Raw genomic sequence first — 115011 nt, forward strand, 5'->3', positions numbered from 1 at the left:
ATCCGTTGGCCCGCCGGTCACGGGGTTTTCCTGGAAACAGCGCTTTGCAGCACTTCCCGGTGCCATTCCGATTGTCGCCGTCATTCTGATTATCATTTGCTTTGTCTATAACCCGTTTGGTGAAAAAGCATGGGGCACTCCGACGGAAGGCGGTGCCATTGGCGCCTTCATCGTATTCTGTTTCGCCTTGTTCCACGGAATGCGCTGGGCCGAGTTCAAATCCGCACTTTTGGAAACCGCCAAACTGACGGCGATGATTTTTTCGATCATCTGGGGCGTTCTGATCTATGTGCGGTTTCTTGGGTTCGCCGACCTTCCGGGTGCCTTCTCGGATTGGATTACGGGGCTCGAGATGTCGCCCATGATGATCCTGATCTGCATTCTGCTGGCATATGCGGTGTTGGGCATGTTCATGGACGCGATCGGGATGCTGCTTTTGACCTTGCCCGTCGTCTATCCGGCGGTGATGGCCCTGAATGGTGGTGAAACCGTCAGTGCCGCCGACAGCGCGTTTGGAATGTCCGGCCCGATGTGCGCGATCTGGTTTGGCATTCTGGTCGTCAAAATGGCCGAGTTTTGCCTGATTACACCGCCCATCGGGCTGAACTGCTTTGTCGTTGCCGGTGTGCGCCCGGACCTGAGCGTTCAGGATGTTTTCAAGGGTGTCACACCCTTTTTCATTGCCGACGCCCTGACCATCGCAGCTCTCGTGGCTTTCCCGGGTATTGTCCTCTACCTGCCATCGCTTGCGGGGTAGCTCGGAAGCGAGGCTCTGCCTCGCGCTCCGGGATATTTGTGGCCAGATGAAGTTCGGATCCCTTGCTTCATCTGGCTGAAAATATCCCGGGGGAAGCGCGCGCAGCGCGACGGGGGCAGAGCCCCCAAGATCGCGCGCTATCCAGCTCGCATCAACATTCCGAACAGATCGCGCGGATCGTCCGGGTCGGCCAACATGTCCAGAGGTTCAAAGAAGGTTGTGCCTTCAATCGCCTGTTTCACAAAGCGCAGGGCCGAGAAATCCTCGATGGCAAAGCCTACACTGTCGAACAAAGTGATCTGCCGCTCATCGATGCGCCCCTTGGCGGCGCCGGTGATGACCTGCCACATCTCGGTCACAGGGTGATCGGCGTCCAGCGCCTGAATTTCGCCTTCGATCCGGGTTTGTTCGGGGTACTCGACGAAGATGTCCGAACGAAACAGGATGTCGCGATGCAACTCGGTCTTGCCGGGGCAATCGCCTCCGATGGCGTTGATGTGCACGCCGGGCCCGACCATGTTGTCGGTCAGGATCGTTGCGTATTTCTTGTCTGCCGTGCAGGTGGTGATGATCTGGGCACCTTCAATGGCGTCTTCCGGCGTCTTGCAAGGGATGACGGTCAGGCCCTTGCCCTGCAAGTTCGCAGCGCATTTCGACGTGGCATTCGGATCGATATCATAAAGCCGAACGGTGTCGATCCCGCACATTGCCTTGAAGGCCAGGCACTGGAATTCGGACTGTGCGCCATTGCCGATCATGGCCATTGTCTTGGCATTTTTCGGGGCCAGATAGCGCCCGACCAGAGCCGAAGTCGCCGCCGTGCGCAGCGCGGTCAGCATTGTCATTTCGGTCAACAGCGTCGGATATCCGGTGTAGACATCCGCCAGCAGGCCGAATGCGGTAACGGTTTGCAGCCCTTCGGAGGTGTTCTTGGGATGGCCGTTTACGTATTTGAACCCGTACGCCTCGCCATCCGAAGTTGGCATCAGCTCAATCACGCCATGAGGAGAATGCGCCGGAATGCGAGGTGTCTTGTCGAAGCTTTCCCATCGTTTGAAATCGGCCTCGATCTGAGCGGCAATCTGCGTGATCATCTGTTCGACGCCAATGTGGTGTACCAGTCGCATCATGTTGTCGACGGAAACGAATGGTACCAGGGCCTTGTCTGAAGGTTGCATGGTGCTCTCCTATCGGCGGGCAAGGTGAACGCCTGCAATCATGCAGCGCACGGACCCACCGGCGGTTTCAATTGTTGGAACGGACAGCGGCAACGGTGTTGAACTGTCCTGGATTGTTGCGATTTGGTCTGGTGTGAGGGCGGCAAGTGCCCTGCTGGACAGGGCCAGAACCAACCCATCCCGTCCGGTCAGTTCAATGGCGTTGCCTGCGAACTCGGCAATTTGGTCGTGCGTCAGGTCAATGACCGTTCGACCGGATTCTTCCAGCCGATTGCGAACGGTCATGCGGCGGGCCGGGTCCGAAATCATGTCGAGGCAAATCAGGGCGTAATGCGTGCCGATACCCATCAAAACGTTGGTGTGATAAACGTCCCGGCCCTTGGCATCGCGGGCTTCGAAGGCGATTGGTTCATAGTTGAAATGTGTGCAAAACCGTTCCAACAGGACCGGATCGGCGCGATTGGACGTCACCGTGTAAGCGATGCGGGCCACATGATCCAACACCATCGCGCCGGTCCCTTCCAGGGCCAGGTTGTCTTGTTCCAGCCCGGAATAGTCGATGACATCCTGCACACGGTATTCCTGTTTGAGCAGTTCGATTACATCGGTCCGGCGTTCGCGTCTGCGCGATGGCACGAACATCGGGTAGATCGCCACATGGCCGCCGGGATGCGTCGAGAACCAGTTGTTTGGAAAAACGCTGTCAGGTGTGTTGAGGTCGCCGAAATCGTCAAACACATGAACAGTGACTCCGGCGTCGCGCAATTGCTGCACCGCCCGATCATGTTCATCCCTGGCCGCTTCCGACGTGGCCTGGGCGGATGCGGTGCTCAGCGTTTGAAAGGCATTGTCATCGCGTGTTTCCGGATTGGACGCAAAAGCGTGCGGCCGGATCATGACGGCGGCAGATGGCGCTTGAAGAGACAGCATCAGAAACTCCGGGTGGGACGGTCGAAGATACGGCGACCCATCAACGAGGCGGCCAGATCGACCATCAGTTTTGCGGTTCGGCCCCGGTCATCCAGAAACGGGTTCAATTCGACTAGGTCCAGCGAGCAGACAAGTCCGCTTTCATGCAGCAGTTCCATTACCAGGTGAGCTTCGCGCTCGGTTGCACCGCCGGGCACGGTCGTGCCGACCGCGGGGGCCACTGCCGGGTCGAGGAAATCGACATCCAAAGAAACATGTAGCAGAGCGTTTTCTGCCTTCACGCGATCAAGAAAGGCCAAAAGGGGGGCTTTGATACCGTTTTCATCAATGCTGCGCATATCCGCCAGCATGGCGCGGTCTTGCTCCAGCGCCGCCCGTTCCGCCGGGTCGACAGAACGCAATCCGATCATGCCGACGCGATCCGTCGGTATGACGGCCGGCAAAGGGGGGAAATCCTCGAATCCGGGTCTGCCGGTGAAATACGCCACCGGCGTGCCGTGCAGATTGCCGCTGCCGGTACTGTCCGGAGTGTGAAAGTCGCTGTGGGCGTCAAGCCATAGCACAAAGAGAGGGCGGTCGATCCGAGCGGCATGGGCGGCCATCCCGGCCACCGTACCCATGGACAGGGCGTGATCACCCCCCATGAAAATCGGAATGCCCTGACCCGCCGCGTCTTGCGCAGCTTTGCTGAGAGCGTGCGTCCACCCCACGCATTCGGGCAGGGCGAACAGGTGCGGGTGTTGGGGAATGTCGACGTTTTCGGCCTGCACGTCGCCCCAATCGTGAACGGTGTGACCAAGATCAGACAGCGCTTGATCCAACCCTGCCACGCGATACGCATCAGGTCCCATCCGGCATCCCTGACGACGCTTCCCGGCGTCCATTGGGGCGCCAACCAGTATGATATCCTTGATTTCCATGTGTTCATTTAGGCCGTCCGACTGTCTTGCGTGAAGTCGGCAAAATGCTCAAAATGGTCTCGGAAAATTCTTTATGAGAAAGCGCTATGGACGAATTGGACAATCGACTGCTCAATGCGTTGCAGCGGGATGCTCGGGCAAGCCTGTCAGAGCTGTCGGAAACACTGGGCGTGACCCGCACCACGGTCCGCAGCAGGTTGCAGCGGCTGAAACAGTCCGGTGAAATCGTCGGCTTTACCGTCCTGACGCGTCGCGATCTGGCGCAAAGCCCGGTGCGCGGGTTGATGATGCTCGAGATTGAGGGGCGCGGGACGGAACGCGTCATGGCCCGGATCGGTGCCATGCGTCAGGTGACGGCAGTTCATTCGACAAATGGCAGTTGGGATCTGATCGCCGAGATCAGTACGGAAACCCTGGCTGAACTGGATGAGGTTCTGTTTCAGATCCGAAGGATCGACGGCGTGACGCGTTCGGAAACGAACCTTTTGCTGTCAACACGCAAGGGGCGGCTCTAGCGCTTTGAGATAAAACCAAAATGTGCCAGAGTCCGTTGGCAGATGATGTCTGAATCGTCGACGGGCGGGTGAGCCGCGCGTGGTATCTGCGATCAGAAACTGGCGGGGACGTGCAGCATGACCAATGCGAAAAGTGACGGTGAACCTCTGGCCGTGCACTGGGCAGAAAAGCTTGCGGCCATGTTGGAAAAACCCTGGCTGCGGATTGCGATACCGGTTCTCGTGACCGGAATCGCGCTGACGGTTCTGCATGATTTGTCAGCGCATGTGAAATGGTCAGATGTTCAGACAGATATCGCAACGACGTCGTGGAAACTGATGTTTTTCGCCTTGTGCTGGACCGCGTTCAGTTTCCTGTCGCTGTCGCTCTATGATGTGTTTGCCGTGCAAAGTGTAGCTGGCGGCAAAGTGCCATTGCCTGTTGCCGGAATGGCAGGGGCCAGCGGCTATGCCGTGTCGAACTGTCTGGGTTTTTCCTACATTACCGGAACTGCGATCCGGTATCGGATATATGCGTCGCTGGGATTGGATCTGGGGCGGGTGGCCGGGGTTATCGCGACATCCTGGGTCGCGTTCTGGATGGGGCTTGTTCTGGTTCTGGGTGTGTTGCTGACCGTGCATCCGGACGGAATTTCCAAAGTGATGCCTGTCAGCGAAACGGTGGAAACCGTCATCGGGCTGTGCCTATTGGGGGCATTGGTTGCGATGTTCATATGGTTGTCCAGCGGCGGCAGGCGGTTGGCCGTCGCCGGTATCGGGTTTGACTTGCCGGGTGGCAAACTGGCCAGCCTTCTGACACTGGCCGCCATTGGAGATCTGGTTGGCGCGTCCATGGCGCTCTATGTCCTGATGCCGGACGATCTGGGCGTTGGCTATCCCTATTTCTTCACGATCTACATCGCCGCCATCGCCGTTGGAATTCTCAGCCACGCACCGGGCGGGCTTGGGGTATTCGAAGCCACGCTGATCGCAGGGCTTGGGTTGTCGGGACGTTCGGATGTAATCGCAGCCTTGTTGCTGTATCGCGTCGTTTACACCTTCTTGCCGTTCGGTATCGCCAGCGTGTCCATTGCGATCGCGTCCGCACTGACGCAAAGGCACAGGATCGGTGGCGCCGCGACATGGGTCTATCGGGTCATCCGTCCCATTGTTCCGATGGCGGCAGCCGGGGTTGCGGCCGTGGCGGGGGTGGTCCTGCTGGTGTCCGGCGCATTGCCAGCGGGCACGCAGAACCTTGGCGTTCTGAGAGAGGTCTTGCCGCTGTCGTTTGTCGAGGCATCGCACCTTGCCGGCAGTGCTGTCGGCGTGCTGCTTTTGCTGGTGTCCCGCGGTTTGTTTCGAAAGCTCTACCGCGCATGGGTGGTGGCAATGTTGTTGATGGTGGCCGGGTTCTTTGCCTCGCTGGCAAAGGGGCTGGACACTCACGAAGCGCTGTCGATGCTGGGCACGATTGGCCTTCTGGCGATGTTCCGCGGGGCGTTTTATCGGGTCAGTGGCGCGTCGATCTTCAGGCTGAATATTCCTTGGTTGGTCAGTGTCGTGGCGCTGTTGGCGGTGATATTCTGGATCGGACTGTTCGCCTATTCCCATGTCGAGTACCAGAACGCCCTGTGGTGGGAGTTTGCCTGGAACGGTGACGCTTCGCGCTTTTTGCGCTCCAGCCTCATCGTGGCGGTGATCGTGGGCGTCGTGGCCGTGAACTCTCTGTTCGGGCGAGAGATTCCGACGCCTGTGCGCACGGAAATCCCCGAGGTCGTTGAACGGCTTGTGATGGAGTGCGAAGATACCGAATCCCAAATCTCGCTTACCGGTGACAAGCAGTTCCTCATCTCACCGGATCAGACCGCATTCATTGCGTATGCAGACACGGGCAACGCTCTGATCTCGAAGGGAGAGCCGGTTGGTGATGAAACGGCGGGGCGGCAGTTGATCTGGCAACTCAGGGAAATGGCGGACCGAGAAGGAAAACTGTGTGCCTTCTACAGTGTTTCAACCAAGTACCTGCCGACATTTCTGGACCTGGGCCTGTCGATCCTGAAGATTGGTGAGGTCGCGCGGGTTCCGCTCAAGGATTTCTCGCTGGACGGAAAGTCACGCAAGCGGTTCAGACAGGCCAGAAACCGGGCCGAGCGGGAGGGCTATGTATTCGAGATCGTCCCGAAAGAAGACCTGGCCCCGGTTTTGCCGGAACTGCGCGCGATTTCAGACCATTGGCTGGCGCAAAAGGCGGGTGCCGAAAAGGGCTTTGCGTTGGGGGGCTTTGACGATCAGTACCTGTCATATTTCGATCATGCGGTTCTGCGTGACGGTAAGACAGGCAAGATCATGGCCTTTGCCAACCTGTTTCAGGGCGGCAACAAATCCGAGCTGTCGCTGGATCTGATGCGCTATGAGCCTGACAGCCCGAGCTTTGTCATGGATGCTCTTTTTGCCGAGATGATGAACTGGGGATCGCAGCAGGGGTTCCACTGGTTCTCATTGGGTGCGGCGCCGTTTTCGGGGATCGAAAACCGTCAGCTTGCATCACTTTGGAACCGCATCGGCGGCTTTGTCTATGAGCATGGCGAGCAGTTCTATCATTTTGAAGGTTTGCGCGCCTTCAAACAGAAATTCGATCCGGAATGGAGCCCCAACTATCTGGCTAGCCCCGGCGGGCTGGCTGCGCCCCGCATCCTTTACGAGGTCAATATTTTGATCTCGGGTGGGCTGCGCGGGTTGGCCAAGTAGCGCCTAGTTCAGGCTGGCCCGGGTCGGGGTTTTTTCAAGCAGATCGCCCCAATCGGTGCGATAGGCCATTTCCGCCAGCACGGTTTCAGGCAGGAATTCCTGGTTTTGCCGGATCTGCCATCCGCCGCCCAGACCCTTGTAAACGGCAACCAGATTGCTGGACACCTGCTGCCGCGCTTCGATCAGATTTGCCTGCGACCGCAAAAGCGCGGTCTGCGTGTTCAAAATGCGAGAATAGCTGGCGATTCCATCCCTGTACTGGCTTACGGCGATATCCGCGGCCTTGCGCGAAGCTTCGACGCTTTTCTGATAGAACCCAACCTGTTTTCGCGCTTGCGCATAGGCGACCATTGCGCTTTCCACCTCGGAATACGCGGTCAGAACGGTATTCTGATAATTGGCAATCAGCGCTTGGTATGCCGCATCCTGCGCGCGGACATTGTTTTTGATGCGGCCATAGTTGAGCACGTTCCAGACCACGCCGGCACTGGCCAGACCGGTGGTGCTGTTGCCGCTGAACAGATCGCGCCCGCCCGATGCCTGCAAACCGATTGCGCCCGACAGCACGAACTGAGGATACAGGTCAGCCATCGCGATACCCACCTGTGCCGATTGAGTCGCAGCGGCCAGTTCCGCCGCGCGGACATCCGGGCGGCGGCGCAGCAATTCTGCCGGCACCCCAACGGCCACATTTGTTCGCGCTGACGGGATACGGCCGGAATTCCCCAGCAGGTTGGTCATCCGGGACGGTGTGGCCCCCAGCAGCACGGCCAGCGCATTCTTGGTCTGTTGCAGGTCGCTTTCCAACTCGGGCACCAAGGCCTTGGTATTGTTGAGTAGGGCAGTGGATTCCTGAACGTCCAGTTCGGTCGTGACCCCGTTGTTGAACCGCAGCTGGGTCAGGTCCGCCGATTCCTGCTGCAATTTGATGTTTTCCCGGGCGACCGCCAACGATTCCTGCAACGCGCGGATATTGACATAGAGCGCGGCCACGTCGCCGGTCAGTGTCACCAATGCGTCATCATAGTTTGCGACCTGCAAAGCCAGATTCGACCGCGCCGCCTGCACGCCGCGCCGTTGTGCGCCCCAGACATCCAGCTCCCACTGGGCGTCGAACCCAACCTGAGACGTCGAGAATTCGGTATCCAGGGGGATGATCCGGTTGATATCGGCAACAGGCCCAAGATTGTCGCTGATTTGCCGCCGCTGCAAAGACGCGCCTATGGCCTGGGATTGCGGGTACAATTCGCCGAAAGCGATCCCCAACTGTGCCCGCGCTTGAAGCACCCGCGCGCCCGCGACCTGAAGCGTCAGGTTCTGGGCATAAGCTTCGGCAATCAGCCGGTTGAGGGTCGGGTCATTGAATGTCTCCCACCATTTGACCACGGGTGCGCTGCGCGATGTCAGGCCGCTTTGGCCGACGCTGGGGCTGTTTACCTCGATCCATTGCTTGACGACCGGAGAGTTCGGGCGCACGAAATCGGGCCCCACGGGCGTGCAGGCCGCGAAGGTGGCGGCGCAAAGTGCAGTTCCCATCAACCGGCGGAGTGTCATGGCGCGCATCCTCAGATATCCAGCGGTCGAATGAAGTTGGCGAAGGAATAGAGACGGATGTTGATGCGTCTCAGGAACTCAAAGCTTTTGCCCATGCCGGTGTAGATCGCCACGGCGGCGTGGCCGCCAGCCGGGAAAGTGTGCCCTTCCGGGATATCGACGGTGATCTGCACGGCAATTCGACCGGGCAGTTTCGGCAGTTCAAAGCCGGGCAGGCGGCCTGAAGGGATCAGTTGCCCTTGGCGCGTGGCCCACCAGATCGCCTCGACCTTGCCCGTCAGGATTTCGCCCGGGTAAAGATCCAGCGCCACTTCGACCTCTTGCCCCGGTTCCACGAATTTCAGGTTCTGCTGTCGAAAGGTCGCAAGGATATAGGGGCTGTCCTCGGTCACGAAACTGGCAATCGCGCCCAGTCGAACATCGCCGACGACCAGACCAGGGCGGGCTTGTTGCGATACGATCATGCCGTTTTCAGGCGCGTAGATCGTTGTGTTTTCAAGAAAATACTCAGCTTCGGCCAACTGCGCCCTTGCCTGAAGAATACCGGTGTTCACGCCGTCTATCTGGGACTCCACGGCCAGTTGCGCCTTTTCCAGATTTGCTTCGGCCTGTTTGACGGCAGCAAGGTCTTCGGTCACCTGCTCGTTCCAACGGTCCAGTTCGTCTTGCCGCGCTCCACCGGCGGGCACAAGAGTTTCGTACCGGGCTTGCTGAGTCTGCGCATAGGCCAGCTGCGCGTTTGCGCGTTCAACAGCTTCGGTCGACGCGATCACATCCTGTTCCAGAATTTTGGAATTCTGTTCAGCGGCGACCAATTGCGCCTGCGCATTGTCTACCGCCAGTGAAAATACCGTGTCATCAAAGCGGTAGAGCGGATCGCCCTTGGTGACCGGTGTGTTCGGTTCCACAAGAACTTCGGTCAGGATCGTCGGCTGTGTCAGTTTGGGAATGATCTGTATGGTCGAACGCACCACGTGGCTGTCGGCCGAGAAGGGCTGAAAGAACCGCAATGCGACCAGAAAAATCAGCAACAGGTGCGCGCCAACCCAAAAGGATACGATGCCCCAGGCGATGTTGAATTTCAGCAGTTCCAGCTTGAAGAAAATAAGCCAGACGAAAATGATGTAAAATAGCGTTATGCCAAGGGCGACAAACATGTTTTGTGACTTCCTCTGGCCTTAGCTTTGCTGCGGATCGTCTGTGTCCAGACGACCTTGATATTCAGGCCGGACATCACCACCCAGACGTTTGATTTCATCACGAATGGCGTCTTTTTCCTCGTCAGGGCCACGGCGAATGTCGACCGTAACGCCATCATGGAACGCCCACATGAAGGCATGGACCCAGGGCACCACGGCCAGAAATCCCATCCAGCCCATGATCTTTACGGCCTCGGCATGGGGATGGTTGCGCTTGATGGCAATCCGACCCGGAAGACCCATGAGAAAGAGAAACAGTGCCATCACCGCCGCCAGAAGCAGGATCAATGCCACGAAAGTCAGATAGTCATAATAGCCAAGCGGTTGTCCCAGTAATCCCATGCTCGCGCCTCCTTTTGGGGAAGGTTACGGTATCTTCAGTTGCCGGCGTCCAATTCGTCAATCAACTTGTAGCTTGTCGGCGGGTCGGCGCAGATACCCGGCCCGCATTCCAGCAAGGTTGAACCCGCGTTCAGCACCGCCAAAGCCAGCATGACGAAAAACGCGATCTTGGCCAGAGCATTTCCGCCGAACCTTGGTTCCTGACCAGAAGGGTCGGCGTATTGGCGACCAAACAACAGCATGATCGACGTGCCCAGCAACACAAGGAAAAAGGCGATTCCTGCCCAGGTATAGTAGTGCAGGCCCAAAACAGGAGAGCCGTAGTGCCCGGTGCCGGGTACGATATGCAGAAGAATTTGGCGGATCGATACAGTGCCGCCATACAAGGCCGCTATCAGCACGATGGCATAGTGTTGCGGTCGTGGACCGTAGAGCAGGTTCAAACCAAGCCCCACGCCGACGGCAACGAACCCAACTCGTTGCAGCAGGCAAAGCGGGCAGGGCAGCTCATAGAGGACAAGCTGATAGAAAAACGCTAACGCCAGTACAAGGCAGACGGCAAGCATACCGATCGCGTTTAGGGTGCGGGACAGTTCAGGTGTCATGGCAAGCCCCTCAGAGTTGAATTGTCAGCGGTGTGGTGGCGTGGAATTTCAGCCAGTAGATACACATGGCCAACGTGACGAAAAACAAGGCGTTGCCAGCCTTGGTCAACTTGAAATAGTTCAGCCCCATCGTGGCGATAAACAACGAAAATAAAAGCGCAATCATGGCCCGGTCCTCCCCTCCCGTGCACAAATTCTTGTATGAAGGATAGTGTCAGGCCAAGTTCGATCTGGCAAGCCGCGCAACTCGCCCGGACGTTGTTATTTGCCCGCCTCTAGTCGCAGATGATGACACCAGTCTGCCACTCGCGACAGTGCTCTGGCAGCTTGCCGGGCAAGGGCAGGTCGCTATAGACCGTGTCAAGTTCGGCAATTGATCCTATCCGCGCCGGGGCCGAGCGTTGAAACTTCGAATGATCGGCAACCAGAAAAGTGCGGCGCGCCTTCTCGATGATGGCCTGGCTGACCTGAACCTCCTGAAAGTCGAAGTCCAAAAGATCGCCATCCGTGTCCAGCGCCGAACATCCTATGACGGCGATGTCGAATTTGAACTGCCGGATGGCCGATACGGTCAGGTTGCCGATCAGCCCCCCGTCTGTTCGACGCAAAACGCCGCCGGCCATGATGATTTCGCAGTCCGGGTTTTCGACAAGAATGTTTGCAACGTTCATGTTGTTGGTCACCACCAGCAGGTTCTTGTGGTTCAGCAACTGCCTTGCCACGGCCTCGGTCGAGGTTCCGATGTTCATGAAAATTGATGCGCCATCCGGGATATCAGCCGCGCAGGTCTGAGCGATGCGGGTCTTGGCGTCCGCGTTCAGCGCGCGGCGGTCCTCGTATCCGATATTTGAAACACCCGAGCGGAGAACCGCGCCCCCGTGAACCCGGTCCAGCTTGCCCGCGTCTGCAAGCTCGGTCAGGTCGCGCCGGATCGTCTGAACGGTGACGCCAAAGCGTTCAGCCAGCCCCTCGACAGTAACGCGCCCTTCGGTGCTGGCGATTTCCAGAATGTCGGATTGGCGAAAGGACAAGGACATGGGCAGTTCCGGTGTAGAGGATTGATTTTCGTTTTTGTTCTTTTTGTCGATTTTGGCAAGCCAACTTGCTTGAAAATCATATCTGTGTTGCAAAAAGAAAAAAAACGAACATAAACATTGACGAAGCGAAAGTCATTCTGGCTAATGCCCGCAACCGTGTCAGGCAGGGAATCAATGGATATGCAGTCAACGGACAACCAGATCACAGACCTTTTCATCATCGGTGGCGGGATCAATGGCTGTGGAATAGCGCGGGACGCCGCCGGGCGGGGTCTTTCGGTGACGCTGGCCGAGATGAACGATCTCGCTTCTGCCACGTCCTCTGCCTCGACCAAGTTGTTTCACGGCGGATTGCGGTATCTTGAGTATTTTGAAATTCGCCTGGTGCGTGAGGCCCTGATCGAGCGTGAAACCCTGCTGCGCGCGATGCCGCATATCAGCTGGCCCATGCGTTTTGTGCTGCCCTACCACAAGGATATGCGGTTTGATTCCGAAACGCCGACCTCGCGGTTGCTCAGCACGGTCATGCCGTGGATGCGTGGGCGGCGTCCGGCTTGGCTGATCCGGTTGGGCCTGTTCATGTATGACAATCTGGGCGGGCGCAAAATCCTGCCAGGCACGACGTCATTGAACCTGCGGTCAGCACCCGAGGGGGCCCCGTTGCAGGACAAGTTCGAAACGGCTTATGAATATTCCGACTGCTGGATCGAAGACTCGCGATTGGTGGTCCTGAATGCGCGTGACGCCGAGTCGCGCGGCGCGCAGATCATGGTCCGAACCGAAGTGACCTCGGCCGAGCGGGTCGGTGATCTTTGGGAAGTGTCCGTTCGGGATCGGAGCAGTGGTGAGACTCGTGTGGTCCGGGCCAAAATGCTGATCAATGCGGGTGGGCCCTGGGTGGGCGACATCATTCAATCCAAGATCCGCGTGAACTCTCGCGAGGGCGTGCGGCTTGTTCGGGGCAGTCATATCGTGACGCCCAGGCTTTACGATCACGACAAGTGTTATTTTTTCCAGGGCGAAGATGGCCGCATCATTTTCGCTATACCATACGAGCAGGATTTTACCTTGATTGGGACAACGGATCAGGATCATCCGGACCCGTCGACCAAACCGGTCTGCACCGAGGCCGAGCAGGATTACCTGTGCGCCTTTGCATCGAAGTATTTCAAACGTGCCGTAACCCGTGACGATGTCGTATGGACCTATTCCGGCGTGCGGCCTCTTTATGATGACGGCGCAAGCAGTGCCACTGCTGCAACGCGGGATTACACGTTGAAAGTCGATGCGCAGGGCGGGGCGCCTGTTTTGAATGTGTTCGGCGGCAAGATCACGACCTATCGCAGGCTTGCAGAAAGCGCGCTTGAGAAGGTCGGTGAGTTTTTTCCGAACCTGCCCGGCCCCTGGACCGCTGGTGCCGCACTTCCGGGGGGGGATTTTCCGGTGGATGCCGTCGAAACCCTGAAAAGCGATCTTTTGGCGGCCTATCCCTTTTTGACCGAAAGCTGGGCTGCCCGCCTGATCAGAGCTTACGGGACCGAAGCAAGGGATGTTTTGGGTGATGCAAAACAGATATCCGATCTGGGAGAGGATTTTGGCGCAACCCTGACAGCGCAAGAGGTCGCGTGGCTGATGGACAAGGAATATGCCCGTTCAGCCGAAGATGTGGTTTGGCGCCGCAACAAGCTGGGCTTGCGGCTGAGTGCCGAGCAGATTGCGCGGATCGATCAATGGATGTCCGAACGGTCCGCGGATAAGGGGTAGCCTGAAAACGCCTCGAGGCTGTCAGCGTATCTGCAAAAAAGCCCCATCAGTTCAGATGGGGCTTTCTGTGTTCAGGCGGCTTTTTCTGTAGGGTCGGGGTCGCTCTTGCTGCCCTTCAACCATTCCCGCATGCCTTGCATCAGGGCATAGAGCACGGGCACCACGATCACACCAACCAGCGTTGCGGCCAGCATCCCGCCAAATACCGCGACACCAATCGCCTTCTGGCTGGCGGCACCGGCTCCGTTCGCGGCCAGCAGGGGGACAACGCCAAGTAGGAAGGACAGCGCAGTCATCATCACAGCGCGAAAACGCTGATACGCAGCCTCTGCGGCGGCCTCTTTGATGGAAAGCCCCTTGGCGCGTTGCTCCATGGCGAACTCGACGATCAGAATACCGTTCTTCGAGGCCAGCCCGACAAGCATGATCATACCGATCTGTGTATAGAGGTTGATGTCACTGCCCACGATGGCCACCGCCGCCACGGCCCCAAACAAGGCCACGACAACGGAAAGCAGGATTGAAACAGGTAAGGTCCAACTTTCGTACTGACCCACCAGGAACAAGTAACCGAACAGGATGGCAAGCCCGAGGATGATGATCACCAGACTGCCCGAAGCCAGCTGCTGCTGCGCTGTCCCCGTCCATTCGAACGCATAGCCCGGGGGCAGGGCGGTTGCGGATTCTTCGGTCATCACGCTGATTGCATCGCCGCTGGACAAGCCGGGTGCAGGGACCGCCGTCACCGTGGCCGACCGGAACAGGTTGTGGCGCTTCAGAAGGACCGGACCCAGCACGTTTTCAACGTCGATCAGTGTCCCCAGCGGCACCATGTCTCCGTTTTGAGAACGGACATAGAGGTTCGCGATATCTTCGACATTGTCCCGATAGTTCCCATCGGCCTGAATCATCACGCGATAGACACGGCCGAACAGGTTGAAGTCATTGACATAGTAAGACCCCAGCTGCGCCTGCATGGTCTGAAAAATCTCGGCGACCGAGACATTTAGCGTTTTGGCCTTTTCGCGGTCCAGATCAACGAACAGCTGCGGGACGTTGGCGCGGAAGGTTGTATAGGCCTGCCCGATCTCGGGTCTCTGATTGGCCGAATACACGAACGAACCCACGGCCGATGCCAGATCCTGCGGAGTGCCACCGCCGGTTTGCTGAACTTCCATCTCGACACCGGCGGACATACCAAGGCCCTGGATGGGCGGTGGGTTGAAAGCAAGGACCGAAGCTGCTGATTCACCGTTCGCGATCGCCAGCACTTTGGCCAGAATGGCGTCCGCGCTCAGATCGTCTTCCTGCCGTTCGCTCCAGTTTTCGAGGTTGACGAAAATCGCAGCGCCGTTGGTGATCGTGCCGTTCAGCATCGAAAAACCGTTGACCAGAACCGTGCTCGCGACGCCCGGGATTTCACTTATCTGTTCATCCAGACGTGCGGTCACCGCCTCGGTCCGTTCCAATGTTGCGGCATCAGGCAACTGTACATCAACGAACAGATACCCGTTGTCTTCAAGCGGAATGAATCCGGCCGAGGTGTTGGACATGATTGTCCCGGTTCCCAAGCCAAGCCCAACCACGATGGCCAGCGCAATGGCCGGAAAAACCAACAGCTTTCGTACAATGGCCACATAGCCGTTGCGCACGGTGCCGATGAAGTTTTCGAACATCGCAAGCACCCCTTTGGGAGGGCCGGACCGGGGGCGAAGAACCAAGCCGCACAGGGCAGGCGAAAGGGTCAGCGCGTTGATGGACGAGATTACGACAGCGGTCGAGATCGTGACCGCAAATTGTGAATACAACCGCCCCGAGATGCCGGGCATGAACGTCACCGGCACGAACACCGCCAAAAGAACCAGTGTGGTCGCGATGACCGGACCCGTGATCTGGCCCATGGCTTTTCGGGTCGCTTCAGCAGGGGGCAACCCTTCATCCGCAATGATGCGCTCCACGTTCTCGACGACGACGATGGCGTCATCCACCACTATACCGATGGCCAGCACCAAGGCGAACAGCGAGATGGTGTTCAGCGACATCCCGAACGCTAGCAGGAAGGCAAAAGTACCGATCAGGGATACCGGGATTGCCACGGCTGGAATGATCGTTGCGCGCCAACTTCCCAGGAACACGAACACAACCGAAATAACCAGAATGAAGGTCAGGATCAGGGTCGAGACCACGTCGTTCAAAGATGCCTCGACAAAGTCGGTCGTGTTGAAGGGGACATCATATTCGACATCCGTCGGAAAGGCGCGGGACAGCCGCGCCAATTCCGCCTGCACACGTTCCGAAACCGCCAAAGCGTTTGCACCGGGGGCCTGATAGATGCCGATGACCGTGGCTGGAACCGCCTGAAAATAGCCCGAAGCCGCATAGTATTCTGCGCCAAGCTCTACCCGGGCGATGTCTTTGACGCGGACGATGGCACCGGCGTCACCTGTTCGGATCACGATGTCACCGAATTCCTCTGCGGATGTCAGGCGGCCTTTGGATTTGATCGTGTATTGAAACGTCTGCCCCTCGGGAACGGGTGGCGCACCGATCGAACCGGCGGACACTTCGATATTCTGTTCCCGGATCGCATTGATGACATCCCCCGGTGTGATGGACAGTGCCGCCATCTTGTCCGGATCCATCCAGATCCGCATGGCGTATTCAAGGTTGGTCAGAACATCGGCTTTGCCGACGCCCTGCACCCGCGCCAGCGCATCGCGCAGATTGATCGAGGCATAGTTCGACAGGAACACACTGTCATAGGTCCCATTTGGTGAAGTCAGAGTTACCAGCATCAGCATGTTGGTCGAAGATTTCTGTGTCACCACGCCGGACGAAGTCACTTCGGCTGGCAGCGATGACATGGCCTGCGCCACCCGGTTTTGAACGTTGACCGATGCGATGTCGGGATCGGTGCCGACCTCAAAGGTCACATCCAGCGAATAGGACCCGTTATCCGATGATCTGGACGTCATGTAGATCATGTCGTCCACACCGTTGACCTGCGCCTCAATCGGCGCGGCGACTGTGTTTTCAACGGTCTCGGCGTTTGCGCCGGTATAGGTGGTCGAGACATTGACCACGGGCGGGGTGATATCGGGAAACTGCGCGACCGGCAGCACAAGGTATCCGATACCGCCCATGATGGTCAGCACCAGCGAAATGACGAGCGCCAGCTTGGGCCGGCTGATGAACAGGGCTGAGAACATCTGTTACTCTCCCGGTTGCTCAGAGGCGACGACTGCGTCAACAGCGACGCCGGGGCGAACCCGTTGCAGGCCCTCGACAATTACGCTTTCGCCTTCGCGCAGCCCGTCCAGCACAATAATCGCGGTTCCAACCGTGTCACCGGTGGTGATGTAACGCTGTTCAACCATCTGCTTGTCGTTGACGACCAGGACAAACTCGCCCCGCTGATCGCGCTGCAAGGCGGCTTGAGGCACCAGAACCTGCAAGGTCGGTTCCAGCGCTTCGATCTGCACATTCACAAAGGCGCCGTCCAGAATCAGCCGGTCCGCGTTGTCGAACTGGGCGCGAACGGTAATTGCGCCGGTCAATGGGTCGATACGGTTGTCAACGAATACAAGTCTGCCGACTTCATCCATCTCGGTGCCATTGGGCAGGATGACGTGCACGTTCGGGCTTTGCGGGCTTTCCGCCAGCGATGCCGAGTTTTCACCATAAGTCTGTAAGACTGAGGTGAAGAGCTTTTCGTTCAACGAGAAATTCACATATATGGGCGTCTCACTGACGATATTGACCAGAGGAGGGTTGTTTGGTCCGACCACATCTCCGACGCTGGTCGTGATCCTGCCGATACGGCCGTCGAATGGCGCATGTATCTGCGTGTAGCTCAGGTCAAGCTCGGCCTGCTGGATCGCAGCATTGGCCGCCTTCACCTCTGCCTCGGCGACCAGTTCGTTGGCGCGGGCAATGTCGCGTTCTGACTCTGGCGTCGCGTCGCGTTTGTAGAGCTCTTCTTTACGCGCCAGATCGACCTTTGCCAGTTCAAGATTTGCTTCGGCCCGGTTCAGATCGGCCTTTCGGGCCTCCAGCGTCGCCTCGTACAGGTCGGGTTCGATGGTGAACAGCAGATCGCCTTCTTTGACAGTCGCCCCATCCTCGACCTCGCGGCTGTTGAGAAACCCGTTCACCCGCGCCACGATATCGACCTTGTTGATTGCCTCGGCACGTCCGATGAACGTGGCTTCGTCGGTGATTTCCTCGGTATAGGCCGCCGCTATGGAAACCTTTGGTGGTGCCCCTTCTTCCTGCGCGGTCGCCGGATGCGCCAAACCCAAGGACATCAGCATGAATGCGGCGGCCAAATGCCTGCTGATCTTGTTGGGTGAAAGGAATGCTGGGGACATGGCGAAAGCCTCGTTCGATGCGGAAACAAAAGATACCGACCCAGTCGCCAGGGCGACGCGAGTCGGAGGAACCTGATCTCAGGATGACTTTTTTGTGCCGATATCTCAAGCGTGATGAGTCCCGCCCCGGTCGGGGCGGAGGTCAAAAGTTCAAGCAACTATGCTGGCTTAGGCCCTGACGTGGCCGTGGGGCCCAAACAAGAGGGGCCCGAAACGAGCCCCCTGCGTCCAATGCGCCGGACCGATCAGTCGCGGGTTCCCGCGAACCTGTCCTGCCATTCTTCGCGCTGTTCATCCGTTATCTTGGCGAACAGAACGTCTGGCACGGTAAAATCGTGACCGGACGGCAAGGCGTTCAGCGCGGTGGCAACATCATCGGGCCAGCTGGTATCCAGCGTGTTCATCGCGCTCAGCATGCGGGCCGAGGTGTCGGGGATGAACGGTGCGCTGAGAACGGCGTAAAGCCGGATCAGATTCAGGCCAAGACGTACCTGCGCAGCGGCCTGCTCGGGGTCTTCTTTAAATGTGGACCACGGAGCCGCGGCCTGTAGATATTCATTTCCTGCGACCCAGATTGCCCGCAGCTCCTGCGCGGATTTGCGAACCTCCATCGCCTCCATATGGCCTTCATAGGCGCGGACGCGTTTGGTGAGCTCTTCGATCAAGGCCTGCTCGCGGGGGCCGAACTGTCCACCTTCGGGCACGGTCTCAGCAAATTTCGAGCGGCAGAATTTGGTGATCCGGCTGACAAAGTTGCCCAGAACGTCTGCAAGGTCCTTGTTCACCGATTGCTGGAAGTTCTCCCAGATGAATTCGCTGTCGCTGCTTTCGGGCGCATGGCTCAGCAGCCACCAGCGCCAATAATCGGCAGGCAGAATGTCCAGCGCCTGATCCATGAACACGCCACGGCCCTGGCTGGTCGAAAACTGGCCGCCGTCATAATTCAGATAGTTGAACGACTTGATGTAATCCACCAGCTTCCAGCGTTCGGGCGATCCGGTCTCTTCATTATGGGCGTTGGTGCCCAGGATGGTGGCCGGGAAGGACAGCGTATGGAACGGCACGTTGTCCTTGCCCATGAACTGGACATAGCGCACGTCGTCCGCGCCCTTGTCGGTGCGCCACCAGCGTTCCCAATCCGCATCAGTCCTGCCGTTGGCGTCCGCCCATTCCTTGGCGCAGGCGATGTATTCAATGGGGGCGTCGAACCAGACGTAAAAGACCTTGCCTTCCATCCCCGGCCAATCCTGATCGCCTTTCTTGACCGGTACACCCCAGTCCAGATCGCGGGTAATGCCACGGTCCTGCAAGCCGTCGCCGTCATGCAGCCACTTCTTGGCAATCGAAGTGGTCAGGACCGGCCAGTCCGTCTTGCTGTCGATCCACGCATCCAGCTTGTCCTTCATCGCGGATTGACGCAGATACAGGTGCTTAGTCTCGCGTACTTCCAGGTCGGTCGATCCGGAAATGGCCGAGCGCGGATCGATCAAGTCCGTCGGATCCAACTGCTTGGTGCAGTTTTCGCACTGGTCGCCGCGCGCGCGATCATAGCCGCAATTGGGGCAGGTGCCTTCGATATAGCGGTCAGGCAGAAAGCGACCATCGGCGTTGGAATACACCTGTTTCTCGCTGACTTCGCGGATCAGGCCCGCGTCATCCAGCTTGCCCGCAAAATGCTGGGTCAGGCGCTTGTTCTGCTCGCTGGACGAACGGCCGAAGTGATCGAAGCTGAGACCAAACCGGTTGGCGATATCGGCCTGAATCGCATACATGTCAGCGCAATACTCCGCCACCGGCTTGCCAGCCTTGGCGGCGGCCAGCTCGGCGGGTGTGCCGTGTTCATCCGTGGCGCACAGGAACATGACCTCGTTCCCCCGGCCACGCTGGTAACGCGCGTACAAATCAGCCGGTAATTGCGAGCCGATCAGATTGCCGAGGTGTTTGATCCCGTTGATGTAGGGGATCGCCGAGGTGATGAGAATCCGAGCCATGATCCGTTTCCGCGTAACTGTCTGCGCGCCCGTCTACATGATGTGATCGCCCAGCAAAAGCCCGGCTTTGGCCTGCTTGTCGATTTAGACCCCGAAGGCAACGAAAATCGTGCTGCCGCAACGATCTGGATCGCGTTCCGGGGACATGTCCAAAGCTTTGGGGCAAGCAGAGGGACTCCAACGCCTTGAATCCGAGTCGCAGTGCCCCGTCCTTGTTCCATACCGAACCGACCGAAAAGGCCAGGGTGATCACAAAAGACATTCAAAGAACAGCGGGGGTGCCCAGTTTTTCACTCTTCCCGCGACCGTTTCAGAAGGCGACCAATCGTGAATGAGGTGCGCGGGGCGTAAACATAATTCGTGCGCTCCTCGGGGGTTGGGCGTGACCGCATCCGCGCCAGACCAAACACGATCAGGAAGACATGCCCGAACGCCACGAAGGCAAAAAGGGCACCCGGGCCAAATTTCTGGATCAGGGTCGAGGTTATGTAGGGCGATGCAATTGCCCCCAAGGCAAACCAGAACATCAGGGCAGCCGAGAGTTCCACCCGTTCCTCGGTCGTGGCAAAGTCGTTTGCGTGGGCGGATGAGACCGAGAAGATCGGAAAGGTTGTCAGGCCAAAGAACACGGCCGCCGACATAACCCCGATCGTTCCGGTGCCGCTGGCTGCCATGGTGACGCCGCAGCTGAGTACCGCGGCAGCCGACAGCCAGATCAGCACCCAGCGCCGGTCATATTTGTCAGCCAGCCAGCCGACGGGGTATTGAGCAAGCGCTCCACCAAGTACGAAAGAGGCCAGGAAGAATGCGATCTGATCGACGCCAAGTCCGACCTCTTGCCCGTAAACCGGACCCACCATTCGGAACGAGGCCGAACTGAGCGCGGCCACGATCACGCCAGCCACGGCCAAGGGTGAGCTGCGCCAAGCCAGCTTGGGTTTCAGGCGGGGCGCGTCAGGTGTCTTGGGTTGGCTTGCTTTGGTCAGCGTCAGCGGCAGCAGTGACGCACAGCACAGGATCGCCAGCAGGTTATACGAGACGTAAGAGGCCGGGGGCAGAACGGCGATAATCAACTGGGCGCACAGGGACGCGCCCATATCCGCGATCCGGTACGTTCCCATTGCACGCCCTCGGGTTTCATTGGTGACCTTCGCGTTCAGCCAGGCCTCGATCACCGTGTATGCGCCTGCCACGCAGGTGCCCGAGGCCACACGCAGGGCGGCCCAGATATATGGGTTTTCGGTCAGCGTATGTCCGATGAGGCCCATCGCGCCCAACGCGGTGCAAACTGCAAATGCGCGCGAATGACCGACATTGCCCATCAGACGTGGTGCCCACCAGCAGCCGATGAAAAACCCCAGAAAGTGCGAAGACCCCAAAAGACCGATCTGTTCGGTCGTGAAATCCAGCGTGATGCCGGATATGGCATCGAGTGGCCCGACGCCTCCTGTCGAAAGCTGAAGCAGAATGACCGAAAGAAACAGGGCTGCAAATGAAATGATCGTGCGCATGGTGGTCTCAGATTGGCAGGGTCGCCGCACAATGCGCGCATCAATTCGACTTTAGCGAGTCGTTTTTTGCCGTTCGGCGATCAGGTCGCGCGTATGATCTCGGCGCGGATGTCCAGGCCGACGGTGTCGTCAACCAGGTCAGGATAGCCCGAAGCTCCGAAGTCGTGCCGGTTCAAAGCGCCCTTCAGGCCAATGGTCAGGCGGCTCAGATCGTTCACTGCACTTCCTACCTGCCGGTACAGATTGGCCTCCAACGTGATCGGGCGGGTCACGCCGCGGACCGTCAGATCACCCGTGATCCGAGCGCCATCTGATATCCGCCCTTCCGCGCCCAGTTGTATGTCCGTTGACACAAACCGGATCGTTGGGTGCTGCTTCGCGTCCAAAACGCTGGGGCTGAGCATGGGCATACGGGCAAAGGGAAGCCGCGTTCTGGCTTTGCTGACGTCCAGTGTCACCGTGACCTGGCTGTTCTGTAGCCGACCTGTGTCAATCTGAACATTGGCGGTCCGGATCGGCATCGTCCCTGACTGTGTCACCCCCGCAATATCAAACGTGAACCCGACCCGGGTGCCTTCATCCGACAGGATGTATGGCCGCAATGCGGCTTGTGCCGCCTGGGTCAGGGGCAGGGTTGCCAGCCCGGCAAGCAGGCTGCGACGGGTCAGAAGGGTCATGCCATGACACCTTCCCGTGTGGGGCGGGATCTTCTGAGCAGCATCAGAACGATCGCAATGTTCAGACCATTCCAAAGGATGCCATTCACGAACGCCAGTTGGTAGCTTCCGGTGAGGTCGTAGATCCATCCTGACATCCAGCCACCGAGTGCCATGCCAAGAATGGTCATCATCATGACGAACCCGACCCGCGCACCAGCTTCTTGCGGCGGCATGTATTCGCGGACAATCAACGCATAGCTGGGCACGATGCCGCCCTGTGCCAGACCAAAGAGCAGGCTGATGGCATAAAGCGACACCATTCCATCGTAGGGCAGGAACAGGAACAGGGCGATACATTGCAGGAGCGAACCGATCAAAAGCGTCAGGACCCCGCCAAGCCGATCTGCCAACAAACCCGAGATGATCCGGCTGACAACACCACCCAATAACATCAGTGACAGCATCTCGGCCCCGACCGCGGGCCCATATCCCAGCCCGACGCAATAGGAGACGATATGAACCTGTGGCATCGACATGGCGACGCAACAACCGATCCCGGCCAGGCCCAGAATATATTGCAGCGCGCGCGGTGACACACCGACACTTCGTGCATTGATTTGGGCGGATGCTGCGGCGGTGCTGTGTGCCTCGACCGGAACCCTGCGGCGTAGCAGCAGCGACAGGGGAATGACGACGACAAGCGTCAGCACGGCGAGCGTCAGATAGACCTGTTGCCACCCATCCCGCGCCAGAATTCCGGACAGCATGGTGGGCCAGATGGCGCCGGACAGGTAATTCCCACTGGCGACCAACGCGACGGCAATGCCGCGCCGTTTCATGAACCAATGTGAGATATCTGCGATCAGCGGGCCAAACCCAATCGATGTGCCCAGCCCCAGCAGGAGATGCGCCGCGGATAGCAACACTATGCTCGGTGCCAGCGTTGCCAGCACATAGCTCAGCGCACTTGAGACGGCTGCTCCGATCAGGGCGCTGGTAACGCCCAGCCGGTCCACCACCTGCCCCAGCCACATGTTGCCCAGGGCAAAACCGATCATCGCCAGAGTGTACGGCATCGAGGCTTCGGCACGACCGGCCCCGAATTCGGCTTCGACTGCGGGCATGACCACGATCACGGCCCACATGCCCACATTCGCCACTGTTGCAATGGCGAGCGTGATTAGAAGGCGAAGCCAGGAATAGCGGCTGTCATGGATCGGGTGGCTCATGTGGTGACGCTAGGGCGCGGCCCGCGTTTTGACCAGTCACATCTTGCGTGATCCGTGTGGCTTTATGCCGGTGTGTCTTCGGTTTCGATCCGTTCCAGATGCAACCCGGCACGGGCGGCGGTCATGGTGGCCTGCCATGTGACCGGGGGCAGGGCACGGGCGCGGCGGCGTGTCAGGGTCCAGATCCGAGCCTCATCCCGATGGGTGGCCGCCATGTGCCAGCGCGTCTCAACCCCTTGCGCGCCGCCATCTCCGGGTGTCAGCAGCAAACCAAGCGGAGCCCGCCCCATCGCACCCCCCTGTTCGGCGGCCAGATGCATCCGGCGTATCGGCGTGAGCCCCGGTGCGCCGGGCAGGTCGCCGATGATCAGCGGAATGGCCCCGCTGCGCAGCGCCTCCTCCAGGCACCACAGCAGATCTTCGGCACGGGTGGGATGAACAAAAATGAACCGGGCCGGATCGGCAAAGGCCATCATCCCATCGGGGTTCAGCTGGCCGGGTTCCCAGGCGGGGGAAATCCACAAGACTGGCCCCTGCGTCTGACCGGCCAGCCACATGGCAAAGCTGCGCCGGGCGGGGCCGCATGCCTCGTGCACGCGGCCCAGTTCCAGGGTGATCTGCGGATGGAGCTTTACCCCCGGTGCCTGACGCGCAGTTTTGTGGCCAAGAAGTTGAGTGGACATGCCGGAATGCTAGCATGTTCTATTTTTGTTCTCAAGTGATCAGGGCCGTCAACGAGACAGGATCAACTTGCCATTTGCAAATTGGACGCTCGAGAAACGATGCAGATATTCCATCCCCAAAAGCGATTTATCCAGCTCGCCCTCATTGACCCAGGCCGATACGTTCTGGTCGGTAATGGGGCCTGCGGTCAGGGTGTCAAGCCGCACCGGTGCTGTGCGCACCTCGCCGTTGGCGGTCAGGGCGCGGCCGAAATAGTTCAGTTGATCGGGGTCGATGCCTACACGTTCTGCGTCCCGGGCACTGAGAACGATCTGGCTGGCGCCGGTGTCGACAAGAAAGTTGATCGGCTCACCATTCACCAAAACCGGAAGGTAATAATGACCATCATAGGCACGAGGCACCTCGATTGCGTTGCCGGTGACGGTCATCTGCGGGGCAGGGCCAACCGAAGACCGGATGTCTTCCCACAGGCCGATGACGGCGATGACGCCAACAAAAATGAACACCCAGGCCATCACCTGCTGCAACGTCTTGTTCAGGGACTGGCGGTTTTGCGAAACGAACCAGAACGCGACGGCCAGCCCAAGCACGACCAGATAGACCAGTTGTCCGATATCGACGCTGTCCACAGGGTTCACCCCACTCAAATTGCACGTCACATATATGGGGGTTTAAGACGCAAAACCAAAGGCCTTGAGGCCATCGAGAATGAACTGCACCGACAAGGCCGCAAGCAACATCCCCAGCAGCCGGGTCAACACGTTCAGCCCGGTTTTGCCCAAAACCCGCGCGACCGCGCCAGAGGTCAGATACATCACGAAGACCATTGCCAGCACAACCAGCATCACACCGATGACAATAGCAAGGCCCTGAATGCCCGGCTGCTGGCCCGCAAGCAGAATCATCGTTGCAATCGATCCGGGGCCTGCAATCAGCGGGATGCCCAGGGGAAAGACGGACGGGTCCGGGTGTTCCTCTTCCTCGGCGCTGCTTTCGCGTCGCTTGGTGCGGCGTTCAAACAGCATATCCAGCGCGGTCAGGAACAGCAGGACACCTCCTGCAACGCGGAACGCTTCCATCGAGATGCCAACAAACCCCAGAAGGGCTTCGCCAAAGGCGGCAAACAGGGCCAGGATGAAACCCGCCGTCAGGCAGGCCCGAATGGCAATGGACCGGCGCGTGTGCCAGTCCATACCCTGTGTCAGCGCCACGAAGATCGGCGTTTGCGCGGGCGGATCAAGGACCACGAAAAGCGTTGTGAACGCGGTAATCAGAAATGCACTGTCCATTGCTATCTGCTGCTCCGTTGCAGGTCTTGCAGGATACGCATGGCATCCTGCGAACAACCCGATGGGACATAGACGTGATCGTGGTGATACCCCGCGACCATGTTCGCGGGAATGCCGGCCCGTGCCAGCGCGCTGGAAACGGCGGCGGTCAAACCAACACCTTCCAGCGAGGAATGAACCTGCAACGTGATGCACCGCATCGCGACAGCATCTTGCGGAGCCGCCGCGATCGGGACGACAAGAGACAGCCCTTCGGCCTCGGCACAGCTGGCCCGCGTGCCCTGTGGCCAGGGTTTGTCTTCAGGCCATACGACAAAGGCAAATTCACCGGGCTGCAAGTCGGGATGCATACCCGCGATCATGGCGTTGGTGTCCGTGATGGGCGTGCTCATGCGGTTTCCGCCCGTTCAAGCCGTTCGGCGGCCGCGACCCACAATGCCTCGGCTTTTTGCATGGCCTCGGTGACTTCGGTGAACTTGCGGTTCCAGGTTTCCAGGTCGTTGATCCTGTCGTCCTCGTACAGCGCCGGATCGGCCAGTTTGGTCGAAAGCTTGTCATGCATTTCCGTCAGCTTTTCGATCCGGTCCTCGCATTTGCGCAGATCCGCACGCAAGGCCAGTATCGTCTCGCGCGGGGGGTGTTTCGATTTGACCGCCCGGGGCTTTTCCCTGGCGGGTCTGTCGCGCGCCAGCAGCAGGGACCGATAGGCTTCAAGGTCGCCGTCGAAAGGTTTGACACTACCGTCCGAAACCAGCCAGAGTCGATCCGCGACAAGGCTCAGCAAGTGCATGTCGTGACTGACCAGAACCACCGCGCCGGAATAAGCCGTCAGCGCCTCGACCAGCGCCTCGCGGCTTTCGATGTCAAGGTGGTTGGTCGGCTCGTCAAGGATCAGCATATGGGGCGCGTCGATCGTGGCGAGCAGCAGAGAAAGCCGCGCTTTCTGTCCGCCCGACAGGCGCCCGACCTCGGTTTCCGCCTGATCCGCATTCAACCCGAACCCGGCCAGTCGCGATCGCCACTTGCCCGGCGCTTCGTCAGGGCGCAGACGGCGCAGGTGGTCCAGCGGCGTTTCGTCCACGTAAAGCTCATCCACCTGATGCTGTGCGAAATACCCGATGCGCAGCTTGTTGCTTCGGGTCATCTTGCCCGCCATGAGGGGCAGCCGGTCCGACAGCAGCTTGGACAAGGTCGACTTGCCCTGTCCGTTCTTGCCCAACAGCGCGATACGGTCATCCTGATCGATACGCAGGTTCAGGCGGCGCAGCACTTCGGTTTCGCCATAGCCGGTGACGCCGCCTTCGATCTGGATGATCGGTGGAGACAGTTCCTCGGGTTCCGGAAAGCTGAAGGCGCGCAGGGCGGCCTCTTGCGGGGTCGAGACCAGTTGGATGCGTTCGATCATCTTCAGGCGCGACTGGGCCTGAACGGCCTTCGAGGCCTTGTAGCGGAACCGATCCACAAAGCTTTGCAGATGTGCGATGCGGGCCTTGGCCTTGGCGTTTTCCGATTCCGCCTGTGCCAGCCGTTCCGCACGGCGTTCCGCGAACTTATCGTAGGGCACGGCGTAATAGGTCAGCTTGCGGTCTTCCAGATGCAGGATCGAACCAACGGCGCGGTTCAGAAGGCCGCGGTCGTGGCTGATGATGATCACAGTGTGCGGATATTTGGCCAAATAGCTTTCCAGCCACAGCGCGCCTTCGAGGTCCAGATAGTTGGTCGGTTCGTCCAGCAGCAGCAGATCGGGCTGAGAAAACAGCACCGCCGCCAGCGCAACGCGCATCCGCCAGCCGCCCGAGAAATCCGAACAGGGGCGCTGCTGGTCTTCGTCGTCAAAGCCCAACCCCTTGAGGATCGAAGCCGCGCGGGCCTCGGCGGACCAGGCGTCGATATCGGCCAGACGTGTCTGAATTTCAGCGATACGTGTCGGGTCTTCGGCGCTTTCGGCCTCGGCCATCAATGCACTGCGTTCAGTATCGGCGGCCAGGACCGTATTGATCAGCGAGACGTCAGAGGAGGGCACCTCTTGCGCCACGCCACCGATCCGAGCGCGTTTCGGGACCGAGATATTTCCCGATTCCAAAGCCAACTCGCCCCGGATCAGGCGGAACAGCGTGGTCTTTCCGGTTCCGTTCCGACCGACAAGGCCAACCTTGTGACCATCGGGAATTGTCGCGGTTGCGCCGTCAAACAACGGGCGACCTTCAACGGCATAAGTGATGTCTTCGATCCGTAACATGGGGCGCTCTTAGCAGAGCTGTGTTGCCTCCGCCAGCGGCTCGGCATGTTCAATCTTTAAGCAATGTGATAGCGCTGTGTCGTTTGCTATTCGGAACGGTTTTCACATGCGCGCGGCCCGGACACCTCCGCACTTGGTCACTCTGATTTTTGCCACGGCACTGTCGGTTTTGTCACTGAACATGTTCCTGCCGTCTTTGGCCCACATGAGTACGGATTTCGGTGTGGATTATGGCTTGGTTAACCTGTCGGTTGCCGGGTATCTGGCGGTCTCAGCCGTGTTGCAGCTGATCATGGGTCCGCTTTCCGATCGTTACGGGCGCAGACCGATACTTTTGATGTGCATCACCATCTTCGTCATCGCCTCAATCGGATGCTCTCTGGCCGAGGCCATTTGGACGTTCCTGGGCTTTCGTCTTTTGCAGGCCGCGGTGGTGGCTGGGTCAGTTCTTTCCAGCGCATCGATCAGAGATCGGTATCCGCCGAACGAGGCTGCAAGCAAACTGGGGTATGTGGCGATGGCCATGGCTTTGGCCCCAATGCTTGGCCCTATGCTGGGTGGGACACTCGACATGCTCTTTGGCTGGCGCTCGGGGTTTGTTCTTTACACTGTGCTGGGGGCAGGGCTGCTGGTTTTGCTTTGGTTCGACATGGGCGAGACCAATACAAACCGCTCTTCAACCTTTACAGCCCAATTGCGCGAGTATCCGGATCTGTTCCGCGCCCGCCGATTCTGGGGCTATGCCTTATGCGCATCGTTTTCGATTGGTGGGTTCTACAGCTTCATCACCGGCGCGCCATTGGTGGCTGCCGCATGGTTTGATCTGAGCCCTGCCATGTTGGGACTTGGGATTGGTATCATAACAGGCGGGTTCATGGTCGGTAACTTCGTTACTGGTCGGATCGCGGCACGGACACGTCTGACCACAATGATCCTGATCGGCCGCGTTGTGGCTTCGACCGGGCCATTCTGCGGATTGCTTCTGTTCATCGCCGGGCTGGGGTCAGTCTGGGTATTCTTCGGTTCGGCCATCTGCGTTGGGTTCGGCAATGGACTGACCAATGCAAACGCTTCGGCAGGGGTCATGTCCGTGCGACCCAAACTGGCAGGCAGCGCGGCAGGGTTGTCCGGGGCGATGGTGGTCGGGCTTGGCGCGATCCTGACCTCGATGACGGGAGCGTTTGTCAGCCCTGAAAACGGGCCGTTTCTGGTTCTGGGCATGATGTGGGCCAGCAGTTTTGCAGGTTTGCTTGCAGTGCTTTACGTTCGGCGTCTGGACCGGGTAGACCCTTTGCCGGATACATTCTGAGCGCCAAAGCGGCAGGCAAACCATCATAACACTTTTCATGAGCGAAAGACCGTGGTACGCGGCGCGCGATGGATTTCGGCGCGGACCCGCGCCACATTGTAAGGAGAGGCCGACATGGCACTGGAACGTACATTCTCGATCATCAAACCCGACGCAACGCGTCGCAACCTGACTGGCAAGATCAACGCCAAGTTCGAAGAAGCCGGGCTGCGTATCGTTGCGCAGAAGCGCATCCACATGACCAAGGAACAAGCCGGCAAGTTCTACGAAGTACATGCCGAGCGTCCGTTCTATGACGAACTGTGCGAATTCATGTCGTCGGCTCCGGTCGTTGTTCAGGTTCTGGAAGGCGAAGGTGCCATTGCGAAGAACCGTGAAGTCATGGGTGCAACCAACCCGGCGGACGCAGCACCGGGCACCATCCGCGCGGAATTTGCTGAATCGGTTGGCGAAAACTCGGTCCATGGTTCGGATGCACCGGAAACAGCGGCTGTTGAGATCGCATATTTCTTCTCGGGCATCGAACTGGTCGGCTAAACCGGTTTTTTGCCGAAAGATCGGGCCGCTCTGCCAGGAGCGGCCTTTTTTTGTTCAGACCTGCTTTAGATCTTTGGGTTCAACCCGAACCCCGACGGCATCCAGATCGGCAACCATCCGGTTTTCCGGCGCGGCGCTGTTGCCGGCCTTGATCGCGTCGAAACGTTGTCGCAGCTTCTTTTTCTCTTCACCCTTGCAATCATTCCAGGGGCGTCCCTGAAGCCCCATCACCAAAACATAGTAGCCGATGAAATGTGCTTTGGTACCAGCCCGCAAAAGCCGGGCATAGGCTTCATCCGGTCCCAGCTGTCGCAGTTCATCAGCCGAGTGGATGCCGGCGCGCGCGCAGGCCTGCTCGAAAGCCGGGCCAAGGTTGCGGATCGAAGAAACTGGATCGCTCATGAGCCTGTCTTAATTGCACCTCTGGGGTCTGTCACCCATGTTTGCGCGTTGGCGAAACATAAAGTCTTGCTGTCTTCTGGTGTTTCCGCTCTCATGAAGTCATGCTGCCTCGGCGGTCCGGGTTTCAAAAGCCAACAGATACCAAAAGCGGGTGGGTCCAGGGCCAGACAAACTGCTGACCAAGGTAAAAGCCGAAAACGCTGAACGTGATGAAGGATCAGAACCGTCGAAGAAGGAACCAGCGTGCAGAAGATCGTTGAGACAAATGTCAATGAACACCTGAAAACGCCCTGGATTGGTGGATCATGACCGAACCTTCAAGTGTTCAGTGCATTCTGTCCCAATCCATTGACAAAGCGCATGTTGAAAAGCTCATTCCCGGGTTCACGATCAGGATCGGCCCATCAACGGAATCGAGATCTTTCGTGCTTTTGGATTGCCACGATCAATCGATGCGGAATTCAGGTCGTGTTCTGGTTGAGGTCGCAGAAACACTGTGGCTTTTCCAGAACGGCCGTGCGCCGCTGTCTCAACGCGGCAAGGGGCAGGGGCGGTTTGTTCAAGACCTGCCGCAGGGTCCGGTGAAAGCGGCTTTGAAGGGTTTCCCCAAACTGCGTGCGCTGATGCAGATCGGAACCGGAGAGATTCAGACGAATCCCCTCGCCATATTGGATGAGCTGGAGAAAACGCTGGTCAGGGGAACGGTTTGGTGCCTGTCTTCGCAGACGGGTCAGGCAGCAATCGTTCAGCTTCAGCGGCTGCGGGGGTATCAGAAAGAATTTCAAAAAGTGAACACCGCGTTTTCCGCCTTGTCCAGGGGCGGACCGGGTGTCGAAGCGCTTTGTGCCGGACTTTTCCCGGGCATGGCCGCCTATCGCGCCAAGCCAGAGATCAAGATGGGAAAAGCTGAGCCATCTATTCAGGTCGCGGCAGATATCATTCAAACATATCTGCAAGTTGCCCGGCAAAACGAATATGGGATGATAGCCGATATCGACACAGAGTTTCTGCATGATTACCGGGTGTCATTGCGAAAGGTCCGATCCGTGATCAGCCTGTTCAAAGGCGTATTTTCAGACGCGCAGACAGTGCAATTGAAGCGTGTCTTTTCCGATCTCATGGCCGCCACCGGGCGTATGCGTGATCTGGATGTCTACCTTCTGGAAAAAGATAAATACTTCAGTCTTGTGCCGACCAGTCTTCACAGGGGCCTGCAAGAGATGTTCGACCTTTTCGAGAAGGAGCGCGCCAAGGAATTGTCACTCTTGTCCCGCCGGTTGCGCAGTGACGAATACAACGCCCGTATGTCCGATCTGACGGCGATGTTCAACGGAACGGATCACCTGACGCCCGGATCAAACGCGATACGGGCAGCACATGAATACGCGTGCGCATTGATCTGGAAACGGTACCGCAAGGTCTGCAAAATCGCACGCGGTGTCACCGACGAAACTCCGGACGAAACCGTGCATGACCTTCGTATCGATTGCAAGAAACTGCGCTATCTGATGGAGATATTTGGGCCTCTGTTCGATGAAAAGAGCTTCAAGACAATCATCAAGCCGTTGAAAAAGCTACAGGACAATCTGGGTGTGTTCAACGACTGCGCTGTCCAGCAAGAGTCCTTGACGGCTTTTGTCGCGCAGCACAGCGACACGCGGGGCCATGTGGATGCGCGGATGGGCCTGGCCGTTGGGGGATTGATTGCGGTTCTGGATCAGCGCCAAAAGGCCGAGCGGAGCCGCGTGATTGCCAGCTTTCAGAAGTTTGACGGGCCAGATACCCGGCGCCTGTTTCAGAACTTGTTTCACCGACAAAAGGAGTGAGGAATGAAGATCATTGCCTGTTACAGCAACAAGGGCGGTGTTGGCAAAACCGCTACTTCGGTGAACCTGGCTTATTCCTATGCGCAGGCGGGGCAACAGGTGCTGTTGTGTGATCTCGACCCCCAGGGCGCTTCAGGGTTCTACTTTCGGGTGAAGCCATCAAAAAAACTGAAGGATGCGCGGTTTTTCGAGGATGTGGCGCGGTTTATCAAGGCGATCCGGGCCAGTGACTTCGAAGGGCTGGACGTGCTGCCGGCGAACCTGACCTTTCGCGACTTCGACGTGTTCCTGTCGCGGATGCGGAACAAACGCTCGCGGCTGAAAAAAGCTTTGATGGCCGCGGGCAGCGACTATGACGTGATCATTCTGGATTGCCCGCCCAACTTTTCAACTTTGTCCGAGAATGTCTTCAAAGCTGCCGATGAAATCGTCGTGCCGGTCATGCCGACAACCCTGTCCGAGCGGAGTTTCGATCAGTTGGTAAGCTTTTTTGAACAACACAAGCTGCGCAAGAAAAAGCTGCGCGCCTTTTTTTCGATGGTGCAACACCGGAAGGTTTTGCATCAGGAAACCATGAAGGAGATGCGCAAGCTGTATCCGAAACGGTTTTTGCAGGCGGTGGTTCCTTTCGCTGCGGATATTGAAAAGATGGGTCAGTATCGTGCCCCGGTCTGTACCTATGCCGGGCGCAGTGCGGCCTGTGCGTCTTACAGGGCGCTGTTCGAAGAGCTGGAAAACGGAGTGATTTCGAACCAATGAGCAAGGAAATCGAGCGCAAGTTTCTGGTTTCAAGCCTGCCGGACCTGAGCGAAGCGAAAAAGGCCGTCGTAAGGCAGGGTTATCTGACGGCCCCCGACGATTCCACCGAGCTGCGGCTGAGGCAAAAGAACGATGCGTATTTCCTGACCTTGAAAGGGGTCGGTGGCCTGGTCCGGGTAGAACGAGAGGCAGAGATCACCGCGGATCAGTTCGAAACATTCTGGCCGGAAACCGATGGGCGCAGGGTTGAAAAAGAGCGCTACACCGGCCATTTGCCGGATGGTTTGCTGTTCGAGCTGGACGTCTTTTCAGGCGATCTGGCACCGTTGCGCCTGGTCGAGGTAGAGTTCACTTCGGAGGAGCAGGCCAAAGGATACGTGCCACCGGATTGGTTCGGTGCAGATGTCACCGCCGACACGCGATACAAGAACAAGACCATGGCGATATACGGCGTTCCGGATTAACGCAGTTGTGCCAGATTGATCGTGGTTTCCAGCCCGGGGTCGCAGTTCCGGGCGGCGAATTTTCCGCCGTGCATATGTGAGATTGCGGCCACCAGAGCCAGGCCCAATCCCGCATTCCGTTCCGTCCGCGCGGGGTCAAGTGTCACGAAAGGAAGCTGAAGGCGATCCAGTTCTTCAGGCGGCACGCCGGGGCCACGATCCCTGACGCTCAGTTGGGTGAAACCGTCGCGAGTACCGATCGAGATCGTGATTGCAGTATGTTCCGGCGCGTAACGCATTGCGTTTTCCAACAGATTGGAAAGAGCTTGCGACAGAAGCGGCCGGTGCCCCTGAATGGCAGGGGCGGAACCCTTGACTTCAAGCTGCACGCCTTGATCGGCGGCCACCGGGTCATAAAGCTCGACAACATCGCCAACAAGTTGCTGCAAATCGATGGTTTCGAATTGTTCTCGTCCCAGACCGGCCTCGGCCCGAGAGATTTCGGTGAGCTGCCCCAAAACCCGTAGGACGTGATCGATTTCACCCGTCGCCCGCGCAATGTCGATCTCGCGATCCAAGTCGCTTTTGTCGGGTTCAGAGAGGGCCTCGACCCTTTGCCGCAGACGAGACAAAGGTGAGCGGAGATCATGAGCAATCGAATTAGATGTGGTCCGAAGGTTGCTTATCAACTCCTCGATCCGGTCAAGCATGTTGTTCAATGTGCCTGAAACCTGATCGAATTCGTCCCCGGTTCCGCGCAGCGGCATCCGTTTTGACAGATCGCCTGAAACGATATTCTCGGCCGTACTGGCGATATCCGAAAGGCGTAAAAACACCAAACGCGTGAACAACCAGCCGGTGATGACGCTCAGAACCAAAGCAATCCCAAGCGCCAACGCAACCGAGCGAAACAAAACCCTGTCGAATTGCTGGCGCGACGCTGCATCCCGCCCAACCAGCAGGCGCTCGCCGCCCGGCAGGCGGATGGATGCGGCTGAAACCGGCACAAGCTGATCATTGTCGGCCCGGCGCAATTCCAAGTCCACCCAACCGCTTCCAGCGGCAATGTTCACCGGCCAAGACTTGAGATTGCCGACAAGTTTGACCCCCAACCTGTCTGTCAAAAGATACAGCGCGTCCCGCTCGGCGGCACTTGGCAAACGGCGCTCAATTGCAGTGATCAAACCTATCAGCCCACGCCTTTCGTATTCATCCGCAAGCCCTGTCAACTCGGCTGATACGACCGAGCGGGTTTCGGCCTCGATGCTTCGATTGGCGGTCACATAGACGATGGCGAGTACAGACGCCGTCAGAATCGTGCTCAGAAACATGCTGGTTGCAACCAGCCTTGTGCGGGAATTGTTCAGGGAAAGCCGAAGGTTATCCATCGGACATCATGTAACCCGCTCCGCGGACGGTTTCAATCAATGGCGCGTCACCGCCTTCGTCCAATTGGCGCCGCAACTTCGAAATATGCACGTCCACGACGTTGGTGTTTGGGTCAAAATGATAATCCCAAACGCCTTCAAGCAACATGGTGCGCGACACCACGCGGTTCTTGCGGCGCAGGAAAAATTCGAGAATCTGAAACTCACGCGGTGTCAGGGTGATCTCGTGCCCGTCGCGTGTGACCTTGCGGGTCAGCAAATCCATCTGAAGGTCTTTGCAAGTCAATGTCGGCGACTCTTCGGATTCCTGAGGGCGACGCAAAAGGGCTTCGATTCTGGCGTGCAACTCCTGAAACGAAAAAGGCTTGACCAGGTAATCGTCAGCGCCCGAGCGCAGCCCTTTTACCCTTTCGTCCACGGCGCTCATCGCCGTCAGCATCAAAACCGGGGTTTTCAAACCGGCGGCCCGCATCGACTTGATCAGCGACAGCCCGTCCAGACCGGGTAGCATCCTGTCAAGAACAATGGCGTCAAACCCACCGTCCGTGGCATGGTACAACCCCTCACGACCGTCAGCAGCGGTTTCGACCACATACCCCTCTTCGCCAAAACCTTTGGCGATGAAGTCCCTGGTGTCAGCATCATCTTCGACGATCAACAGACGGCGGCTCATGGTCGGGATCCTTTCTTTTGATATTTAAACACAAATTTTAACTAAAGCATATGGTTAGAAGAAGTTCTTGCCGGGTGCTGGGCCGGCACCCGGCAAGCCCGGCGGATAGTGGACAACTCTGATCCGCCGGGTGAGGCGTGCGCCGAAAATCCCCATCAAGCGGCGCACGCATGTTCAAGGTCAGGCCAGTTCGACCGCGACAAAAATCTGGCTGCCGCCACGGTTGATCAGCACCAGGGCAGGATCGGTTTTTTCACTGTCCAGCGCAGCCTTCAAAGCATCCGGAGTGACAGTGTCCTGATTGCCGAGCTTGACGATCACATCGCCGCGTTGCAGGCCAGCCTTTGCCGCAGGGCTGTCGGGCTTCAGGTCGGTGACGACAACGCCCTCGACGGTTTCAGCAACACCATTTTCTGCCCGAACCGCTTCGGTCAGGGGGGCCACGGTCACACCCAGTGTTGTTCCCGCAACTTCCGCCTCGACCGGTTTGTCGGCCTCGGCCGATGCGGCCTGATGCTGGCCAACCGTCAAGGTCACAGTTTCCATCTTGCCGTCACGCAAAACGGTCAGAGTGCTGTCGGTGCCGACCTTGGTCGTGCCCACAAGGATGGGAAGGTCACCGCTGGACTCCACGGCATCGTCGTTAAAGCTCAGGATAACGTCTCCCTGCTTCAGGGCGCCGTCTGCCGGGCTGCCGGCAACCACGTCAGACACCAGCGCACCCGAGGAAGCCTCGATTCCCAACGCTGCCGCAAGTTGTGGGCTTACGTTCTGGATCGACACGCCCAGCCAGCCGCGGCTCACCTGTCCGTCATCCCGCAGATCGGCCGCGATGTGTTCAACGATGTTCGACGTGACGGCAAATCCAAGCCCCACAGAACCACCGCTGGGTGAATAGATGGCCGAGTTCACACCGACCACTTCGCCATCCATGTTGAACAGGGGACCGCCCGAGTTGCCTTTGTTGATCGCTGCATCTGTCTGGATGAACTCGGCATAAGGGCCTTCCGAGATGTTGCGGCCTTTTGCCGAAACGATGCCTGTGGTCACGGTCGAGCTCAGGCCGAAGGGGTTGCCGATGGCGACCACATCTTCACCTACGCGGATCTCGTCACTGTCGCCAAGCTCCACGGCTTGCAGGTCAGTTCCTGCGTCGATTTTCAGAACCGCGATATCCGTCAACGGGTCCGTTCCGACCACTTCGGCTTCGAAGGTACGGTCATCGCTGAGCCTTACGGTCACGGTCGAGGCATTGTCGACGACATGGTGATTGGTGACAATGTATCCGGCTTCGTCCAGAACAAATCCCGAACCCAGGCCCTGGGATGGGCCGCGTTGCGGCATGTTGAACCCTTCGGGGCCGCCGAAGCGTTTGAAGAATTCACCAAAAGGGTGTCCTTCGAAGTCAAAGTTTTGCCCCTGGGTTGGGGTCGGCGCTGTATCTTGTTCAGCGATGATGGTTACGACCGAGGGTGAAACGGTCTCAACCAGATCGGCCAATGCCTCGTCCGCCATGGACGGGATAGCCGTCGTTGCCAGTAGGGCCGCGCCGAGCGTACTGACACCGACCCAGTTGGAAGTGCGGGGAAGTAGAAGCGAGGATTTGCGGATGCTCATTTGTGTCTCCTGATTATCGTCACGCAGTTGCGGCTGCGCGTTGAGACAACAGTTGCATGCTCAGAATTGGCGTTTCCTGACTGATCAATTAATAAATCTTAATTTTGCCACAAAGCCGGTGTTGGGTTGCGGTCGACGTCGATCGGGATTCGCGGAATTTCACCGATCCGCACCAGAGCGAATCGGAGGATTGTTGCTAAAAATGGCGTCAAACTTTCAAAAATATTGAATTTGTTTTGTTTTGTTGACAATCATCCTTCCGAATGATGGAGAAAAAAGCTGCTCTTCCAATGGTTGTGGGTGGGTTTGTGTGAGGCATGGCTTGACACACTAAAAATCTTTTTGAGTGCGGATATCGGTGAATAAGTTTGCGCTTAATCACGAATCGCTACCCCTTCCGAATTTGAAGAGTCTCCTTTAAGTTGATCCTAGTCTCGCGCGATGTTGCGTAAAAGCCATTCGCAGAAGACCCAAATTAACCATTCCTTCCAATTTTACGTTGTTTCGAGCGATCGGATAAGTGAGGATAAAGGTGCCCAAGTGAGGGGAGCCAAAAGCGCTAGGGGGCGCTGGCGGCTAACTCGATCACCAAAAGTGATAGCGGCGTGTTAACGAGGGGGTCTTGTTTAGGTTTGGCTGTTTGGGAGTCGGAGTGTTTCTGAAAGCACACTGGCCACACTTTGGAGATTGAGCAAAGTGGTAGTCCTGTTTTGGGCACCGGCCCGGTCGATAAGACCGGGCCGTGTTTGTTCAGGGGGCATGTTTTTTGCGCCAGGCCTTCCAGTCATCCAGGGTATCCAGATCCAAAAGTGCGTTTCGGCCGGGGAGCGGATGCAGATGAACAAAGTCTTTATGCTCCCGCACGATCTCTTGTGCACCGTCGTCCCCCTGCAACTGTGACAGTTGACCAAAAAGGGATCTGTCAAACACCACCGGATGACCGGGCTTTCCATCCTCGGTTGTACCACGCCAGATCAGGTAGTCGGGATGGGTTAGTCGCGCTTTCAGGATTGTTGCCAAGTCAGCCTGAGTCAGATCGGGCAGATCGGCCAGCAAAACCATCGCGGCGGGAGCATCCGGCGGCAGTTTTTGGATTGCGGCGCGCAAACTGGCGTTCATGCCTTCTGCCGCATCCCGGACCGGAACGATCTGAACATCCATGCCATCAAGTGCGCCATATCTGGGATTTGGTTCAGGGGGCAGGGCGACAATCACAGGACCCACGGCGGAGGCTGTGCGTGCCGAGCGTGCGACCAACGGAATACCGTTGATCGGCTGCATCAATTTGTCGATGCCACCCATGCGGCTGGATTGACCCGCTGCCAGAAGGATAATGGGTATTTCAGTCATTTCGGTACAATGCCGTCGGCCCGAGCGCGAGTCATCCCCTCATTCGGGCGCCATCTGCGTCAAACAAGGGTGTCGAGATGACCTTTGCCTTGCGCATCTGGCCCAGTATTTCGATCTTGACTTCAAGCCCTTCTGCTGCGCGTTCGGTTGGCAGAAAACCGATGGCGACGGACTTGCGGGCATAATGCGAATAACCGCCCGAGGTGCAGAAGCCCACGACAGTGCCGTCGAGCCAGATCGGTTCATAGGCGTTCACGTCGGCGTCGTCTGCGTCGACCTCGAAGGCCACCAGCCTGCGCGCGGGGCCGTCGGCACGTTCCGTCTCGGCGGCGGCTCGGCCGATGAAATCAGCGGGCTTGTTGAAGGCGATGAAGCGGTCGAGCCGGGTTTCGGCGGGGGTGTAGTCGGGTGAGAATTCGCGCATCCACGAGCCGAAGAACTTGTCGAGCCGCAGGCTCATCATCGCGCGCATGCCGAAGGGCACCATGCCGTGCGGTTGGCCGGCCTGCCATAGGGTCCACCAAAGCTGGCGCTGCGCCATCGGATCGCAGTAGATCTCGAACCCCAGGTCGCCGGTATAGCTGACCCGCTGCACGATGCAGTCGGTCATGCCCACGACCATGCGGCGCACGTCCATGAAGCGCATGCCGCTGACATCGGCGCGGGTGCAGGCGGCCAGAACCTCGCGGGCCTTGGGGCCGGCGATCTGGAAGCCGTTGCGGCGGTCAGAGATGTTTTCAACGGTTGCGCCGTCTTGCTGATGCTGCCGGAACCAGCGCATGTGGAAGTTCTGTGCCCCGTAGGAGGCGGTGAGCTGGAATTCTTCCTCGCCCAGGCACGACACGGTGAAATCGCCGATCAGCTTGCCCTTGGGCGACAGCATCGGGGTCAGTGACAGGCGGCCCGGGGCGGGGATGCGCCCGGCCATGATCCGATCCAGCCAGTCGCGGGCGCGCGGACCTGTCACAAGGTATTTGCCGAAATTGTGCACCTCGTTGATGCCGACGCCCCCGCGCACGGCACGTACCTCGCGGCCGGTTGCCGCGAAGGCGTCCGAGCGGCGGAAGGTCGGGGTTTCATAGCTCGGTTCGCCCGCTTGCGCGAAATAGTTGGCGACCTCGAACCCGTATTGCTGGCCCCAGACGGCGCCCAGATCGCTGAATATGTCATACATCGGCGTGGTGCGGTTGGGCCGCGCGGCGGGCAGTTCCTCGTTGGGGTAGGCGACGGAGAATCGTTTCTGATAGTTCTCGATCACCTTGGGGCGGGTGTAGCCGGGGGTGATCCAGTCGCCGAAGCGGGCGACGTCCATGGCAAAGACGTCGCGCTCGGGCTCGCCTTCGATCATCCATTGCGCCAGCGTCAGACCGACGCCGCCGCCCTGGCTGAACCCGGCCATCACGCCGCAGGCCGACCAGTAGTTGCGCACGCCCGGCACCGGCCCGACCAGCGGGTTGCCGTTGGGGGCAAAGGTGAAGGGGCCGTGGATCACCGATTTAACTCCGGCCTCGGCCAGAACCGGGAAACGGCGATAGGCGAACTCGATCGAGTCGGTGATCTTGTCGAAATCATCGGGCAGCAGCTCGTGGCCGAACTCCCACGGCGTGCCGTCCACCGCCCAAGGCTTGCAGGGTTGTTCGTAGAAGCCGATGCACAGGCCGCGCCCTTCCTGCCGCAGATAGCTCTCGCCGGCCGGGTCCATGACGTGCGGATGCTCGCCGCCTGCGTCGATGATCGCCTCGATTTCGGGGATGTTGTCGGTGACCAGGTATTGGTGTTCCATCGGGTGTAGCGGGAAGTAGATGCCCGCCATCGCGCCCACCTCGCGCGCCCAGAGGCCGCCGGCGTTGACGATATGCTCAGCGTGGATGGTGCCCTTGTCGGTGACCACGTCCCATGTACCGTCGGGGCGCTGGTTGGTCTCGCGCACCATGCAGTGGGTTTCGATCGTGGCCCCGCCCATGCGTGCGGCCTTGGCATAGGCGTGGGTCGTGCCCGAGGGGTCGAGGTGCCCGTCCAGCGGATCATACAGCGCGCCGATGATGCCGTTGGTGTTGGTGATAGGGGCGATCTTCTTGATCTCGTCGGGGCCGACGATCTCGGTTTCCAGCCCCATAAAGCGATGCTTGGCGCGTTCGGCCAGCAGCATGTCGAACCGGTCCTGGTTGTCAGCCAGCGTAATGCCGCCCACATGATGCAGCCCGCAAGACATGCCAGTGATCTCTTCCAACTCCTTGTACAGGCGGATGGTATAGCCTTGCAGTGCGGCCATGTTGGTGTCGCCGTTCAGCGTATGAAACCCGCCCGCCGCGTGCCAGGTCGATCCGCTGGTCAGTTCCGACCGCTCCAGCAACATCACGTCGGACCAACCCAGCTTGGTCAGGTGATAGAGCACCGAACAACCGACGACGCCGCCCCCGATGACGGCAACCTGACAGGTGGTTTTCACAGTGTTCCTCCCCATGATTTTGAAAAAAACTGTCGAGCCGATGGGGATATTACTCGTCTGTTAGCGACAACAAGTGTCGCATGTCACCTATTGCACCAGCTTTGGATTTGCACAGCCTTCTCGCGCAGCCAAAGTGCGTCGAAACCTGTAACCGAGGGCAAACAAACAGACGGCCTGCGCCTCGTTCAGCACGACATCGCCCGGTGGTTTTTCGGCCGGAAAGGCCGCTTTTTCACTTTATTGCACGGCGGCAACAAAGTCGGGGTGATCAAACTGGCCCATCTCGCCCAGCTCCGTGCTTGGGCCGGACTTTGCGATGATCGGAGTATCCGCGCCCGGTTCAGCGCAATTGGGTCGTTCGGTTGACGACAGGCGCTTGGGCAGCGCGCGGAACATTTCAGAAAAATCGCAAGAGCTACAGGGGGCGCACTTTCAGTCCGGTGATGCGGTTGCCTTCACGCGCCGTGACCTCGAACCGGAAACCGTGGAACGAAAACACCTGACCGACGTCAGGGATCATCTGGGCCTCGTGAATCACCAGACCGGCCAGCGTGTTCGCCTCGTCATCCGGCAGAGACCAGTCCAGTGCCCTGTTGGCATCCCGGATTGTCATGGAACCTTCAACCAGATACTGGCCATCTTCGATGCGTGTTACCGGAACCTCTTCGTCTATGTCGAACTCATCGGCAATCTCGCCCACGATTTCTTCAAGAATATCTTCAAGCGTGATCAGGCCTCGCAGTGACCCATATTCATCCACAACCAATGCAAAATGGCTGTGCATCCGCAGGAATTCCCGCATCTGGTCGTCCAGCGTCGTGGTTTCGGGCACAAAGTAAGGGTCGTTTGCCACCTTTCCGATGTCAAAGCTTGCCAAACGGTCGGTCCCGCCGTCGCTGCTGCCTGCCTGCGCATACATGGCGCGAAAGAGGTCCTTGGCGTGGACGACGCCCACGATGTTTTCCGGCTCGTCCCGGAACACAGGCAGACGGGTGTGGGGGCTTTGCAGACATTGTTTCAGGATTGCCTCGGGGGCGGCATTGGCGTCGATCATCTCGATATTCGATCGGTGCAGCATGATCTCTTCCACCGTTCGGTCGCCCAAATCCAGCGCACCCAAGATGCGGTCGCGGTCTTCCTTTTCGACCACGCCTTCGGAATGACCAAGTTGCAAGGCGCCGGCAATCTCTTCGCGTACAGCCAGAATGTTGCTGTCGGGATCGATCTGCACGCCGAACAGGCGCAACACACCGCGCACTAGCAGCCGCACCGCGGCCACAATGGGTGAAAACACCGTCACGACGACGCTAATGATCGGCGCGACAGCCGCCGCGGCCTTTTCGGAATTGGTGATGGCGTAGGTCTTGGGCAGCACTTCGGCAAAGATCAGCACCAGCAAAGTCATGACCAGGGTCGCCAACGCCACGCCGCTTTCGCCGAACAAACGGGTGAACAAGGCCGTCGCCAGCGAGGCCGCCAGGATGTTGACAAGGTTGTTGCCCAGAAGAACCGAGCCGATCAGGCGTTCATTGTCATCGGTGATTTCCAGCGCCTTTTTTGCGCCCCGTGATCCCTTGTCGGCCTGCGCCCGCAGTTTTCCGCGAGAAGAGGCTGTAAGCGCCGTTTCCGAACCCGAGAAAAAGCCAGACAAAACGAGCAACAAGAGGATCGCGCCTGACGTAAACCAGAATGCGCTGTCGATCAGAGAAGATGAGGGTTCCATTGGTCCTTGGTGGGTTAGGGTGACGCATCCGTTATGGGGATGCCGCGCTGCTGGATCAAGGGCTTAGCCCCGGTCTTCGTCAGGGTCTTTGCTCAGCGGGTGGTGTTGCAACACCAGTTCCGACAGCCGTTCATCCAGAACATGAGTATAAATCTCGGTCGTTGCAACGTCGGCGTGACCCAACAAGGTCTGGATCGAACGCAGATCAGCGCCGTTGGCCAGCAGATGCGTGGCAAAGGCATGGCGCAGGGTATGCGGGGTTACTTTCTCGGGTGAAACGCCACCCTGAACGGCCAGTTCCTTGACCAGCAGAAAAAACCTGTGCCGTGTCAGGTGGCCGGACTTGCCGCGCGACGGAAACAGAAAACGAGACCTTTGACCGCCTTTCTCGACGGTCTGGTCTTCGGCTTCGTCCCGCGCGGTCAACCAGGCAGCCAAAGCATCCCGCGCCGGTGGGGACAGGGGCACCATGCGTTCCTTGCCGCCTTTGCCCATCACCAACAGCATACGCGGATCGCCACGGGCCGAGGAAACAGGCAGGGAGACAAGTTCGGTCACACGCATCCCGGTGGCGTAGAGCACTTCCATCAAACAGGTATTGCGTACGCGATCAGCCTTGCTGCGCCCGGTTTGTCGGGCGGCTGCCAGAAGACGGTCGACTTCGGGCACGTCCAGCGTTTTGGGCAGTCGCTTCTGTCGCCCCGGACCTTTGATCTGGATGGCGGGGTTCGTCTCGCTCCAGCCTTCCTCGAACGCAAAGCGGTACAGCTGTTTTATCGCCGACAATCGCCGCGCGCGGGTGGAACGTGACAAGCCCTGTGCCTGGCAGTCGATCAGATAGGCCTCGATCTGATCACGATCTGCCTGATCGAATCCGGATCCCATGCGCTGCAACCAGGACGCAAAGTCTTTCAGATCGCGCCCATAGGCCAGCAAGGTATTTGTCGCCGCGCCAAGTTCCGCTGCTTGGGCCTGTAGAAAGGTCGAAATCCATAGCTCATTTGTCGCCGGAATTGCCATCTTCAACGCTCTTGCAGGATCAACAGGCTCAGCGCAGCACGCCGCGCGGTGTCTTCCAGGCCCACGCGTCGGAAGGTTGCAATTGCTGCGGTCAGATCCACCAGATTGCCCCGTGCACCATGCGCAAACAGCTGCATGGCTTCCAGTATGGCTTCACCAAGCTGACCGTTGTCCAGTAAGGCGTCAATGTCGTTGGGTGCGGGTGCCGCCCATGCAAACCCCTGAGAAACCGCGTCCGCCAACGGAGAAGGAGAAACCGCCCGCCCCGGATCACCCTGCGCCAGCGCCGCAAGAAACAGGGTATCGATCGAGTTGTCCGGTGCTGATTGCGCAGCCTGTTCGTACAGGCCAGACAGCATCAGAATGCGCCAGCGCAGGTTTTCAGTCGCCGGCACCGACAGCGAAACCTTCGACAGACGCTCGGCGAACAATTCGGCGAAGGGCACTTCAAGCCCGACGCTGCGCATCTGCTGCCAGACCGGTGGCAGCGTTTTTCCGATAGCTTCAGCGTTTCGCGTATCCAACGCGCTTTCAAATCGTTGGATGGCCGCGACCCGGTCCCAAACTGCGCCGGACGCTGCCGGGGACCTTTCGGTATAAAGGCCAAGCAATTGATTGGGCGTCAAGGCGCCAATGCGTGTAAGCCGTTCGGCGGCTTCGATCTGCGCTTTCCATCCGGCCACATCCCGAAGATCCGCATTGGCGAAAGCGCGTGGCAACGAGGCGGAAGGAAGCCGTTCTCCGATCGCTTCGAACAGTCGGAAACTCAATGGATCCGGGTTTTCAGGTTGGGGCAGATAAGCCGCGCCTTCATAGAGTTCAGGGCTTAGAAAACGATCCAAAACCGCCAGCTCTTCCGGTGGCAGAATGTCCAGGGCGTGCGCTGCCTCAAGCGTCAACGCGGCCGATGCCCAATCACCGCGTCGGGCTTTGCAGAACACTTGCGCGGCGTAGTCCGTTGACAGATGCGGTTCGGCGATAAGGGCGGTGCAGCTGCGATCCTCATCACCGGTCAGCAGCGTTGCGTCAAACCAGCGCTGAAACCGATCCTGTGTATCGGTCGGCCCGGCCAGTTGAACCAGCGATTGCACAGGATCAGCCGCGCCCAGTTGCATCAGACGGTCCAGCCGCGCCAGCAGCATGATCTCTTGCGCATCAGGGCCCGCCGGTGCCCGGGTTTCCGACAGAAGCAATGTAAACAACAGGCGTTGCATGGCCGGGTTGTCGCGAACGGGCGTCTTCGCGATCAGTTCCGCCAGCCGGTTCGCATCGCTGCCTTGCCACAAATCCACGGGCAACCCGGTGACGGATGATGCGACCAGGCCCAAAGGTTGCGACAACGCTTCAAGCGGCGTGACCTCAATTTCGGGCAATCCGCCGTTCTGTGCCACCGGCGGTTCCAGCAATACGGTTCCGGGCAGGTTTTCCGGCGGATCCGCAAGCCACTCGATCGCGGATAACGGGGTCTGCGCATGTGCCGATCCCGCCAGAAAGACCGCCAACAGCGCCTGTTTAGTTGACATCCAATACGACCGGTTCGCGGATTTCACTTTGAGGCGCAGAAAAATCCGCGCCAAAGAATGGGCCAAGATAGGCGTAGGCGACCAGCCCAATGAACACCAGGCAAAGAACATATATCAGGAATTTGATCAGTCGGCCCATGGCCCCACGCTGCCTCAATTTTTGATTTTGGCCAAGTTATAACTGGCATTTTTCCCAAGATCACGTCATTCACGTTTAAATGAGCGAAATTAAGCATAACACACATTCAACAGACACACAGGGTCGTTTTGATCTGCACAAAACCGTGGTTCTGGTGGGGATGATGGGGGCTGGCAAGACTGCGGTGGGTCGCGCGTTGGCCGCACGTCTGGGTGTTCCGTTTCTGGACAGCGATGCCGAGATCGAATCAGCCGCCAACATGACCATTCCTGAAATCTTTGAGCGTGACGGTGAACCTTTCTTTCGCACCAAGGAATCGCAGGTCATCGGGCGCTTGCTGGATGAACAAAAAGGCATTCTTTCAACGGGTGGGGGGGCGTTTCTCCAGCCGGAAAACCGTCGCATCATCGCCGAAAAGGGCGCTGCCGTCTGGCTGCGTGCGGACCTGAACGTTCTGTGGAACCGTGTGCGCCACAAAGACACCCGTCCTCTGCTGCGCACCGACGATCCCTATGCGACGCTGAAATCCCTCTACGAGGCCCGCGTGCCGGTTTATGCTGAGGCCGATCTGACAGTGGATTCGGATGGCGAGACCTCGATCGAAAATATGGTAGGCCGCGTTGTCGACGCTCTGTTGGCGCGCCCTGATGTTTTGGAACTCAAATAAATGCACCAAACAGTACATGTGGACCTGGGTGACCGATCCTATGATGTTGAAATCGGTCCGGATCTTCTGACGCGGGCAGGGGGCTGGATATCACCACTTCTGGCCCGGCCAAAAGTCGCGGTTTTGACGGATGAAAACGTGGCCGGTCTGCATCTTGAGGCGCTGCGCGCCGGGCTGAATGCCGCGGGGATCGAGATGACCGCGCTGGCGCTGCCCGCCGGAGAGGCAACCAAAAGCTGGCCGCATTTCGAGCGCGCCGTCGAGTGGCTGCTCGCGGAAAAAGTCGAACGCCGGGATGTCGTCGTGGCCTTGGGGGGCGGCGTCATCGGAGATCTGGCAGGCTTTGCAGCGGCGGTTTTGCGGCGCGGTGTTCGCTTTGTGCAGATTCCAACGTCATTGCTGGCGCAAGTGGACAGCTCGGTCGGTGGAAAGACCGGGATCAACGCACCACTGGGCAAAAACCTGATCGGCGCGTTTCATCAACCGTCTCTGGTTCTTGCGGATACCTCTGTTCTGGGGACCATGACCCAAAGAGACTTCTTGTCGGGCTATGGCGAGGTCGTGAAATACGGATTGCTTGGCGATGCGAAATTCTTTGATTGGCTTGAGGCGCACGGGCCAAGCGTTTCCTCGGGTGACATGGCGGCCCGGGTACACGCGGTGACGCGCTCGGTGCAAATGAAGGCCGACATCGTCGCGCGGGATGAAACCGAACAAGGTGACAGGGCTCTTCTCAATCTGGGTCACACGTTCTGCCACGCCCTGGAGGCCGCGACGGGATATTCCGACCGCCTTCTGCATGGCGAAGGTGTGGCAATTGGCTGCGCGCTGGCGTTTGAGTTGTCATCGCGCCTGGGTTTGTGTTCGCAAGAGGACCCAAGCCGGGTGCGCGCGCATTTGCGCGCGATGGGGATGAAGACGGATCTGGCCGATATTCCGGGCGAATTGCCAAGCGCCGAGGCGCTGGTGGATCTTATGGGACAGGACAAGAAAGTCGTGGATGGCCAGCTTCGGTTTATTCTGGCGCGTGGGATCGGAGAAGCGTTCGTGACCTCAGATGTGCCGAAAGATGCGGTTCTTTCGGTCCTGTCGGATGCGCTTGCCACGGCTTGACCTGAAGGCCTAGCGCCCCTGAATGACCATCAGTTCACCGATGTTCTCGCGCGTGATGTAACCCATCATGCGACCACCCCGAGTGACCACAGCAATGGCCGGAGCGCCGTTGTGCAAGTGCTCCAGAACGGTCTCGAGCCCGGTGGTAAGCGAAACTGCGGGGACCGCCGCGTCCATGATCGACGTGGCGGGCGCTGATCTGGGTTGATCACTTGCCAGCGCAGCAAACAGCCGTTCGCGCGTGACGAATCCCAACAGGGCCTGGCTTGAGTCCAATACAGGGAATTCGTGCTGAGTGGTGTGAATCACGGCTTGCGCCGCGGTACTCAGCGTATCGTCGGGGGAAAGCGCGTGAAACTCGGTGATCATCGCGTCCCGGGCCAGTACCCGGCGCGCTGCGGAGCGCAGGGCGACGTCCTGGCTTTCGGCGTTGGCGGCGATGAACACGAACACGGCGATGAGCACGAGAAACGGGTTGCCTGAACTCAGCCCCAAAAACCCCAGACCCACCGCAACGATCTGACCTCCGACCGCAGCCACCCGTGTTGCTTTGACGCGGTCCATGCGCAGGCACAGAAGGGCGCGGAACACGCGCCCTCCGTCCATGGGGAAGGCCGGGATCATGTTGAATACGGCCAGCAGCAGGTTGATGTAGGCCAGCCTTTTCAGAAACCCGATACCCGGTGAATCGATCTGGGAAAGCGTCTCGATCGGCACTCCTGCTCCGAAGGCGACCAGTATGACCCAGATCACGATGTTCACCGCCGGACCTGCAAGTGCCACAAGCACTTCTTGCATCGGTTTTTCCGGCATCCTTTCAAGCCGGGCCAACCCGCCGATCGGCAACAATGTTATGTCTGGGGTCTTGATTCCAAAGCGCCGCGCCATGAGGGCATGACCGAATTCATGCGCGACCACACAGGCAAACAAGGCCAGAACAAACAACAGGTTGTCTATGGCGGCCGGCAGGCCACCGGCGGAATAGGCCGCAAAGCCCACCCAGGCCAGAAGCAGGAAAAACGTGACATGGACCCTCAGTTCGGACCCGAGCAACCGGCCGAGAGAAAAGGACCATGTCATGTCGTGTCTCCGAATTTTCTAGAACGGAATCTCGTCGTCGTCGATTCCACCCGATGCCGGTGCCGGGGAACTGGACGGACCGCCGTAAGGATCTCCGTACCCGCTGCCACCGGCTTGGCCGCCGCCGTAACCACCGCCGCTGCCGCCGCCTTCGCCGCGGCTGTCGAGCAAGGTCAATTCACCGCGGTAGGGGCGCAGAACAACCTCGGTTGTATAACGGTCTTGCCCGGACTGATCCTGCCATTTTCGGGTTTCCAGCTGGCCTTCGATATAAACCTTGCTGCCTTTGCGCAGGTATTGCTCTGCAATACGGGCCAGCGGTTCCGAGAAGATTGCGACCGAGTGCCATTCCGTGCGTTCGCGGCGTTCGCCCGTGTTGCGGTCTTTCCAGTTCTCTGACGTGGCAATGCGCAGATTGCAAACCTTTCCGCCGTTCTGGAACGACCGGACCTCGGGGTCGCGGCCAAGATTACCTACCAGAATGACCTTGTTGACTGAACCCGCCATGTAATTCCTCGTTCTGTTTTCGCGTATGTGCGCCGAATCTGGCGCGACTTGTTTCGTGAGACCCTATACGGCCTGCATCATGGATGAAAACAGTAGATACAACAGTGTTGGGCAAGAGTCTTACTTTGGCCTTTACCAAGCTTTCATTTTTTGTGGGAATACCTATAATCCGACTGGTTTCTTATCGAGCAGGATAGGCATTGATGCGTTCTTGGGTTGCTGGGTTTTCTGTTGTCTGCCTTGTGCTGGCCGTTTTGCCTGTGCAGGCGCAAACTCTATCTACCAAAAGCCGCAAGGATATCTTCCTCAAGCAGTCCAAGATTCTGGATTCCCGTGCGGCGACGCAGTATCGCGACTCCGCGAGGTTGAAACCCAAGACATCCCGTGCGCATACCGGCAAGCGATATACTGGCAAGTATCGCGGCCAGTATCTGGATCTGGCGAAACAGGCTGCCCGCCTTCACAACATTCCCGAAGACTTGTTCCTTCGCCTTGTTCAGCAGGAAAGCGGATGGAACCCTCACGCGAAGTCTCACAAGGGTGCTCTGGGATTGGCGCAATTGATGCCTCAGACCGCCGAGCTTCTGGGGGTCAACCCGCATGACCCCAAGCAGAATCTCGAAGGTGGGGCCAGATACCTGTCCTGGCAGTATCGCAAGTTCAAATCCTGGCCACTGGCTTTGGCCGCCTACAATGCCGGCCCAAAAGCGGTGGAAAAGCATGGCGGCATACCGCCATACAAGGAAACCCAGAACTACGTGAAGGTAATCTGGGGCGGTTAAACCCGATGCCGCGGCGCAGAACGTCCGGTTCTTGATCCGACGCAACCAGTCCAACTAACCTGAAAGGGTATCCTCCAGTAACTGGTGAGGCCGCCTCATGCCTGTTGACCACCCTGAGATCCCGCAAGAAACGCTGGCAAACTGGCAGCAACTGGTTGATCTGGTCGCAGAGCTGGCGGATGTGCCTGCAAGCCTGATCATGAAAACCGACGCGCCGGATCATGCGGTTCTGATCACCTCGGATCATCCCGAAAACCCATATCCGGTCGGCTTGAGTTTCCAGTTGAACCCCAAGCTGTATTGTCAGGGCGTCTTGCAGCGGGACGGAGAATTGGTGGTCAAAGATGCTGCATGCGATCCGGTTTGGGCCGACAATGACGATCTGGAACACGGGATGACATTTTACATCGGCCTGCCGCTGAAATGGCCCGATGGATCGGTATTCGGAACGATTTGTGTTCTGGATCGCAAGCAGAACCGCCGTGCCTTGTTGTTCCGCGAAGGGCTGGCGCAGTTCGCACGCATGGTCGAGTCGGATTTGGCTTTGTTGCAAGAGGTTTACCTGCGCCGCGCGCTGGAAGAAAAGCTCAACGAAACACTGGCGCAGCTTGAAACCCGTGTCGCGGATCGTACCCGCGAGTTGCAGGAAACCAACACGGCGCTGCGCGTCCTGCTGTCCAGTCTGGATGATGATCGAAAAAGCCGCGATCACGAAATAGTCGAACAGGTGCGCAGCCGGGTTTTGCCATATCTCGAAAAGGTCCGGGCGCAGCTTGCCGGGGACGAAGCGCAGTATGTCTATCTTGAACTGGCCGAGAAAAACCTGAACGAGCTCACGTCTGCACTGTCGGACAAACTGACAGATGCATTTGCAGTGATGACCCCGACCGAGATCGAGATTGCGCAGATGGTCATGTTTGGAAAAACGACCAAAGACATTGCCAAGGCCCTGTCGCGGGAAACATCGACAATTGATTTTCACCGCAACAACATCCGCCGCAAGCTGGGCCTCGAAGGGCGCAGCCAGAACCTGCGCAGTCATTTGCTCTCGATTTCGTGAATGCGGAATATGGGTTTTTCCCCCACATTCCGCCCCCATTTTTTCGGTCTGAGCCAATATGCGCTGGCTTGTTACCTTTGGCTGGGACGCGCGGAAAAACTGCGCGGGTCCAACAGAGAGGTACACGAAAATGGATCGCAAAGATCTGAAACCAACCATCCTGAACGAGGACAAGGATCATCTGGCGCCGGGGCTGTCGCGCCGGTCGTTCTTCATGGCGGCAGGCGCTGCCGGGGTCGGCGCGACCGCTTCTGTGCTGGGTGCAAGATCGGCACAGGCGCAATCTCAGGCGTGGCTACAGCCGGGCAACAACAACCATGTGATCGATCTGCAAGGCACAACGGGTCAGGCCAGCACCGGGACGGTTGGCATCGACTATTATGGTCATTGTGCGATCAAGATCACCTCGCCCAACGGGGCAACAGTGCTGTTTGATCCCTGGCGGGATGATCCGTCGGGCGCGTGGGGTCTTTGGTTCCGCAACGAATTCCCGCAAATCCCGGTGGACATCACCCTGTCGACCCATGCCCATTTCGATCACGATGCGATTGAACGCCCAAGCTCGACCATGGTGCTGGATCGGATGGTCGGCAATTTCGAGTTTGCTGACATCAAGATCACCGGCTTTGCCGACAAGCACGCCTGTGTCGCGCCGGGATGGTATGACTGGACCAATGCGCTGGCCGAGTTCGGCGTGGAAGCCTGCCCGCCGAACAACGTGGGCCACATGGATATGGTCGTCTATCTGGTCGAGACCGGCGGCATTCGAACGCTGATCTGGGGCGACAACCGCCACAACCCGCCGCAGGAGTTCTGGGACGCAATCGGTCAGGTGGATGTTCTGACCCTGCCGGTGGATGGCTCGGAACATATTCTCAGCTTCGATCAGGGCAACGACATCGTGTCCAAGCTCCAGCCCAAGGTGATCATCCCCACACATTACCTGAATGAGGTCACGTCCTACACGCTGACCACGCTGCAATCTGCCGATGACTGGGTGAAGGGACAGCAGAGCTACAGGATGCTCGACAGCGCCAGCCTTCAGCTTGAAGCCGGTGACATTGCCGGCATGAACCGGGAGTTCATGCATTTCGGCAACAACGTTTTGACTGGCTGACGAATTACCGGGATCGCCACTCACGCCACTCCCAAGCGCCGTCTGTCTCCCCACAAATCACGGCGCCAAAAGAAAGGGCCGGTCCTTGACCGGCCCTTTTTCAAGGTTCAGAAACAGGTTTACTCCGCCGCGACTTTTATCACCGGCTCCATCCGGGCCAGAATATCCTCGGCCAGGTGACATTTCACCTGATGCCCATCTGCCAGCGTCTGCACCGGCGGCACATGGGATTCGCACCGACCGTCAGGCACCTCGGATTTCCATCGGCAACGCGTCTGGAACGGACAGCCTGGTGGCGGGTTCATGGCCGAGGGAATATCGCCTTCCAGAACGATATGCTGCTTTTCGATCGAGGTATCCGCAATCGGAACCGCGCTCAGAAGCGCCTCGGTATAGGGGTGATAGGGCGGGGCAAAGACCTGATCCGTCGTGCCCAATTCCACGACATGGCCCAGATACATCACCATGACCCGGTCACTGAGGTAACGCACGATGGACAGATCGTGGCTAATGAAGAGCAGCGTGGTCTTGTGCTGTCGCTGTATCTCCATCAACAGATCCGTCACGGCAGCCTGAACCGACACATCCAGCGCCGAGACGGGTTCGTCCGCCACAACGATACGCGCATCGCCGGCAAAGGCGCGCGCGATACCCACGCGCTGTTTCTGCCCGCCGGACAGCTGTCGCGGCATCCTGTCTGCAAAGGCGCGCGGCAGCTTCACCAGATCAAGCAGTTCCAGCATCCGCTTCTTTCGCTCGGCTTCAGAGTTTCCGACACCGAAGATTTCAAGCGCCCGGATGATCTGACGGCCAACGGTCATCGACGGATTCAGCGTGTCGAACGGGTTCTGGAAAACCATCTGAACTTCGCCGATCGTCTTGGCATCGCGTTCTTCGATGGGCACCTGTTCGATGTTGCGGTTGTCCAGCAGGATCTGCCCGTCTGTGGCCGTCTCCAATCCCATAAGGACCTTGGCGAAGGTGGACTTGCCGCAGCCGGATTCCCCCACGATGGCCAGTGTCTCGGACTCGTGCGCCTCGAAGCTGAGCGTTTCGTTGGCCTTCACCACCTTCTTCTCACCGCCGCCAAACAAGGCATTTGCCGCAACCTCGTAATATTTCTTGAGGTTGTCCATTTTCAGAACCGTTCGGCCGATTTCACCCTTTTCTTTCTGATCGGCCAGCGCAAGTGGGGCGTTCCAGTCGATTTCCTGGAATTTAAGGCAGCGGGTGTGGTGCCGGTCATTTCCCGGAACGGCCTCCATCAGGATTTCCTTCGCGTCACAGCGCCCCTCTTCGAAATAGTCGCACCGCGGTCCAAAGTTGCAACCCGGAGGCCGCTCGTGGGGCAATGGGAAGTTCCCCGGAATAGCCACCAGCGGACGCGTGTTCTTGTCAGCCCCCGGCAGCGGGATCGAACGGAACAGCGCCTGTGTATAAGGGTGCTGCATCTCGTCGAACACATCCTTGATCGAGCCACGCTCGACCGCTTCACCCGAATACATCACGCACAGACGGTCGCAGGTTTCCAGAACCAACCCGAGATTGTGCGAGATGAACAGCATTGAGGTGCCGTATTTCTTGCCCAGATCCTTGACCAGTTCGACCACGGCGGCCTCGACGGTCACGTCCAAAGCCGTTGTCGGCTCGTCCAGGATCAACAGCGCCGGTTTCGACATCAGCGCCATTGCAATCACGATCCGCTGTTGCTGACCACCCGACAGTTGGTGCGGAAACGAATTCAACATCCGCTCGGGGTCTGGCAGGCGAACGTCCGTCACCACTTCCAGCGCACGGGAATAAGCCTCTTCCTGACTTACCCCTTCGTGGATCATCGGCACTTCCATCAATTGTTTGCCGAGCTTCATCGCCGGGTTCAGCGATGCCATCGGTTCCTGATAGATCATCGCGATTTCATTGCCGCGAATGTCACGCAACTCTTCGGCCGACATCTCTGCCAGATCGCGGCCCTTGAACTTTATCGTGCCACCGACGATGCGACCGTTCTTACCAAGATCCTGCATCACGCCCAGTGCCACGGTCGATTTGCCACAACCGGATTCACCAACCAGCCCCACGGCTTCGCCGGGCTCTACGCTGACCGAGAAATCCATCACGGCGGGGATTTCCCGCAGGCGGGTAAAGAATGAGATGGACAGCTTGTCGATCTCCAGGATCGGGCCGTCATAATCCGCCATTTTGCTCATTTTGCTTACTCCTCACCAAATGCGGGGATCCCCTTCATCTGGCCAAAAATATCCCGGGGGGTCCGGGGGGCTGGCCCCCCGGCCTCGATCACATCAGTCCTTCAGGCTTTCCTCGCGAAGACCGTCAGCCAGCAGGTTCAGACCAAGAACCAGCGACAGCAGGGCAAAGGCAGGAGGAAGGGCAGGGTGCAGGTAGATCGACAGCAGCTTGCGCCCCTCGTTGATCGTGGATCCCCAGTCCGGGCTTTCCGGCGGAAGGCCCAGTCCGAAGAAGCCCAAAGTCCCCAGAAGAATGGTGGTGTACCCGATGCGCAGACAGAAATCGACGATCAGGGGGCCACGGGCGTTGGGCAGGATTTCCCAAAGCATGATGTACCACGGCCCTTCGCCGCGTGTCTGGGCCGCAGCCACGTAATCGCGGGTTTTGATGTCCAGCGCCAGGCCGCGCACGATACGGAAGACCGTGGGCGAGTTGACGAACACCACCGAGACGAACACCACCAGAATACCGCCGGGGATATCGAACAGGTCCAGATAGGTCGGCAGACCCCAGATCCGGTAGGCCTCGGTATTGATGATGTAGCCACCGGTCGAAATCAGCGACAGATACAGCCAGATCGCAACACCCAGAACACCGATAAGCAACGGCGTACGGAAATTCGGGCGCGTGTAATAGCGTGAATTCAGCAATACGCCGATGAACAGAATCGGGAACACGAACAGCACGGCCGCCATGTAGTTCGGCACCCCGGTCGCCACGATCTCCGGTGTCACCAGCAGGTAGAACAGCAGGATCACCGGGAAGGCGAGGATCAGGTTGGCGAGGAAGGACAGGAACGTATCAAAACGGCCCCCATAGTAACCGGCGGGAAGCCCCAGCGTAATGCCGACCATGAAGGCGAACATCGTTGCCAGCGGTGCAATTTGCACCACAACCCAGGCCCCCTTGACCATCCGGCTGAATACGTCGCGCGCCAGATTGTCACCGCCCAGAAGATACCAAGCATACTCGCCGTCCTCCAGATTTGGCAGAGGCGTTCCCGGCACTTTGTTCTTCATGCCAGAGATCTGTGTCAGCGGGTCATGGGTCACGATCAGATCAAGCGCGCCGAAGATGCCGGTAAAGACCCAGAACATCACAAGGCCAAAGCCGATCATTCCGATGGGACTGTCATACAGTTTGCCGTACAACCCCAACCGTCGTTTGAAGGCGATGGACATGGCGAACATGATGATCAGCGCGACCCATACAGGCAGGAATTGCTGGGAAATGGCGCCGATGATCCCTGCGCCAGTGCCCATCAGGATGCCCAGCACCAGATAAGCCACGGCCAATCCCACGCTGGCAAGGAAACTGTAATGCAGCGCAAGCTGGATCAATCCACGGACACCGCCGCCAGAACTGACGGATCCATCCGGATTCACGACAATCTGCTGTTCAGGCAAAAAGATACTGGCGATGATCCAGACCAGGATCGACAGCAAAAGTGCGGCCAGTGCAATCATCAGCAGCGGGTTCAGGAAGGCGATAGAGCCGGTCCAGGTTAGTGGTTCCATAATCTCACCCTCCTTATGAAATGCGAATGCGCGGGTTGAGGTAAACGTAGCCGATATCCGAGATCAGCTGCGTTATCAGAACCACGAAGACCGACACGACCGAGATCGCCAGCAGAAGCTGAATGTCGTTGTTGCCTGCTGCCTGAACAAGCGCCCAGCCGAAACCCTTGTAGTTGAACAGGGTTTCAACGATTACCACGCCGTTCAGCAGCCATGGGAACTGCAGCATGATAACCGTGAACGGCGCGATCAGTGCGTTGCGCAACGCGTGTTTCATGACGATGTTCGGGAACGAGACACCCTTCAGCCGTGCGGTCCGGATGTATTGCGCCGTCATCACTTCGGTCATCGAAGCGCGGGTCATCCGGGCGATATAGCCCATACCGTACAGCGCAATGGTGAGAACCGGCAGGAAGAAGTTCTCGAATGTCGGGTTCTCCATCGCTTGCGTCGCGGTTCCCTTGAACCATTTCAGCCCCACGGTGGACGAGGTGAAAATCGCGATGAAGATAACGCCCGATACATATTCCGGCGTCGCTGTCGTGATGATTGAGAAGGTCGACAATGATCGATCCAGGGCTGATCCCTCTCGCATACCGGCCAGTACGCCAACGATCAGTGCAGATGGCACCATCAGGACCAAAACCCAGAACATCAGGTAACCTGTATTGCCCAAGCGCTTGCCAACGATGGTTCCGACTTCTTCCTTGAAAACGGTTGAGTATCCCCAATCGCCCTGAAGAACACCACAATATCTTGCCGTGTCCTCTGCCGTCGAACCGGGTCTTGTGCAGGTTCCCACGAACTGGCCATCTTCCAGTGTATTCTGGAACCCGGGCATCACGCCCAACCATTGGCCGTATTTAACGAGTGTCGGCTGCAAGTAGCCGCGGTTTTCCAACCAGGCTTCGACCTGCTCATCCGACATACGCTGGTTGCCCTGCGTTTTCGCTAGCTTTTCAAGGTTCGGGTATAGGTTGGTCAGGAAAAAGACGACGAATGTCAGACATAATGCCGTAAGCAGCATCACTCCGAACCGTCGTAGGATAAATAGTCCCATGGTGGCCCCTGTTGTTCAGGTATTCCGCAGATCATTGGACCATTTTCTGGCCTCGGACGTCCGACCCCGCGTCGGCAAGTCTGCGGCTGGAAAGGGGCGCCCGTGTCAGGCGCCCCTCGTGTGTGGATTGCAGTGCTTAGGCAGCCCAGCCCCACTTGTAGTGATGGTGTTCGAAGGTCACATGCATGTCGGTTCCAACAAGACCCTCCTTCATGTGGCGATAGAGCGAGCGCCAATAGGGCTGAATAGTAACCCCATCTTCCTGAAGCAGTGCTTCGCCACGCGCCATGACTTCGCGACGCTTGTCCGCGTCGGCAATGGCCAGCGCCTCTTCCAGAATGGCGTCAAACTCGGGGCTCGCATAGCCGAACTCGTTCCAGGCTTCGCCCGTACGATAAGCAAGCGCCCAAATCTGAACACCCAACGGACGCGGGTTCCAGTTGGTCGAGCTGAACGGGTACTTGGCCCAGTCGTTCCAGAAGGTATTGCCCGGCAGAACGGTCCGCTTGACCTTGATCCCGGCATCGCGCAGCTGCGCGGCAACGGCATCTGTGGTGTTGCGACGCCAGTCATCGTCGATCGAGATGATCTCGTGCTCGAAATCTCCGAAACCGGCTTCGTCCATCAACGCCTTGGCTGCTGCTGGATCAACCTTTTGCGGCGGAAGCTCGGCATATTCCGGATGCAGCGGCGCCACGTGATGGTTTTCCGCCGGCGCTCCGCGACCGCCATAGCCCAGTTCCAAACAAACTGAATTGTCTACGGCCATCTGAAGGGCCTGCCGGACACGTTTGTCCGCATAAGGCTTCTGCCCGTCGATCTCGGCCAGCTGGTTGGGACGAATAACGATGGTCGCGGCGGTTACCACTTCTGACTTCACATAGCCAAGCCCGTCCATCACGTCGATGAATTCACCCACCGATTCATACAGCATGTCGACTTCGTCGGATTCCAGCGCCGCCAACCAGGCAGAAGGGTCGGTTCCGTAGTCGATGTACTCGATACGATCCAGGGCAGGGCGGCCATACACTTCTTCACCCCACCAGGTGTGATCCGGGTTGCGAACCAGAACGGCTTTAACGCCAACCTCAAGTTCGTCCATCAGATATGGGCCGGTTCCCACATTGTTCAGCAGGTCAGTCTCGCTGAACGAGCTGTGAACAATCGCGCCGGGATAATCGGCCATGCCAGGAATAAGGGTGATATCCGGCTTTGGCAGGTTCAGTTTGACCGTGGTTGCGTCGACGACTTCGATGACACCCTCACCGGCCTGACCGGTATCCGCGTCAATCAGGGTTGCAAAGCGGCCCGCCATCGAGTTGGTTTCCGAGCTCTTGTCGCACCAGCGCGCGATGTTGCGGGAAACGTCATCAGCCGTGAAATCGTCGCCATTGTTCCACTTGACGCCCGGGCGGACATTCAGAGTGTAAACGGTCGCGTCGTCGTTGACTTCCCAGCTTTCCAACAGCATGCCACGGAACGATCCGTCCGAGTTGTACTCGACCAGATATTCCAGCGTGCCGCGCGTCACGTTTGCGATCTGCGACCAGTCATAGGTTCTGGGATCTTTGAGGGCGCGGACTTCCTGCTGCACACGCAGCGTGCCGCCTTCCTGCTTTGCTGTTTCGGCCAAAGCAGGTGTCGGCAATCCGATCATGCCATAGGCCGCTGCGGCAGTAACCCCAAGACTGGTTGCGCGTGTCATGAATTCCCTTCGGCTTAGCTTGCCGTCGCGGTATTCCTGAGCGTGCATCGCTGCCGCCCAGTGCACCTTGTCTTCGGTGGATACGGTATTCGTCATGGATGTCTCCCTGTGACACTGATTTTGTTGATTGATTATGGCTCTACGCGACCCGGATTTTCACGGTCGCCAGAGCAAAGGATTTTGTTTTTTGGACTCTGGTCATCCCCATGTCGTTATTCGGCACCAGATTTCTGATAAGGTCAATGTTCGAAATCGTCATAAGTAGTACAAAAACGACATTCGCGATCTGTTGAAGTCGTTGAGACGCATTTCTTCAGGCCGTCCAAAACGATGCCGACTTCCCCATTCTTTTCCCGGTTTGTTAAGGGAAACCGCAGCAAATCATTAAGTTCTCTTAAGCTTTGAGACTTGGCGGGCGCCTTGTTCGTGCAACGTCAGACGTGCCGGGTATCACACAGAGGGATCGACGTGATTCCAGGCCTTCATTCGGGCGCGAAACCAGGTGCGCTGACGCTTGGCGAACTGCCGCGTCGCTATGGTTGCGCGCTCTCGCGCCTGATCCAAAGTCATCGCGCCGTCCAGATATGCCCTGAGTTCCGGCACGCCTATGGCCTTGCAGGCCGGAAGGGTGGGATCGAACCGGTCCTGCATGGCACGCACTTCCTCGATCGCGCCCTGTTCCAGCATCTGGTCAAAGCGGCGTTCTATCCTGTTCAGCAGCCACGCTTTATCAACGTCAAAAACGATTGGTAGGGTCTCGTTCAGCCGAAGTGCCGGTGGGGGCGTTTCGGCTTGCCAGGACAACAGGCTGCGACCTGTGGCGCGCTGCACCTCCCATGCGCGTTGCACGCGGGCACGGTTGTGTATGTCCAGCTTTGCAAGCGTGTCTGCATCGACCCCCTCCAGAAGGTCTGCCATGGGCATCTGATCGGCCTCGGCCCGAACTTCGGGTGGCGTCGCAGGGATTTGGGCCATGCCTTCGGTCAGGGCCGAGAAATACAATCCTGTCCCACCGACAATGATCGGGCGTTGATGCCCCGTTAGCAGGGGCAGGACCTCGCGCAGCCAATGGCCGGTGGAATAATCCTGATCATAGGCGACGTGCCCGTACAACAGATGCGGCGCGCGGGCTTCTTCCTGGGCGGATGGCCGGGCCGAGATGACGCGCCAGCAGTCATAAACCTGGCTTGCATCCGCATTGACGATAACCCCGCCATGGCGTACGGCGATCTCCAGCGCCAGCGCTGATTTCCCGGATGCCGTAGGCCCCGCAATCAGAACCGGCTTGTCGTCCGGAACAGGCGGCAGTTGCCGAAAAAGCAGGTCTGTTGATCGCCGGGTCATGCGCGGTTGCCTCTATCCTCACCAACCGCATTGAACCTGCGGAGCTTTTGCTTCATTTTGCGCCGGAAATTAACCCCGTGCCAGCCCGGAGCGCAACATGAGCCTTTCCCCTTCTTCTGAAACAGCCGAGACCCCGAAAACAAAGTACAATCGGGTCATGTTGAAAATCTCAGGCGAGGCGTTGATGGGGGATCAGGGATTCGGCTTGCACCCGCCAACCGTGCAACGCATCGCGCAAGAAGTGAAATCGGTTCACGATCTGGGCGTCGAGATTTGCATGGTCATCGGTGGCGGAAACATTTTTCGCGGCCTGAGCGGTTCAGCCCAAGGCATGGAGCGGACAACGGCGGATTACATGGGCATGTTGGCCACGGTGATGAACGCGCTGGGGATGCAATCCGCACTGGAAGAGATCGGAGTGTTCACCCGCGTGATCTCGGCCATTCGCATGGACGAGGTGTGCGAACCTTATATCCGTCGCCGGGCTGTTCGGCACCTCGAGAAAAAGCGGGTCTGTATTTTCGCCGCCGGTACTGGCAACCCGTATTTCACGACAGACACCGCAGCCACCCTGCGCGCCAACGAAATGGCGTGCGAGGCGATCTTCATGGGCAAGAACGGAGTGGATGGCGTGTATGACAAAGACCCAGCGGAACACGCTGACGCCGTACGCTATGATACCGTGACCTATGATGACGTGCTGGCCAAACGTTTGCGGGTCATGGATGCTTCGGCCATTGCCTTGGCACGCGACAACAATCTGCCCCTGATCGTCTTCGGACTTGATGAGCCCGGCGGCTTCCGAGGAATTCTCGCGGGCGAAGGGACCTATACCAAGGTTCAGGGTTGAGGCGAGAGGAATCGCCGGACAATTCCGCAAGCTTTCAAAGCCCCGGCGTCGAGCCGGGGCTTTTGCGTTTTGCTTTCGCTTGACGGTTGTGGGCGGCCCTGTCTAAGTATCGGTGTCCTTCCAAGGCGAAGGGCTGCCCCGTGTTTCGTCGGCCAAAGGCCCAAGCACAGGCTGGGCTGGAAGACCTGCCATGATTTCTGAGATGTCCGGAAACATGCGCGGGCATCTCATTGATCTGACTGCACAACTAAGGAGCAATGAGGCATGAGCTCTCTGGATATCGATTTCGTTCGGGCGCAGTTCCCGGCCTTTTCAGAACCCAGCCTGCAAGGGCAGGCGTTCTTCGAAAATGCAGGTGGGTCTTACACCTGCAAACCAGTGATCGACCGGCTGACGCGGTTCTACACGCAGCGCAAGGTTCAGCCTTACGCCCCATACGAGGCCAGCCGCCTTGCGGGCGCCGAAATGGACGAGGCGCGTGCGCGTATGGCTGCCATTCTGGGCGTCGACACGGATGAACTGAGTTTTGGTCCTTCAACCACCCAGAATACCTATGTCCTGGCGCAGGCGTTCCGGCAATGGATGAAGCCCGGCGAGGCAATCGTCGTGACCAATCAGGATCACGAAGCCAACTCTGGCCCGTGGCGTCGTCTGGTCGAGGCCGGGATAGAGGTGAGGGAATGGCAAATCGACCCCGAAACCGGGTCGCTGAACCCTCAGGATCTGGAAAACATGCTGGACGAAAAAGTGCGTCTGGTCTGTTTCCCGCATTGCTCAAATGTCGTTGGCGAGATCAATCCGGTCACCGAGATCACTGCTATTGCGCATGCGGCGGGTGCGTTTGTCTGCGTTGATGGCGTATCCTACGCCCCGCACGGATTTCCGAATGTTGGCGATCTGGGGCCGGATATCTATTTGTTTTCTGCGTACAAGACCTATGGCCCGCACCAGGGGTGCATGGTGGTCCGCCGCACATTGGGTGAGCTGTTGCCCAACCAGGCGCATTATTTCAACGGTGACGTCCTGTACAAGCGGTTCACCCCGGCGGGACCCGATCACGCGCAGATTTCGGCCAGTGCAGGTATGGCGGATTATGTTGAGCTGCTTTGCGCCCACCATGGCGGGCCTGAGGCGGGCGCGGCGGAGCAGGGCGTATTTGTCCACGATCTGATGCGATCACACGAAGAGTCATTGCTGCAACCGGTTCTAGATGCGGTAAAGGATCGAAACGCTGTGCGCCTGATCGGTCCTTCCGACGCCAGTCGGCGCGCGCCCACCGTCGCGCTTTCGTTGAACCGTCCGGCTGAACCGGTTGCGGCGGAACTGGCGCAATATGGTGTCATGGCTGGTGGCGGAGACTTCTATGCGGTGCGCCCCTTGCAGGCGATGGGCGTCGACCCGGCGCAGGGTGTTTTGAGGGTCAGCTTCACTCACTACACCACGAAGCAGGAAATTGATCAGCTTTTAGAGGCTCTTGAGCGCGTTTTGTGATCCACTACTCTTGAGGGTGCGTAGAAATCAAAAAACCTCAAGGGCGTATTGTGAAGCAACAGCAGGCTCCGATCATTTTGTGGTTTCGACGGGACTTGCGTCTGTCGGACCACCCCGCGTTGACTGCAGCGGCCGAAAGTGGCCGTCCGGTCATACCTTTGTTTATTCATGACCACCTTGTCGAACAGATGGGGGCCGCGCCGAAGTGGCGGTTGGGTTTGGGGTTGGAGGCTTTCACAGCGTCACTGGCCAATATGGGCAGCCGACTGATTTTCCGACGCGGCGACGCACTTGAACAGGTGCAGCAGGTCATGGCCGAGACCGGCGCAACCTCAGTCTTCTGGTCTCGCGCTTACGATCCGGCCTCAATCGAACGCGACAAGACGATCAAGTCTGTGCTTACAAAAGTAGGAGTGACGGCAAAGTCATTTGCGGGGCATCTTCTTTTTGAGCCCTGGACTGTCGCTACAAAAACAGGAAATCCGTTTCGGGTCTACACGCCCATGTGGCGTGCGGTTCAGGGGCGGGATGTACAATTTCCCGACGCGCGGGTTGCCGATTTGCAGGCCCCGATGTCGTGGCCCGCTTCTGACAAATTGAGCGATTGGCAGATGGGGGATGCCATGAACAGGGGCGCGGCCGTCGTTCGCCCTCATGTAAATCCCGGCGAACAGGCCGCCTTGGATCATCTCGAGGCGTTTCTTGGGCGAATTTCTCACTATTCCAACAACCGGGACAGGTTGGATCAAGACGGAACTTCCAACCTGTCGGAATACCTGTCTTTGGGTGAAATCGGGCCGCGTACAGTCTGGCATATGGTCCAAAGGGCCGCATTGACTGGAACACCCGGTGCCGATGCCTATCTACGTCAACTCGTCTGGCGCGAGTTTGCCTATCACCTGATGTATCACACGCCCCAACTGGTGGCTTCCAACTGGAAGCCGGAATGGAACAGTTTTCCCTGGAATACCGATCCGGACCATCCCGAAGTCACCGCGTGGCAGCAGGCCAGAACTGGAATACCTGTCGTCGATGCTGGGCTGCGGCAAATGTATGTGACGGGTCGAATGCATAACCGGGCTCGGATGATTGTCGCAAGCTATCTGACCAAGCATCTTATGACCCACTGGAAAATAGGGATGAATTGGTTTGAGGATTGCCTGATCGACTGGGACCCGGCCTGCAATGCCATGGGCTGGCAGTGGGTTGCTGGATCTGGGCCCGATGCATCCCCGTTTTTCCGGATTTTCAATCCCCAGACGCAAGCCGAGAAATTTGATCCCGACGGGAACTATGCGCATCGTTGGATTGCCGAAGGTTATTCCGAACCCACCAAAACCGCCCTGTCGTATTTTGATGCCGTCCCGCGTTCATGGGGGCTGCGTCCGGATGCGGATTACCCCAAACCGATAGTCGAATTGCCCGAAGGGCGGACTCGCGCGTTGCGCGCATATGAAAGCCGAAAATCCCACTAAGGAACTGAAAACTTGCCAGAAACAATTTCGCCGCCTAGCTTTGTACGCGTACCGCAGAGGGGAGAGCGGATGATCCTGACGACGACCGAAGGGCAAAAAGACCTGCCCAGATATTTCGCCCAAGTCTTTAAAATGTTGAACCGGATGGAAACCGGGCGTCTTGATATCAGACTACCCGACGGTCGCACGTTTCGCGCAGAAGGCGCAAAGCCCGGGCCGGTGGCGCAGGTCGATATTCACGACGACGATGTCTTTGCGCGCCTGATCCGCGAAGGTGAACTGGGTTTCTCCGATGCGTATCTGGACGGACATTGGAGCACACCCGATCTGCGGTCTTTCATGGATCTTGTGCATCTTGGAACCGAGACCGTTTATGACGGGTTTACGGGCCAGTTTCTTGTTCAGGCCTATGAACGGCTGCGGTTCTGGCTGCACAGAAACAACAGGGCGCAAGCCAAAAAGAACATCTCGTATCACTACGATCTGGGTAACGAATTTTACAGTTCTTGGCTGGATGACACGATGACCTATTCCAGCGCGATTTTTGAGTCTGGGCAGGAAAGCCTCGAGAAGGCCCAGATAGCCAAATACGCAAGTCTTGTGGATGAGATGGGTGCCAAACCGGGTGACCATGTACTGGAGATCGGATGTGGCTGGGGCGGCTTCGCGGAATATGCCGCAAAGGAACGAGGTTTGCGTGTCACCGGCCTGACCATCAGTGAGGAGCAATTCAAGTACGCCAAGGAACGTATTGAAAAAGCAGGTTTATCAGATCGGGTTGAATTCAAGCTTCAAGACTATCGGGATGAACGCGGGGTCTATGACGGCATCGCATCCATCGAAATGTTCGAGGCCGTGGGTCAGAAATACTGGCCGGTCTATTTCGAAACCGTTCGTGAGCGGTTGAAGCCCGGTGCCCAGGCAACCTTGCAAATCATCACGGTGGGTGATCATCGCTGGGATTTTTACAAGAATGGCGTTGATTTCATTCAGAAATATATCTTTCCCGGCGGGATGCTACCGTCGCCGACCATCCTGCGTCAGCAGATCGATCAGGCCGGGTTGAAAGTCGTGCATTCGAAGGAATTCGGGAAAAGCTATGATCTGACTCTGCGCCGTTGGTATGAAACGTTCAACGACAAATGGGATCAGATCTCGGACATGGGGTTTGATGAGCGTTTCCGCCGCATGTGGAATTATTATTTGACTGCGTGCGGTGCGGCCTTTGACACGGGCAATTGCGATGTGACACAGATCACAATAGCAAAACCAAGTTAACTCACGGACCGTCACATGCCCACTGCCTCGCGTCTCGTCGCCGCTGTTTGTCTCGTCGTGCTGGCCTTTCTTGTTTCAAGCATGGTTATCGAAAACGGCGAAGAGGGTAAGGACTATGGCTACTTCACCTATGTGAATATGGCTCTTGGTGCGATCTGTGGTTGGAAAATCATGGGCAAGCGCGCTGGGCGTGGTTGGACAGCGGGTATTAATAACGGCCTGACCGGCGTTGCTTCGCTGGTTTTCTGGGCGCTGTTTGTGCAGGGGTGCTACCGTATGTTCGACCTTGCGATGCGCAATCGATATGGCGGCCCGTTCGAAGCTGTGATGGCCATTTTTTCGATCGGTATCGATTATGGCAAGCAACTGATCTATCCCGAAATTCTGGTTGCACTCGCACTTGGCGCCGTTGTCGCCGGTCTGGCCACGGAACAGGCCAGCCGCAAATGGCGCTGAACCGTTTCGTCACAAGAGAGATTGAATTTGTCTGATTTGTTCTTCTATGGAACGTTGCGGTATCTGCCGTTGTTGCAGCGTGTCCTGGGCCGTCCGCTGAGCGAAATAACGTTTCACGCTGCCAAGCTGTGCGATCACGCTGTTCACGCGGTCCAGGGGCAGGATTTCCCGATGATACTTCCCGCCAAGGGTGCCGCTGCCGAAGGTCTGCTGGTGCAGGGCCTGTCCTCCGATGATCTGGCCAGACTGGCTTATTACGAAGGATCCTTCGACTATGACCTGAAATCGTTGAATGTCATTCTGGAGGACGGGGGCGAAGCACAGGCGCAGGTCTTTTTCCCGACCTCGGGCGCGTGGCAACCCGGTGAGTTGTGGTCGTTGCAGGGCTGGGCAGACAAATTGGGCGAGGTTACGGCGCTCGCCGCCGAAGAAGAAATGGCCTATTTCGGCAGAGTCGATCCCAAAACCATGGCGCGCAGCGTCCGTGCTATTCAAACCCGTGCCTGGGCAAAGATCATGGCCAGGCAGCGGCGTACCGGCGATCCGCGGAACATAGCCGAAGACGTGATCGTCCACCGGCACGAACGCGTTTACGTCGACTATTTCGGGATGGAGGAAATAGACCTTCAACACCGGCAGCATGACGGCAGCATGGGTCCCGTGCTGCACCGGGGCGGTTTGATGCAGGGCAGCGCGGTGTCCGTTCTGCCATATGACCCGATCCGCGACACCGTGCTTCTGGTCGAGCAGTTCAGACCGCCGGTGTTTTTGATCGACGATCCAGAGCCCTGGCTTTGGGAAGCGGTTGCCGGGATGATCGACCCCGGCGAAACGCCGGAACAGACGGCACATCGCGAAGCCATGGAAGAAGCCGGAGTTCGATTTGACAGGCTGGAATATGCGGGCGGGGCGTATTCCTCCAGCGGGTCGTCGACGGGTTTCATGTATCTCTATGTCGGGCTTGGCAACTTGACCCAGACAACCATCACCGGTGGCCTGGACACAGAAGGCGAAGATATTCGCAGTCGGATTCTGCCGTTCGACGAATTCATCGATATGACAGACCGTCATCTTTTCAAGGATTTGCAGCTGGTGTCCCTGGCTTACTGGCTGGCCCGCCATCGGGATCGTTTGCGCGCGTGACTATCGCGCTTGTGGTCCCGGCAGTGCGCCTGTAAATCTTCGAAGATACCAAATGACAAGAGGCGACCATGCGCATTGCACGAGATCTTGCTGACGCAGTAGGAAAAACACCGTTGATCCGGCTGCGCCGCATCAGCGAAGAGACCGGATGCGAGATTCTTGGCAAAGCCGAGTTCATGAACCCGGGACAGTCGGTAAAGGATCGTGCTGCTCTTTTTATCATCAAAGATGCCATCGCACGCGGGGATCTGAAACCGGGCGGCACCATCGTGGAAGGCACCGCCGGCAACACCGGTATTGGTCTGGCTTTGGTCGGTGCGTCGATGGGGTTCAAAACGGTTATCGTTATCCCCGAGACCCAATCGGAAGAAAAGAAGGATATGCTGCGTCTGGCGGGCGCACAGTTGGTTCAGGTACCCGCGGCCCCGTATCGCAACCCCAACAATTTCGTGCACTATTCCCGCCGTCTGGCCGAGGAATTGGCGCAGACAGAACCCAATGGTGCAATCTGGGCCAACCAGTTCGACAATGTGGCGAATCGTCAGGCACATGTGGAAACCACGGGCCCCGAGATCTGGGAGCAGACAGACGGCAAGGTTGACGGGTTCGTCAGCGCGGTCGGGTCGGGTGGGACATTGGCAGGCGTTGCCGAAGTTTTGCAGCCCAAGGGCGTCAAGATCGGTCTTGCCGATCCCATGGGGGCCGGCCTGTATTCGTACTACACCACAGGCGAGATCGCGATGGAAGGTGGGTCAATCGCCGAAGGTATCGGGCAGGTGCGTATCACCAAAAACCTTGAGGGGTTCACGCCGGATTTTTCTTATCAGATCACCGATAACGAAGCGCTGCCCTACATCTTTGATCTTCTGCGTGACGAAGGCCTGGTCATGGGCGGCTCGACCGCGATCAACATGGCAGGGGCGGTGCGCCTGGCCAAGGAAATGGGGCCCGGCCATACCATTGTGACCATCCTGTGCGATTATGGCACACGCTATCAATCAAAGCTGTTCAACCCCGAGTTCCTGCGTGAAAAAGAGCTTCCGGTTCCGGATTGGATGACCGAGGCACCGCGCAGCATTCCCGGCGTTTTCGAGGACGTGTGATGCTTGGACAGGTCCGCCTGTTTCTGACCCTGCTATTCCTGTGCTTTATCGGGTTTTCGAATAGCGCTGTTGCACAGCTGACGGATCGTCAAAGTGAGTATTACCAAGGCTGGGTCAAAACCGCGAGCCGGGCCGAAGCCGTCATCGAGGCGAACCGGGCATCTGACGCTGCGCTGGAGAATTTACGTTCTGAAATAAATGGTTACAGGGACGACTTCAATCGAGCTCGTGGTGCAAATACCGACCGTATAACGACGCTGGAAAGCCAGATAAAAGCGTTGGGGCCCAAACCCGAAGGGGACACGACTGAACCTGAAGACATAGCAAATCTTCGCGTTCACCTTGAGGAACAGCTCAACAGCCTGCGTGTTCCGCGCATCATTTCCGAAGAAGCGTATAGCCGTGCGAACGGGCTGATCAGCGAAATTGATCAGATTCTTCGCGCACGCCAGAAAAAAGAGTTCTTTGAACAGGGCCCGTCGCCGATCAACCCGGCGTATTGGGGTCCGGCATGGGTGGATGTCAAAGAGGCCGTTCAAGGCCTGGTAAACGAAACGATCACAAATTTGCGTTCAGATGTCGTGCGCGAGCAAATTCGCGCTCGTGGGCTCGCAATTTTCATACTTCTGGTCATTTCAGCCGTGCTGCTGATCTTTGGCAAACGGTGGTCTGAACTTGGAGGCGACTACCTGAGGTTACTCGGCGGGGCCGGGACGGGGGTTTGGTCGTTCGTAATCTCACTATTGCGAATTCTGTTGCCATGGATCGGTGTGGTGGCCGTGGTCACGGCGATCAGTCTCACAGGCGTTCCGGGTCTGCGGGGCAGTCTTTTGCTTCAGAATGTTCCGTATTGGGCGGCGATCGTGTTTTTCTATGACTGGATTGGTCGCCAAGTATACGTGATCGGCGCGTCGCAAGGGTTCAAACGTCTGTCCGCTGCGCGCATCACTGAACTGCGCGTGTATATCGATCTGCTTGCCCTGATGCTGGTTTTGCACGAATTGGCGTTTTTGTTCGAACGGATCGAAAACATTTCCGACGCGACTCGCGCCGTAGTCAGTTTCCCGGTCATTGTCGCGACGGCTTTGTTGTTGTTGCGAGTACGTCAGATTCGAACAACCGACGGGCCTCCGGATCAAGCTGGCTCGACCCGTTCCGCGGGTTTCAGTCAACTGGTCGAGTTCCTGCGCCGGGCTTTGTTCCTTTTGGGGATCATGTCTCCTTTAATGGCGATTTTCGGATACACCAATGCGGCCGAAGCAATCGTGTTTCCTGCCGTCAAGACATTGGTGCTGATCGGGGCCTTGGTCATCCTGCAACGGTTCATCAGTCAGATTTACGGTTGGGTCACCGGGCAGGGCGAAGCCGCAGGGGATTCGCTTTTTTCCGTGCTGGTCGGGTTTGCATTGGCCATCTTGGCGCTTCCCATTCTGGCGATCTATTGGGGTGCGCGGGAAACAGACCTGCTGGAAGCATGGTCGCGCCTGCTGCTTGGTTTTGATATCGGTGGTGTCACAATTTCGCCCAGCAACTTTCTGACCTTTGTTGCCGTGTTTGCAATCGGTTATACGCTGACGCGTCTGTTGCAAAGCGGGCTGCGCAATTCGCTTTTGCCGAAAACCAACATAGATCCGGGTGGCCAAAACGCGATTGTCGCTGGTTCGGGATACGTTGGCATATTCCTTGCTGCGTTGGTGGCAATCATGGTGGCCGGTTTTGATCTGTCATCGCTGGCGATCGTCGCTGGTGCGCTGTCTGTTGGCATCGGCTTTGGTTTGCAGACAATCGTGTCGAACTTCGTTTCTGGCATCATCCTTTTGGTCGAGCGTCCGATTTCCAAGGGGGATTGGATCGATGTTAACGGCATGATGGGATATGTTAAGGACATTTCCGTTCGTTCGACCCGGGTCGAGACGTTCGACAGGACGGATGTCATCGTTCCAAACTCTGACCTGATCAGCGGTGTCGTAACGAACTATACCCGCGGCAATACGATCGGGCGGGTGATCGTTCCGGTGGGTGTTGCATACGGAACTGATACGCGTCTGGTAGAAACCATTCTGGGCGAAATCGCCAACAGCCATCCGATGGTTTTGGCCAACCCGGCACCAAGCGTCGTGTTCCAGGGGTTCGGAGCAGATTCCTTAGACTTTGAAATACGGGCGATCCTGCGGGATGTGAATTGGGTTTTGTCGGTGAAATCTGACATGAACCATGAAATCAACCGTAGATTCTCGGAAGCAGGGATCGAGATTCCATTCGCACAACGTGATGTCTGGCTGCGAAATCCCGAAACCCTGCGGGCATCTGACCCGAGCAAGCAGGAGCCTTCCGCACCTGTGCAGGATAAGCCACGCAAAGTTGCAGAGGCTCCGTCGGATTTGACCGAGGCGGATATGGACCCGGATGCCGGTGATGAGATTTGAGGGGCCAGATCGCAGCACGTGTTGACCTGTGATCACCCGTCGGTGGGTGCATTGATTAAATTGCGCTATTCCCCTGAATTCGTCGAATTGGGGCCTTGCAAATCCGACGGCATTCGTCCAAATATCGCCGGCACGGAGAGGTGGCCGAGTGGTCGAAGGCGCACGCCTGGAAAGTGTGTAGGCGGGAAACCGTCTCCAGGGTTCGAATCCCTGTCTCTCCGCCACCATCACCATTGCGAAACTTGAACTGCACCTGTCCGCGAACGCGATGCACGATTACAAGCTGTCCTGCTGCGCTTCGACCCAGCCGGTGCCTGACCTGCCGCCGAGTTTTTCGACGAGAAAATCCATGAAGATTCGTGTCTTGGGCGTCAGCACGTTCGAGCGCGGATAGATCAGCCACAGCCCTGCATGATCATTCAGCCGCCAGTCAGGCAATACCTGCCTGAGCCGCCCGGAGCGCAGTTCATGGGCCACGCTCCAGATTGAGTTGATCGAAAGCCCCGCTCCGGCAAGCGTTGCCTCGCGTTGCGCAGTGCCGTCATCGACGATGGTTCGGCTGATCATCGCGCGCGGGTTCAGGATCGCCTTCTGACCAGCAGGATCAACCAGTTCGCGCCGGTCGAGATTGGCCCACGCGATGAAACGATGCTCCGTCAGTTCCTCGGGTGTCGAAGGCACTCCGTGCCGCTCGAGATATTCCGGCGCAGCGCAGAGCAGGCGGATGTCATCTGAAAGTTTGCGCCCCTTGAGGCTGCTATCGGCCAGAGGCGCGTTGCGCAGGGCTAGGTCGAAACTGCCCTCGATGGCGTCGAAGGGCTTGTCCGACAGTCGCAGGTCCAGCGTCAGGTCGGGATAGCGTTGATGAAACTCGGGCAACAGCGGCATGATGTGCAACTGGGCAAAACTGCTGGGGGCTGCGAAACGCAAGGTGCCTGTGGGGCCGGTATCCGTGCCTCCGAGGGCAGCGCGCGCTGCATCCGTCTGGGCGAGAATTTCACGCGCATAAGGCAGAAACTCCGACCCTTCTAATGACACCGATACCTTGCGCGTGGTGCGGTGCAAAAGCTCGACGCCAAGTTCGTTCTCAAGCTTGGCCAGCCTGGCACTCGAAACCGCCGGTGCAAGGCCAAGCTCGCGCCCGGCGGCGCTGATATTGAGCCGTTCGGCCGCCATGACGAACAGGCGCAGGCTGTCGGTATCCATATTGATTATATCCAAAATGCGAAAACTGAACTTATTTTTCACCATCTTTTTCTTGTTCTTGCAAGTGATAAGTCAGGTGCACACCGACACACACCCCAACGGAGACATAAAATGAACGCGATCACCGAGGTGAAGACCGATATCAACGCGCAGATCATTGAGGCCTTCAATTCTCGCCATGCCACCAAGATCTTCGACCCTGAACGCAAGGTGAGCGACGCTGACTTCGAGACGATCCTCGAGGCTGCACGCCTTTCGCCCACTTCGTTCGGGAACGAGCCCTTCCGCATCCTGATGATCCAGTCGCCCGACAAGCGCGAGCTGTTCCGCGAGTTTTCATGGGGTGCCAACGGGATGATGAACGGGTCGACCGGCCAGCTTGGCACCGCCAGCCATTTCGGCATCATTCTGGCGGCGACGGGTGAACTGATGCGCGCCGGATCGGATTATCTGCAAGACCACTACCGGCAAGTGAAGCAGCTGCCCGAGGAAGTGATCGAGATCTTCAACGGCGCATACGGCAAGTTCCAGGCCGAGGATCACAAGATCACCTCTGACCGCGAGATCACAGACTGGTCGGGCAAGCAGGCCTATATCGTGCTGGCCAACATGATGACCACCGGTGCGCTGATGGGGATCGACAGCTGCCCGATCGAGGGCTTCGACATGGAGCGGACGACGCAGACGCTGGCCGAACATTTCGGCGTCGATACCGCGAAATGGAAACCGGCGGTGATGTTCGCCTTTGGTCATCGCGCGAAAGATCCTGAATTCCCCAAGACCCGCCGCACGATGCAAGACACCGTCGCTTGGTTCTGACCCCGAAGGAGATACACGATGACCTATTATTCCGTTCTGGACGTCACCCCCACCGCCGAGGACTGGATCCCCGGCTACCTGCCCACCGCCAACGAACGCGTGGCGGCACATGGCGGCAAGTATCTTGCGCGTACCGCGACCCACGCGCAGATGGAAGGCGAGGATCAGCCCGCCGGGCTGAGGATCATCATCGAGTGGCCTTCGGAAGAGGCGGCCCGCGCCTTCATGGCGGACCCGGCCTATGCACCGCACCTGGCCTCCCGCACCAAGGGCTCGGTCAGCCATCACTACCTGATCGCGGGGCAGGACGACCTCGCCTGAATGCAGCACTGGCCCGGTATGCCGGGCCGGCACCCCCAAGGAGGCTTTCATGACCCGGACCGGAACCGTCAATTATCATGTTCACAAGCCCGCGCCGCAGGCATTCGTGCTGGACGCGGACAGCATCGCTGGCAATCTGGTCTCGCCCGAACTGGCCGCGACCGAGGTGGCGCTGACCGATCTGCGTGCCGGGCGGGCAGGGGCCAGCTTTGTCTCTGACGGGTTCGAATTTGGTGTGGCACCGACGCGGGTGACCAGTTTCGAATCCCCCGGCTGGCAGGAGGTCTACGACCGCGAACTGGCCGAGCTGCTGTGCGACCGGATCGGCGCGCGCGAGGTGCTGTTCTTCGACCACACATTGCGCATTGACGACCCGGCAGCCAACCGCCGCCCCGCGCGCAACGTGCACAGCGACCTGAGCCCGCAAGGTGCGCACCAGCGGCTGGTGGACATCCTCGGGCCCGAGCGGGCGCGCGATTGGGCGGCGGGGCATTACGCCTTCGTTAACCTGTGGCGGCCGGTGGAAAACCCGATCAACACCGCCCCGCTGGGTTTCGTACGCCCTGCAACCGTGGACGACGCGGACTGGATCAACATCGACCTGATCTATCCCGACCGGCGCGGTCGTATCCTCGGTCTGGCGGCCAATCCGCGTCATGATTGGGTGTATCTGTCGCGCATGACGCCGGACGAGATCGTCTGGTTCAACATCTACGACAATCGCGGCCGTCCAACGGTGGGCCACAGCGCGATTGATCTTGCCGAAGATCCCGACCGGCAAACCATCCGCAAAAGCCTGGAAAGCCGGGCGCTGGTGCGGTTCTGAGAAAGGCAGAAAATGCTGGACAAATCCAACACGCCAAACTTCGCGCCGCTCAACCGCGCGTTCAACGCGGTGTTCCGCCCTGGTAGGCTGAGCATTGGGCTTGTGGTCCCGCTCGAGGCAAACCGCAACGATCCGGTACCTACTATGACGCGCCATCTGGAGCGTGCCGTGCTGGCCGACGAACTGGGCTTTGCCGCGCTTTGGCTGCGAGACGTGCCCTTCAACGTGCCCTCGTTCGGCGATGCGGGACAGGTGTTCGATCCTTTCGTCTATCTCGGCGCGCTGGGTGTTGCGACGCGCGACATCGCGCTTGGCGTGGCTTCGATCGTGCTGCCATTACGGCACCCGGCCCATGTGGCCAAGGCGGCAGCCTCGGCCGACCAGCTGTCGGGCGGGCGGCTGCTTCTGGGTGTGGCCTCGGGGGATCGTCCCGAGGAATACCCGGCGCTGAACAAGGATTTCTCTGATCGCGGGGCGCGCTTCCGTGACAGCCTCGCCTATATCCGCGCCATGGCGCAGGATTACCCGCGACTGGACAACCCGCAGGGCGACCTCTCGGGCGGTATCGACATGTTGCCTAAGCCTGCCGCCGGGCGCCTGCCGCTGCTTATCACCGGTGGCAGCCAGCAGACGCCAGAGTGGGTGGCGCGCCACGGTGACGGCTGGATGACCTATCCGCGTGGTGCGGCGGCGCAGTCCCGCGTTGTGGCCGATTATCGAGCGCGCGTAGCACAGGCCGGCTTGCCCGACAAACCGGTGATGCAGTCGCTCTATGTTGAACTGGTGGACCAAGCCGACGCTCCGCCGCGCCCGATCCATCTTGGGTTCAGTGCCGGCACCGATTACCTGCGCCGCTACCTGCACGAGATCCGCGATTTGGGCATCAACCACGTGGCACTGAACCTGCGCTTTAACGTGGCCGGGATCGAACCCACCCTGCACCGGCTGGCCGAAGAGGTTCTGCCCGAGTTTCACGACTGATTTCATCCCCAAGGAGGCCGCAATGCCCAAGACTATCCTGATCACCGGCGCGACCGACGGCATCGGCCTGTTGACCGCCAAGACACTGGCGGCCGAAGGCCACCGCGTGCTGCTGCACGGACGCAGCTCTGACAAGCTGAAGGCCGCCGCGCAGACGGTTGGCGGCAACCCCGAGACCTTCCGCGCCGATCTTTCCGATCTGGACGAAGCCGCCGCGCTTGCAGACGCCGTGCGCGCCCGGCACGACCGGCTGGACGTTCTGATCAACAATGCCGGTGTCTACAAGACTCCGCACCCACGCCGGGCTGACGGGATGGATGTTCGGTTCGTGGTAAACGCGCTGACGCCCCATGTGCTGACCCGACGGCTGTTGCCGATCATCCCAGCCGAAGGGCGCGTGGTGAACCTTTCATCGGCCGCGCAGGCGCCGGTGGATGTAGAAGCGATGCACGGTAAGCGGCAATTGAGTGACATGGAGGCCTATGCGCAAAGCAAGCTGGCGATCACGATCTGGTCACGGGAAATGGCGCGCGCGCACCCAAAAGGCCCAGTCTTCGTCGCGGTCAACCCTGGCTCGCTTCTGGCCTCAAAGATGGTCCGAGAGGGTTTTGGAATGGCCGGCAATGACTTGGCGATCGGCGCTGATATCCTGCGACGGGCCGCGCTGTCGGACGAATTTGCCAATGCCTCGGGGCTGTATTTCGACAATGACAGCGGGCATTTTGCTGATCCACACTCAGCGGCGGCCGACCGCGATCACGCGGCGCGGGTCAAGGATGCTATCGCGACGCTGACCGGCGGCGGAGTTTAGATCCGCGATAAGCCCGTTGCTCTTGCGCCGGCTTTGAGGTGTTCGGTCCCGCTTGGGCCAGGCACAGTGCTTCGACCTCAGTGGCCATGCCTCCGGCAAGCCAAAGCGGCAGGTGGGCGTCTGGGACCTGCGCGTCGCGCAGTTGGGATTACCGGAGCAGGTTTTCGACATCAGACCCACCGCCTTCGTCACTACATCTGATGGGCACCAGATATTATTATCTCTTTGCAGAAATTCCCTCGTTCGCCCACAAAACTTTGAGGACGAGATTGGTGAAAAGATGCTGGCTCAAAATTCGGACGTGTGTACGAGATTGGAAGACGCAGCTATTTGGTTGGAACAGTTGCAAGAAGGTTTTGTAGGTGACCCTAAACGCTAAAGTCCGGCGCCTTTGACAAAACAATGCTACAAGATCTTGTCACCGCATGACGAATGGGTTCGACATTGGCTGTTCCGACGTATTCAGCCAGACGGTTTTGGTCCTTGTGTAATCGTGAATTGCCTCGATCCCGGCTTCCCTACCATAGCCGGATTGATTGTAGCCGCCAAACGGAGCAATCGGGGACACTGCGCGATACGTGTTGATCCAACAAATTCCCGATTTCAGACGGGATGAAACCCGATGGGCGCGGGCGACCTTTTCAGTGAAAACGCCAGACCCAAGCCCGAACTGCGAGTCGTTGGCCAATGCGATCGCTTCTTCTTCCGTATCGAATGGCAGCAGAGACATCACGGGGCCGAACATTTCGACCTTCAGCGTCTCGGTCTCTGGGCTCGCACATTCCACCAGCGTAGGGGCCAGAAAGTTGCCCGGCCGGTTCAGAGGTTTTCCCCCGAAGCGGATGCGTGCGCCTTGTTCTGTGGCTTTCGCCAAAGTCGCCTGAATTCTTTCCACCTGAGCTGCGGTGCAGAGCGGGCCAATATGGGTGGCCGTTTCCAATGGATCGCCGATTGCGACGCCCTTCATCTTCTCTTCGATCTTGTCAACAAGCGCTTCCAGTATCGGGCGATGTATCAACCCGCGCGAGCCGGCCACGCAGCTTTGACCCGAGGCGCCGAAATTTCCCGCAATCAAACCATTGGCGGCGCCATCCAGATTGGCATCCTCAAAGACGATGATCGGGGATTTCCCGCCCAGTTCCAAAGTGGTCACCGCAAAGTTCTCAGCCGAATTGCGCACGACATGGCGCGCTGTTTCCGGGCCGCCGGTGAATGCGATCCGGTCCACGTCCGGGTGACGGGTAAGCGGAATGGCGCAGTTTTCGGCATCCCCCGTAATGACAGAGACGACACCGGGCGGAAAGCCGGCTTCATCGATCAGCCGTGCGAATTCCAGCATCGGAGCGGGCGCAATTTCAGAGGCCTTCAGCACGACCGAACAACCTGCTGCTATCGCGGGGCCAAGCTTGGTTGCGGTCAGGAACATCTGTGCGTTCCAGGGGACGATTGCGACCACCACGCCAATCGGTTCGCGTTTGGTGAAGACGTGCATGTCCGGTTTGTCGATCGGAAGAACCGCCCCTTCGATCTTGTCCGCAAGCCCTGCATAATATCGATAATAGTCACCGACATAGGCTGTTTGGCTTGCGGTTTCGGCAAGCAGCTTTCCGCTGTCTGTGGTCTCAAGCTGGCCCAGGTGTCCGGCGTTTTCCTCGATCAGTTCGGCAAGTTTGAACAACAATTTGCCGCGTGCGGTTTGCGTCATGTCGCGCCACGCGGGATCATCAAGTGACCGACGCGCGGCGGACACGGCGCGGTCAACGTCTTCGGGTGCGGCGCAGGCGAAACTGGACCAGTCTTGGCCCGTCGCCGGGTTTTGCGAATGCATCACTTGCCCGCGTGCCCCTTCGGTCCACGCGCCGTCGATATAAAGCTGGAAGTGTGGTTTCTGATGCATCATCGATCCTTACTAAAACTTTGGCATGACGTCGTCGATGAAACGGGCCAGCGATGCGCGTTTGCGTTCGAAACTCATACCGCTGTCTATCCAAAACGAATACTCATCATAGCCCAGATCTTCGTATCGTTTCAGACGTTCCGTGACCCCATCCGGGGTGCCGACAGTCAGATCGCGCGCCAGGTTTTCCGGTGCCATCATCGTGTTGGCCGCCATCTCTTCATCCGTCAACGTCTGGATCGAGCCTTGCCGGACTGGTCGCTTGTTTTGAAACCAGGCCCCGAAGTAGTTGTAGAAGCGCGACAAATCCCGAGCGGCCTGACCCAGATCATCATCGTCGCTGCCAACGTAAGTGTGATGCAGCAGCATGATCTTGGGGCGCGGCCCCTCATGGTTTGCGCATGCATCTTCAAAGCGGCCCATTAGCGTTTCAATCTCATGCATGCCCTGCCAGAGCGGTGTGACCTGAATGTTAAAGCCGTTCTGCACACCGAATTCATGACTGTTCGGATCCCGCGCTGCGATCCAGATCGGTGGCCCGCCGGGTTGCACCGGTTTGGGGGCCGAGGTGGTAGCAGGGAATTTAAAATACTCTCCATCATGGTCACAGTCACCCGCCCACAGCCGGGGCAAAAGCGGCGCGATTTCTCGCATGCGCTGGCCAGCATCCCATGCATCCATTCCCGGCATCATCCGTTCATATTCATACGAATAGGCGCCGCGGGCGATGCCCAGCTCGATACGTCCGCCTGTTATCAGGTCCGCCGCAGCCGTTTCGCCCGCCAGTTTGATCGGATGCCAGAATGGTGCAACAACTGTACCCGTGCCAAGCCGCACATTCTTGGTGTGATGTGCGATATCGACCAAAGACATCAAAGGGTTGGGCGCGATCGTAAAGTCCATCCCGTGGTGCTCGCCGGTCCAGACGGCGCGCATTCCCGCCTCATCGGCCATTTTACACAGCGCGATGAATTCTTCATACAGCTTCTCATGGGGTTGATCGGGGCTCAGCCGTTCCATGTGTGCGAAAAGGGAAAACTCCATCCATCAGGTCCTTTCAGAAAAGCTGTGCACGTCGCCTTGCTGCGCACTGCCCAGATACAGTGAGAAGTCGCGGGTTCGGCTTTCCAGCGCGAAACGAGAAATCATGGTGGTGATTGGCGCCGTCGAGTAGCTAAGGGTTGCCAGGTCTTCAATCGCGACGGCCTCAAGCTTGCCATGTTTGGGAAGTTCCGGCGCATTTCCCAATATGTAGACATGATGCGCTGTGGCATCGTCATAGACCGAGTAGACCACGCCGAGACGTGCGTCGATGCCACGATCATGCAGATCCTGCCAAAGGCTGTCGCGCAACTGTCGACGGTCGGACAATGTGACCTGCGGCGGCCTGAAACCGGCATCCGTTTTCTCAAGCAGCACGCGGCCTTCGTGTTCGATGATTGCGCCACAGACGATCCTGCGCCCCGTCGGTTCAAGCGCGCCCCGTTCCAGCCCAAGGCTGAAGTACCGCCCGTTCGCGTAGCCCAGCGCCGGGCGGTCGTTGTGGGAATAGGTTTCGACCTGTCCGATCAGAACGCAATGGTCTCCTGCCTCGATCACCCGATGGGTCCGGCAGGAAAATGTCGCGACCGCGCCGTTGATCAAAGGGATCTCTCGCGCGTCGAGGTCATGGTCGGTTTTGGCGAACCGGTCACCTTTGAAGCCGGCGAAAGTGTTGGACACATCCTCTTGCCCCTCGGCCAGAACACTCACCGTGAAATGGGTGCAGGTCGAGAATTCGCCGTATGAAGACAAGTTCTTGCCGGGGCAAACGATCAACAGCGGCGGGTCGAGCGAAACCGAAGTGAAGGAATTTGCCGTGAAGCCCAGGGCCGTACCAGAGGCGCTGCGCGTGGTAACGACGGTCACGCCGGTCATGAATTTGCCGAATGCCCGCCGGAGATCGCGGGGGTCAATTTCGGTCATGATTGCACCTCGCTTTGAAAGCTGGAAATGGCGGCGTTGACCTGACTTGCATGTGTCATCGGCATCATATGGGCCGCCCCATCGATGATCAGCGCGCGGCCGTTCGGGGTGATTTCAGCCATTTTAAGCGACATGTCTGGGGTGGAGTTCGGCTCCTGACTGCCGGTTATGAACAGCGCGGGGCAGGCGAGTTTCTCCAGCGCGTCGCGCCGCAGATTTTGGCCTTGGGCAAAAACCGTATAGGCCAGCTTGTAAGCAGCCGGATCCATGGCCGTCAGCCATTCGCAGCAGGCATCACGTTCAGGCGAACCGATGTCACCAAACCACCGGCGCAGCGTGCTGGTTGGGTCAACCGGTGTTTCCCCATCCAGTCCCGCCGCACGTTTCTGAACCGCCAGCGCGGCCTTTGCGCTGCGTTCAAAAACGGCATTCATTGCCACGACACCGCAAATCCGGTCGGGCGCCTTGCTGGCAAGGTCCAACGCGATCATCGCGCCCATCGAGTGGCCGACAACAAGGACCGGTCCGTTCAGATTGCCCAGCACGTTCTGTGCTGCATCACTGTATTCCGACAGTTCCGTACCGAAAAATCTCAGCGGGCTTTCGCCGTGACCGGGCATGTCCGGCGCCGTCAGGCGAGCCTCAGAGGCCAACCCGTCCAACTGCGCGCGCCAGGCTTCGGCCCGCAGGCCAACCCCGTGCAGCAACAGGATGTCCGGACCTGTGCCTGCCTGGATGGCGGCCAGCCCGCCGATTTCAGACCGCGGCCGGGTTGTCCACGTCATGACCCAAATCCTTGAGATCCTGATACCGGTCGCCGATACGGTGATGCGGTCTGCCCGATGTTGCCGCCCCCAGTACCACCACAATTTCGTCGTCGCGCGGTGCGTCCGGGATCGAGAATTGAACGGTCAGGTAGTGAGACCGCCGCCCGGCATCGTTTTTGTCCATCAATGGCACCATGATCGGCGCATTTGCGGGGCCGCGCGTGTTCGTGAAAGCCAGATAGGATTTCGCGCTGACAGCCTGCCGGTAGTGGTTGCCGAACCGAAGGGTGTGAATAATGCCTGAGGCGTGCTCGACCTCGCCATTCAGCCCGACGACGGCTGCCTTGCCATAGGCTTCGATTGCGTCGCCACTGCCGGCCAACGCGATCATGCGGTCCGTCATCATCTTTCCCAGTAAGGGGCCATATGCGTGGATTTCCGGTTTGAGGTCTTCGACATATCGACCCGCCCAGGGATTGGTGATCACTGCGGCCACGGAGAACATGCGCCATGGGATTTCCGCAGGGCGAAATCCCTCGACAAGAACTTCCTCGTCGTAGGTAACAATCTTGCGTATTTCCGGCTTCATCACACCTCTCCTGTCGCGCTGGGAGAAAGTAGAAACGGGTGTGGTTTTTGACAAATGATTGAATTATGTGCTTTCGCATTAAAAAGATTAATGGATAACTTGATCAATGGCAAAATCACTTCCCCCCCTGACCTGGTTCCGATCCTTCGAGGCGGCGGCCCGGACCCTGAGTTTTACCGCGGCGGCCGAGGAAATCGGCCTGACCCAATCGGCTGTCAGTCAGCAGGTGAAATCCCTTGAGATGCGTCTGGGGACAGCGCTTTTCATAAGGCATCCGCGCAGTCTGGCCCTGACGGATGCAGGGCGGAAACTGCTGCCCGAAGTCGGCAGTGCGCTTGAGGCGCTTGCCGCCGCCGCCGGAAGGGCCGACGCAAGCGCACCAGGAGATGTCCTGACAGTGGCCACATCTGTCAGCGTCGCGCAATGGGTCATCGCCCCAAACCTCGCGGACTTCACCACCCGCAATCCAGAGATCAGCGTGCGGCTGCTCAGCGCAATCTGGCCTGACGATTTTCACGCGTCGCAAGCTGACGTTCAGGTCAGGTTCGGATCGGAAAAACAAGTGGGCAGGGGGGCCGAACGTTTGTGGCCGGACAGGCTTGTCGCTCTTAAGGCGCCGACGCTTGCAGGGGATCCGTTTGACCTTCCATTGATAGAGGCAGTCGGCACTTCAAGCGGATGGAAGACGTGGTTCGACAAGCAGGGCGTACAGCGGCAGCCTGCCGTTTTCGTCGATACGTTCGGCATGGCGCTTCAATTGGCGGTTCATGGCAGCGGGGTTGCCCTGATCAGCGAGTTCCTGGCGAAACATGCGATGATAACCGGTCTTGTCGAAAGCGCACATGACAGCACTGTCGACTGCAACGAAGGGTATTATCTTTCCGCCGATGCCAGCAATCCGGCGGCCGCATTGTTTCGGGACTGGTTGCTTGAACAGATACGTGTTTGATCAGGCGCGGGCGTAGGATCGTTCGTGCACCACTCAGGGCTTGACGAATACTTTGCGTGGTCGTTTGCACAGACACTCTGCGGGACCGTTTTCCTTGATCAGGATGGTTTCGGTGATCGCAAGCCCCCAATCATCCATCCAGAGCCCGGGCATGAAGTGAAATGTCATGCCAGCTTCAAGGATCGTATTGTCTTCGTCCCGCAGCGAGATCGTGCGTTCGCCCCAGTCCGGAGGATAGCTGAGGCCGACAGGATAGCCACAGCGAGCACCGCGTTCGATCCCCGCACGTTCGAGAGGCGCCGCCAGCGCTTTGGCGATATCCTTCGCGCGATTGCCGGGGCGCGCAGCCTCCAGGCCTGCTTCCAACCCTTCAACCAAGGCCGCCTCGGCCCTTTTGAGATAATCAGGCGGCTGACCCAGAAATACCGATCGGCAGAACGGAGCATGATATCGGCGATAGCAGCCAGAGAGCTCGAAGAAGGTGCATTCGCCCGATTTGAACACATCTCCATTCCAGGTCAGATGCGGCGCGGCGGCGTCTGAGCCGGACGGCAAAAGTGGGACGATGGCTGCGTAATCCCCCCAGTCATCACCGACGCCCGTGATTGCGTCATGGTAGATCTGAGCGACCAGCTCGTTCTTGCGCAGGCCGGGTTCAACGCGCTCAAGCACGCCGTCAGTCACAAACTCTGAAATCCGGGCCGCCTTGCGCATCAGGGCGATTTCTTCGTCGGATTTCACGACCCGTTGCCAGTTGACCAAGGCCGTTGCATCGATCAGGGTTGCCCCGGGCAGTTCCGTTGTCAGAGTAATATGGGCTTTGGCCGAGTAGTAATAATTGTCCAGTTCCACCCCAATTCGGCTTTGGCCGTGTCCGCAGTCCGCAATAAGTTTGGCCAGATCCTGCATTGGATGCCGTGTGGTCGACTGCACGAAGTGATCCGCGTATCCGAAAACCCGATCGTCCCCCATCCACACCGTGCGCAGCGCACCGTTTGCATCCTGCCGGCGCCCCCACCAGATCGGGTCCGCGTCAAGAAAGATCAAGGCACCCTGGTGAACGTAAAAAGACCAGCCCTCGTACCCGGTGAGCCATCCGATGTTCGAGGGGTCTTCGACAAAAAGGCAGTCAATTCCCTTTGCGGCCATCGCCTTTCGGGTCTTGGCAAGACGGCGATCATATTCCGCCCGGCTGAAGGCTGGATCAGAGTGGGTCATTGGCGCCTCCGGTCAACAAAAGACTTTGGTTGACAGAACCCTACCGATCCGCTCACGTCAACGAACGAAAATTCAGGGGGCTGCATGAAAGCCGATATCAATCTACACCGAACAGGCCATAGCACCGGGCCATTCAAGCGGTGTCGTTTCAACGGTTCAGCCTGCATGCGGCGCCCCACCTCTGAGGTCGCCGGATGAGAGGGTTCGAGCCAGAAGAGTTCGCAGCGCGCACCGAACGCGCACAGGTGATGATGAATGCCGCTGGCCTGTCGGCGCTGCTGCTGACCACGGAAACCGACGTGCGTTACTTTACCGGATACCTGACCAGATTCTGGGAAAGCCCGACCCGCCCGTGGTTCCTGATCCTGCCTGTGGCCGGTAAACCGGTTGCGGTTATCCCCTCGATCGGCGCCTCGTTGATGGGGCAAACCTGGATCGACGACATCCGAACATGGAGCTCACCCGACCTTCAGGATGACGGCGTCTCGCTTTTAACGGATGCCCTGACGGAATTGACACCCCTCAAAGGCCGTATTGGAATGCCCGATGGTCACGAGACGCACGCGCGTATGCCCGTGTCGGATATTGAACGCCTGCGAAACAGGCTCGGTTCGCGCCACATCACCGGAGATCACGGTATTTTGCGCCAACTTCGCATGGTCAAATCCGAGGCGGAAATCGCCAAGATCGAAACCGCATGCGCCATAGCCGGCCGGGCCTTTGCCCGAGTTCCCGAGATTGCTCGGGCCGGCGTGCCTTTGGATGAAGTATTTCGCGGTTTCCAGATACTCTGTCTGGAAGAGGGTGCCGACTGGGTGCCGTATCTCGCAGGTGGCGCAGAGCAGGGCGGTTACTCTGACGTAATATCGCCGGCGTCTTCGTCCCCCTTGGAGGATGGCGATGTACTGATGCTTGATACGGGCTTGGTCTGGGATGGCTATTTCAGTGACTTCGACCGCAACTGGTCGGTCGGCCCAGCAAATCCGGACGTGAAATCTGCTTACGCCAGGCTGATTGAGGCGTCTGATGCTGCTTTCGAGATTGCCCGCCCCGGCGCCACCGCAGCAGAGCTGTTTCATGCCATGAACGCCGTGCTGACCAAGGCATCCGAAAGCACAGATGCCGGTCGGTTGGGGCACGGGTTGGGAATGTCGCTGACCGAATGGCCGTCGCTCATCCCGACGGACCAGACAGTTCTTGAGCCAGGCATGGTGCTGACCTTGGAGCCGGGCATTGCCGTTGGTGGCAAGATCTTGGTTCACGAAGAAAACATCGTCGTAACAGACGATGTTCCGCGCTTTATCAGCCCGCGTATCGGGCCGGAGATGATCCAGCTATGACCTACGTGCCATACACGCTTGACGAGGACGACCCGCAAGCCCCGCCGCTTGGATTGATTGTTCTTCAGGTCGACGAGACGATCGAGCCGGAATTCAGCAAGATTTTCTCGGACCGGAAAAACCCGTTGTATGTAACACGGATACCCAGCGGCATTGAAGTGACACCGGAAAGCCTGGCCGAGATGGAAGAGGCCCTTCCGGCGGCGGCGGGATTGCTGCCCAGCGCGCGTCCTTTCCGGGTGGTGGGTTATGGCTGCACGTCAGCAAGTTCCGTCATTGGATCAGAGCGTGTGGAGGAACTTGTCAAACAGTCGTGCAATACAAAAGAGGTTACGAACCCTTTGCGCGCGGCCACGGCCTGCGCCGCGGATCTTGGCGTGTCCAGGTTTGCGATGCTGTCGCCTTACATCGAAGAGGTCAACGCACCGCTGCGTGCCGCGTTTTCAGAAAACGGAATAACCATGGATGTTTTCGGGACATTCGGGCAGGCCGAAGAGGCAAAGGTTGCTCGGATTTCGGTGCAGTCCGTGATCGAAGCTGCGACAGAATTGGGATCTGATCCGTCGGTAGAAGCGGTATTCATTAGCTGCACCAACCTTCGGACCATTGAAGCAATCCCTGAGATTCGCAAACGGATTGGTAAGCCTGTTCTTTCAAGCAATCAAAGTCTTGCATGGCATATGGGTCGCCTCAATCTTGCTGATTGAAACAGCAAATATGATATGAATATTCGCAAAAGCGTCATCTAATGTTGCCAAGTGCCTACTGCATGGTCTTAACTGCTGACTACAGATCAATGAAATCCGCAACTCTCGGATAATCATTTGACGCAACAGGGGGTCTTGTGACCGACACAAATACTGATGCCGCGTTTGTTGAATTCCAACGCGTACAAAAATCTTATGATGGCGAGAATCTCGTTGTCAAAGATCTCAACCTTGCAATGCCTAAAGGCGAATTCCTGACCATGCTCGGGCCGTCCGGGTCTGGAAAGACTACCTGCCTTATGATGCTTGCCGGATTCGAAACCGCCACACATGGCGAAATCCTTCTTGACGGGAAGCCCATCAACAATATCCCTCCACACAAGCGTGGGATTGGCATGGTCTTCCAGAACTACGCCCTGTTTCCGCATATGACGGTGGCCGAAAACCTTTCATTCCCCTTGGAAGTTCGCAAATTGGGCAAGTCTGAACGGGATGAAAAGGTTCAGCGCGCCCTGGACATGGTTCAGATGGGTGCGTTTGGTGGGCGACGCCCGGCTCAGTTGTCTGGCGGTCAACAACAGCGAATAGCCTTGGCGCGCGCTTTGGTTTTTGAACCCGAACTGGTGTTGATGGACGAACCTCTGGGCGCTTTGGACAAACAACTGCGTGAGCATATGCAGTTCGAAATCACGCGTCTCGCGCATGAGCTGGGGATTACCACGGTCTATGTAACGCATGACCAGACCGAAGCATTGACCATGTCGGATCGTGTTGCCGTGTTCGACGATGGCCGCATTCAGCAGCTTGCACCGCCCGATCAGCTCTATGAAGAACCGGAAAACAGCTTCGTTGCGCAGTTCATCGGGGAAAACAACACAATGGAAGGCGTCATCAAGACGATTGATGGCGATACATGCCTCGTCCAGCTGGATGATGGCTCGGAAATTGACGCTGTTCCGATCAATGTTCGCGAACCCGGCGAACGGACAAAAGTATCGATCCGGCCCGAGCGGGTAGAATTCAACAAGGATCGCCTGCACGCCGATGCACATACGCTGAAGGCAACCGTCAAGGAATTCATTTACATGGGTGACGTGTTCCGTTTCCGCATGTCCGTTGCCGGAAATGATGAGTTCATCGTCAAGACCCGGAACGCGCCAGACGCAATCCGCCTGTCCCCGGGGCAGGAGATCGAGATCGGCTGGCTGGCTCAGGATTGTCGTGCGCTCGACGCATAGGCCAAGTCGCGCGGAACAAGCGCGACCTCACTGAGGGACCGGCTGGTGAAAACCCGTGCATCAGCCGACCACACACATAAACGGGAAAAACTGGGAGCAATTCATGAAGACAACCAAAACATTGTTGACAGCAGCGGCACTTGGGGCAGTTGCTGGGGGTGCATTCGCAGAGGAAATGACGATCGTTTCCTGGGGCGGCGCTTATTCCAAATCGCAGCTTAAGGCGTATCACGAGCCCTATTCGGAAAAGACAGGTGTCACCATCCTGAATGATGACAGCTCGGCCGAAGCAGTTGCGAAACTGCGCGCGATGAACGAAGCCGGCAACATCACCTGGGATGTGGTTGATGTTGTGGCCGCAGACGCAATTCGTCTGTGTGACGAAGGTCTTGCGCTGGAAATCGACTTTGACACCCAGCTTGCCCCCGCGCCGGATGGCACACCTGCCTCCGAAGATTTCGGCGACCTTTTGGTCAGCGACTGTTTTATCCCGCAGATCGTGTATTCAACCACCTTTGGTTACCGCACCGATCTGGTCGGAGACACTCCGCCCAGCGATGTCTGCGCCGTATTTGACCTGGAAGCCTATCCGGGCAAGCGTTCGCTTGAAAAGCGTGCGATCAACAACATGGAATGGGCCCTGTTGTGCGATGGCGTCGCAAAGGACGATGTCTATGACGTTCTGGCCACTCCGGAAGGACAGGATCAGGCGCTTGCCAAGCTCGACACGATCAAAGACAGCGTAGTCTGGTGGTCCGCTGGTGCGGATACACCGCAACTTCTGGCTGATGGCGAGATCGTCATGGGTTCGACCTATAACGGTCGTCTGTTCAGCGTGATCGAAGAGCAGAAGCAGCCCGTTGCCATGTTGTGGGACGCGCAAATCTTTGACCTGGACGGTTGGATCATCCCTGCTGGTCTGAGCGAAGAGCGTCAGCAGCGCGCGCTGGACTATATCATGTTCGCGACCGATACCCAGCGTCTGGCGGATCAGGCCAAGTACATCTCGTACGGTCCGGCCCGTGCATCGTCGGCTCCGCTGGTGGGTAAGCATGCCGAATTGGGTATCGATATGGCGCCCCATATGCCAACCGATCCGGAAAACGCCAAGAACACGTTCCTTTACAACTACGAGTTCTGGGCGGATTACCGCGACGACATCGAAGCCAAGTTCCAAGCTTGGTTGGCGCAATAAGCGCGCGTTTTCATGAAAAAGTCGAGGGCGGCTCGCCGCCCTCAGACTCAAGCAGAGCCAAGGGGCACAGATGACTGACGCAAGCCAAAATGCAGGGCCGATGCTGGCAGCGGACGGAACGCCGCTCAAGCAATCGCTGGCACGTTCACTGCGGCGGCAGAAATTGCGGGCGTTGATGCTCGTCGCTCCGCTTCTGCTGTTCGTCATGTTTTCCTTCATCGTGCCGATTGCGTCGATGCTGTTTCGTTCGGTGGAAAACAGCATGGTGTCGGAAACCCTTCCACTTACTGTGGAAACTCTGAAGGGTTGGGATGCTCAAAGCGGCGAGCTTCCGGATGAAGCGGTTTACGATGCTTTCGTTCGCGATATGGTCGTTGCGGTCGAAAACAAAGAACACACTCGCCTTGGTTCGCGTCTGAACTATGAAGAAACAGGTATGTCTTCGCTGTTCCGCAAATCCGGGCGTCAGATCAAAAAACTGGATCCTGAAACGGATGGGCCTTTCAAGGAAAAGTTGATCGAGATTCACGAAGGATGGGGAGATCCGCAAACCTGGCGAGTGATCAAGACCCACTCACCAGCGATTACCAATGGTTACTTCCTGAATGCCGTCGATATGCGCAGAACCCCGGAAGGCGCACAGGCCCAACCCGAAGACAAGCAAATCCTGATAAAGCTTTTTGGACGTACTCTGTTCATGTCGCTCGTAATAACAGGTGCTTGTATCCTGCTTGCTTATCCTGTCAGTTATTTGTTGGCGACACTTCCGATGCGGGTATCGAACCTGTTGATGATACTTGTCCTTTTGCCCTTCTGGACGTCCCTTCTGGTTCGAACGTCCGCCTGGAAGGTCATGTTGCAGCAACAGGGGGTTATTAACGATACCCTCGTTTGGTTGGGGCTGGTCGCTGATGACGCTCGCCTGATCATAATCAACAACCAGATCGGCACCATCATCGCGATGACACACATCCTTTTGCCGTTCATGATCTTGCCAATGTATTCGGTGATGCAGACCATTCCGCCGTCTTACACGCGTGCGGCCAAATCCATGGGTGCAACGAACTGGACGACGTTCTGGCGCATCTACTTCCCGCAATCCGTGCCCGGAATCGGTGCCGGTTCGATCCTCGTGTTCATTCTGGCGATTGGGTACTACATCACGCCCGAGATCGTGGGCGGCACCAAGGGCGTCTTCATCTCGAACCGGATTGCCTATCACATCTCGTCCTCACTGAACTGGGGGCTGGCTGCGGCCTTGGGTACGATCCTTCTGGCGGTCGTGCTGTTGCTCTACTGGGTCTACGACAAGATCGTGGGCATCGATAACGTGAAGTTGGGATAATCAAGATGGCAGCACTGACACCGATATCCCGCAAACCCATGTCCATGGTTTTGCCCAGTGTCGCACTAGCCGGGGCATTTGCCGGCATTTTCGTCGGGGCCGGAAATGGTTCGGTCCTTCTGGGCATACTGGGTGGAGCCGTCCTGATCGCGGGGCTGGCCTGGGTCTACATAAATATCGTGAAGAACGAAAACCTCGCACGCTTGATCAATATCTTCGGATTCGGTGTCGTGGGTTTTTTAGTGGCCGGGTTGATGGGCGGTGTATTGGGGCTGCTCGGCGGCTGGTTTTTCGCCTGGTTTATCTATTGGTTGTACGAGGGGCGGTATAGGCGCAAACTGCTGCCGTATCTCACGGCGCAACAGGTTTTCTATCACTACCTGTTTCGCGTGATCTGTGGTGCGATCTTCGTCTTTCTGATCACGCCGATTCTGGTGGTGTTGCCGTTGTCTTTCAACGCGCAGGACTTCTTTACCTTCACGCCCGAGATGCTGCGGCTTGATCCGGAAGGCTATTCGCTGAAGCATTACCGAGATTTCTTCACCAACAACGAATGGCAGCGCAGCTTCAAGAACTCGCTGATCATCGCGCCGATTGCGACGGTTATTTCGGTAACGTTGGGAACGCTGGCCGCCATTGGGCTCAGCCAGTCTCACGTTCCAGGACGCCGTGCGATCATGGGAATTCTGATTTCGCCGATGATTGTTCCGCTGATCATCTCGGCGACGGGTATGTTCTTTTTCTACAGTGATATCGGACGTTTCCTCGAAGGTACACTTGGCATGAACAAGAACTTCGTAGGCTATCTGAAAGTTATCCTGGCCCACGCAGTGCTGGGTATTCCCTTTGTGATCATCACCGTGACGGCGACCCTGGTGGGCTTTGATCGATCTCTGACACGGGCGGCGGCCAATATGGGCGCAGGGCCCGTTAGGACCTTCTTCAAGATACAAATGCCGTTGATATTACCGGGCGTAATCTCGGGCGGCCTGTTTGCCTTCATCACATCGTTCGACGAAGTGGTCGTGGTCTTGTTTGTGGGCTCCGCCTCGCAAAAGACATTGCCGTGGCAGATGTTCACCGGCCTGCGGGAACAGATCAGTCCAACCATTCTGGCGGTCGCGACAATCCTTGTGGTCCTATCCATTGCCCTGTTGACGACGGTTGAACTGTTGCGGCGTCGGTCGGAGCGTCTGCGGGGCCTTTCACCCGCTTGACGCAGCAAACCGTCTGATCTAACGATTCACCTGTTCATCTCCGCTGCGATGGCGTCGCGGCGACTACGGAGGTGATCGGCTCTCGGACCCCGAGACCGCCTGTCCTGAACGCCGGGACATGTGGCCGGGAAAATGCATGCCCGGCATAGATGAGAGACCAAGGATGACTGACATTTCTAACCGCCCTCAGTTCTTCACCTGCCATAATGGCGACAAGGCCCCGTTGCCGTTCAGAAAAGCCGAATATGACCGCCGTCTTGGCAAGCTGCGCGCGATCATGGCCCAGCGGGATATACCGGTAGTGCTGCTGACATCGATGCAGAACATCGCCTATTATTCAGGCTTTCTGTACTGTGCGTTCGGGCGCCCCTATGGCTGCGTTGTGACCCAGGACAAATGCACCACCGTTTCTGCCAATATTGATGCCGGGCAACCCTGGCGCCGGTCGGTTGAAGACAATGTGATCTATACGGACTGGAAACGCGACAACTACTGGCGGGCAGTTGCAAGTCTGATCGGGAATGCAAAGCGGATCGGCATCGAAGGCGACCACATGACGCTTGCAGCGCGCGACACGGCGCTGAACACGCTGGACAAGCCAGAGTTGGTTGACATCGCGGCCGACACCATGGCCGCGCGGATGATCAAATCCGCTGAAGAGATCGAATTGATCAAGGGTGGAGCGCGCACGGCCGATGTGGGTGCTGCTGCGATCCATGCCGCAATCCGCGAAGGCGCAACCGAAATCGAAATCGCGATGGCTGGTCGAGACGCGATGGAAGTGGAAATCGCGCGGGCCTATCCGGATGCCGAATACCGCGACACATGGGTTTGGTTTCAGTCGGGTTTGAACACCGACGGCGCGCATAACCCGGTCACCAAACGCGCGTTGCAAAAAGGTGATATCCTGTCGCTGAACACCTTTCCGATGATCTCGGGCTATTACACCGCCCTGGAACGGACCCTGTTTCTGGGCGAGCCGGATGCCGACAGCCTGCGCCTGTGGAAGGCCAATGTGGCCGCGCATGAACTTGGATTGAGCCTGATCAAACCCGGTGCCACATGTTCCGGTATCACCGCCGAGATCAACCGGTTCTTTGCCGACGAAGGCCTGCTTCAATATCGTTCCTTCGGCTATGGGCACTCGTTTGGTGTTCTGAGCCACTACTATGGTCGCGAAGCCGGTCTGGAACTCCGCGAAGACATCGACACAGTGCTGGAACCCGGCATGGTGGTCTCGATCGAGCCGATGCTGTGGATCCCCGAAGGCCAGCCCGGTGCAGGCGGTTACAGGGAACACGATATTTTGGTGGTGGGCGAAGACGGAGCCGAAAACATCACAGGCTTCCCCTACGGGCCGGGACACAACATTATCGACGCCTGAGGTTTTGGGTGGAGCTTCCGCTCCACCCGCTTTTCACGCGCGTCGGGCACGTTCGTGAAAAATGAAACCCAGAAAATTCAACAGAAGCTGCGCCGCCAGAATCTGAGTGCTTTCAGTGGGGTCGTAGGCGGGGGCCACCTCGACCAGATCGATGCCCACCACGTCACCCCTTTTCGCCAGCCCCTGAAGGATTTCCAGAACGTCGTAGTACAAGAACCCTCCGTGGCTTGGAGTGCCGGTTCCTGGCGCGATTGAGGGGCAGAACGCATCGATATCGATCGTTACATAGTACCGTTTGCCTTCGGGAATGCGGTCAAGAACGGCCTCTGTTCCCAACCTGCGAACCTGCCGCACGGACAGGATGTCCGATCCGCGCGCACGCGCGTCGTCATACCCTTCCTTGGCGGTGGACGATACGTTTCGAATGCCCAGCTGGGTCATCCCTGAAACATAGTCTTTCTCGATCGCGCGGCGCATGGGATTTCCGTGTCCGTTGGTGACGCCGTGACGTTCATCTACAAAGTCCAAATGCGCATCGATTTGAACAACATGGATCGGGCCGTTTTCGGCGCAGTCGCTTTCAAACGCGGAAATGCAGGGGATGTTGACCGAGTGATCACCGCCAATCACCAGCGGAAGTGCCCCGGCTTCGAGAATTTTCTGCACGCCAAAGGCTATGTTCTTGTGGCTGGTCTCGGTCTTGGTGTGGACGATATCCGCATCGCCCAGGTCGACGATCCGAACCGAGCTGTCCAGATAGGTCGCGTCATCCTCATGATCATAGGCGCCGGCATGGCCAAAACTGAAAAGTGTCGATGCCTCTCGCACGGCCCGAGGACCAAAACGCGCGCCGGGGCGCCACTGAGTTCCAAAGTCGAACGGCGCGCCGAGCACGCAAACGTCGGCGTCAATTTTGTCCCAGTTCTCGACATATGGAGATTTTGCGAAGGTCGATATTCCGACAAAAGGAAGATTCAGTCGCCCGGACGCATATCCATGTTCCTGCACTTTTGGTCCTTTCGATGGTTAAGCCATTTTTTGCATGTGAACATGACGACACGCCGTATTGAAACCAAATTCTCTTTGAACGGCTACTTCTGGGGGGACCAGAGGAAAATTTCCTCCAGAAGGGCGGGCTGCTTGCGTTCAAAGCTGATCCGGCCCAGCCCATCAGAGCGCTTTAGGATCAGTCAATAGATAATCCTGCTTGGTGTAACTTTCCTTCGTTTCCCATTCTCAAAGAACGTATGAAGGGTCCTCTTCGGCCTCAGCGATGCTCTGGCAGGTTTTCCTGTGCGGAAAGACGGTTTTGGATCCTTCCGGGCCAGAAAATCATAAGCGTTAACAAAAATATCGATTTGATATAAAGTTGTGGGGTTATTGATTGGTAACGCGCGGGTATTCGTGTGGCACAGACACTTTATGAAAAATATGGCGGTTTTAAAACGATCAGCCGGGTCGTGATGACCTTCTATGAAATGGCTTTGGATTCGGATGAGATCGGCCATCATTTCGAAGACATTGATATGCCGCGCCTGATCGACCATCAAACCAAGTTCGTCTCGTCTTTGATTGGCGGACCCGCATCCTTCAGTGATGACAGGATCGAAGCAGTTCATCGGCATCTAAACATTTCGCACAACGAGTTCGACGTCATGGCCGAGCTGTTTGGCGGCGCGCTGAGTCAGCATGGCATGTCCGATGGAGACATCAAAACTGCGCTGACCGCAATCGAAGGCAAACGTTCGATCATAGTCACTCGGAACGCGGCATGAGCATTCTGGCGATAAACGAGCAATTGCTGCGTGCGATCGGAGTCGGCGTCGCCGTGGTGCGCGCATCCGACCTGCAATTCGTTTTTCACAACGGGCCTTTCACGGAATGGTTCGGCACTCCTGAACAGGGGAGTACCCTAAGCGACGTTCTGTCGGATCTCGACCCTAAGGAACTTGAGGATGTAAAGCAGTCAGGCCTTCGGTACTCGGTCGAATTGCAGATAAAGCCGAAACGCAGGACCTTGATCTTTGCTGTCACGGTCTCATTGGCCAATGGCTTGTCCGAGCAGGTGCTGATTGTGGAATGTCAGAACATCACCCGCATTCGAGAATTGGAAAGCATGATCGACAGCTATTCCACCATGGTCGAGCGCAACACCCGAGAGCTTGAGCGCGAAAAGGAAAGAGTGGAACGGCTGTTGCTGAACCTGATGCCCCGAGCCGTGTACGAAGAGTTCAAGACGTTCGGCGTTGTCACACCGCAGCTGTATCAGCAGGTTTCGGTAGTTATGCTGGATTTTGTCGGGTTCACGGATTTTGCGGCCAAGACCGACCCGACGGTCACCTTGAGTGAACTGAACGACATCTTCACGGCCTTTGACCGGATCGTGGAACAATTCGGGTGTGAGCGGATCAAAACGATCGGAGATGCTTATCTGGCCGTGTCAGGTATGCCAGATCCAACACCGGATCATGCGACCGCCGTGGCGCATTGTGCGGTAAGGTTCCTGCGCTATCTCGAACGCCGCAACGAAAGCCATCCGCATAAGTGGCAGGCGCGGATCGGATTGGGGATGGGTGCGGCGGTCGGATCGGTCGTGGGCATTCAGAAATATGTCTATGACGTGTTTGGCCCTGCCGTAAACATCGCGTCCCGGTTGCAGGTCTTTGCCAACCCCATGAACATCGTGGCCCCGGAAGAGATGAAATATGCCCTAATTGACGAGTTTCAGGTCTCGGAACTTGGGTGCGTTGATATCAAGGGCATGGGTGAGATGGATCTGATCAATGTGACATCGGGCTTGAGTATGCCTCAGGGAAGTCGCTCGTTCTGACCGCGTCACTCGTCCTGGGGGATCAGGCCCAAACCGCGCAGGTAGATGCCGATACCGCTTTCCAGCAAATCTTCGGGAGGAAAAGGCGAAGTTGCGCCGGTATTTCGGGCATACAGCTCGACGACTCCGTGGCTCATCGCCCAGATATGGGCGCTGAACATCGATGCGGGCGGGCGCTTGTCAGGCGGAATATGCTGGGACAGGTCCGCGGCCGCTTTTTCAAGAACAGCCTTCGCCCGGTTGGCTGCCAAGGACAGTTCGGGTGTCCGGTTCAGGGAAATCCCGCTTTCGAACATGGCGATGTAATGCCCGGGATTTTTGCGCGCAAAGGCCAGATATGCACGCCCCGTTGCTTCAAAAGCGGCAAGGGCTGAAGGCTGTCCCTCGTCATAGGCGTATTGCATCAGGTCTGCGAACATCTCAAACCCCTGCCGTGCGGCTTCGGCAATCAGGTCCTCGCGCCCTTGAAAATGACGATAGACGGCGGCAGGCGTGACACCGGCGGTTTTGGCCGCCTCGGACAGCGTGAAACCGGTCGGGCCCTTGTCTTCGATCAGGGACAAGGCAGCCTCGATCAGGGCTTGCTTCAGGTTTCCGTGGTGATAACCGCGTTTCGTCATCCCGGCCTCAGTTGCATTGATTGCGTGTTGAAAGACAAGGACATAGACCACCGACGCATTGTCGTCCAATACATGATCGAGAAGCCATCGACGGGGCAGGGCAGAGAGACAATTTATGCCTCCCACATATCCGGGCCACCGCAGATACGGGCATCAATCTCGCCGATACTCTTCTTGTCCTTCTCATCATAGTCCAAGGCATGCAGAACCGTTCGGATGGCCGCAAGGCGCGCGCGTTTTTTGTCGTCAGAACGCACAATTGTCCACGGGCAGGCATCAGAATGCGACCGGGTCAGGGTTTCCGAGATCGACTGCGTGTATTCATCCCATTTGTTCAGCCCTGCGACGTCGATCGCGCTGAGCTTCCAATGCTTCAAAGGGTCGTTTTCGCGCGCCAGAAAACGGCTCAGTTGTTCTGCGCGCCCGACATTGAGCCAGAACTTGAACAAATGGATGCCGTCATTCACCAGGCCCGTTTCAAGCGGCAGGACTTGACGGAAGAACCTCTCACGCTGTTCCTGAGTGCAGAAGCCAAAGACATTCTCGACGACACCTCGATTGTACCAGCTGCGATCAAAGAACACGATCTCTCCTGCGGCGGGAAGATGCGGGATGTAGCGCTGAAAATACCATTGGCTGCGTTCGGCGTCTGATGGTTTGGCCAGCGCAACGTTGCGCGCGCCGCGCGGGTTCAGGTTTTCGCGAAACCGTTTGATGGTGCCACCTTTGCCGGCGGCATCGCGGCCTTCGAAAATGATGGCAACCCGCTGGTCGGTTTCCTTGACCCAGGATTGCATTTTGACCAATTCAATCTGAAGCAGGTCCATCTGCTCATCATAATCCTTGGTCTTCATTTTTTCGGAATACGGGTAGGTCGGGTTCAGAATTTCGCCCTTTTTCGCGTTTTGAATCTCTTCCCGTACAGATTTGGGCGCGTCTTTCTGAAAATACTTCTCGATAGAACCTTTTCCTGACCGGGCCATATGTCACCTCGCGATAAAATCCATATCTGACTATGGATTAGAGCGTGGGTTAACGCAAACCCGCGCGCTGCGCCGCGCGATCTATCGCGGCGGCAACCTCGGGCGCTGCGACCACCTGTGGCATATGGCCGACACCCGGTAGCTCGATCAACTCGGCCCCGGGGATCTGTTCGATCAGGCGTTCAGAATGCCATTCAAGACCAACGGTGTCGTCGGCCGTTCCGTGGATGATTTCCGTCGGAACGGAGATTTCGCTATATCTGGGTTGCAGTCGGGTAATTTCGTCCAGCAGGTTGGCGCGCTGCTTGGCGTTTGCATGCATCGAGCCACGCCGGATCGTCAGCCCGGGCCCGAAATGTTCCGCATAACCTTCGGGCGCCGTTTGCGGTGCAAAAACTTTGTCCAACGCCTGTGTGACGTACCATTCGGGCACGAACGAGCTGATCAAGGGCAAGGCCAGCAGATTGCCCGCCGTGGTTGACGCAAGCCGGTTGAACCCATCCAAGGGCGTTTCCCATGGGATAGCGGCCGGGGCGATCAGAACCAGAGCCGAGATATTCTCGGGTCGGGTCACGGCCCAGGCCAGCGAGACCGATCCGCCATAGCTCTGCCCGGCCACGATGGGTTTTTCCGCACCAAGCTGAGCCGCCGCCCGTTGCAGGATATCCGCCTGTTCAATGATGGTTTCGCCATCCGGATTGAAGCTTTCGGAATAGCCCAGGCCCGGTCGGTCAAAAACGATCACGCGGTATGACTTGGCCAGAATGGGGGCCAGCGCAAAGGTCATGTCGCGCGTGTTCCCGCTGGAACCATGGATCAGAACGACATCAGGGCCGTCCCCCATGACCACGGCGTGCACGGCGATGCCGCCCACATCCAGAAACCGACCCTCGGGGGGGAAAGCCGCCTCGGCCAGCGCTTCGTTCCGGGCGCTGCGCCAGGTTGTCAGTATGACAAGGCCCAGAACGGCCAAGCCAAGGGATATCAGGGCTTTAGTGGCCAATTTTCGTTATGTCGAAAGGCGTGGTCTGATAGATTTCGTTGATCCAGTTGCCGTACAGCAGATGTGCATGACTGCGCCACCGGTTCTGCGGCGTTTTGGATGGATCATCATCAGGGTAATAGTTTATCGGCACGTTGATAGGCGTGCCGTTGCTGACGTCCCGATCATATTCCTGTTTCAGCGTATCACTGTCGTATTCGAAGTGATTGAATATATACAGCGCGCGATGGTCGGGATCTTCGACCAGACAGGGGCCGACATCGTCGCTGCCCAACAGGGTCCTCAGCCCGGGTGCGCGATCGATTTCATCCTGTTTCATTTCCGTCCATCGACTGACCGGAACTACGCAGTCATCCGAGAAACCGCGCAGGAACGGAGACGCCGGATCCAGGTTGCGATGCCGGAAACACCCAAAGGCTTTTGCGTCCAGCATGTGTTTTTTGACACCGTGAAAATGGTTGATCATCGCCATCCCGCCCCAGCACACACCAAAGGTGGAATGTACGTTGGTTTGGGTCCAGTCGAAGATCTCGCTGATTTCGTCCCAATAGGTGACATCATGAAATTCCAGATGTTCGATCGGGGCGCCGGTGATGATCAGGCCGTCGAATTTCTGATCCTTGATCTCCTGAAACGGGCGATAGAACTCGGACATATGCTCGGCGGCGGTGTTCTTGGTCCGGTGTTCGGTCATGCGGATCAAAGACAGATCGATCTGCAACGGGGTTGCCCCGATCAGGCGCGCGAACTGGTTTTCGGTCTGGATTTTCTTGGGCATCAGGTTCAGCAATCCGATGCGCAGTGGGCGGATGTCCTGACGCATTGCCTGATCTTCGTCCATGACCATGACGCCCTCTTTGGTCAGGACGTCAAAAGCAGGCAGTTCCGATGGGATTTTGATGGGCATGTGTTAGGCTTCTAAGAGATCAGTGAAAACTGATAGTTAGGCGTTATTGCGCGTGGTCTCAAGTGTGTGCTCAATCAACTCATCGAAATCGGCGGCATCGCGGATTTTTCCGATGTCGTTGGCGGCAATCGTCACGCCCCAGTTGTTCGCCATGGCCTCGTAACGCGGCTGGCGGTGCGCCAAGGCCTGTGCATAGGTCCAACGGACGAAATCATCGGGATCCACATCCGCTTCCGAACAGCCTTGCAGGTCCAGATAATCTGTCCACGCCTTGGTCAGGAATTCGGCCTGATAGGACATCGGCTTTGGGGCTTTGTCAAAACGGCGTACAAGCTCTGCCGTGTGTTCCTCATCCCCCTTCAGCCAGATCATCAGGGTGTGTTGCGAAAGCTCGGACAGTACCCGATCGTTCGGATCTTCGGGGTCTACCCATTCGCAGATCGATCCACCGGTGTCGCAGATGAAATGGGGGTATTTGTACAAACGCTCGGCCCGGTCGATGAAATACTCGGTATCCAGCAGGGCGTGTATTTCGGCCAGCCGAAACTGTTCCTGCCTGCGGCGGTATTCCGGCATTTCCAATCCGCCAAGGGCAGGGTTGCCCGGCTTGCCCAGATAGGCTGCGACCGGAGTCAGGTTCGCGAACGAGATATTCGAGCCGATGTAAATGGAATCCGACAGGAGCAGGTCACGCAAGAACGGGACTTTCATCGCCTCGGCTTTCGCGTTGTCGGTGATGTATTCGCCCATGTACCGGGTGCCGATGCGATAGTCGATCGAGTAGTGAAACCAGTTCCCCGAGTCCCGAAGTATGTTCGAGACATATGTCTTGCCCAGACCGGACATGCCAAAGAACAGCACCTTCTTGCGGCTTGCCGTGCGCCAGTCTTCGGCTGAGTTGTAGATCATCTTGTGCTGTCCCTTTTTTGCCTTTGCTAAATCGGGCAGCGCACGGCGTCAATCACGGCGGCCAGCTCGGTTCAATACCAAAAGACCCATGGCAAGGATGACAAAGCCAAAATAGGCATTCGACGGCAGCGCTTCGTTCCGCAGAATTGCGCCAAGCACGATGGCAACAGGAGGGATTACAAGCGTCACCAGCATCAGGTTGCCGCTGCCCGCCATTGCCAGGACTCGATAGTACAAAAGATATGCCCCCGCTGTTGCCACAATGGCGTAATAGCCAATCGCAACCCAGGTAATCGCGGGTAGGGCAAGTGTTGGCACCCCGTCCGTCATGAGCGCCAGCGGCAGGATCAGCACAGTCGAACCGGTCAGCATTCCTGCTGCCGCGACTACGGGATGAAGGTCAGACAGATGATGCCGCGCCCAAGCCGCCGCAAAAGCATACGACAGCGTTCCGGCCAACACGGCAAGCTGCGCTGTGTTTTGCAGGCTGAAAGACGTGAAGGTCTTTAGTCCGATCGTGATCGAGACACCGAGAAAACCCAAAACGACTCCGATAACCCGGGCTTGTGTCAAACGCTCATCTTTGAAAAACAGCGCCGCAACCAGAACGCCAAAGATGGCTGTGGTCGCGTTCAGAATGGCCGTAAGACCAGAATCGATGTAAAGCTGACCCCATGCCATCAAGCTGAACGGGATGACATTGTTCAGCAATCCCATGATCAGAAATGCACCCCAGATGCGCACAGAGCGGGGCAGCGAAAGCCCCTTGCCCCAAGCCACCAGCCACAGCACCAGCATCGCCCAGAACGTGCGGTGCAGAACCGATGTCATAACGGGAATGGAGTCCAGAGCGATCCGGATGGCTACAAAGGATGCGCCCCAGATGACGGCCAGAAGAAGAAGCTCGACCCAGGCGCGCCGAGAAAGGTGTTTTTGCGTGTTCATGGCCGCACAATTTCATTCATTCGACAGATATACGACCCGAAACCTGCGCATAAAAAAGGCCCCGCTGAAACAGCGGAGCCTAAGATGAAAACGCCTTGGATTTAGTTCAGAGCGTAAGTGATCTGAAACCCAACACTCCAGGCGCTGTTGCCGCTGAAGGTGGCTGTTTGCCCAAAGGCGCCATCTGCCGTTGCATCACCGATGTCAGTGTAGCGTACGCCACCGGAAATTTTGGCATTCTCCAACGAATATGTTCCGCCCAGACCAATGCTCCAGAACCCGTCAGTCGGGCCGAGGTTGGATACAGGAGTACCCTGAGAAGACTCATAGCCTAGTGTTACAGCACCGCTGAACTCTTCCGAGAATTGATACCCCAAGCCCAACGAATAGGTGAAGGTCGCATCGTCGTAGTCAACAAGGTTGCTGGTCGGCGGGTAGTTTGGCGGGTTGTACACCAGCTGTGGCCAGTCGACCCAACGAACAGAACCAAACAACAGCGTTTTAGGCGCGACGCCCGTCTGAAAGTCTAGGTTGATCGACTGGGGCGTCTCAATTTCGCTGTTTGTGTTGAAGGTGGCCACGGTCCCGGGTGGAATCGGAGGGAACGGTGGTGGGTTCAGAGATTCTGTTTGCGATAGATCGTGGCTGATCTTGGAGTTGTATGTCAGTGACACACGTGCTGCGATTTCCGGTTTCTCCCATGCAACCCCGATAACGTAGCCGAATGCAGTGTCGGCATCGGTGTCTACCTGGTACCCTGCTGCAAGCGGGACGGTGACAGAAGCCTTCACACGCTGTGCTCGAATACCGCCGATTGCGCTGAACCCGCCATCGAATTTGTAACGCAGCAATGCCGTAATGGCGTCCGTGTCTGCTGTAGCCCTCAAAACATCGGTACGACCACCCGGAATAGGGTTGATCGAAAGAGGGTAGGTGTTTGCGTATTCAATGTCGGCCCCAAAGGGCTGGTCATACATGATCGCGAAATCGAGCTTTTCGGTCAGTGACGTTTTATAACCCAGATGCGGTGTGAAAAAGTCGTTCGCAACTTCTCCGGAATCGACCGGCTGCCCGATGTTTGGTCCAGCCAAAGCAGGCATGGTGCCCGTTACGCTGGGGTTGGTGTATCCCAACCGAAACTGGACTGCTGACCCTTCTTCGAAGATCAGGTTGATGCCCTGACCGCTTCGATCAAGGCCGCCTGCGTATCCTGCCGTCGCTCCAACGCACAAAGCGCAGGTCGCGAGTAGTGTTTTTTTCATTCTGTCCTCCCTAACAATCTCAGGCGGGTTTCAATGGCGTTTGGCTGAGTGTTACGAACGCCTATCCCGTGTATGATGAGCGATACTCTCTTTTTGGTTACTTTAAGGTCAACTGGTGACGGTGCGTTACGTATTGCGACTACTGTTTTCAACTGTTGCTAAACTGTTACGGCTTTCAGACCAGATATTCAGGAATATTCCTGAAAAGATGATCGCCGCACCGATCAGAACCCAATGGTCAATGGGTTCGTGGTATAGGATCATTCCGACCACAGCGATGGTGGGAAGCCTCGCAAAATCAAATGGGATCACAACTGTCGCCGGGGCGATCGCCAGCGCGTTGGTAATGCAGAAATGTGCCAGCAGTCCCGCCAGACCGACCAGAACCAAAAACGGAGCGGTTTGCGCCGTGGGCAAGGCAATCTGCCCGTCAAAACCGGCTGCGATGGCCCCAAGCACCGCCTGCATGGAAGTAAGCCAGAAAACGATGCACCCGATGCTGGCAAAACGAGTGAGGTTTTTTGTTGTAATCGTTGTAAATGCGAAGAAAATCGCAGACGCGGCTGCGGTAGCAAGGCCAGGGCTTAAAGGCGCACTGCCTGGGCGCGTGACAATCAGAACGCCAGCAAAACCGATAAGTGCTGCCGTTATTTTGAGGGGCGTCAGACGTTCATTCAGCAGCAGCGGCGACAGCAGGATCACCCAAAGCGGCTGTGTGAATTCCAGCGCGAATACCTGCGCCAGAGGTGCAACAGCGACCGCATAGAACCAAAGATTCTGCCCTGTGAAATGCAGGGTGTTTCGCAGGGCGTGCAACCCCAGGCGTTGCGTGGAAACCTGAATCCAACCGCCTGTGGCCGTGAGTACGAGGGCGACAACAAGAAACCCGACGAGGCTTCGATACATCATGATCTCGAAGGTGTCGTGCACGAGGCTCAATTCGCGACCGGCAACCGCCATCGAGGAGAAGGACGCGATGGCTCCGGTCATCCACAAGGCGGCTTTGAATGTGTTTTTTTGTGTCTGATTCACGTACCGCACCCCGGCCTGGCCGCGCGGTCACGGCCTCGGTATCGGGGCTTTCGCTACGCGATCAATAAGATTGAATTCGTTGAATCATTGAAACGCTTATGAAGCGTCAGGTTCAAGGCCGTGCCCGGCTTTTTCAGGCACGACTAGGGCAGATTTCCCGGGATCGGGTCGTTTTGGCGTCGACCGAGGTTGCGTTTTACCGGATCATTCCCACTCGATGGTTCCGGGGGGTTTCGAGGTGACGTCATATGTGCACCGGTTGATGCCTTTGACCTCGTTGATGATCCGGGTTGCCGTTTCGCCAAGGAACTCATGGCTGAACGGATAGTAATCCGCCGTCATCCCATCGACCGAGGTGACGGCCCGCAACGCACAGGCATAGTCATAGGTGCGCCCGTCGCCCATCACGCCGACGGTGCGGACGGGAAGGATGGCGACGAAAGCCTGCCAGATGTCATCATAAAGCCCGTGTTTGCGGATCTGATCGATGTAGATCGCGTCGGCCTCGCGCAGAATCTCCAGCTTTTCGCGGGTGATCTCGCCTGGGCAGCGAATGGCCAGACCCGGTCCGGGGAAGGGGTGGCGCCCGATGAAGCTCTGCGGCAGACCAAGCTCGCGACCCAAGGCGCGGACCTCATCCTTGAACAATTCACGCAGCGGTTCGACCAGTTTCAAGCCCATCTTTTCCGGCAGGCCACCCACGTTGTGGTGGGACTTGATCGTTACGGAAGGCCCGCCCGAGAACGACACCGATTCGATCACATCGGGATAGAGAGTGCCCTGAGCCAGGAATTCGGCGCCGTCGATGGTATCGGCGTGTTTCTGGAACACATCGATGAACAGTTTTCCGATGATTTTGCGTTTGGTCTCGGGGTCGCTCTGACCTTCCAGTTCGCCAAGGAACAACTCGGATTCGTCGGCGTGGATCAGCTGAATGTTGTAGTTGTCCCGGAACATGCCAACGACTTCTTCGGCCTCATTCTTGCGCAGCAGCCCATGATCGACAAAGACGCAAGTCAGCTGATCCCCGATTGCTTCGTGAATAAGGATCGCGGCAACCGAGCTGTCAACGCCACCGGACAATCCGCAAATGACCTTTTTGTCTCCAACTTGTTCGCGGATCTTGCGGATCATCTCTTCGCGATAGGCACCCATGGTCCAGTCGCCCTTGAACCCGGCCAGCTTAACGAAGTTTTCATACAGTTTCGCGCCCTTTGGCGTATGGTGTACCTCGGGGTGAAACTGCACGGCGTAGAAGTGCCGCGATGGATCGGCCGTGATCGCATAAGGTGCGTTGGGCGAGGTTCCGAATACCTCGAACCCCGGTGCGATTTCACTGACATGGTCGCCATGGCTCATCCAGACTTGTTCATCACCGTCCTCGAACCAGCCTTCCAGGATATCCAGTTTGTCTTTCGGTGTAACAAAGGCCCGACCGAACTCGGCTGTGCCATGGCCGCTTTCGACCTTGCCGCCAAGCTGATGCATCATCACCTGCTGACCATAGCAGATGCCCAGAATCGGAACGCCATAATCAAAAATCTCTTGCGGGGCGCGGGGCGAGCCCTCGCGCGTCACGCTGTCCGGGCCGCCCGAGAAAATCACGGCGCGTGGCGCCATTTCCCGCACGAAACCCATCGTGACATTCTGGTAAGGGTGAATTTCACAATAGACATTCAGCTCGCGCAGGCGGCGGGCGATAAGCTGCGTAACCTGGCTGCCGAAGTCGATGATCAGAAGGCGGTCGTGGGATGTCTGGGTCATAACCGGCTCATAAGTTGCAAGCCTTGCATGTGCAAGCGGTATGGCGTCATTTGGTGCAAAAGCTGAGTCAATCCGGCGGAAAGATCAGGTGCCATGTCAAAGATCGAGTTCAGAACGGCTGCTGTGGTGGATGCAGACGAGGTAACGCGGTGCCTGGGAAGTGCCTATGCAGATGCGATGAGCCGGATCGAGGATCTGCCGGACGTTACTGCCGGAATCGCGGATGACATCAAGACCCACCGCGTCGTGCTTGCGATATCCGGCGGTATAGTCGGGGTCATCGTTTTTGACCAAGTTGACGACGCAATCATGGTGTTCAACCTTGCGGTTGCGCCCGAAGCCCAAGGGCAGGGGGTTGCGCGGCGATTGATGCAGTTTGCCGAAGAAGAGGCAATGTTGCGCAAACTATCCAAGTTGAAGTTGCGAACTCATAAAATGATGAAAGACACGATTGCGATGTATCGGCACATGGGCTGGAAAGTGACGGATCAGTCGGGCAGCGGCCTTACCATGGAGAAAGCGTTGGCGGTCGATCCTGACTGACCGGTTGCTTCTTGGCGGGGCGGCAATGTCGCTTTTCCCCCCAGAGCGCCGCAATCTCTATGCTTGAGTTCCGGCAAACCTGTATCAAAACGCTCAATCTAACCAATCAGACGGGATTTTCTCATGGCAGAGGCAAACACCCGGCGCAGGGCGAGAGGTGGCGGTGGCGCTGCCCGCCGTGCCGAGCGTACCGCAGTTCGTATCGAGACTGCGAAATACATCGAACGCAACATTCCGAATTTCGAGATCCTCAACGAAGAGGCGCTTGAGATTATCGAAAACAACGCTGAGACCGTGCTGGAAGAAATCGGCGTCAACTTTGTCGACAATCCAGCAGCTTTGGAACGGTGGCGTGGCGCGGGCGCAGATATTGACGGTGAGCGTGTGCGCATTCCGCGTGGTCTGGCGCGTGAGCTGATCAAGACAGCCCCCAGCCAGTTTACCCAGCACGCCCGCAACCCCGAAAAATCGGTTGTGATCGGTGGCCGCAACATGGTTCTGGCCCCGGTTTACGGTCCTCCGTTCGTGCGTGATGCACAGGGTGGTCGACGCTATGCAACCATGGACGATTTCAACAAGTTCGTGAAACTTGCCTACATGTCCAAGTGGTTGCACCACTCGGGCGGTACGGTGTGCGAGCCGACCGACATTCCGGTGAACAAGCGCCATCTGGACATGTTGAAGGCGCATATGACCCTGTCGGACAAACCATTCATGGGCTCGGTGACCGATCCCAGCCGGGCACAGGATTCAGTTGAAATGTGCGAAATCCTGTTCGGCAAGGAGTTCGTGCAGGAAAACACCGTGATGACCTCGCTGACCAACATCAACTCGCCGATGACATTCGACGATGTGATGATGGGGTCGTTGGAAGTTTATGCGCGCAACAATCAGGCCTGCATCATCTCGCCCTTCATCGTGGGTGGAGCGATGGCGCCAGTCTCGGTGGCCGGTACTTTGACCCAGGTTCTGGCCGAGGTCATGGCCGGTGTTGCCTACAGCCAGATCATCCGCCCGGGTGCCCCCGCGATTTTTGGCGCGTTCGTGACGTCGATCGATATGAACTCGGGCGCACCCACCTTCGGCACGCCAGAAGCCGCGCATATCACGTATGGTGCAGGCCAGCTGGCGCGTCGTCTGAACCTGCCATACCGCTCGGCCGGGTCGTTCTGCGGCTCGAAACTGCCGGATGCGCAGGCGGCCTACGAAACAGCGAATTCGCTGAACATGGGGCTGCTTTCGGGCGTGAACTTCATGCTGCATTCCTGCGGCTGGTTGGAAGGCGGTCTGGTTGCCGATTTCGAAAAGTTCGTCATGGATGCGGATCAGTTGGGCGTGCTGCATTCACTGGCCAAGGGCGTGGCCTATGATGAAAACGCGCAGGCCATGGACGCAATCCGCGAAGTAGGGCCGGGTGGTCACTATCTCGGCTGTGCCCATACGCAGGCCAACTTCAAGGAATCCTTCTGGAAATCCGAAGTCCTGGACTACAAGCCATATGAAACCTGGCAGGAAGAGGGTGCGCGTGACACGCGGGCTTTGGCCACGGCGCGAGTAGAACATTTGCTGGCCAATTATCAGCAACCACAGATGGACCCGGATACCGCGGCGGCGCTGGAAGCCTATATCGCCGAGAAAAAGGCCTCCATGCCGGATGCTTTCGCCTGATTATTGAAGAACCGAGGCGCGGCTGGCCTGATATAGCTGCGCCTCACCCAACAGCGCAATAAGCAGATCCAGATGCCGCACCAATGAGTAGGCGGCATCATCTTCTTTTCGCAGTTCATTTACCTCTTTCTCCATTTCAAGCAAACGCAGCAGCGCCTGACCTGAACCGGGCAGCGACCCGTATCCCAGAATACGTTGCAGATGCCTGTCCCGATTGTAATCCCGCGCCCCGAATCTGGCAGCACGCGCCAACATGCGTGGGCGGCGGAGGGTTGCGATCATTGTCATCAGGTCCTGCATGTTATGTGTCCTTTTTTCGGAAATTGATGGATCCTGTTTTTGCACAACTTAAGCGGGTGTTGCCTTGGTCAAAGTCTCCCCGAACGATGGTTTCACGACTGTTTATCTTTTTGAATCAAATCTGGTTCTTGCCTTGTGTGGTTAACGAACGAGTAACGAATGGACCTCTAGTTAGATTTGGTTAACCCACATTCCGAGGGCGAAAAGTGGCAGTTTGTTTTGTCGACGAGGGCAAATAATTATGGAAAACAACATGGCTTTCACCATTCCGGCATGGGTTCCAGAAGGGGCGCAAAGATACCTTGCTCATACCGAGACCGGTCGCTCGATCCGCGATATCGCGCGATCAGCCGGGTGCCATGCTTCAACTATCCTCAGGCAAATTCGACGCATCGAAACGCGCCGCGACGATCCACTGGTGGATGCGGCCTTGCAATCGCTCGCAGAGACACATTTTTCAGCTTCGGAGTGCGCAGACGGCCCGGCAAGCGGGTCAGAAAACGCGGCTGAAGAAGAATTTGAAAATGAGGCACTGCGTGTGTTGCGCCGCCTGAGCGAGACGGGTTCGGTCCTTGCCGTGGCCGAGGAAATGGACAAGGCGGTCGTCGTACGCGACACCGGCAATGCCGGGGCTACAAGAACCGCTGTCGTAGAATGCAGGATCGCGCAGGCCCTGGCTTTGAAAGACTGGATCACCTGCGACAATCCCGGACGCATTTCGCGATATCGGATATCCGCAGCGGGACGAACGGCGCTAAGCCATTTGATCGCCAAGGCAGAAAACAAGGCACGTGCCGGGACTGACTTTGGTTTTGCCGAAGCTCAGAGCAGCTTTCAGGGCAAGCCTTCGGGCGGGTCCGCCGAGCGGGTCAAACGCATTCGGTACAGTGCTGCGGAAAGCCCGCTGATAGCATTGTCGCGCAGACGGGATCGTGACGGAAAACCGTTTCTGGATGACTCACTCGTCAGCGCCGGCGAGCGCTTGCGCGAAGATTTTGAGCTGGCACAGATCGGCCCTCAGGTTTCGCAGAACTGGGATCGTTTTCTGACGACAGGTGGTCGAAGCAGCTTTGACAGTGAAAGCCATGGAGGAAAGGGGGCTTCTGATGCGAAGGACCGCGTTGCACGGGCCTTGTCCGACCTGGGACCGGGTCTGAGTGATGTTGCGTTGCGATGCTGTTGCTATCTGGAAGGGTTGGAGCTGGCGGAAAAGCGAATGGGTTGGTCAGCGCGGTCCGGCAAAATCGTCCTGAGGATCGCCCTGCAACGGCTGAAACGGCATTATCAGGAACAGGCGGAACGAGATCGGATGATCGGCTGATCAGAAAAAAGGCCCGGTGTATACGGGCCTTTTCTTTGGATTTGAGGCTTAGGCCATTTCAGGTTCTGCTGACGCCTTCAGGTGTTTCATCAGGTTTTCCGGCGAGGACACGCCATAGGGATCTTCCGGGCAATTATCCATCAGGCCGGGCTCTTCGAACCACGCCTCGACAACGCCATCATTGACGATGGCCGCATAGCGCCACGAGCGCATTCCGAAACCCAGATTGTCCTTGTCGACCAACATGCCCATTTTCCGGGTGAACTCCCCCGATCCGTCGGGGATGACTTTCACGTTCTTCAGGTCCTGATCCTGGGCCCATTTGTTCATCACGAAACTGTCGTTGACGGACATGCAGTATATTTCGTCGATCCCCATGGCCTTGAAATCGGCATAGCCGTTCTCAAACCCAGGCAGCTGATAAGTCGAACAGGTCGGGGTGAACGCACCCGGCAATGAGAACAGGATTACGCGCTTACCGGCGAAATAGTCAGCTGTCGTCTTGTCTTCCCAACGGAATGGGTTTGGTCCTTCGATGGAATCGTCACGGACACGGGTGTGAAAGGTCACGTCGGGCAGTTTTGCGCCGGTTTTCATAGTCAAACTCCTGTGATTCACATGTGATTTAGGTGTGAATTAAAACAGTTCTAAACCGCATTCAATCGCGTAAACGCTGCGATTGCGAATAAGGCCAACGTCTTGCTAGATGTTGAAATTAAATTGCAAATACGAATACGCGCATGATGTATTTCTGCGCTTGCGAGGGTACAACGCATAGCGGCTATGCGCCGCTGGTCTAACACCGCGCTTCTGACTATGTTATGAGCAAGAAGAGTTGACCCAAAGTCAGGAAAACGACCGTGCGAGATCTGAAGATCCCCGAAGAGCGCCATCCGGAAAAAGCCCATCGTCCGGACAATGCACAGCCCAAAAAGCCGAACTGGATCAGGGTCAAGGCACCCGGTGGCAAGGGCTATGCGGATACGCGGCGGATCATGCGCGACAACAATCTGGTGACGGTCTGCGAAGAAGCGGGGTGCCCCAACGTAGGAGAATGCTGGAGCCAAGGCCATGCCACCATGATGATCATGGGCGAGATTTGTACGCGCGGCTGCACCTTCTGCAACATCGCAACCGGTCGCCCCGACGATCTTGACGCGTTTGAACCCGGTCGCGTGGCCCATGCGGTCGAAAAACTTGGCCTGAACCACGTGGTGATCACCTCGGTGGACCGTGACGACCTGCAAGACGGCGGGGCCGAGCACTTTGCGCAGACAATCCGCGCGGTACGTCATCGATCTCCGAAAACCACGATCGAGATTCTGACACCGGACTTCCTGAAATGCGACAGCACGGTCCTTGAGATTGTGGTCGAAGCGAAACCGGATGTGTTCAACCACAATCTGGAAACGGTACCGGGTCTCTACCCCGAAGTGCGCCCGGGGGCGCGGTACTTTCATTCCCTGCGCCTGCTACAGCGGGTGAAAGAGCTTGATCCGTCGATCTTCACCAAATCGGGCATCATGGTCGGGTTGGGCGAAAACGAACAGCAAGTGCGCCAGGTCATGGATGACATGCGCGCGGCGGATATCGATTTCCTGACCATCGGCCAGTATCTGCAACCGACTCCGAAACATCACGGAGTGGATCGGTTCGTAACCCCGGAAGAATTCGCATCTTACGAAAAGGCGGCCTATGGCAAGGGGTTCCTGATGGTATCCGCAACGCCTCTGACCCGGTCTTCGTACCACGCGGGTGACGATTTCGCTCGGCTTCGCGCGGCCCGGCAAGCAAAGCTACAGCAAGCGTGACGCCAGAGCGGATCGCGCAGCTCATCCGCCTGCGCCACGAGTTTCACCAACAGCCAGAGCTTTCGGGGCAGGAGGAGAATACCGCGGCGCGGGTTGCGGATCTTTTGCGCCAAGCGGGTGCGGACAGGGTTTTGTGTGGCATCGGCGGGCACGGTGTTGCGGCGGTTTACGAAAGCGGTGTTACCGGCCCCACAGTTGGAATTCGATGCGAGCTGGATGGGCTGCCAATTCAGGAACTCTCGGATCTGGAATATGCATCTCAGATTGCAGGCAAAGGGCATCTGTGCGGCCATGATGGCCACATGGTGATGGTTCTCGGGGTGGCGGAGGCGTTGAAGGAACAGCGCCCAAAATCTGGCCGCGTGGTTCTGATCTTCCAACCCGCCGAGGAAACCGGACATGGTGCGATTGCATATCGGGCCGATCCTCAGTTCGCTGAGGTTGCCCCTGACATCGTGCTGTCTCTGCATAATTTGCCGGGGCTGGAGCTGGGCGCGGTGGAACTGTGTGAAGGTCCCGCGAATTGTGCCTCGCGCGGGATGCAAATCGTTCTGACAGGCAAAACCTCACACGCAGCGGCCCCTCAGGACGGCGTGTCACCGGCAGTTGCATTGTCCACGTTGATTCCGGCATTGGCCAACTTGGGGGCGGGTGGCGACTTGGATGACACCTACGCTTTGACCACGGTCACCCATGCCACTCTGGGCGAGCGCACAGTCGGTGTCGCACCGGGACAGGCCGAACTGTGGGTGACCCTGCGTACGGTTTCGGACGCGCGGATGGAAAGCCTGATGACCGAGGCCGAAACTCTGGTCAAAAACACGGCGGAGGCCGAAGGTCTGGCGTTCGAAATCAGCTATGACGAGGTGTTCGAAGCCTGCGTCAATGACCGTGAAACCGTTTCGGTTTTGGCCAAAGCCTGTGCCGATCGGGGCGTCGCGTGCAGGCTGGTCGATCAGCCACAGCGTTTTTCCGAAGACTTCGGCCAATTTGGCAAAGGCGCGCAGGCGGCCATGTTCTGGTTGGGGGCGGGGCAGGACCATCCGCAACTGCACAACCCGGATTACGATTTCCCGGATGCGCTTATTCCGATTGGAACCGGGGTTTTCCTGAGCGCGATTGATGTCGCACTTAGCAACAACTACTAGACGCCATCCACTTATTTGACCAGATCACCAACGATTCCAAAGGCTTCTATAACTGTCTTTGTATCATCAGATATCGAGAGTATTTCATCATCCACCCGGATATAGCGCTGGCCGGGCCCCAAAGGCTTGAGCTTCCAGTTGTCGAGATCGTCGATATAGTCAAAACTCAGATCACCCGGCAGCTTCTGCCCGCGCGTGTATCTTTTGATTTGACCGGGCGGTACGGCTTTGCCGTTTGACTTGATGGATTTCTCTACCTTGTTTTTATTGGCACCTTGCCCTTTGCCCTTGTTGTCTTTTGCAGCACCCGAACTTGCAAGTGCTACGATCGCTATAACGACGCCGGCTGTCGCAACTACACGCTTCATCCATAATCCTCCCGAGCTGATAGGAAGAGTAAGGGCGCGCAAATAAGTTTGTCTATTATTATTCGGGTTTTTGAATTTGAGGCGCTGGGTAGCCACTCAAATTGCCCGGGTAAAGTGCGGCTAGTCCTCGGTAAACCGGACTTTGCCGATAAACGGCAGGTTGCGGTTGCGCTGAGCGTAATCGATCCCGTAACCCACGACGAATTCATCCGGAATTTCAAAGCCTATCCAGTCTGACCGGAAATCAACTTCGCGACGGCTGGGTTTGTCGAGCAGGGCAATCGACTTGAGCCGTTTCGGCTTGCGGCTGCGGAGCAGGTTGGTGACGTGGTTCAGCGTGTGTCCGGTGTCGACGATATCTTCGACCACCAGCACGTCGCGGCCTTCGATGGCGCCGCGCAAGTCCTTGAGAATGCGTACTTCCCGGCTGCTCTCCATCGAATCGCCATACGAGGACGCCTCAAGGAAATCCACTTCGATCGGCAGGTCCAGTTCCCGCACCAGATCGGCGATGAAGACGAAACTGCCGCGCAGCAATCCTACGACGACAAGCTTGTCCGTGTCGCCGAACTCATCCGTTATTTCGCGGCATAACTCTTCGATCCGCGCCGCGATGGCCTTGGCCGAGATCATCTCATCTATCACATAAGCGCGGTTAGTCATCGCAGCCCCCTTGATCTTTGGCGCGCAACATACGACATGACGCGCCATTGTCACCTGTAAATACCGGACATCATGCCAATCCATTCGGAAACCCGCCACCTGCCATACACAGCCCAGCAGATGTATGATCTTGTTGCGGATGTGGGCAGCTACCCAAAGTTTCTGCCCTGGTGCGCCGCGGCCCGGATCCGCAAGACCTATGCGGTCGGTGCGGCCGAGGTGATGGAGGCCGATCTGGTCATTTCGTTCAAGGTGTTTCGCGAACGGTTCGGCAGCCGGGTGACCCTGTTTCCAGATCAGAAGAATATCGATACCGAGTATCTGGACGGGCCTTTCAAATACATGAAATCCGACTGGCAGTTCGAGGACGCGCCCGACGGGGGGTGCAACATCTCGTTCCATGTGGATTTCGAATTCAAGAACGCCATCCTTCAGGGGATCATCGGCGTTGTGTTTAACGAAGCCATGCAGCGGATCGTCCGCGCCTTCGAGGCGCGTGCGAAAGAACTCTACGGCTAGGCCTTTACGCGGCAAGGGCGCACGCTAGACTGCGCTCATGACGGATTTCACAGCAGCATTGGCCACCTTCGCGGCCGGCCCGGTTTCAACGACGGCTCAGGCGCGGATTGTCACGTCGCTGTCCGTTCTGGATTGGATGGCGGTTGGTCGTGCAGGGGCGTCCGAGCCGGTGTCTTGCATAGTTCGCGATATGGTTCTGGCCGAGGGCGGGAACGCTCAGGCCCATCTGTTCGGAGGGGGCGCGGCCCCATTGCGCGGCGCAGCTTTGGTGAATGGAACCATATCCCACGCGCTGGATTACGATGACACGCATTTCGCGCATATCGGGCATCCGTCAGTCGCCATCCTGCCTGCGACCCTTGCCGTGGCCGAGTGGGATGACCGCATTCTGGTTGATCTGCTCGAAGCCGCGCTGGTCGGTATGGAAACGTCAATCCGTGTCGGCCTGTGGCTGGGCAGGGGGCATTATCAGGCCGGGTTTCACCAGACAGCGACATCCGGTGCATTCGGGGCCGCTGTCGCCGTGGGGCGGTTGCTTGGATTCGACAAGGTTCAGATGCGGTCCGTATTGGGTTTGACGGCAACGCGCGCGGCCGGGTTGAAGGCCCAGTTCGGAACAATGGGCAAGCCTTACAATGCCGGGCTTGCCGCTTCGGCAGGGGTCGAGGCGGCTGTGCTTGTTCAGCGTGGATTTCAACCCAACGCCGACGCGCTGGAAGGCACGTATGGATTTGGTGCGACACATCAGGGTGCAGCGGATCAAGGCGCGCTGGATGGTTTGGGCGATGAATGGTTGTTCGAAACGGTAAGCCACAAGTTCCACGCCTGTTGTCACGGCCTGCACGCGGCGTTGGAGGCGGCGCGCGCGCTGGACATCGCGGAACCCGAAGTGGCCGAGATCAAAATCAAAACCCATCCCCGTTGGATGAGTGTGTGCAATCAGCTTTCGCCCACAACCGGGCTGGGGGCCAAGTTCTCTTACCGGACGGTCATCGCAATGCAGGCGCTGGGGTATGATACGGCTTTGCCGGGCAGCTACACCGACAAGGTCTGCGCGGACCCGCGCATTACGTCTCTGCAAGATCGCATCACGGTCGAAGCGGAAGAAAACCTGTCGGAAACGCAGGCGCATCTGGCCTTGCTGCGTCGCGACGGTATCCGCCGCGAGGCGACGCATGACCTGCTGACCCCAATGTCGCTGTCTGACCGCGAGGATCGTGTGCGCGCCAAAGCGTCGAAGCTGATCGGAACGGATGAGGCGGACGCGATCTGGTCGATGCTGCGCACCGGCGGTCGCGCCCGTGATCTGGCCGAACGTATGGCGGGTTAAGCCACGCGCCAGTGCAGCGGAAAACCGGGGTCGAACACCGTGACAGGTCCATCGCCCGTGTCGATCTTTGACGGGTATGCAACCGGCTCGCCTTTGGTCAGGGTAATCGTCTCTTCGTTCACAGGCAGGCGGTAAAAGCCCGGCCCGTTGAGAGAGACGAACGCCTCGAGCTTGTCCAGTGCACCTTCGCGGTCGAACATCTCGGCCACCAGAGACATGGTATTCGTCGCGGTGAAACACCCCGCACAGCCGCAGGCCATTTCTTTGTTTGCATCCGTGTGCGGAGCGCTGTCCGTGCCCAGGAAGAACCTCGGATCGCCCGAGGTGGCGGCAGCCAGCAGGGCCAGGCGATGTTCCTCGCGCTTGGCGACCGGCAGGCAATAGTAATGCGGTTTGATCCCGCCCACCAGAATATGGTTGCGGTTGATGATCAGGTGGTGCGCGGTGATCGTCGCACCCAGATCCGTTTCGTTGGCTTTGACATAGTCCACGCCGTTGGACGTGGTGATATGTTCCATCACCACGCGCAGACCCGGCGTCGATTTTCGGATCGGGTCCAGAACGCGGTCGATGAACACGGCCTCGCGGTCAAAGATGTCGATCTCGGCGTCGGTCACTTCGCCATGGACACACATGGGCAGGCCGATCTCGGCCATTTTCTCCAGAACCGGGCGCACTTTGTCAAAGTCACGCACGCCCGAGGCCGAATTGGTCGTGGCCCCTGCGGGGTACAGCTTGACGGCTTTTATCAGCCCGTTGGCATGGGCGGCGGCGACGTCCTGGGCATCTGTATCCTCGGTCAGGTACAGGGTCATCAGTGGCTCGAACACCATGCCGTCGGGCAGGGCGGCCAGGATTCTGTCGCGATAAGCAGCGGCCTGATCCCCGCGCACGACCGGCGGCACGAGGTTCGGCATTATGATTGCACGGGCGAAATGACGTGCAGTTTCGGGCAGAACGGCCTGCAACATGGCGCCATCGCGCAGATGCAGATGCCAATCGTCGGGGCGGCGGATCGTGAGGGTATTAGTCATGGCCTTCCGCTAGCATAGCTGCCCCGAAAGACCAACCAGCCCGGAACGAGTTGCCGAAAAAACTTGTCAACCAACCGGAACGTCGTAGCTCTGACAGGGGCTAGGGCCTTGACGCAAAGGCGCTTGCGTGACCTGTTTGTCGGCGAAGTAGAGAGGAATTCCATGTCGCAGCCAAATTCCATCAATGCCGTGCAGCAGATGCTGGGACGTCAGGGCTATGTCTGCGGGCGGGCCCTTGCCACGGTTGTGTTCCTGTCGCTGAAGCTTGGACGCCCGTTGTTTCTGGAGGGCGAGGCCGGAGTTGGCAAAACGGAAATCGCCAAGGCGCTGGCATCCGGTCTGAACCGCCGTTTGATCCGGTTGCAGTGCTACGAAGGTCTGGACGCGTCCTCTGCCGTTTACGAATGGAACTTTCCGGCGCAGATGGTTGCGATCCGAACGGCCGAAGCTTCGGGCGGGGCCGACCGGGGCGCGTTGCAGGCGGAACTGTTTTCGGATGAATACCTGATCGAACGCCCCTTGCTGCAAGCAATGCGCCCCGACGAAAACGGAGCACCGGTTCTTCTGATCGACGAACTGGACCGGACCGATGAACCGTTCGAAGCCTTTCTGCTGGAAGCTCTCAGTGATTTTCAGGTCACGATCCCTGAACTGGGCACCGTTGCAGCACCCCAACCACCCATTGTGATTGTCACGTCGAACCGGACTCGCGAAGTGCACGATGCCCTCAAGCGTCGCTGCCTGTATCACTGGGTCGATTATCCCGATTTTGAACGCGAGATCGAAATTCTGCACGCGCGCGCGCCCGAGGCCGCCGATGCGCTCAGCCGCGAAGTCGTGGCTTTCGTTCAGCGTCTGCGCACCGAGGATCTGTTCAAGAAACCCGGCGTGGCCGAAACCATTGACTGGGCCAAATGTCTGCTGGCGCTGGACGTGATGAACCTTAGTCCCGAGGTGATCGGTGACACGCTGGGGGCGATCCTGAAATATCAGGACGACATCCAGAAGCTGCAAGGGTCTGAGGCCAAGCGCATTCTGGATGAGGCCAAAGCGACCCTTGAGCCGGCCTGACGCGCTATGGCCGAGCAAATCCCGCTGGAGATTCCCGACAACCCGAAGCTGGCGCAGAACATCACCCATTTTGCCCGCGCGTTGCGGAAGGCGGGGCTGCCGATTGGTCCGGGGCGGGTGATCGATGCAATTCGCGCGGTACAAGCCGCGGGTTTCACCCAGAAACGGGATTTCTACTGGACGCTGCACGCCTGTTTCGTGAACCGCCTCGAACATCGCACGGTGTTTGCGCAGGTTTTCCGAATGTACTGGCGCGACCCGCGATACATGGAACACATGATGGCCATGATGCTTCCTGCCATTCGGGGCGTGCAAGAGGAACGCAAAGCGGATGCCGGTGAAAAGCGCGCAGCCGAGGCCCTGCTGGAGGGTGTCGAACGTGACGCGCCCCAGCCGGCTGCGCAAGACGAGGGCGAAACCGAAATCGAGATTGACGCCACGCAAACGGCATCGTCCGAAGAGCGTCTTCGCAACCTGGACTTCGAACAGATGAGCACCGCAGAAATCGCGCAAGCCAAACGCGTATTGGCGCGGATGACCCTGCCGGTCAAACCCATTGAGTCGCGCCGCGGACAGGCCAGCCATCTGGGGCACCGTATCGATCGTGCCCGCACCTTGCGCGCAGCCATGCGGCAAGGGGGCGAATTGCGTGATATCGCCCGGCTGCAACCCAAACCGCGATGGCCAAATCTAGTTGCGCTTTGCGATATCTCGGGCTCGATGAGCCAGTACAGCCGAGTCATTCTGCATTTCCTGCACACGGTCTCGAACGCCAAGGGGGCGGGTTGGGCCAAGGTTCATGCCTTCACGTTCGGCACGCGCCTCACCAACATAACCCGCCACTTGCATCATCGGGATGTCGACGCAGCGCTCGCCGCTGCCGGGGCCGAGGCACAGGACTGGGAAGGGGGCACACGCATCGGCGACTGTCTGCATCAGTTCAACAGAGACTGGTCAAGACGTGTCATGGGGCAGGGGGCCGTTGTTCTGCTGATCACCGACGGTTTGGAGCGGGGTGACCCGGAGAGCCTCGAGAAAGAGATCGAGCGGCTGCACCTGTCCTCAAAACGCCTGATCTGGCTGAATCCGCTGCTGCGCTGGGACGGGTTTGCCCCCAAGGCTCAGG

The 115011-nt window shown here is 57.9% G+C and carries 107 protein-coding genes and 1 tRNA gene (2 of these 108 running past the window's edge); 48 read left to right on the plus strand and 60 right to left on the minus strand.

Annotated elements, in window-relative coordinates; all coding sequences use genetic code 11:
• Positions 1–757 carry the 3' portion of a TRAP transporter large permease gene (locus GS620_RS01640; RefSeq protein ID WP_171613762.1) on the plus strand. It extends 647 nt beyond the left edge of the window, so the window shows 757 of its 1404 coding nt (coding positions 648–1404); the start codon falls outside the window, past its left edge; the stop codon is at positions 755–757.
• 137 nt (positions 758–894) lie between these two features.
• Here GS620_RS01640 and GS620_RS01645 read toward each other — a convergent pair whose 3' ends face one another.
• Genes GS620_RS01645 through rocF form a run of 3 tightly spaced genes read right to left on the minus strand, consistent with a single transcriptional unit; the run spans position 895 to position 3785 of the window.
• Entirely contained in the window at positions 895–1935 is a 1041-nt protein-coding gene (locus GS620_RS01645; RefSeq protein WP_171168510.1) for an ornithine cyclodeaminase, read from the minus strand.
• A 9-nt stretch (positions 1936–1944) separates the two neighbouring features.
• Positions 1945–2865, minus strand: a complete 921-nt coding sequence (gene ctlX, locus GS620_RS01650) for a citrulline utilization hydrolase CtlX (RefSeq protein ID WP_171168508.1) — start codon at positions 2863–2865, stop codon at positions 1945–1947.
• On the minus strand, positions 2865–3785 hold the full coding sequence (rocF, locus tag GS620_RS01655; RefSeq protein WP_171168506.1) for an arginase: 921 nt from the start codon (positions 3783–3785) through the stop codon (positions 2865–2867). The genes ctlX and rocF overlap by 1 nt, the downstream gene beginning before the upstream one ends.
• An 86-nt stretch (positions 3786–3871) precedes the next feature.
• Between rocF and GS620_RS01660 the strand changes: the two genes are divergently transcribed.
• Both GS620_RS01660 and mprF read left to right on the plus strand, forming a co-directional pair.
• Positions 3872–4300: an Lrp/AsnC family transcriptional regulator gene (locus GS620_RS01660; RefSeq protein WP_152457732.1), complete on the plus strand. Its 429-nt coding sequence runs from the start codon at positions 3872–3874 to the stop codon at positions 4298–4300.
• Between the two features lie 117 nt (positions 4301–4417).
• Positions 4418–7027 (plus strand): bifunctional lysylphosphatidylglycerol flippase/synthetase MprF, encoded by a 2610-nt coding sequence (gene mprF / locus GS620_RS01665; RefSeq protein ID WP_371809765.1) that lies wholly within the window; start codon positions 4418–4420, stop codon positions 7025–7027.
• A gap of 3 nt (positions 7028–7030) precedes the next feature.
• On the opposite strand, the gene GS620_RS01670 is transcribed toward mprF, so the two are convergent.
• The 6 genes from GS620_RS01670 to GS620_RS01695 all read right to left on the minus strand — a co-directional run bounded on the left by GS620_RS01670 (position 7031) and on the right by GS620_RS01695 (position 11764).
• Positions 7031–8581, minus strand: a complete 1551-nt coding sequence (locus GS620_RS01670; RefSeq protein WP_253283777.1) for an efflux transporter outer membrane subunit — start codon at positions 8579–8581, stop codon at positions 7031–7033.
• An 11-nt stretch (positions 8582–8592) separates the two neighbouring features.
• Entirely contained in the window at positions 8593–9738 is a 1146-nt protein-coding gene (locus GS620_RS01675; protein WP_152457734.1) for an HlyD family secretion protein, read from the minus strand.
• Positions 9739–9759: 21 nt separating this feature from the next.
• A complete protein-coding gene (locus GS620_RS01680) occupies positions 9760–10122 on the minus strand; it encodes a DUF3302 domain-containing protein (protein ID WP_152457735.1) in 363 nt (120 codons plus the stop codon).
• A 35-nt stretch (positions 10123–10157) separates the two neighbouring features.
• On the minus strand, positions 10158–10727 hold the full coding sequence (locus GS620_RS01685) for a disulfide bond formation protein B (RefSeq protein ID WP_171613764.1): 570 nt from the start codon (positions 10725–10727) through the stop codon (positions 10158–10160).
• 10 nt (positions 10728–10737) lie between these two features.
• Entirely contained in the window at positions 10738–10893 is a 156-nt protein-coding gene (locus tag GS620_RS01690; RefSeq protein ID WP_171116330.1) for a DUF5993 family protein, read from the minus strand.
• 109 nt (positions 10894–11002) lie between these two features.
• The gene (locus GS620_RS01695) at positions 11003–11764 is read right to left on the minus strand and encodes a DeoR/GlpR family DNA-binding transcription regulator (RefSeq protein WP_171613766.1); all 762 of its coding nucleotides are present in this window, start codon (positions 11762–11764) and stop codon (positions 11003–11005) included.
• Positions 11765–11944: 180 nt separating this feature from the next.
• On the opposite strand from GS620_RS01695, the gene glpD reads away from it, so the two are divergent.
• Positions 11945–13528, plus strand: coding sequence for a glycerol-3-phosphate dehydrogenase (gene glpD, locus GS620_RS01700; RefSeq protein ID WP_171614479.1), 1584 nt, complete (start codon positions 11945–11947; stop codon positions 13526–13528).
• A gap of 71 nt (positions 13529–13599) precedes the next feature.
• Here glpD and GS620_RS01705 read toward each other — a convergent pair whose 3' ends face one another.
• The 11 genes from GS620_RS01705 to GS620_RS01755 form a co-directional block, all read right to left on the minus strand.
• Complete coding sequence (locus tag GS620_RS01705; RefSeq protein WP_171613768.1) at positions 13600–16737, minus strand: efflux RND transporter permease subunit; 3138 nt, start codon at positions 16735–16737, stop codon at positions 13600–13602.
• A gap of 3 nt (positions 16738–16740) precedes the next feature.
• The gene (locus tag GS620_RS01710) at positions 16741–17841 is read right to left on the minus strand and encodes an efflux RND transporter periplasmic adaptor subunit (protein WP_171205018.1); all 1101 of its coding nucleotides are present in this window, start codon (positions 17839–17841) and stop codon (positions 16741–16743) included.
• A 302-nt stretch (positions 17842–18143) separates the two neighbouring features.
• Positions 18144–19889: a methionine--tRNA ligase gene (gene metG / locus GS620_RS01715; RefSeq protein WP_171613770.1), complete on the minus strand. Its 1746-nt coding sequence runs from the start codon at positions 19887–19889 to the stop codon at positions 18144–18146.
• A 290-nt stretch (positions 19890–20179) separates the two neighbouring features.
• On the minus strand, positions 20180–21400 hold the full coding sequence (locus tag GS620_RS01720) for an MFS transporter (RefSeq protein WP_171204610.1): 1221 nt from the start codon (positions 21398–21400) through the stop codon (positions 20180–20182).
• An 80-nt stretch (positions 21401–21480) separates the two neighbouring features.
• The gene (locus GS620_RS01725) at positions 21481–22077 is read right to left on the minus strand and encodes a YceI family protein (protein WP_171613772.1); all 597 of its coding nucleotides are present in this window, start codon (positions 22075–22077) and stop codon (positions 21481–21483) included.
• Positions 22074–23288 carry a CynX/NimT family MFS transporter gene (locus GS620_RS01730; protein ID WP_171613775.1) on the minus strand — a complete coding sequence of 405 codons (1215 nt, stop codon included), beginning with the start codon at positions 23286–23288 and terminating at the stop codon, positions 22074–22076. Before GS620_RS01730 ends, GS620_RS01725 begins: the two co-directional genes overlap by 4 nt.
• 62 nt (positions 23289–23350) lie before the next feature.
• A complete protein-coding gene (locus GS620_RS01735; RefSeq protein ID WP_171613777.1) occupies positions 23351–23971 on the minus strand; it encodes an ImuA family protein in 621 nt (206 codons plus the stop codon).
• Positions 23972–24019: 48 nt separating this feature from the next.
• A complete protein-coding gene (locus GS620_RS01740; protein ID WP_152457745.1) occupies positions 24020–24601 on the minus strand; it encodes a TIGR02281 family clan AA aspartic protease in 582 nt (193 codons plus the stop codon).
• 42 nt (positions 24602–24643) lie between these two features.
• Positions 24644–25261 (minus strand): MarC family protein, encoded by a 618-nt coding sequence (locus tag GS620_RS01745; RefSeq protein WP_152457746.1) that lies wholly within the window; start codon positions 25259–25261, stop codon positions 24644–24646.
• Positions 25262–25263: 2 nt separating this feature from the next.
• Positions 25264–25653 carry an ACT domain-containing protein gene (locus GS620_RS01750; protein ID WP_171613779.1) on the minus strand — a complete coding sequence of 130 codons (390 nt, stop codon included), beginning with the start codon at positions 25651–25653 and terminating at the stop codon, positions 25264–25266.
• Positions 25650–27500, minus strand: coding sequence for an ABC-F family ATP-binding cassette domain-containing protein (locus GS620_RS01755; protein WP_171613781.1), 1851 nt, complete (start codon positions 27498–27500; stop codon positions 25650–25652). Before GS620_RS01755 ends, GS620_RS01750 begins: the two co-directional genes overlap by 4 nt.
• Before the next feature lie 106 nt (positions 27501–27606).
• Between GS620_RS01755 and GS620_RS01760 the strand changes: the two genes are divergently transcribed.
• Complete coding sequence (locus GS620_RS01760) at positions 27607–28809, plus strand: multidrug effflux MFS transporter (protein ID WP_171228882.1); 1203 nt, start codon at positions 27607–27609, stop codon at positions 28807–28809.
• Positions 28810–28923: 114 nt separating this feature from the next.
• Positions 28924–29346: a nucleoside-diphosphate kinase gene (gene ndk, locus GS620_RS01765; protein ID WP_068334875.1), complete on the plus strand. Its 423-nt coding sequence runs from the start codon at positions 28924–28926 to the stop codon at positions 29344–29346.
• Positions 29347–29400: 54 nt separating this feature from the next.
• Here the strand turns inward: ndk and GS620_RS01770 are convergent, their stop codons facing one another.
• On the minus strand, positions 29401–29748 hold the full coding sequence (locus tag GS620_RS01770; RefSeq protein ID WP_171168488.1) for a TfoX/Sxy family protein: 348 nt from the start codon (positions 29746–29748) through the stop codon (positions 29401–29403).
• A gap of 305 nt (positions 29749–30053) precedes the next feature.
• Here GS620_RS01770 and GS620_RS01775 point away from each other — a divergent pair, with 305 nt between their 5' ends.
• The 3 genes from GS620_RS01775 to GS620_RS01785 are packed head-to-tail and all read left to right on the plus strand — an operon-like array spanning position 30054 to position 32797.
• Complete coding sequence (locus GS620_RS01775) at positions 30054–31574, plus strand: CHAD domain-containing protein (RefSeq protein WP_171613783.1); 1521 nt, start codon at positions 30054–30056, stop codon at positions 31572–31574.
• A gap of 3 nt (positions 31575–31577) precedes the next feature.
• Entirely contained in the window at positions 31578–32333 is a 756-nt protein-coding gene (locus tag GS620_RS01780; protein WP_171613785.1) for a ParA family protein, read from the plus strand.
• Positions 32330–32797, plus strand: a complete 468-nt coding sequence (locus GS620_RS01785; RefSeq protein WP_171613787.1) for a CYTH domain-containing protein — start codon at positions 32330–32332, stop codon at positions 32795–32797. Before GS620_RS01780 ends, GS620_RS01785 begins: the two co-directional genes overlap by 4 nt.
• Here GS620_RS01785 and GS620_RS01790 read toward each other — a convergent pair.
• From GS620_RS01790 to GS620_RS01835, 10 genes are all read right to left on the minus strand, one after another.
• Positions 32794–34164, minus strand: a complete 1371-nt coding sequence (locus GS620_RS01790; protein ID WP_171613789.1) for an ATP-binding protein — start codon at positions 34162–34164, stop codon at positions 32794–32796. The genes GS620_RS01785 and GS620_RS01790 overlap by 4 nt on opposite strands.
• Complete coding sequence (locus tag GS620_RS01795; RefSeq protein WP_171168480.1) at positions 34157–34837, minus strand: response regulator transcription factor; 681 nt, start codon at positions 34835–34837, stop codon at positions 34157–34159. Before GS620_RS01795 ends, GS620_RS01790 begins: the two co-directional genes overlap by 8 nt.
• Before the next feature lie 180 nt (positions 34838–35017).
• A complete protein-coding gene (locus GS620_RS01800) occupies positions 35018–36454 on the minus strand; it encodes a DegQ family serine endoprotease (RefSeq protein WP_171204620.1) in 1437 nt (478 codons plus the stop codon).
• A 750-nt stretch (positions 36455–37204) separates the two neighbouring features.
• The gene (locus GS620_RS01805) at positions 37205–37804 is read right to left on the minus strand and encodes an NTP transferase domain-containing protein (RefSeq protein WP_171204621.1); all 600 of its coding nucleotides are present in this window, start codon (positions 37802–37804) and stop codon (positions 37205–37207) included.
• Positions 37805–37835: 31 nt separating this feature from the next.
• Positions 37836–40253, minus strand: a complete 2418-nt coding sequence (locus GS620_RS01810; protein ID WP_171613791.1) for an FAD-dependent oxidoreductase — start codon at positions 40251–40253, stop codon at positions 37836–37838.
• Between the two features lie 237 nt (positions 40254–40490).
• The gene (locus GS620_RS01815; RefSeq protein WP_171231771.1) at positions 40491–40649 is read right to left on the minus strand and encodes a hypothetical protein; all 159 of its coding nucleotides are present in this window, start codon (positions 40647–40649) and stop codon (positions 40491–40493) included.
• 19 nt (positions 40650–40668) lie between these two features.
• The gene (locus tag GS620_RS01820) at positions 40669–41976 is read right to left on the minus strand and encodes an HlyC/CorC family transporter (protein ID WP_171328669.1); all 1308 of its coding nucleotides are present in this window, start codon (positions 41974–41976) and stop codon (positions 40669–40671) included.
• A gap of 63 nt (positions 41977–42039) precedes the next feature.
• Positions 42040–42996 (minus strand): site-specific tyrosine recombinase XerD, encoded by a 957-nt coding sequence (locus GS620_RS01825; protein ID WP_171168470.1) that lies wholly within the window; start codon positions 42994–42996, stop codon positions 42040–42042.
• 2 nt (positions 42997–42998) lie between these two features.
• Entirely contained in the window at positions 42999–44519 is a 1521-nt protein-coding gene (locus GS620_RS01830; RefSeq protein WP_171613793.1) for a hypothetical protein, read from the minus strand.
• Positions 44509–44658 (minus strand): hypothetical protein, encoded by a 150-nt coding sequence (locus tag GS620_RS01835; protein ID WP_171228604.1) that lies wholly within the window; start codon positions 44656–44658, stop codon positions 44509–44511. Before GS620_RS01835 ends, GS620_RS01830 begins: the two co-directional genes overlap by 11 nt.
• A gap of 79 nt (positions 44659–44737) precedes the next feature.
• Between GS620_RS01835 and GS620_RS01840 the strand changes: the two genes are divergently transcribed.
• Both GS620_RS01840 and aroB read left to right on the plus strand, forming a co-directional pair.
• Positions 44738–45325, plus strand: coding sequence for a shikimate kinase (locus GS620_RS01840; protein WP_171613795.1), 588 nt, complete (start codon positions 44738–44740; stop codon positions 45323–45325).
• Complete coding sequence (gene aroB / locus GS620_RS01845; protein WP_171613797.1) at positions 45326–46438, plus strand: 3-dehydroquinate synthase; 1113 nt, start codon at positions 45326–45328, stop codon at positions 46436–46438.
• Between the two features lie 9 nt (positions 46439–46447).
• Here aroB and GS620_RS01850 read toward each other — a convergent pair whose 3' ends face one another.
• On the minus strand, positions 46448–47518 hold the full coding sequence (locus GS620_RS01850) for a site-2 protease family protein (RefSeq protein ID WP_171613798.1): 1071 nt from the start codon (positions 47516–47518) through the stop codon (positions 46448–46450).
• Between the two features lie 18 nt (positions 47519–47536).
• Positions 47537–48025, minus strand: coding sequence for a single-stranded DNA-binding protein (gene ssb / locus GS620_RS01855; RefSeq protein WP_152457764.1), 489 nt, complete (start codon positions 48023–48025; stop codon positions 47537–47539).
• Between the two features lie 203 nt (positions 48026–48228).
• Here ssb and GS620_RS01860 point away from each other — a divergent pair, with 203 nt between their 5' ends.
• The 3 genes from GS620_RS01860 (at position 48229) to GS620_RS01870 (ending at position 50984) form a co-directional block, all read left to right on the plus strand.
• Complete coding sequence (locus tag GS620_RS01860; RefSeq protein ID WP_152457765.1) at positions 48229–48807, plus strand: lytic transglycosylase domain-containing protein; 579 nt, start codon at positions 48229–48231, stop codon at positions 48805–48807.
• A gap of 97 nt (positions 48808–48904) precedes the next feature.
• On the plus strand, positions 48905–49867 hold the full coding sequence (locus tag GS620_RS01865) for a LuxR C-terminal-related transcriptional regulator (protein ID WP_171613799.1): 963 nt from the start codon (positions 48905–48907) through the stop codon (positions 49865–49867).
• A gap of 130 nt (positions 49868–49997) precedes the next feature.
• Complete coding sequence (locus GS620_RS01870) at positions 49998–50984, plus strand: MBL fold metallo-hydrolase (protein ID WP_171613800.1); 987 nt, start codon at positions 49998–50000, stop codon at positions 50982–50984.
• Positions 50985–51103: 119 nt separating this feature from the next.
• On the opposite strand, the gene GS620_RS01875 is transcribed toward GS620_RS01870, so the two are convergent.
• The 5 genes from GS620_RS01875 to miaA all read right to left on the minus strand — a co-directional run bounded on the left by GS620_RS01875 (position 51104) and on the right by miaA (position 58857).
• Complete coding sequence (locus tag GS620_RS01875; RefSeq protein WP_171613801.1) at positions 51104–53191, minus strand: ABC transporter ATP-binding protein; 2088 nt, start codon at positions 53189–53191, stop codon at positions 51104–51106.
• Between the two features lie 93 nt (positions 53192–53284).
• Positions 53285–54748, minus strand: a complete 1464-nt coding sequence (locus GS620_RS01880; RefSeq protein WP_152457769.1) for an ABC transporter permease — start codon at positions 54746–54748, stop codon at positions 53285–53287.
• Between the two features lie 13 nt (positions 54749–54761).
• Positions 54762–55808, minus strand: coding sequence for an ABC transporter permease (locus tag GS620_RS01885; RefSeq protein ID WP_152457770.1), 1047 nt, complete (start codon positions 55806–55808; stop codon positions 54762–54764).
• A gap of 136 nt (positions 55809–55944) precedes the next feature.
• A complete protein-coding gene (locus tag GS620_RS01890) occupies positions 55945–57609 on the minus strand; it encodes an ABC transporter substrate-binding protein (RefSeq protein WP_171613802.1) in 1665 nt (554 codons plus the stop codon).
• 354 nt (positions 57610–57963) lie between these two features.
• Positions 57964–58857 (minus strand): tRNA (adenosine(37)-N6)-dimethylallyltransferase MiaA, encoded by an 894-nt coding sequence (miaA, locus tag GS620_RS01895; protein ID WP_171613803.1) that lies wholly within the window; start codon positions 58855–58857, stop codon positions 57964–57966.
• A 97-nt stretch (positions 58858–58954) separates the two neighbouring features.
• Here miaA and pyrH point away from each other — a divergent pair, with 97 nt between their 5' ends.
• The 9 genes from pyrH to GS620_RS01940 all read left to right on the plus strand — a co-directional run bounded on the left by pyrH (position 58955) and on the right by GS620_RS01940 (position 69303).
• Positions 58955–59707, plus strand: coding sequence for a UMP kinase (gene pyrH / locus GS620_RS01900; protein ID WP_152457773.1), 753 nt, complete (start codon positions 58955–58957; stop codon positions 59705–59707).
• A 264-nt stretch (positions 59708–59971) separates the two neighbouring features.
• Positions 59972–61198, plus strand: a complete 1227-nt coding sequence (locus GS620_RS01905) for an aminotransferase class V-fold PLP-dependent enzyme (RefSeq protein WP_171613804.1) — start codon at positions 59972–59974, stop codon at positions 61196–61198.
• A gap of 50 nt (positions 61199–61248) precedes the next feature.
• Positions 61249–62673, plus strand: coding sequence for a deoxyribodipyrimidine photo-lyase (locus GS620_RS01910; protein WP_171613805.1), 1425 nt, complete (start codon positions 61249–61251; stop codon positions 62671–62673).
• Positions 62674–62742: 69 nt separating this feature from the next.
• Positions 62743–63951 (plus strand): cyclopropane-fatty-acyl-phospholipid synthase family protein, encoded by a 1209-nt coding sequence (locus GS620_RS01915; RefSeq protein WP_171116263.1) that lies wholly within the window; start codon positions 62743–62745, stop codon positions 63949–63951.
• 15 nt (positions 63952–63966) lie between these two features.
• Complete coding sequence (locus tag GS620_RS01920) at positions 63967–64407, plus strand: TrgA family protein (protein ID WP_171204634.1); 441 nt, start codon at positions 63967–63969, stop codon at positions 64405–64407.
• 27 nt (positions 64408–64434) lie between these two features.
• On the plus strand, positions 64435–65550 hold the full coding sequence (locus GS620_RS01925; RefSeq protein WP_171613807.1) for an NUDIX domain-containing protein: 1116 nt from the start codon (positions 64435–64437) through the stop codon (positions 65548–65550).
• A 68-nt stretch (positions 65551–65618) separates the two neighbouring features.
• A complete protein-coding gene (locus GS620_RS01930) occupies positions 65619–66653 on the plus strand; it encodes a cysteine synthase A (RefSeq protein WP_171613809.1) in 1035 nt (344 codons plus the stop codon).
• Positions 66653–69079: a DUF3772 domain-containing protein gene (locus GS620_RS01935; RefSeq protein WP_171613811.1), complete on the plus strand. Its 2427-nt coding sequence runs from the start codon at positions 66653–66655 to the stop codon at positions 69077–69079. The genes GS620_RS01930 and GS620_RS01935 overlap by 1 nt, the downstream gene beginning before the upstream one ends.
• A 134-nt stretch (positions 69080–69213) precedes the next feature.
• Positions 69214–69303: transfer RNA gene (locus GS620_RS01940), tRNA-Ser, on the plus strand.
• Positions 69304–69355: 52 nt separating this feature from the next.
• On the opposite strand, the gene GS620_RS01945 is transcribed toward GS620_RS01940, so the two are convergent.
• Positions 69356–70285: a LysR family transcriptional regulator gene (locus GS620_RS01945; RefSeq protein WP_171613813.1), complete on the minus strand. Its 930-nt coding sequence runs from the start codon at positions 70283–70285 to the stop codon at positions 69356–69358.
• Positions 70286–70396: 111 nt separating this feature from the next.
• Here GS620_RS01945 and GS620_RS01950 point away from each other — a divergent pair, with 111 nt between their 5' ends.
• Genes GS620_RS01950 through GS620_RS01975 form a run of 6 tightly spaced genes read left to right on the plus strand, consistent with a single transcriptional unit; the run spans position 70397 to position 74422 of the window.
• The gene (locus tag GS620_RS01950; protein ID WP_171204639.1) at positions 70397–71104 is read left to right on the plus strand and encodes an NAD(P)H-dependent oxidoreductase; all 708 of its coding nucleotides are present in this window, start codon (positions 70397–70399) and stop codon (positions 71102–71104) included.
• Between the two features lie 18 nt (positions 71105–71122).
• Complete coding sequence (locus tag GS620_RS01955) at positions 71123–71425, plus strand: DUF1330 domain-containing protein (RefSeq protein WP_171116251.1); 303 nt, start codon at positions 71123–71125, stop codon at positions 71423–71425.
• 49 nt (positions 71426–71474) lie between these two features.
• Positions 71475–72251, plus strand: a complete 777-nt coding sequence (locus GS620_RS01960) for a CmcJ/NvfI family oxidoreductase (RefSeq protein ID WP_171204640.1) — start codon at positions 71475–71477, stop codon at positions 72249–72251.
• A 12-nt stretch (positions 72252–72263) separates the two neighbouring features.
• Positions 72264–73232: an LLM class oxidoreductase gene (locus GS620_RS01965; protein ID WP_171613815.1), complete on the plus strand. Its 969-nt coding sequence runs from the start codon at positions 72264–72266 to the stop codon at positions 73230–73232.
• A gap of 22 nt (positions 73233–73254) precedes the next feature.
• Entirely contained in the window at positions 73255–74043 is a 789-nt protein-coding gene (locus GS620_RS01970; protein WP_171613817.1) for an SDR family NAD(P)-dependent oxidoreductase, read from the plus strand.
• Between the two features lie 52 nt (positions 74044–74095).
• Positions 74096–74422: a hypothetical protein gene (locus tag GS620_RS01975; protein ID WP_171613819.1), complete on the plus strand. Its 327-nt coding sequence runs from the start codon at positions 74096–74098 to the stop codon at positions 74420–74422.
• Positions 74423–74461: 39 nt separating this feature from the next.
• Here the strand turns inward: GS620_RS01975 and GS620_RS01980 are convergent, their stop codons facing one another.
• From GS620_RS01980 to GS620_RS02000, 5 genes are read right to left on the minus strand one after another with little or no spacing between them, the layout of a single operon-like run.
• Positions 74462–75940 (minus strand): aldehyde dehydrogenase, encoded by a 1479-nt coding sequence (locus GS620_RS01980; RefSeq protein WP_171613821.1) that lies wholly within the window; start codon positions 75938–75940, stop codon positions 74462–74464.
• 12 nt (positions 75941–75952) lie between these two features.
• Positions 75953–76984, minus strand: coding sequence for an LLM class flavin-dependent oxidoreductase (locus GS620_RS01985; RefSeq protein WP_171613823.1), 1032 nt, complete (start codon positions 76982–76984; stop codon positions 75953–75955).
• 3 nt (positions 76985–76987) lie between these two features.
• Positions 76988–77905, minus strand: coding sequence for a flavin reductase family protein (locus GS620_RS01990; RefSeq protein WP_171116239.1), 918 nt, complete (start codon positions 77903–77905; stop codon positions 76988–76990).
• A complete protein-coding gene (locus GS620_RS01995) occupies positions 77902–78690 on the minus strand; it encodes an alpha/beta fold hydrolase (protein ID WP_171613825.1) in 789 nt (262 codons plus the stop codon). Before GS620_RS01995 ends, GS620_RS01990 begins: the two co-directional genes overlap by 4 nt.
• Positions 78662–79261 carry an amino acid synthesis family protein gene (locus GS620_RS02000; protein WP_171613827.1) on the minus strand — a complete coding sequence of 200 codons (600 nt, stop codon included), beginning with the start codon at positions 79259–79261 and terminating at the stop codon, positions 78662–78664. The genes GS620_RS01995 and GS620_RS02000 overlap by 29 nt, the downstream gene beginning before the upstream one ends.
• Before the next feature lie 106 nt (positions 79262–79367).
• Between GS620_RS02000 and GS620_RS02005 the strand changes: the two genes are divergently transcribed.
• Positions 79368–80210 carry a LysR family transcriptional regulator gene (locus GS620_RS02005; RefSeq protein WP_171328631.1) on the plus strand — a complete coding sequence of 281 codons (843 nt, stop codon included), beginning with the start codon at positions 79368–79370 and terminating at the stop codon, positions 80208–80210.
• 33 nt (positions 80211–80243) lie between these two features.
• On the opposite strand, the gene GS620_RS02010 is transcribed toward GS620_RS02005, so the two are convergent.
• Entirely contained in the window at positions 80244–81428 is a 1185-nt protein-coding gene (locus GS620_RS02010; RefSeq protein ID WP_171204649.1) for a M24 family metallopeptidase, read from the minus strand.
• Between the two features lie 194 nt (positions 81429–81622).
• Between GS620_RS02010 and GS620_RS02015 the strand changes: the two genes are divergently transcribed.
• The 7 genes from GS620_RS02015 to GS620_RS02045 all read left to right on the plus strand — a co-directional run bounded on the left by GS620_RS02015 (position 81623) and on the right by GS620_RS02045 (position 89854).
• A complete protein-coding gene (locus GS620_RS02015; protein WP_171613829.1) occupies positions 81623–82768 on the plus strand; it encodes a Xaa-Pro peptidase family protein in 1146 nt (381 codons plus the stop codon).
• Positions 82765–83475 (plus strand): aspartate/glutamate racemase family protein, encoded by a 711-nt coding sequence (locus GS620_RS02020; RefSeq protein ID WP_171613831.1) that lies wholly within the window; start codon positions 82765–82767, stop codon positions 83473–83475. The genes GS620_RS02015 and GS620_RS02020 overlap by 4 nt, the downstream gene beginning before the upstream one ends.
• Positions 83476–83612: 137 nt before the next feature.
• The gene (locus GS620_RS02025; protein ID WP_171204650.1) at positions 83613–84713 is read left to right on the plus strand and encodes an ABC transporter ATP-binding protein; all 1101 of its coding nucleotides are present in this window, start codon (positions 83613–83615) and stop codon (positions 84711–84713) included.
• A gap of 103 nt (positions 84714–84816) precedes the next feature.
• The gene (locus GS620_RS02030; RefSeq protein ID WP_171204651.1) at positions 84817–85908 is read left to right on the plus strand and encodes an extracellular solute-binding protein; all 1092 of its coding nucleotides are present in this window, start codon (positions 84817–84819) and stop codon (positions 85906–85908) included.
• Between the two features lie 70 nt (positions 85909–85978).
• The gene (locus GS620_RS02035) at positions 85979–87253 is read left to right on the plus strand and encodes an ABC transporter permease (protein ID WP_171613833.1); all 1275 of its coding nucleotides are present in this window, start codon (positions 85979–85981) and stop codon (positions 87251–87253) included.
• A gap of 5 nt (positions 87254–87258) precedes the next feature.
• The gene (locus GS620_RS02040) at positions 87259–88470 is read left to right on the plus strand and encodes an ABC transporter permease (RefSeq protein ID WP_171328621.1); all 1212 of its coding nucleotides are present in this window, start codon (positions 87259–87261) and stop codon (positions 88468–88470) included.
• Between the two features lie 163 nt (positions 88471–88633).
• On the plus strand, positions 88634–89854 hold the full coding sequence (locus GS620_RS02045; RefSeq protein ID WP_171613835.1) for an aminopeptidase P family protein: 1221 nt from the start codon (positions 88634–88636) through the stop codon (positions 89852–89854).
• Between the two features lie 33 nt (positions 89855–89887).
• Here GS620_RS02045 and speB read toward each other — a convergent pair whose 3' ends face one another.
• Positions 89888–90862, minus strand: a complete 975-nt coding sequence (gene speB, locus GS620_RS02050; RefSeq protein WP_171613838.1) for an agmatinase — start codon at positions 90860–90862, stop codon at positions 89888–89890.
• Positions 90863–91260: 398 nt separating this feature from the next.
• Between speB and GS620_RS02055 the strand changes: the two genes are divergently transcribed.
• Positions 91261–91629 (plus strand): group 1 truncated hemoglobin, encoded by a 369-nt coding sequence (locus GS620_RS02055; RefSeq protein ID WP_171613840.1) that lies wholly within the window; start codon positions 91261–91263, stop codon positions 91627–91629.
• Entirely contained in the window at positions 91626–92684 is a 1059-nt protein-coding gene (locus GS620_RS02060; protein ID WP_152457803.1) for an adenylate/guanylate cyclase domain-containing protein, read from the plus strand. Before GS620_RS02055 ends, GS620_RS02060 begins: the two co-directional genes overlap by 4 nt.
• A 5-nt stretch (positions 92685–92689) precedes the next feature.
• On the opposite strand, the gene GS620_RS02065 is transcribed toward GS620_RS02060, so the two are convergent.
• The 9 genes from GS620_RS02065 to guaA form a co-directional block, all read right to left on the minus strand.
• Entirely contained in the window at positions 92690–93304 is a 615-nt protein-coding gene (locus GS620_RS02065; RefSeq protein ID WP_152457804.1) for a TetR/AcrR family transcriptional regulator, read from the minus strand.
• A gap of 113 nt (positions 93305–93417) precedes the next feature.
• Positions 93418–94287: a polyphosphate kinase 2 gene (gene ppk2 / locus GS620_RS02070; protein WP_171613842.1), complete on the minus strand. Its 870-nt coding sequence runs from the start codon at positions 94285–94287 to the stop codon at positions 93418–93420.
• 49 nt (positions 94288–94336) lie between these two features.
• Entirely contained in the window at positions 94337–95290 is a 954-nt protein-coding gene (locus GS620_RS02075; RefSeq protein ID WP_171168397.1) for an alpha/beta fold hydrolase, read from the minus strand.
• Entirely contained in the window at positions 95280–96197 is a 918-nt protein-coding gene (gene metA / locus GS620_RS02080) for a homoserine O-succinyltransferase (protein WP_171613844.1), read from the minus strand. Before metA ends, GS620_RS02075 begins: the two co-directional genes overlap by 11 nt.
• Positions 96198–96233: 36 nt before the next feature.
• On the minus strand, positions 96234–97106 hold the full coding sequence (locus tag GS620_RS02085) for an ATPase (RefSeq protein ID WP_171613846.1): 873 nt from the start codon (positions 97104–97106) through the stop codon (positions 96234–96236).
• Positions 97107–97154: 48 nt separating this feature from the next.
• Complete coding sequence (locus tag GS620_RS02090) at positions 97155–98051, minus strand: DMT family transporter (RefSeq protein ID WP_171613848.1); 897 nt, start codon at positions 98049–98051, stop codon at positions 97155–97157.
• A 101-nt stretch (positions 98052–98152) separates the two neighbouring features.
• Positions 98153–99313 carry an OmpP1/FadL family transporter gene (locus GS620_RS02095; protein WP_152457810.1) on the minus strand — a complete coding sequence of 387 codons (1161 nt, stop codon included), beginning with the start codon at positions 99311–99313 and terminating at the stop codon, positions 98153–98155.
• A 126-nt stretch (positions 99314–99439) separates the two neighbouring features.
• Positions 99440–100345, minus strand: a complete 906-nt coding sequence (locus GS620_RS02100) for a DMT family transporter (protein WP_367396922.1) — start codon at positions 100343–100345, stop codon at positions 99440–99442.
• A 204-nt stretch (positions 100346–100549) separates the two neighbouring features.
• Entirely contained in the window at positions 100550–102109 is a 1560-nt protein-coding gene (gene guaA / locus GS620_RS02105; protein WP_171613850.1) for a glutamine-hydrolyzing GMP synthase, read from the minus strand.
• Positions 102110–102202: 93 nt separating this feature from the next.
• Here guaA and GS620_RS02110 point away from each other — a divergent pair, with 93 nt between their 5' ends.
• A complete protein-coding gene (locus GS620_RS02110) occupies positions 102203–102652 on the plus strand; it encodes an N-acetyltransferase (RefSeq protein ID WP_171613852.1) in 450 nt (149 codons plus the stop codon).
• 123 nt (positions 102653–102775) lie between these two features.
• Entirely contained in the window at positions 102776–104320 is a 1545-nt protein-coding gene (locus GS620_RS02115; RefSeq protein ID WP_171613854.1) for a trimethylamine methyltransferase family protein, read from the plus strand.
• Here GS620_RS02115 and GS620_RS02120 read toward each other — a convergent pair whose 3' ends face one another.
• Positions 104321–104620, minus strand: coding sequence for a DUF6477 family protein (locus GS620_RS02120; RefSeq protein ID WP_152457814.1), 300 nt, complete (start codon positions 104618–104620; stop codon positions 104321–104323).
• A 241-nt stretch (positions 104621–104861) separates the two neighbouring features.
• Between GS620_RS02120 and GS620_RS02125 the strand changes: the two genes are divergently transcribed.
• Positions 104862–105941, plus strand: a complete 1080-nt coding sequence (locus GS620_RS02125; protein WP_171613856.1) for a DUF6456 domain-containing protein — start codon at positions 104862–104864, stop codon at positions 105939–105941.
• A gap of 48 nt (positions 105942–105989) precedes the next feature.
• Here the strand turns inward: GS620_RS02125 and GS620_RS02130 are convergent, their stop codons facing one another.
• Entirely contained in the window at positions 105990–106538 is a 549-nt protein-coding gene (locus GS620_RS02130) for a peroxiredoxin (protein ID WP_171168387.1), read from the minus strand.
• 263 nt (positions 106539–106801) lie between these two features.
• On the opposite strand from GS620_RS02130, the gene lipA reads away from it, so the two are divergent.
• Positions 106802–107752, plus strand: a complete 951-nt coding sequence (gene lipA, locus GS620_RS02135; protein WP_171116194.1) for a lipoyl synthase — start codon at positions 106802–106804, stop codon at positions 107750–107752.
• Positions 107749–108900: an amidohydrolase gene (locus GS620_RS02140; protein WP_171116191.1), complete on the plus strand. Its 1152-nt coding sequence runs from the start codon at positions 107749–107751 to the stop codon at positions 108898–108900. Before lipA ends, GS620_RS02140 begins: the two co-directional genes overlap by 4 nt.
• A gap of 11 nt (positions 108901–108911) precedes the next feature.
• Here GS620_RS02140 and GS620_RS02145 read toward each other — a convergent pair whose 3' ends face one another.
• Together GS620_RS02145 and hpt are read right to left on the minus strand one after the other, a co-directional pair.
• Positions 108912–109364, minus strand: a complete 453-nt coding sequence (locus GS620_RS02145) for a hypothetical protein (protein WP_171116189.1) — start codon at positions 109362–109364, stop codon at positions 108912–108914.
• 24 nt (positions 109365–109388) lie between these two features.
• Positions 109389–109931 (minus strand): hypoxanthine phosphoribosyltransferase, encoded by a 543-nt coding sequence (gene hpt, locus GS620_RS02150; protein WP_152457820.1) that lies wholly within the window; start codon positions 109929–109931, stop codon positions 109389–109391.
• A 72-nt stretch (positions 109932–110003) separates the two neighbouring features.
• Here hpt and GS620_RS02155 point away from each other — a divergent pair, with 72 nt between their 5' ends.
• A complete protein-coding gene (locus tag GS620_RS02155) occupies positions 110004–110450 on the plus strand; it encodes a type II toxin-antitoxin system RatA family toxin (protein WP_171363068.1) in 447 nt (148 codons plus the stop codon).
• 37 nt (positions 110451–110487) lie between these two features.
• The gene (locus GS620_RS02160; RefSeq protein WP_171116185.1) at positions 110488–111780 is read left to right on the plus strand and encodes an MmgE/PrpD family protein; all 1293 of its coding nucleotides are present in this window, start codon (positions 110488–110490) and stop codon (positions 111778–111780) included.
• On the opposite strand, the gene pyrC is transcribed toward GS620_RS02160, so the two are convergent.
• Positions 111777–112814: a dihydroorotase gene (gene pyrC / locus GS620_RS02165; RefSeq protein WP_171613858.1), complete on the minus strand. Its 1038-nt coding sequence runs from the start codon at positions 112812–112814 to the stop codon at positions 111777–111779. The genes GS620_RS02160 and pyrC overlap by 4 nt on opposite strands.
• A gap of 162 nt (positions 112815–112976) precedes the next feature.
• Here pyrC and GS620_RS02170 point away from each other — a divergent pair, with 162 nt between their 5' ends.
• Together GS620_RS02170 and GS620_RS02175 are read left to right on the plus strand one after the other, a co-directional pair.
• On the plus strand, positions 112977–113885 hold the full coding sequence (locus GS620_RS02170) for a MoxR family ATPase (RefSeq protein WP_171613860.1): 909 nt from the start codon (positions 112977–112979) through the stop codon (positions 113883–113885).
• Positions 113886–113891: 6 nt separating this feature from the next.
• On the plus strand, positions 113892–115011 hold the 5' portion of the coding sequence (locus tag GS620_RS02175; protein WP_171613862.1) for a VWA domain-containing protein. The gene runs 140 nt beyond the window's last position; 1120 of the gene's 1260 nt are visible here — the first part of the coding sequence; it begins with the start codon at positions 113892–113894; its stop codon lies beyond the right edge, outside the window.

Origin of the sequence: Ruegeria sp. HKCCD6428, assembly GCF_013110595.1 — a bacterium.
Lineage (GTDB): Bacteria > Pseudomonadota > Alphaproteobacteria > Rhodobacterales > Rhodobacteraceae > Ruegeria.

Excerpts from the sequence above, each read along its gene's own strand:
- GS620_RS01645 (WP_171168510.1), bottom strand. The coding sequence starts at position 1,935 with ATGCAACCTTCAGACAAGGCCCTGGTACCATTCGTTTCCGTCGACAAC.
- ctlX (WP_171168508.1), bottom strand. The coding sequence starts at position 2,865 with ATGCTGTCTCTTCAAGCGCCATCTGCCGCCGTCATGATCCGGCCGCAC.
- rocF (WP_171168506.1), bottom strand. The coding sequence starts at position 3,785 with ATGGAAATCAAGGATATCATACTGGTTGGCGCCCCAATGGACGCCGGG.
- GS620_RS01660 (WP_152457732.1), top strand. The coding sequence starts at position 3,872 with ATGGACGAATTGGACAATCGACTGCTCAATGCGTTGCAGCGGGATGCT.
- mprF (WP_371809765.1), top strand. The coding sequence starts at position 4,418 with ATGACCAATGCGAAAAGTGACGGTGAACCTCTGGCCGTGCACTGGGCA.
- GS620_RS01670 (WP_253283777.1), bottom strand. The coding sequence starts at position 8,581 with ATGACACTCCGCCGGTTGATGGGAACTGCACTTTGCGCCGCCACCTTC.
- GS620_RS01675 (WP_152457734.1), bottom strand. The coding sequence starts at position 9,738 with ATGTTTGTCGCCCTTGGCATAACGCTATTTTACATCATTTTCGTCTGG.
- GS620_RS01680 (WP_152457735.1), bottom strand. The coding sequence starts at position 10,122 with ATGGGATTACTGGGACAACCGCTTGGCTATTATGACTATCTGACTTTC.
- GS620_RS01685 (WP_171613764.1), bottom strand. The coding sequence starts at position 10,727 with ATGACACCTGAACTGTCCCGCACCCTAAACGCGATCGGTATGCTTGCC.
- GS620_RS01690 (WP_171116330.1), bottom strand. The coding sequence starts at position 10,893 with ATGATTGCGCTTTTATTTTCGTTGTTTATCGCCACGATGGGGCTGAAC.
- GS620_RS01695 (WP_171613766.1), bottom strand. The coding sequence starts at position 11,764 with ATGTCCTTGTCCTTTCGCCAATCCGACATTCTGGAAATCGCCAGCACC.
- glpD (WP_171614479.1), top strand. The coding sequence starts at position 11,945 with ATGCAGTCAACGGACAACCAGATCACAGACCTTTTCATCATCGGTGGC.
- GS620_RS01705 (WP_171613768.1), bottom strand. The coding sequence starts at position 16,737 with ATGTTCTCAGCCCTGTTCATCAGCCGGCCCAAGCTGGCGCTCGTCATT.
- GS620_RS01710 (WP_171205018.1), bottom strand. The coding sequence starts at position 17,841 with ATGCTGATGTCCTTGGGTTTGGCGCATCCGGCGACCGCGCAGGAAGAA.
- metG (WP_171613770.1), bottom strand. The coding sequence starts at position 19,889 with ATGGCTCGGATTCTCATCACCTCGGCGATCCCCTACATCAACGGGATC.
- GS620_RS01720 (WP_171204610.1), bottom strand. The coding sequence starts at position 21,400 with ATGCGCACGATCATTTCATTTGCAGCCCTGTTTCTTTCGGTCATTCTG.
- GS620_RS01725 (WP_171613772.1), bottom strand. The coding sequence starts at position 22,077 with ATGACCCTTCTGACCCGTCGCAGCCTGCTTGCCGGGCTGGCAACCCTG.
- GS620_RS01730 (WP_171613775.1), bottom strand. The coding sequence starts at position 23,288 with ATGAGCCACCCGATCCATGACAGCCGCTATTCCTGGCTTCGCCTTCTA.
- GS620_RS01735 (WP_171613777.1), bottom strand. The coding sequence starts at position 23,971 with ATGTCCACTCAACTTCTTGGCCACAAAACTGCGCGTCAGGCACCGGGG.
- GS620_RS01745 (WP_152457746.1), bottom strand. The coding sequence starts at position 25,261 with ATGGACAGTGCATTTCTGATTACCGCGTTCACAACGCTTTTCGTGGTC.
- GS620_RS01750 (WP_171613779.1), bottom strand. The coding sequence starts at position 25,653 with ATGAGCACGCCCATCACGGACACCAACGCCATGATCGCGGGTATGCAT.
- GS620_RS01755 (WP_171613781.1), bottom strand. The coding sequence starts at position 27,500 with ATGTTACGGATCGAAGACATCACTTATGCCGTTGAAGGTCGCCCGTTG.
- GS620_RS01760 (WP_171228882.1), top strand. The coding sequence starts at position 27,607 with ATGCGCGCGGCCCGGACACCTCCGCACTTGGTCACTCTGATTTTTGCC.
- ndk (WP_068334875.1), top strand. The coding sequence starts at position 28,924 with ATGGCACTGGAACGTACATTCTCGATCATCAAACCCGACGCAACGCGT.
- GS620_RS01770 (WP_171168488.1), bottom strand. The coding sequence starts at position 29,748 with ATGAGCGATCCAGTTTCTTCGATCCGCAACCTTGGCCCGGCTTTCGAG.
- GS620_RS01775 (WP_171613783.1), top strand. The coding sequence starts at position 30,054 with ATGACCGAACCTTCAAGTGTTCAGTGCATTCTGTCCCAATCCATTGAC.
- GS620_RS01780 (WP_171613785.1), top strand. The coding sequence starts at position 31,578 with ATGAAGATCATTGCCTGTTACAGCAACAAGGGCGGTGTTGGCAAAACC.
- GS620_RS01785 (WP_171613787.1), top strand. The coding sequence starts at position 32,330 with ATGAGCAAGGAAATCGAGCGCAAGTTTCTGGTTTCAAGCCTGCCGGAC.
- GS620_RS01790 (WP_171613789.1), bottom strand. The coding sequence starts at position 34,164 with ATGGATAACCTTCGGCTTTCCCTGAACAATTCCCGCACAAGGCTGGTT.
- GS620_RS01795 (WP_171168480.1), bottom strand. The coding sequence starts at position 34,837 with ATGAGCCGCCGTCTGTTGATCGTCGAAGATGATGCTGACACCAGGGAC.
- GS620_RS01800 (WP_171204620.1), bottom strand. The coding sequence starts at position 36,454 with ATGAGCATCCGCAAATCCTCGCTTCTACTTCCCCGCACTTCCAACTGG.
- GS620_RS01805 (WP_171204621.1), bottom strand. The coding sequence starts at position 37,804 with ATGACTGAAATACCCATTATCCTTCTGGCAGCGGGTCAATCCAGCCGC.
- GS620_RS01815 (WP_171231771.1), bottom strand. The coding sequence starts at position 40,649 with ATGTTCCGCGCGCTGCCCAAGCGCCTGTCGTCAACCGAACGACCCAAT.
- GS620_RS01820 (WP_171328669.1), bottom strand. The coding sequence starts at position 41,976 with ATGGAACCCTCATCTTCTCTGATCGACAGCGCATTCTGGTTTACGTCA.
- GS620_RS01825 (WP_171168470.1), bottom strand. The coding sequence starts at position 42,996 with ATGGCAATTCCGGCGACAAATGAGCTATGGATTTCGACCTTTCTACAG.
- GS620_RS01830 (WP_171613793.1), bottom strand. The coding sequence starts at position 44,519 with ATGTCAACTAAACAGGCGCTGTTGGCGGTCTTTCTGGCGGGATCGGCA.
- GS620_RS01835 (WP_171228604.1), bottom strand. The coding sequence starts at position 44,658 with ATGGGCCGACTGATCAAATTCCTGATATATGTTCTTTGCCTGGTGTTC.
- GS620_RS01840 (WP_171613795.1), top strand. The coding sequence starts at position 44,738 with ATGAGCGAAATTAAGCATAACACACATTCAACAGACACACAGGGTCGT.
- aroB (WP_171613797.1), top strand. The coding sequence starts at position 45,326 with ATGCACCAAACAGTACATGTGGACCTGGGTGACCGATCCTATGATGTT.
- GS620_RS01850 (WP_171613798.1), bottom strand. The coding sequence starts at position 47,518 with ATGACATGGTCCTTTTCTCTCGGCCGGTTGCTCGGGTCCGAACTGAGG.
- ssb (WP_152457764.1), bottom strand. The coding sequence starts at position 48,025 with ATGGCGGGTTCAGTCAACAAGGTCATTCTGGTAGGTAATCTTGGCCGC.
- GS620_RS01860 (WP_152457765.1), top strand. The coding sequence starts at position 48,229 with ATGCGTTCTTGGGTTGCTGGGTTTTCTGTTGTCTGCCTTGTGCTGGCC.
- GS620_RS01865 (WP_171613799.1), top strand. The coding sequence starts at position 48,905 with ATGCCTGTTGACCACCCTGAGATCCCGCAAGAAACGCTGGCAAACTGG.
- GS620_RS01870 (WP_171613800.1), top strand. The coding sequence starts at position 49,998 with ATGGATCGCAAAGATCTGAAACCAACCATCCTGAACGAGGACAAGGAT.
- GS620_RS01875 (WP_171613801.1), bottom strand. The coding sequence starts at position 53,191 with ATGAGCAAAATGGCGGATTATGACGGCCCGATCCTGGAGATCGACAAG.
- GS620_RS01880 (WP_152457769.1), bottom strand. The coding sequence starts at position 54,748 with ATGGAACCACTAACCTGGACCGGCTCTATCGCCTTCCTGAACCCGCTG.
- GS620_RS01885 (WP_152457770.1), bottom strand. The coding sequence starts at position 55,808 with ATGGGACTATTTATCCTACGACGGTTCGGAGTGATGCTGCTTACGGCA.
- GS620_RS01890 (WP_171613802.1), bottom strand. The coding sequence starts at position 57,609 with ATGACGAATACCGTATCCACCGAAGACAAGGTGCACTGGGCGGCAGCG.
- miaA (WP_171613803.1), bottom strand. The coding sequence starts at position 58,857 with ATGACCCGGCGATCAACAGACCTGCTTTTTCGGCAACTGCCGCCTGTT.
- pyrH (WP_152457773.1), top strand. The coding sequence starts at position 58,955 with ATGAGCCTTTCCCCTTCTTCTGAAACAGCCGAGACCCCGAAAACAAAG.
- GS620_RS01905 (WP_171613804.1), top strand. The coding sequence starts at position 59,972 with ATGAGCTCTCTGGATATCGATTTCGTTCGGGCGCAGTTCCCGGCCTTT.
- GS620_RS01915 (WP_171116263.1), top strand. The coding sequence starts at position 62,743 with ATGATCCTGACGACGACCGAAGGGCAAAAAGACCTGCCCAGATATTTC.
- GS620_RS01920 (WP_171204634.1), top strand. The coding sequence starts at position 63,967 with ATGCCCACTGCCTCGCGTCTCGTCGCCGCTGTTTGTCTCGTCGTGCTG.
- GS620_RS01930 (WP_171613809.1), top strand. The coding sequence starts at position 65,619 with ATGCGCATTGCACGAGATCTTGCTGACGCAGTAGGAAAAACACCGTTG.
- GS620_RS01935 (WP_171613811.1), top strand. The coding sequence starts at position 66,653 with ATGCTTGGACAGGTCCGCCTGTTTCTGACCCTGCTATTCCTGTGCTTT.
- GS620_RS01945 (WP_171613813.1), bottom strand. The coding sequence starts at position 70,285 with ATGGATACCGACAGCCTGCGCCTGTTCGTCATGGCGGCCGAACGGCTC.
- GS620_RS01950 (WP_171204639.1), top strand. The coding sequence starts at position 70,397 with ATGAACGCGATCACCGAGGTGAAGACCGATATCAACGCGCAGATCATT.
- GS620_RS01955 (WP_171116251.1), top strand. The coding sequence starts at position 71,123 with ATGACCTATTATTCCGTTCTGGACGTCACCCCCACCGCCGAGGACTGG.
- GS620_RS01960 (WP_171204640.1), top strand. The coding sequence starts at position 71,475 with ATGACCCGGACCGGAACCGTCAATTATCATGTTCACAAGCCCGCGCCG.
- GS620_RS01965 (WP_171613815.1), top strand. The coding sequence starts at position 72,264 with ATGCTGGACAAATCCAACACGCCAAACTTCGCGCCGCTCAACCGCGCG.
- GS620_RS01970 (WP_171613817.1), top strand. The coding sequence starts at position 73,255 with ATGCCCAAGACTATCCTGATCACCGGCGCGACCGACGGCATCGGCCTG.
- GS620_RS01980 (WP_171613821.1), bottom strand. The coding sequence starts at position 75,940 with ATGCATCAGAAACCACACTTCCAGCTTTATATCGACGGCGCGTGGACC.
- GS620_RS01985 (WP_171613823.1), bottom strand. The coding sequence starts at position 76,984 with ATGGAGTTTTCCCTTTTCGCACACATGGAACGGCTGAGCCCCGATCAA.
- GS620_RS01990 (WP_171116239.1), bottom strand. The coding sequence starts at position 77,905 with ATGACCGAAATTGACCCCCGCGATCTCCGGCGGGCATTCGGCAAATTC.
- GS620_RS01995 (WP_171613825.1), bottom strand. The coding sequence starts at position 78,690 with ATGACGTGGACAACCCGGCCGCGGTCTGAAATCGGCGGGCTGGCCGCC.
- GS620_RS02000 (WP_171613827.1), bottom strand. The coding sequence starts at position 79,261 with ATGAAGCCGGAAATACGCAAGATTGTTACCTACGACGAGGAAGTTCTT.
- GS620_RS02005 (WP_171328631.1), top strand. The coding sequence starts at position 79,368 with ATGGCAAAATCACTTCCCCCCCTGACCTGGTTCCGATCCTTCGAGGCG.
- GS620_RS02010 (WP_171204649.1), bottom strand. The coding sequence starts at position 81,428 with ATGACCCACTCTGATCCAGCCTTCAGCCGGGCGGAATATGATCGCCGT.
- GS620_RS02015 (WP_171613829.1), top strand. The coding sequence starts at position 81,623 with ATGAGAGGGTTCGAGCCAGAAGAGTTCGCAGCGCGCACCGAACGCGCA.
- GS620_RS02020 (WP_171613831.1), top strand. The coding sequence starts at position 82,765 with ATGACCTACGTGCCATACACGCTTGACGAGGACGACCCGCAAGCCCCG.
- GS620_RS02030 (WP_171204651.1), top strand. The coding sequence starts at position 84,817 with ATGAAGACAACCAAAACATTGTTGACAGCAGCGGCACTTGGGGCAGTT.
- GS620_RS02035 (WP_171613833.1), top strand. The coding sequence starts at position 85,979 with ATGACTGACGCAAGCCAAAATGCAGGGCCGATGCTGGCAGCGGACGGA.
- GS620_RS02040 (WP_171328621.1), top strand. The coding sequence starts at position 87,259 with ATGGCAGCACTGACACCGATATCCCGCAAACCCATGTCCATGGTTTTG.
- GS620_RS02045 (WP_171613835.1), top strand. The coding sequence starts at position 88,634 with ATGACTGACATTTCTAACCGCCCTCAGTTCTTCACCTGCCATAATGGC.
- GS620_RS02060 (WP_152457803.1), top strand. The coding sequence starts at position 91,626 with ATGAGCATTCTGGCGATAAACGAGCAATTGCTGCGTGCGATCGGAGTC.
- GS620_RS02065 (WP_152457804.1), bottom strand. The coding sequence starts at position 93,304 with ATGACGAAACGCGGTTATCACCACGGAAACCTGAAGCAAGCCCTGATC.
- ppk2 (WP_171613842.1), bottom strand. The coding sequence starts at position 94,287 with ATGGCCCGGTCAGGAAAAGGTTCTATCGAGAAGTATTTTCAGAAAGAC.
- metA (WP_171613844.1), bottom strand. The coding sequence starts at position 96,197 with ATGCCCATCAAAATCCCATCGGAACTGCCTGCTTTTGACGTCCTGACC.
- GS620_RS02085 (WP_171613846.1), bottom strand. The coding sequence starts at position 97,106 with ATGATCTACAACTCAGCCGAAGACTGGCGCACGGCAAGCCGCAAGAAG.
- GS620_RS02090 (WP_171613848.1), bottom strand. The coding sequence starts at position 98,051 with ATGAACACGCAAAAACACCTTTCTCGGCGCGCCTGGGTCGAGCTTCTT.
- GS620_RS02095 (WP_152457810.1), bottom strand. The coding sequence starts at position 99,313 with ATGAAAAAAACACTACTCGCGACCTGCGCTTTGTGCGTTGGAGCGACG.
- guaA (WP_171613850.1), bottom strand. The coding sequence starts at position 102,109 with ATGACCCAGACATCCCACGACCGCCTTCTGATCATCGACTTCGGCAGC.
- GS620_RS02110 (WP_171613852.1), top strand. The coding sequence starts at position 102,203 with ATGTCAAAGATCGAGTTCAGAACGGCTGCTGTGGTGGATGCAGACGAG.
- GS620_RS02115 (WP_171613854.1), top strand. The coding sequence starts at position 102,776 with ATGGCAGAGGCAAACACCCGGCGCAGGGCGAGAGGTGGCGGTGGCGCT.
- GS620_RS02120 (WP_152457814.1), bottom strand. The coding sequence starts at position 104,620 with ATGCAGGACCTGATGACAATGATCGCAACCCTCCGCCGCCCACGCATG.
- GS620_RS02125 (WP_171613856.1), top strand. The coding sequence starts at position 104,862 with ATGGAAAACAACATGGCTTTCACCATTCCGGCATGGGTTCCAGAAGGG.
- GS620_RS02130 (WP_171168387.1), bottom strand. The coding sequence starts at position 106,538 with ATGAAAACCGGCGCAAAACTGCCCGACGTGACCTTTCACACCCGTGTC.
- hpt (WP_152457820.1), bottom strand. The coding sequence starts at position 109,931 with ATGACTAACCGCGCTTATGTGATAGATGAGATGATCTCGGCCAAGGCC.
- GS620_RS02155 (WP_171363068.1), top strand. The coding sequence starts at position 110,004 with ATGCCAATCCATTCGGAAACCCGCCACCTGCCATACACAGCCCAGCAG.
- GS620_RS02160 (WP_171116185.1), top strand. The coding sequence starts at position 110,488 with ATGACGGATTTCACAGCAGCATTGGCCACCTTCGCGGCCGGCCCGGTT.
- pyrC (WP_171613858.1), bottom strand. The coding sequence starts at position 112,814 with ATGACTAATACCCTCACGATCCGCCGCCCCGACGATTGGCATCTGCAT.
- GS620_RS02170 (WP_171613860.1), top strand. The coding sequence starts at position 112,977 with ATGTCGCAGCCAAATTCCATCAATGCCGTGCAGCAGATGCTGGGACGT.